Origin of the sequence: Streptomyces sp. NPDC003456, assembly GCF_042878735.1 — a bacterium.
GTDB lineage: Bacteria > Actinomycetota > Actinomycetes > Streptomycetales > Streptomycetaceae > Streptomyces.
In genome coordinates this window covers 168,157-280,879 of record NZ_JBIAOK010000004.1, presented here as the reverse complement: position 1 = coordinate 280,879, position 112,723 = coordinate 168,157, and the positions used below count along the sequence as shown (strand labels likewise).

General features: G+C 73.3%; 101 protein-coding genes, 2 pseudogenes and 1 riboswitch (2 of these 104 running past the window's edge). Of the genes and pseudogenes, 41 read left to right on the top strand and 62 right to left on the bottom strand.

The window, feature by feature from the left end; all coding sequences use genetic code 11:
* A protein-coding gene (locus ACFYWG_RS17460; protein WP_389202050.1) for a phospho-sugar mutase crosses the window boundary here: on the top strand, positions 1-696 show its final stretch. The gene continues 936 nt to the left of window position 1, outside the view; the window shows 696 of its 1,632 coding nt (coding positions 937-1,632); its start codon lies beyond the left edge, outside the window; it ends in the stop codon at positions 694-696.
* 91 nt (positions 697-787) lie between these two features.
* Here the strand turns inward: ACFYWG_RS17460 and ACFYWG_RS17455 are convergent, their stop codons facing one another.
* Together ACFYWG_RS17455 and ACFYWG_RS17450 are read right to left on the bottom strand one after the other, a co-directional pair.
* On the bottom strand, positions 788-1,147 hold the full coding sequence (locus ACFYWG_RS17455; RefSeq protein ID WP_389202047.1) for a DUF6204 family protein: 360 nt from the start codon (positions 1,145-1,147) through the stop codon (positions 788-790).
* A 342-nt stretch (positions 1,148-1,489) separates the two neighbouring features.
* Positions 1,490-2,176 (bottom strand): PH domain-containing protein, encoded by a 687-nt coding sequence (locus ACFYWG_RS17450; RefSeq protein ID WP_383506819.1) that lies wholly within the window; start codon positions 2,174-2,176, stop codon positions 1,490-1,492.
* Positions 2,177-2,354: 178 nt separating this feature from the next.
* Here ACFYWG_RS17450 and deoC point away from each other — a divergent pair, with 178 nt between their 5' ends.
* Genes deoC through ACFYWG_RS17435 form a run of 3 tightly spaced genes read left to right on the top strand, consistent with a single transcriptional unit; the run spans position 2,355 to position 5,686 of the window.
* Complete coding sequence (gene deoC, locus ACFYWG_RS17445) at positions 2,355-3,317, top strand: deoxyribose-phosphate aldolase (RefSeq protein WP_376328823.1); 963 nt, start codon at positions 2,355-2,357, stop codon at positions 3,315-3,317.
* Positions 3,318-3,337: 20 nt separating this feature from the next.
* A complete protein-coding gene (locus ACFYWG_RS17440) occupies positions 3,338-4,795 on the top strand; it encodes an aldehyde dehydrogenase family protein (RefSeq protein ID WP_389202044.1) in 1,458 nt (485 codons plus the stop codon).
* Complete coding sequence (locus ACFYWG_RS17435; RefSeq protein WP_383506825.1) at positions 4,796-5,686, top strand: aldehyde dehydrogenase family protein; 891 nt, start codon at positions 4,796-4,798, stop codon at positions 5,684-5,686.
* 94 nt (positions 5,687-5,780) lie between these two features.
* Here ACFYWG_RS17435 and ACFYWG_RS17430 read toward each other — a convergent pair whose 3' ends face one another.
* Complete coding sequence (locus ACFYWG_RS17430; RefSeq protein WP_383506828.1) at positions 5,781-6,191, bottom strand: hypothetical protein; 411 nt, start codon at positions 6,189-6,191, stop codon at positions 5,781-5,783.
* 124 nt (positions 6,192-6,315) lie between these two features.
* Between ACFYWG_RS17430 and ACFYWG_RS17425 the strand changes: the two genes are divergently transcribed.
* Positions 6,316-6,951, top strand: a complete 636-nt coding sequence (locus tag ACFYWG_RS17425; RefSeq protein WP_383506831.1) for a uridine kinase — start codon at positions 6,316-6,318, stop codon at positions 6,949-6,951.
* 213 nt (positions 6,952-7,164) lie between these two features.
* Here ACFYWG_RS17425 and ACFYWG_RS17420 read toward each other — a convergent pair whose 3' ends face one another.
* Entirely contained in the window at positions 7,165-7,938 is a 774-nt protein-coding gene (locus ACFYWG_RS17420; protein ID WP_376328813.1) for a SigE family RNA polymerase sigma factor, read from the bottom strand.
* Positions 7,939-8,170: 232 nt separating this feature from the next.
* Between ACFYWG_RS17420 and afsQ1 the strand changes: the two genes are divergently transcribed.
* From afsQ1 to ACFYWG_RS17395, 5 genes are all read left to right on the top strand, one after another.
* Positions 8,171-8,848, top strand: coding sequence for a two-component system response regulator AfsQ1 (afsQ1, locus tag ACFYWG_RS17415; RefSeq protein ID WP_376328810.1), 678 nt, complete (start codon positions 8,171-8,173; stop codon positions 8,846-8,848).
* Positions 8,845-10,446: an ATP-binding protein gene (locus ACFYWG_RS17410; protein WP_376328808.1), complete on the top strand. Its 1,602-nt coding sequence runs from the start codon at positions 8,845-8,847 to the stop codon at positions 10,444-10,446. Before afsQ1 ends, ACFYWG_RS17410 begins: the two co-directional genes overlap by 4 nt.
* Positions 10,446-11,156 (top strand): hypothetical protein, encoded by a 711-nt coding sequence (locus ACFYWG_RS17405; RefSeq protein WP_385419104.1) that lies wholly within the window; start codon positions 10,446-10,448, stop codon positions 11,154-11,156. The genes ACFYWG_RS17410 and ACFYWG_RS17405 overlap by 1 nt, the downstream gene beginning before the upstream one ends.
* A 95-nt stretch (positions 11,157-11,251) precedes the next feature.
* Positions 11,252-11,839: a VanZ family protein gene (locus tag ACFYWG_RS17400; protein WP_376331859.1), complete on the top strand. Its 588-nt coding sequence runs from the start codon at positions 11,252-11,254 to the stop codon at positions 11,837-11,839.
* Positions 11,840-11,902: 63 nt separating this feature from the next.
* The gene (locus ACFYWG_RS17395; RefSeq protein ID WP_383506839.1) at positions 11,903-12,115 is read left to right on the top strand and encodes a PspC domain-containing protein; all 213 of its coding nucleotides are present in this window, start codon (positions 11,903-11,905) and stop codon (positions 12,113-12,115) included.
* A gap of 85 nt (positions 12,116-12,200) precedes the next feature.
* Here the strand turns inward: ACFYWG_RS17395 and ACFYWG_RS17390 are convergent, their stop codons facing one another.
* Together ACFYWG_RS17390 and ACFYWG_RS17385 are read right to left on the bottom strand one after the other, a co-directional pair.
* The gene (locus ACFYWG_RS17390) at positions 12,201-12,554 is read right to left on the bottom strand and encodes an ATP-binding protein (RefSeq protein ID WP_376331856.1); all 354 of its coding nucleotides are present in this window, start codon (positions 12,552-12,554) and stop codon (positions 12,201-12,203) included.
* Positions 12,555-12,695: 141 nt separating this feature from the next.
* Positions 12,696-13,853: an adenosine deaminase gene (locus tag ACFYWG_RS17385; protein ID WP_376331855.1), complete on the bottom strand. Its 1,158-nt coding sequence runs from the start codon at positions 13,851-13,853 to the stop codon at positions 12,696-12,698.
* 122 nt (positions 13,854-13,975) lie between these two features.
* Between ACFYWG_RS17385 and ACFYWG_RS17380 the strand changes: the two genes are divergently transcribed.
* Complete coding sequence (locus ACFYWG_RS17380) at positions 13,976-14,734, top strand: alpha/beta hydrolase (protein WP_383506842.1); 759 nt, start codon at positions 13,976-13,978, stop codon at positions 14,732-14,734.
* A 59-nt stretch (positions 14,735-14,793) separates the two neighbouring features.
* On the opposite strand, the gene ACFYWG_RS17375 is transcribed toward ACFYWG_RS17380, so the two are convergent.
* Positions 14,794-15,756, bottom strand: a complete 963-nt coding sequence (locus ACFYWG_RS17375; RefSeq protein WP_383506845.1) for a LysR family transcriptional regulator — start codon at positions 15,754-15,756, stop codon at positions 14,794-14,796.
* A gap of 63 nt (positions 15,757-15,819) precedes the next feature.
* Here ACFYWG_RS17375 and ACFYWG_RS17370 point away from each other — a divergent pair, with 63 nt between their 5' ends.
* Positions 15,820-17,091 carry an MFS transporter gene (locus ACFYWG_RS17370; protein WP_389202037.1) on the top strand — a complete coding sequence of 424 codons (1,272 nt, stop codon included), beginning with the start codon at positions 15,820-15,822 and terminating at the stop codon, positions 17,089-17,091.
* A gap of 196 nt (positions 17,092-17,287) precedes the next feature.
* Complete coding sequence (locus ACFYWG_RS17365; RefSeq protein ID WP_385419114.1) at positions 17,288-18,307, top strand: sigma-70 family RNA polymerase sigma factor; 1,020 nt, start codon at positions 17,288-17,290, stop codon at positions 18,305-18,307.
* Here the strand turns inward: ACFYWG_RS17365 and ACFYWG_RS17360 are convergent.
* The gene (locus ACFYWG_RS17360) at positions 18,191-18,577 is read right to left on the bottom strand and encodes an STAS domain-containing protein (protein WP_383506854.1); all 387 of its coding nucleotides are present in this window, start codon (positions 18,575-18,577) and stop codon (positions 18,191-18,193) included. The genes ACFYWG_RS17365 and ACFYWG_RS17360 overlap by 117 nt on opposite strands.
* A 162-nt stretch (positions 18,578-18,739) precedes the next feature.
* Here ACFYWG_RS17360 and ACFYWG_RS17355 point away from each other — a divergent pair.
* Positions 18,740-19,659: pseudogene (locus tag ACFYWG_RS17355) on the top strand (AEC family transporter).
* Between the two features lie 133 nt (positions 19,660-19,792).
* Here ACFYWG_RS17355 and ACFYWG_RS17350 read toward each other — a convergent pair.
* The 8 genes from ACFYWG_RS17350 to ACFYWG_RS17315 all read right to left on the bottom strand — a co-directional run bounded on the left by ACFYWG_RS17350 (position 19,793) and on the right by ACFYWG_RS17315 (position 29,691).
* Positions 19,793-21,070, bottom strand: coding sequence for a thymidine phosphorylase (locus ACFYWG_RS17350; protein ID WP_376331871.1), 1,278 nt, complete (start codon positions 21,068-21,070; stop codon positions 19,793-19,795).
* 91 nt (positions 21,071-21,161) lie between these two features.
* Complete coding sequence (locus tag ACFYWG_RS17345) at positions 21,162-21,566, bottom strand: cytidine deaminase (protein WP_376331842.1); 405 nt, start codon at positions 21,564-21,566, stop codon at positions 21,162-21,164.
* Positions 21,563-22,837, bottom strand: coding sequence for an ABC transporter permease (locus ACFYWG_RS17340; RefSeq protein ID WP_383506859.1), 1,275 nt, complete (start codon positions 22,835-22,837; stop codon positions 21,563-21,565). Before ACFYWG_RS17340 ends, ACFYWG_RS17345 begins: the two co-directional genes overlap by 4 nt.
* Positions 22,834-23,952 (bottom strand): ABC transporter permease, encoded by a 1,119-nt coding sequence (locus ACFYWG_RS17335; protein WP_376331839.1) that lies wholly within the window; start codon positions 23,950-23,952, stop codon positions 22,834-22,836. The genes ACFYWG_RS17340 and ACFYWG_RS17335 overlap by 4 nt, the downstream gene beginning before the upstream one ends.
* Complete coding sequence (locus ACFYWG_RS17330) at positions 23,952-25,523, bottom strand: ABC transporter ATP-binding protein (RefSeq protein WP_383506862.1); 1,572 nt, start codon at positions 25,521-25,523, stop codon at positions 23,952-23,954. Before ACFYWG_RS17330 ends, ACFYWG_RS17335 begins: the two co-directional genes overlap by 1 nt.
* Positions 25,524-25,735: 212 nt before the next feature.
* Complete coding sequence (locus ACFYWG_RS17325; protein WP_376331836.1) at positions 25,736-26,785, bottom strand: BMP family protein; 1,050 nt, start codon at positions 26,783-26,785, stop codon at positions 25,736-25,738.
* 302 nt (positions 26,786-27,087) lie between these two features.
* Complete coding sequence (locus ACFYWG_RS17320; RefSeq protein WP_376331834.1) at positions 27,088-28,131, bottom strand: BMP family protein; 1,044 nt, start codon at positions 28,129-28,131, stop codon at positions 27,088-27,090.
* A 327-nt stretch (positions 28,132-28,458) separates the two neighbouring features.
* Complete coding sequence (locus tag ACFYWG_RS17315) at positions 28,459-29,691, bottom strand: M20 family metallopeptidase (protein WP_385419233.1); 1,233 nt, start codon at positions 29,689-29,691, stop codon at positions 28,459-28,461.
* Positions 29,692-29,979: 288 nt separating this feature from the next.
* Here ACFYWG_RS17315 and ACFYWG_RS17310 point away from each other — a divergent pair, with 288 nt between their 5' ends.
* Positions 29,980-30,699, top strand: a complete 720-nt coding sequence (locus tag ACFYWG_RS17310) for a class I SAM-dependent DNA methyltransferase (RefSeq protein ID WP_389202032.1) — start codon at positions 29,980-29,982, stop codon at positions 30,697-30,699.
* Positions 30,700-30,961: 262 nt separating this feature from the next.
* On the opposite strand, the pseudogene ACFYWG_RS17305 reads toward ACFYWG_RS17310, so the two are convergent.
* The 4 genes and pseudogenes from ACFYWG_RS17305 to ACFYWG_RS17290 all read right to left on the bottom strand — a co-directional run.
* A pseudogene (locus ACFYWG_RS17305) lies at positions 30,962-32,023 on the bottom strand (hypothetical protein); the annotation flags it as partial.
* Between the two features lie 44 nt (positions 32,024-32,067).
* Positions 32,068-33,006 (bottom strand): N-acetylneuraminate synthase family protein, encoded by a 939-nt coding sequence (locus ACFYWG_RS17300; RefSeq protein ID WP_376331831.1) that lies wholly within the window; start codon positions 33,004-33,006, stop codon positions 32,068-32,070.
* 14 nt (positions 33,007-33,020) lie between these two features.
* Positions 33,021-34,289 (bottom strand): cytidylyltransferase domain-containing protein, encoded by a 1,269-nt coding sequence (locus ACFYWG_RS17295; RefSeq protein ID WP_389202030.1) that lies wholly within the window; start codon positions 34,287-34,289, stop codon positions 33,021-33,023.
* A gap of 35 nt (positions 34,290-34,324) precedes the next feature.
* Positions 34,325-35,671 (bottom strand): DUF6716 putative glycosyltransferase, encoded by a 1,347-nt coding sequence (locus ACFYWG_RS17290; RefSeq protein WP_389202028.1) that lies wholly within the window; start codon positions 35,669-35,671, stop codon positions 34,325-34,327.
* 198 nt (positions 35,672-35,869) lie between these two features.
* Here ACFYWG_RS17290 and ACFYWG_RS17285 point away from each other — a divergent pair, with 198 nt between their 5' ends.
* The 4 genes from ACFYWG_RS17285 (at position 35,870) to ACFYWG_RS17270 (ending at position 40,532) form a co-directional block, all read left to right on the top strand.
* Positions 35,870-36,856, top strand: a complete 987-nt coding sequence (locus ACFYWG_RS17285) for a glycosyltransferase family 2 protein (RefSeq protein WP_376331825.1) — start codon at positions 35,870-35,872, stop codon at positions 36,854-36,856.
* Positions 36,856-38,187, top strand: a complete 1,332-nt coding sequence (locus ACFYWG_RS17280; protein WP_385419135.1) for an alpha-2,8-polysialyltransferase family protein — start codon at positions 36,856-36,858, stop codon at positions 38,185-38,187. The genes ACFYWG_RS17285 and ACFYWG_RS17280 overlap by 1 nt, the downstream gene beginning before the upstream one ends.
* Before the next feature lie 179 nt (positions 38,188-38,366).
* Positions 38,367-39,521, top strand: coding sequence for an acyltransferase family protein (locus tag ACFYWG_RS17275; RefSeq protein ID WP_376331821.1), 1,155 nt, complete (start codon positions 38,367-38,369; stop codon positions 39,519-39,521).
* Positions 39,522-39,584: 63 nt separating this feature from the next.
* Positions 39,585-40,532 carry a class I SAM-dependent methyltransferase gene (locus ACFYWG_RS17270; protein WP_376331819.1) on the top strand — a complete coding sequence of 316 codons (948 nt, stop codon included), beginning with the start codon at positions 39,585-39,587 and terminating at the stop codon, positions 40,530-40,532.
* Here the strand turns inward: ACFYWG_RS17270 and ACFYWG_RS17265 are convergent.
* Positions 40,527-41,177 (bottom strand): TetR/AcrR family transcriptional regulator C-terminal domain-containing protein, encoded by a 651-nt coding sequence (locus ACFYWG_RS17265; RefSeq protein ID WP_376331817.1) that lies wholly within the window; start codon positions 41,175-41,177, stop codon positions 40,527-40,529. The two genes, ACFYWG_RS17270 and ACFYWG_RS17265, sit on opposite strands and share 6 nt — an antisense overlap.
* Positions 41,178-41,252: 75 nt before the next feature.
* On the opposite strand from ACFYWG_RS17265, the gene ACFYWG_RS17260 reads away from it, so the two are divergent.
* Positions 41,253-42,656, top strand: coding sequence for an FAD-dependent oxidoreductase (locus ACFYWG_RS17260; protein WP_389202024.1), 1,404 nt, complete (start codon positions 41,253-41,255; stop codon positions 42,654-42,656).
* A gap of 22 nt (positions 42,657-42,678) precedes the next feature.
* Here the strand turns inward: ACFYWG_RS17260 and leuE are convergent, their stop codons facing one another.
* Together leuE and ACFYWG_RS17250 are read right to left on the bottom strand one after the other, a co-directional pair.
* Entirely contained in the window at positions 42,679-43,329 is a 651-nt protein-coding gene (gene leuE / locus ACFYWG_RS17255; protein WP_383502711.1) for a leucine efflux protein LeuE, read from the bottom strand.
* 62 nt (positions 43,330-43,391) lie between these two features.
* A complete protein-coding gene (locus ACFYWG_RS17250) occupies positions 43,392-44,972 on the bottom strand; it encodes a methylmalonyl-CoA mutase (protein WP_389202022.1) in 1,581 nt (526 codons plus the stop codon).
* 124 nt (positions 44,973-45,096) lie between these two features.
* On the opposite strand from ACFYWG_RS17250, the gene ACFYWG_RS17245 reads away from it, so the two are divergent.
* Complete coding sequence (locus ACFYWG_RS17245; RefSeq protein ID WP_383502717.1) at positions 45,097-45,939, top strand: L,D-transpeptidase family protein; 843 nt, start codon at positions 45,097-45,099, stop codon at positions 45,937-45,939.
* A 161-nt stretch (positions 45,940-46,100) separates the two neighbouring features.
* Here ACFYWG_RS17245 and ACFYWG_RS17240 read toward each other — a convergent pair whose 3' ends face one another.
* From ACFYWG_RS17240 to ACFYWG_RS17225, 4 genes are all read right to left on the bottom strand, one after another.
* Positions 46,101-47,294 carry a hypothetical protein gene (locus tag ACFYWG_RS17240; RefSeq protein ID WP_389202019.1) on the bottom strand — a complete coding sequence of 398 codons (1,194 nt, stop codon included), beginning with the start codon at positions 47,292-47,294 and terminating at the stop codon, positions 46,101-46,103.
* Complete coding sequence (locus ACFYWG_RS17235) at positions 47,294-47,968, bottom strand: RNA polymerase sigma factor (protein WP_383502723.1); 675 nt, start codon at positions 47,966-47,968, stop codon at positions 47,294-47,296. Before ACFYWG_RS17235 ends, ACFYWG_RS17240 begins: the two co-directional genes overlap by 1 nt.
* Positions 47,969-48,319: 351 nt before the next feature.
* Complete coding sequence (locus ACFYWG_RS17230; protein ID WP_389202016.1) at positions 48,320-49,144, bottom strand: hypothetical protein; 825 nt, start codon at positions 49,142-49,144, stop codon at positions 48,320-48,322.
* 144 nt (positions 49,145-49,288) lie between these two features.
* A complete protein-coding gene (locus ACFYWG_RS17225; protein WP_376331804.1) occupies positions 49,289-49,906 on the bottom strand; it encodes an RNA polymerase sigma factor in 618 nt (205 codons plus the stop codon).
* A gap of 216 nt (positions 49,907-50,122) precedes the next feature.
* On the opposite strand from ACFYWG_RS17225, the gene ACFYWG_RS17220 reads away from it, so the two are divergent.
* Positions 50,123-51,313: an N-acetylmuramoyl-L-alanine amidase gene (locus ACFYWG_RS17220; RefSeq protein ID WP_389202014.1), complete on the top strand. Its 1,191-nt coding sequence runs from the start codon at positions 50,123-50,125 to the stop codon at positions 51,311-51,313.
* Positions 51,314-51,349: 36 nt separating this feature from the next.
* On the opposite strand, the gene ACFYWG_RS17215 is transcribed toward ACFYWG_RS17220, so the two are convergent.
* The 4 genes from ACFYWG_RS17215 to ACFYWG_RS17200 form a co-directional block, all read right to left on the bottom strand.
* Positions 51,350-51,745 carry a hypothetical protein gene (locus ACFYWG_RS17215; protein WP_385419159.1) on the bottom strand — a complete coding sequence of 132 codons (396 nt, stop codon included), beginning with the start codon at positions 51,743-51,745 and terminating at the stop codon, positions 51,350-51,352.
* A gap of 162 nt (positions 51,746-51,907) precedes the next feature.
* Entirely contained in the window at positions 51,908-52,462 is a 555-nt protein-coding gene (locus ACFYWG_RS17210) for a hypothetical protein (RefSeq protein ID WP_376331798.1), read from the bottom strand.
* A 107-nt stretch (positions 52,463-52,569) separates the two neighbouring features.
* Positions 52,570-53,076, bottom strand: a complete 507-nt coding sequence (locus ACFYWG_RS17205; protein WP_383502738.1) for a hypothetical protein — start codon at positions 53,074-53,076, stop codon at positions 52,570-52,572.
* A 96-nt stretch (positions 53,077-53,172) separates the two neighbouring features.
* Entirely contained in the window at positions 53,173-54,780 is a 1,608-nt protein-coding gene (locus tag ACFYWG_RS17200) for a glycoside hydrolase family 20 protein (RefSeq protein ID WP_385419236.1), read from the bottom strand.
* Between the two features lie 275 nt (positions 54,781-55,055).
* Between ACFYWG_RS17200 and ACFYWG_RS17195 the strand changes: the two genes are divergently transcribed.
* The 6 genes from ACFYWG_RS17195 to ACFYWG_RS17170 all read left to right on the top strand — a co-directional run bounded on the left by ACFYWG_RS17195 (position 55,056) and on the right by ACFYWG_RS17170 (position 59,944).
* Positions 55,056-55,529 carry a 2-oxo-4-hydroxy-4-carboxy-5-ureidoimidazoline decarboxylase gene (locus ACFYWG_RS17195; protein WP_383502741.1) on the top strand — a complete coding sequence of 158 codons (474 nt, stop codon included), beginning with the start codon at positions 55,056-55,058 and terminating at the stop codon, positions 55,527-55,529.
* Positions 55,530-55,748: 219 nt separating this feature from the next.
* Positions 55,749-56,129, top strand: a complete 381-nt coding sequence (gene sdhC / locus ACFYWG_RS17190; RefSeq protein WP_037670267.1) for a succinate dehydrogenase, cytochrome b556 subunit — start codon at positions 55,749-55,751, stop codon at positions 56,127-56,129.
* Between the two features lie 5 nt (positions 56,130-56,134).
* Positions 56,135-56,617, top strand: a complete 483-nt coding sequence (locus ACFYWG_RS17185; RefSeq protein ID WP_376331793.1) for a succinate dehydrogenase hydrophobic membrane anchor subunit — start codon at positions 56,135-56,137, stop codon at positions 56,615-56,617.
* 19 nt (positions 56,618-56,636) lie between these two features.
* A complete protein-coding gene (gene sdhA / locus ACFYWG_RS17180; protein WP_383502744.1) occupies positions 56,637-58,391 on the top strand; it encodes a succinate dehydrogenase flavoprotein subunit in 1,755 nt (584 codons plus the stop codon).
* Positions 58,391-59,170, top strand: a complete 780-nt coding sequence (locus tag ACFYWG_RS17175; protein ID WP_376331790.1) for a succinate dehydrogenase iron-sulfur subunit — start codon at positions 58,391-58,393, stop codon at positions 59,168-59,170. The genes sdhA and ACFYWG_RS17175 overlap by 1 nt, the downstream gene beginning before the upstream one ends.
* 153 nt (positions 59,171-59,323) lie before the next feature.
* Positions 59,324-59,944 (top strand): Uma2 family endonuclease, encoded by a 621-nt coding sequence (locus tag ACFYWG_RS17170; protein ID WP_389202009.1) that lies wholly within the window; start codon positions 59,324-59,326, stop codon positions 59,942-59,944.
* A gap of 3 nt (positions 59,945-59,947) precedes the next feature.
* Here ACFYWG_RS17170 and ACFYWG_RS17165 read toward each other — a convergent pair whose 3' ends face one another.
* Both ACFYWG_RS17165 and ACFYWG_RS17160 read right to left on the bottom strand, forming a co-directional pair.
* Positions 59,948-62,419: a DUF4132 domain-containing protein gene (locus ACFYWG_RS17165; protein ID WP_389202007.1), complete on the bottom strand. Its 2,472-nt coding sequence runs from the start codon at positions 62,417-62,419 to the stop codon at positions 59,948-59,950.
* Positions 62,419-62,808 carry a hypothetical protein gene (locus ACFYWG_RS17160; RefSeq protein ID WP_389202005.1) on the bottom strand — a complete coding sequence of 130 codons (390 nt, stop codon included), beginning with the start codon at positions 62,806-62,808 and terminating at the stop codon, positions 62,419-62,421. Before ACFYWG_RS17160 ends, ACFYWG_RS17165 begins: the two co-directional genes overlap by 1 nt.
* Positions 62,809-62,929: 121 nt before the next feature.
* Between ACFYWG_RS17160 and ACFYWG_RS17155 the strand changes: the two genes are divergently transcribed.
* From ACFYWG_RS17155 to ACFYWG_RS17145, 3 genes are all read left to right on the top strand, one after another.
* Entirely contained in the window at positions 62,930-63,337 is a 408-nt protein-coding gene (locus ACFYWG_RS17155) for a hypothetical protein (protein ID WP_383502756.1), read from the top strand.
* 158 nt (positions 63,338-63,495) lie between these two features.
* Complete coding sequence (locus ACFYWG_RS17150) at positions 63,496-63,969, top strand: thiol-disulfide oxidoreductase DCC family protein (RefSeq protein WP_389202749.1); 474 nt, start codon at positions 63,496-63,498, stop codon at positions 63,967-63,969.
* Between the two features lie 17 nt (positions 63,970-63,986).
* The gene (locus tag ACFYWG_RS17145; RefSeq protein ID WP_389202003.1) at positions 63,987-64,772 is read left to right on the top strand and encodes a TetR/AcrR family transcriptional regulator; all 786 of its coding nucleotides are present in this window, start codon (positions 63,987-63,989) and stop codon (positions 64,770-64,772) included.
* On the opposite strand, the gene ACFYWG_RS17140 is transcribed toward ACFYWG_RS17145, so the two are convergent.
* Positions 64,769-66,082 (bottom strand): metallophosphoesterase, encoded by a 1,314-nt coding sequence (locus ACFYWG_RS17140; protein WP_389202001.1) that lies wholly within the window; start codon positions 66,080-66,082, stop codon positions 64,769-64,771. The genes ACFYWG_RS17145 and ACFYWG_RS17140 overlap by 4 nt on opposite strands.
* 23 nt (positions 66,083-66,105) lie before the next feature.
* The gene (locus ACFYWG_RS17135) at positions 66,106-66,345 is read right to left on the bottom strand and encodes an SCO4848 family membrane protein (protein WP_376331777.1); all 240 of its coding nucleotides are present in this window, start codon (positions 66,343-66,345) and stop codon (positions 66,106-66,108) included.
* A gap of 91 nt (positions 66,346-66,436) precedes the next feature.
* Between ACFYWG_RS17135 and ACFYWG_RS17130 the strand changes: the two genes are divergently transcribed.
* A complete protein-coding gene (locus tag ACFYWG_RS17130) occupies positions 66,437-67,738 on the top strand; it encodes a D-alanyl-D-alanine carboxypeptidase family protein (RefSeq protein ID WP_383502766.1) in 1,302 nt (433 codons plus the stop codon).
* On the opposite strand, the gene ACFYWG_RS17125 is transcribed toward ACFYWG_RS17130, so the two are convergent.
* Genes ACFYWG_RS17125 through ACFYWG_RS17110 form a run of 4 tightly spaced genes read right to left on the bottom strand, consistent with a single transcriptional unit; the run spans position 67,686 to position 70,498 of the window.
* Positions 67,686-68,603 (bottom strand): YihY/virulence factor BrkB family protein, encoded by a 918-nt coding sequence (locus tag ACFYWG_RS17125; protein ID WP_376331774.1) that lies wholly within the window; start codon positions 68,601-68,603, stop codon positions 67,686-67,688. The genes ACFYWG_RS17130 and ACFYWG_RS17125 overlap by 53 nt on opposite strands.
* Positions 68,591-69,043, bottom strand: a complete 453-nt coding sequence (locus ACFYWG_RS17120) for a GtrA family protein (RefSeq protein ID WP_383502769.1) — start codon at positions 69,041-69,043, stop codon at positions 68,591-68,593. Before ACFYWG_RS17120 ends, ACFYWG_RS17125 begins: the two co-directional genes overlap by 13 nt.
* Positions 69,040-69,984, bottom strand: coding sequence for a decaprenyl-phosphate phosphoribosyltransferase (locus tag ACFYWG_RS17115; protein ID WP_376331770.1), 945 nt, complete (start codon positions 69,982-69,984; stop codon positions 69,040-69,042). Before ACFYWG_RS17115 ends, ACFYWG_RS17120 begins: the two co-directional genes overlap by 4 nt.
* Positions 69,977-70,498 (bottom strand): phosphatase PAP2 family protein, encoded by a 522-nt coding sequence (locus ACFYWG_RS17110; RefSeq protein WP_385419188.1) that lies wholly within the window; start codon positions 70,496-70,498, stop codon positions 69,977-69,979. Before ACFYWG_RS17110 ends, ACFYWG_RS17115 begins: the two co-directional genes overlap by 8 nt.
* Positions 70,499-70,631: 133 nt before the next feature.
* Here ACFYWG_RS17110 and ACFYWG_RS17105 point away from each other — a divergent pair, with 133 nt between their 5' ends.
* The gene (locus tag ACFYWG_RS17105; protein WP_376331767.1) at positions 70,632-72,014 is read left to right on the top strand and encodes an FAD-binding protein; all 1,383 of its coding nucleotides are present in this window, start codon (positions 70,632-70,634) and stop codon (positions 72,012-72,014) included.
* A gap of 19 nt (positions 72,015-72,033) precedes the next feature.
* Positions 72,034-72,789, top strand: coding sequence for a decaprenylphospho-beta-D-erythro-pentofuranosid-2-ulose 2-reductase (locus ACFYWG_RS17100; protein ID WP_376331765.1), 756 nt, complete (start codon positions 72,034-72,036; stop codon positions 72,787-72,789).
* A 22-nt stretch (positions 72,790-72,811) separates the two neighbouring features.
* Here the strand turns inward: ACFYWG_RS17100 and ACFYWG_RS17095 are convergent, their stop codons facing one another.
* The 5 genes from ACFYWG_RS17095 to ACFYWG_RS17075 form a co-directional block, all read right to left on the bottom strand.
* Entirely contained in the window at positions 72,812-73,390 is a 579-nt protein-coding gene (locus ACFYWG_RS17095; protein ID WP_376331764.1) for a 2'-5' RNA ligase family protein, read from the bottom strand.
* Between the two features lie 139 nt (positions 73,391-73,529).
* Positions 73,530-74,543 (bottom strand): tryptophan--tRNA ligase, encoded by a 1,014-nt coding sequence (gene trpS / locus ACFYWG_RS17090; protein ID WP_376331762.1) that lies wholly within the window; start codon positions 74,541-74,543, stop codon positions 73,530-73,532.
* Positions 74,544-74,735: 192 nt separating this feature from the next.
* Positions 74,736-76,181, bottom strand: coding sequence for a glycine hydroxymethyltransferase (locus tag ACFYWG_RS17085; protein ID WP_376331760.1), 1,446 nt, complete (start codon positions 76,179-76,181; stop codon positions 74,736-74,738).
* A gap of 31 nt (positions 76,182-76,212) precedes the next feature.
* Positions 76,213-76,300: riboswitch (ZMP/ZTP riboswitch) on the bottom strand.
* A gap of 39 nt (positions 76,301-76,339) precedes the next feature.
* Positions 76,340-77,521, bottom strand: a complete 1,182-nt coding sequence (locus ACFYWG_RS17080; protein WP_383502776.1) for a glutathionylspermidine synthase family protein — start codon at positions 77,519-77,521, stop codon at positions 76,340-76,342.
* A 14-nt stretch (positions 77,522-77,535) separates the two neighbouring features.
* Positions 77,536-77,883, bottom strand: a complete 348-nt coding sequence (locus tag ACFYWG_RS17075; RefSeq protein WP_383502779.1) for a hypothetical protein — start codon at positions 77,881-77,883, stop codon at positions 77,536-77,538.
* A gap of 126 nt (positions 77,884-78,009) precedes the next feature.
* Between ACFYWG_RS17075 and ACFYWG_RS17070 the strand changes: the two genes are divergently transcribed.
* Entirely contained in the window at positions 78,010-78,903 is an 894-nt protein-coding gene (locus ACFYWG_RS17070) for a hypothetical protein (protein WP_383502830.1), read from the top strand.
* 177 nt (positions 78,904-79,080) lie between these two features.
* Here ACFYWG_RS17070 and ACFYWG_RS17065 read toward each other — a convergent pair whose 3' ends face one another.
* Positions 79,081-80,493, bottom strand: a complete 1,413-nt coding sequence (locus tag ACFYWG_RS17065) for a PLP-dependent aminotransferase family protein (protein WP_385419202.1) — start codon at positions 80,491-80,493, stop codon at positions 79,081-79,083.
* 47 nt (positions 80,494-80,540) lie between these two features.
* On the opposite strand from ACFYWG_RS17065, the gene ACFYWG_RS17060 reads away from it, so the two are divergent.
* Positions 80,541-81,047 (top strand): carboxymuconolactone decarboxylase family protein, encoded by a 507-nt coding sequence (locus ACFYWG_RS17060; protein WP_389201994.1) that lies wholly within the window; start codon positions 80,541-80,543, stop codon positions 81,045-81,047.
* Between the two features lie 108 nt (positions 81,048-81,155).
* Here the strand turns inward: ACFYWG_RS17060 and ACFYWG_RS17055 are convergent, their stop codons facing one another.
* The 9 genes from ACFYWG_RS17055 to ACFYWG_RS17015 all read right to left on the bottom strand — a co-directional run bounded on the left by ACFYWG_RS17055 (position 81,156) and on the right by ACFYWG_RS17015 (position 93,126).
* Positions 81,156-82,112, bottom strand: coding sequence for an ABC transporter substrate-binding protein (locus ACFYWG_RS17055; protein WP_383502788.1), 957 nt, complete (start codon positions 82,110-82,112; stop codon positions 81,156-81,158).
* 1 nt (position 82,113) lies between these two features.
* Positions 82,114-84,063 (bottom strand): ABC transporter permease, encoded by a 1,950-nt coding sequence (locus ACFYWG_RS17050; protein WP_376331749.1) that lies wholly within the window; start codon positions 84,061-84,063, stop codon positions 82,114-82,116.
* Entirely contained in the window at positions 84,063-85,169 is a 1,107-nt protein-coding gene (locus ACFYWG_RS17045; protein ID WP_383502792.1) for a glycine betaine/L-proline ABC transporter ATP-binding protein, read from the bottom strand. Before ACFYWG_RS17045 ends, ACFYWG_RS17050 begins: the two co-directional genes overlap by 1 nt.
* Positions 85,166-86,698 carry a GMC family oxidoreductase gene (locus ACFYWG_RS17040; protein ID WP_376331746.1) on the bottom strand — a complete coding sequence of 511 codons (1,533 nt, stop codon included), beginning with the start codon at positions 86,696-86,698 and terminating at the stop codon, positions 85,166-85,168. Before ACFYWG_RS17040 ends, ACFYWG_RS17045 begins: the two co-directional genes overlap by 4 nt.
* Positions 86,699-86,922: 224 nt before the next feature.
* Entirely contained in the window at positions 86,923-88,443 is a 1,521-nt protein-coding gene (locus ACFYWG_RS17035; RefSeq protein WP_389201990.1) for an aldehyde dehydrogenase family protein, read from the bottom strand.
* 327 nt (positions 88,444-88,770) lie between these two features.
* On the bottom strand, positions 88,771-89,760 hold the full coding sequence (locus ACFYWG_RS17030) for a malate dehydrogenase (protein WP_376331742.1): 990 nt from the start codon (positions 89,758-89,760) through the stop codon (positions 88,771-88,773).
* A gap of 340 nt (positions 89,761-90,100) precedes the next feature.
* Complete coding sequence (locus ACFYWG_RS17025) at positions 90,101-91,402, bottom strand: DUF2690 domain-containing protein (RefSeq protein WP_389201988.1); 1,302 nt, start codon at positions 91,400-91,402, stop codon at positions 90,101-90,103.
* 388 nt (positions 91,403-91,790) lie between these two features.
* On the bottom strand, positions 91,791-92,282 hold the full coding sequence (locus ACFYWG_RS17020) for a DUF3017 domain-containing protein (RefSeq protein WP_383502803.1): 492 nt from the start codon (positions 92,280-92,282) through the stop codon (positions 91,791-91,793).
* Positions 92,272-93,126: a bifunctional methylenetetrahydrofolate dehydrogenase/methenyltetrahydrofolate cyclohydrolase gene (locus ACFYWG_RS17015; RefSeq protein ID WP_369196058.1), complete on the bottom strand. Its 855-nt coding sequence runs from the start codon at positions 93,124-93,126 to the stop codon at positions 92,272-92,274. Before ACFYWG_RS17015 ends, ACFYWG_RS17020 begins: the two co-directional genes overlap by 11 nt.
* Positions 93,127-93,401: 275 nt before the next feature.
* On the opposite strand from ACFYWG_RS17015, the gene ACFYWG_RS17010 reads away from it, so the two are divergent.
* Positions 93,402-93,980, top strand: coding sequence for a hypothetical protein (locus ACFYWG_RS17010; protein WP_383502806.1), 579 nt, complete (start codon positions 93,402-93,404; stop codon positions 93,978-93,980).
* A 92-nt stretch (positions 93,981-94,072) separates the two neighbouring features.
* Here ACFYWG_RS17010 and purH read toward each other — a convergent pair whose 3' ends face one another.
* Positions 94,073-95,635 carry a bifunctional phosphoribosylaminoimidazolecarboxamide formyltransferase/IMP cyclohydrolase gene (gene purH, locus ACFYWG_RS17005; protein WP_389201985.1) on the bottom strand — a complete coding sequence of 521 codons (1,563 nt, stop codon included), beginning with the start codon at positions 95,633-95,635 and terminating at the stop codon, positions 94,073-94,075.
* Positions 95,632-96,270, bottom strand: coding sequence for a phosphoribosylglycinamide formyltransferase (gene purN / locus ACFYWG_RS17000; RefSeq protein WP_383502812.1), 639 nt, complete (start codon positions 96,268-96,270; stop codon positions 95,632-95,634). The genes purH and purN overlap by 4 nt, the downstream gene beginning before the upstream one ends.
* A 321-nt stretch (positions 96,271-96,591) precedes the next feature.
* On the opposite strand from purN, the gene ACFYWG_RS16995 reads away from it, so the two are divergent.
* Positions 96,592-97,386 carry a hypothetical protein gene (locus ACFYWG_RS16995; RefSeq protein WP_389201983.1) on the top strand — a complete coding sequence of 265 codons (795 nt, stop codon included), beginning with the start codon at positions 96,592-96,594 and terminating at the stop codon, positions 97,384-97,386.
* A 106-nt stretch (positions 97,387-97,492) separates the two neighbouring features.
* On the opposite strand, the gene ACFYWG_RS16990 is transcribed toward ACFYWG_RS16995, so the two are convergent.
* Positions 97,493-99,520, bottom strand: a complete 2,028-nt coding sequence (locus tag ACFYWG_RS16990; protein WP_389201981.1) for a DUF6350 family protein — start codon at positions 99,518-99,520, stop codon at positions 97,493-97,495.
* Positions 99,521-99,616: 96 nt separating this feature from the next.
* Here ACFYWG_RS16990 and ACFYWG_RS16985 point away from each other — a divergent pair, with 96 nt between their 5' ends.
* Positions 99,617-101,461, top strand: a complete 1,845-nt coding sequence (locus tag ACFYWG_RS16985) for a helix-turn-helix domain-containing protein (RefSeq protein WP_389201979.1) — start codon at positions 99,617-99,619, stop codon at positions 101,459-101,461.
* A 155-nt stretch (positions 101,462-101,616) separates the two neighbouring features.
* Here ACFYWG_RS16985 and sucD read toward each other — a convergent pair whose 3' ends face one another.
* The 5 genes from sucD to ACFYWG_RS16960 form a co-directional block, all read right to left on the bottom strand.
* Entirely contained in the window at positions 101,617-102,501 is an 885-nt protein-coding gene (sucD, locus tag ACFYWG_RS16980; RefSeq protein WP_094054536.1) for a succinate--CoA ligase subunit alpha, read from the bottom strand.
* 21 nt (positions 102,502-102,522) lie between these two features.
* Entirely contained in the window at positions 102,523-103,704 is a 1,182-nt protein-coding gene (gene sucC, locus ACFYWG_RS16975) for an ADP-forming succinate--CoA ligase subunit beta (RefSeq protein ID WP_383511857.1), read from the bottom strand.
* Between the two features lie 2,118 nt (positions 103,705-105,822).
* On the bottom strand, positions 105,823-106,938 hold the full coding sequence (locus ACFYWG_RS16970; RefSeq protein ID WP_376334618.1) for a VWA domain-containing protein: 1,116 nt from the start codon (positions 106,936-106,938) through the stop codon (positions 105,823-105,825).
* Between the two features lie 166 nt (positions 106,939-107,104).
* On the bottom strand, positions 107,105-109,519 hold the full coding sequence (locus ACFYWG_RS16965) for a DUF5682 family protein (protein WP_389201976.1): 2,415 nt from the start codon (positions 109,517-109,519) through the stop codon (positions 107,105-107,107).
* A gap of 49 nt (positions 109,520-109,568) precedes the next feature.
* Complete coding sequence (locus ACFYWG_RS16960) at positions 109,569-110,699, bottom strand: AAA family ATPase (protein ID WP_376334594.1); 1,131 nt, start codon at positions 110,697-110,699, stop codon at positions 109,569-109,571.
* A 157-nt stretch (positions 110,700-110,856) separates the two neighbouring features.
* On the opposite strand from ACFYWG_RS16960, the gene ACFYWG_RS16955 reads away from it, so the two are divergent.
* Together ACFYWG_RS16955 and ACFYWG_RS16950 are read left to right on the top strand one after the other, a co-directional pair.
* Entirely contained in the window at positions 110,857-112,212 is a 1,356-nt protein-coding gene (locus tag ACFYWG_RS16955) for an SWIM zinc finger family protein (RefSeq protein WP_389201974.1), read from the top strand.
* Positions 112,213-112,306: 94 nt separating this feature from the next.
* Positions 112,307-112,723: the beginning of a DUF5691 domain-containing protein gene (locus ACFYWG_RS16950; protein ID WP_389201972.1), read on the top strand. It continues 1,278 nt past the right edge of the window; 417 of the gene's 1,695 nt are visible here — the first part of the coding sequence; the start codon lies at positions 112,307-112,309; its stop codon lies beyond the right edge, outside the window.

The following is a 112,723-nucleotide window of genomic DNA, read 5'->3' as shown; positions in this document are numbered from 1 at the left end:
CTCCGGGGCGACGAGGTCGGCGCGCTCCTCGCCGCCCACCTGGTCAGCCGCGGCGCCACCGGCACCTTCGCCGAGTCGATCGTCTCGTCCTCGCTGCTCGGCCGCATCGCCGAGAAGGCGGGCCTGCGGCACGTGGAGACCCTCACCGGGTTCAAGTGGATCGCCAGGGCGGAGGGCCTGCGCTTCGGCTACGAGGAGGCGCTCGGCTACTGCGTCGACCCCGAGGGCGTGCGCGACAAGGACGGCATCACGGCCGCGCTGCTGATCACGGAGCTGGCGTCCCGGCTGAAGGAGGAGGGCCGCACCCTCCTGGACCTGCTGGACGACCTCGCGGTGGAGCACGGGCTGCACGCGACGGACCAGCTGTCGGTCCGGGTCGAGGACCTGTCGGTCATCGCGGCGGCCATGACGCGCCTGCGCGAGCACCCCCCGACGCGGCTCGCCGGCCTGCCCATCACCCGCACGGAGGACCTCACCCGGGGCACGGAGTCCCTCCCGCCCACGGACGGCCTGCGCTACACCCTCGACGGGGCCCGGGTGATCGTGCGCCCGAGCGGCACGGAACCGAAGCTGAAGTGCTACCTGGAGGTCGTGGTCCCGGTCGCCTCCCGTACGGACCTCCCCGAGGCCCGGGCGAAGGCGGCGGAGGTCCTGGAGTCCGTCAAGCGCGACCTCTCGGCGGCGGCGGGCATCTGACCCGGCGGGGCGCCCGGCCGAAGCCGGGCGCCCGACGGCCGTCGGAGCGCTCCGCGGCGGCCTCCGCCCGAGCCGGCCGACGGAGTCCCCCCTACGCCCCCTTCTTCGCGGCCTCCCGCCGCTGCCGCTTGCCCAGGGGCGCCTGGGAGAGGTCCTCGGCCGCGGACCGGAGGTTCTTGTAGCCGTACCCGCGCTCCTCCAGCCACGCCCGCGCGGCGTTCTCGGCCCGCTCCGCGGCCTCCAGGATGTCCTCCTCGGCCTCCCCGGAGTCCAGGAAGCGGAACGTGAAGGCGGGACGTGCGGCCACGTCGTAGGACAGGTGCCCCTCGGGCGTGAAGGCCGCGCGCAGCATGTCGTGCTCGGCGGCGCGCTCCAGCAGCGCGGCCCGCTGTTCGTCGCTCAGCCCGTCGAAGACACCGCGCACGGTGACGCGGAAGGTACGAGTGCTCATCCCCCGAACGTAGGCTCACCGCCCCGCCCGCTCCACTCCTTTTAGGAGCCGGACGGCCCGGGCAGACCGCCGTCCGAGCGGCCACTGATCCGAGCGGCCACAGAGTTGAACGGCGGCTGCTCCGAGCGGCCACGCGGGGCAGCGGCGGGGCGAGGCGCGGGTGCGCTCCCTGCGCAAGGCCGCGGGACCGCGGGTCCGCGAGAGGGAGTAGGTCCGCGAGTCCGCGAGGCCGGCAGCACCACCTGGGCGTCGGTCCGCAGGTGTGTCGGTCCGCACGGGCGCCGGTCCGGAAGGCGCAGGCGGCAGGCCCGAACGGCCCCGGCGGCCCCGGCGGCCGGAGTGTCAGCCCGCTGCCAGGAGGATCAGGACCAGGACCGCCCCGGCGACCGCCGGGCCCAGGATCTCGTAGGCCCACCGCACGGTGACCTCGCCCTGCGCCGACGCCGCCTCGTGCCGGTCCTGGTGCAGCGCCCGCAGGTCGTCCATGATCCGGTCGGTCTCGGCCCGCACGGGCCCGTCGGACATGGTCCCGCCACCGCGCCCGGCCGCGAACCCGAGCGCACCGCCGCCGTCCTGGCCCGGCTGCCGCCGGGCCTGCGCCGTCGCGCGCATCTCGCGCCGCCTGGCCCGCTTGCGGGCACGCAGCGAGACCGGCACGGCCCACAGCTGGTACTTCGTGCCGGTCAGGGTGAGGACCTCGTTGGAGTAGGCGGACTTCAGCGAGGCGACCTGGCCCCAGGGCAGCACGATGACGCGGAAGGGGTTGCGGATCCGCAGCCGGTCCTCCCCCACGTACACCGCGGGCCGCAGCGTGAAGGCGACCACCAGCGGCGCGACCAGGAGCAGCACGGCGAGCGCCAGCCAGGGCGTGCGGCCCTGCCCGTTGGCCACCGCGTCGATGCCGATCCACGCGGCGATGCCGAGCAGCATCACGCCACCGGCGATGGCCGGGACCGACCGGTGGACCCGGTCCCCGGGCCGGGGCTCCGGGGGCTGCGACGCGGGTGACTGGGAATCGGGGCTCGTCATGCCTCGATTCTGCCGGACCCTCCCCGCACCGGGCCCCCGGGCCCACCCCACCCCGTCCGGCACCGGCTCCGGGCCTGCCCGCCGCCCGGACCGACCCGTCCCCGCCGCGCGTCCCGGCCTCCGGAACATCCGGGGGCTGTACAGCCGCTACGCGCGTAGATATGCTCGTCTGGTGACCATGCCCAGTTCTGCACTCACCGCAGCTCACCCCCTCAAGGACGTCGCCTCGTCCGACAGCGCGCTGCGCCGCTTCCTCCACGGGCTCCCCGGCGTCGACGCGGTCGGACTCGAGGGGCGTGCGGCCTCCCTCGGCACCCGCTCGATCAAGACGACCGCCAAGGCGTACGCGATCGACCTGGCCATCTCGATGGTCGACCTGACGACGCTGGAAGGCGCGGACACCCCGGGCAAGGTCCGGGCGCTCGGCGCGAAGGCGGTCAGGCCCGACCCGACCGACCGCACGACGCCCGCGACGGCCGCGGTCTGCGTCTACCCCGACATGGTGGGCGTGGCCAAGGAGGCCGTCGCCGGTTCCGGCGTGAAGGTCGCCTCGGTGGCCACGGCGTTCCCGGCCGGCCGCGCCTCGCTCGACGTCAAGCTGACCGACGTCCGCGAGGCGGTCGCCGCGGGTGCCGACGAGATCGACATGGTCATCGACCGCGGGGCGTTCCTCGCGGGGCGATACTTGAAGGTGTACGACGAGATCACCGCCGTGAAGGAGGCCTGCGGCAGCTCGGCGCGCCTGAAGGTCATCTTCGAGACGGGCGAGCTCTCGACGTACGACAACATCCGCCGCGCGAGCTGGCTCGGCATGCTGGCCGGCGCGGACTTCATCAAGACCTCCACCGGAAAGGTCGCGGTCAACGCGACCCCGGCGAACACGCTGCTGATGCTGGAGGCGGTGCGCGACTTCCGCGCCCAGACCGGCATCCAGGTCGGCGTGAAGCCGGCCGGCGGCATCCGCACGTCCAAGGACGCCATCAAGTTCCTCGTGCTGGTCAACGAGACGGCGGGCGAGGACTGGCTGGACAACCACTGGTTCCGCTTCGGCGCCTCCTCGCTGCTCAACGACCTGCTGATGCAGCGCCAGAAGCTGGCCACCGGCCGCTACTCCGGTCCCGACTACGTGACGGTGGACTGAGCCCCATGAACAGTGACAACGTGTCATCGGTATTCGCCTACGCCCCGGCCCCCGAGTCGCGCGCGATCGTCGACATCGCGCCCTCCTACGGCCTGTTCATCGACGGCGAGTTCGTCGAGGCGGCGGACGGCAAGGTCTTCAAGACCGTCTCGCCGTCCTCCGAGGAGGTCCTGTCCGAGATCGCGCAGGCCGGGTCCGAGGACGTCGACCGCGCGGTGAAGGCCGCGCGCCGGGCGTTCGAGAAGTGGTCGGCGCTGCCCGGCTCGGAGCGCGCCAAGTACCTGTTCCGCATCGCGCGGATCATCCAGGAGCGTTCGCGCGAGCTCGCCGTCCTGGAGACCCTGGACAACGGCAAGCCGATCAAGGAGACCCGCGACGCGGACCTGCCCCTGGTCGCCGCGCACTTCTTCTACTACGCGGGCTGGGCCGACAAGCTCGACCACGCCGGCCTCGGCGCGAACCCCCGCCCGCTCGGTGTCGCGGGCCAGGTCATCCCCTGGAACTTCCCGCTGCTGATGCTGGCGTGGAAGATCGCCCCGGCCCTGGCGGCGGGCAACACGGTGGTGCTGAAGCCCGCCGAGACGACCCCCCTGTCCGCCCTGTTCTTCGCGGACATCTGCCGTCAGGCGGGCCTGCCCAAGGGCGTCGTCAACATCCTCCCGGGCTACGGCGACGCGGGCGCGGCGCTGGTCGCCCACCCGGACGTGGACAAGGTGGCCTTCACCGGCTCCACCGCCGTCGGCAAGGAGATCGCGCGGACGGTCGCGGGCAGCCGCAAGAAGCTCACCCTCGAACTGGGCGGCAAGGGCGCGAACATCGTCTTCGACGACGCCCCCATCGACCAGGCCGTCGAGGGCATCGTCAACGGCATCTTCTTCAACCAGGGCCAGGTCTGCTGCGCGGGCAGCCGCCTGCTGGTCCAGGAGTCCATCCACGAGGAACTGCTCGACTCCCTCAAGCGCCGCCTGTCCACGCTGCGCCTCGGCGACCCGCTGGACAAGAACACCGACATCGGCGCGATCAACTCCGAGGAGCAGCTCACGCGCATCACCTCGCTCGTCGAGCAGGGCGAGGCGGAGGGCGCCGAGCGCTGGTCCCCGGCCTGCGAACTGCCGGAGAGCGGCTACTGGTTCGCCCCGACGCTGTTCACGAACGTCACCCAGGCGCACACGGTCGCCCGGGACGAGATCTTCGGCCCGGTGCTGTCGGTGCTGACGTTCCGCACGCCGGACGAGGCGGTCGCCAAGGCCAACAACACGCCGTACGGCCTGTCCGCCGGCATCTGGACGGAGAAGGGCTCGCGCATCCTGGCGGTCGCGAACAAGCTCCGCGCGGGCGTCGTGTGGTCCAACACGTTCAACAAGTTCGACCCGACCTCGCCGTTCGGCGGTTACAAGGAGTCGGGCTTCGGCCGCGAGGGCGGCCGCCACGGCCTGGAGGCGTACCTCGCCCCGTCGAGCCCGGAGGGCGAGCGCTAAATGACTGCAGTTGACCGTCTCAGTGTGTTCAAGACCTACAAGCTGTACGTCGGCGGGAAGTTCCCGCGTTCCGAGAGCGGCCGGGTGTACGAGGTGACCGACGCAAAGGGCAACTGGCTGGCCAACGCGCCCCTCTCCTCCCGCAAGGACGCCCGGGACGCGGTCGTCGCGGCCCGCAAGGCGTTCGGCGGCTGGTCCGGGGCGACGGCGTACAACCGGGGCCAGGTGCTCTACCGCGTCGCCGAGATGCTGGAGGGCCGCCGGGACCAGTTCGTGCGCGAGGTGGCCGACGCGGAGGGCCTGGGCAAGTCCAAGGCCGCGGTGATCGTGGACGCGACGATCGACCGCTGGGTCTGGTACGCGGGCTGGACCGACAAGATCGCCCAGGTGGTCGGCGGCGGCAACCCGGTCGCGGGCCCGTTCTTCAACCTCTCCTCCCCGGAGCCGACGGGCGTGGTCGCCGTGCTGGCGCCGCAGGAGTCGTCCTTCCTGGGCCTGGTGTCGGTGCTCGCCCCGGTGATCGCCACGGGCAACACGGCGGTCGTGGTGGCCAGCGAGAAGGCCCCGCTGCCCGCCCTGTCCCTGGCCGAGGTGCTGGCCACCTCGGACGTCCCGGGCGGCGTGGTCAACGTCCTGTCGGGCCGGACGGCGGAGATCGCCGCCCCGCTCGCCGCCCACCAGGACGTCAACGCGATCGACCTCGCGGGCGCCGACGAGGCGCTGGCGAAGGAGCTGGAGGTCGCCGCGGCGGACAACCTCAAGCGCGTGCTGCGTCCACAGCCTGTGGATTACGCGCGGACCCCCGGCACCGACCGCATGACGGCGTTCCTGGAGACCAAGACGGTCTGGCACCCCACGGGGTCGCTCGGCGCCTCGGGCTCCTCCTACTAGGCGCCTGCCGCCGGGCGCCCTCCCCGGGCACCTCACAGCCGAAGCCCCGGCCCTCCTCCGTCCGGGAGGGCCGGGGCTTCTTCCGTGCCCGCGCCTACTGCTGCGGCGACAGCAGCCCGGCCGCCTGTCCCACCACCGGGATGCCCGCGATCGACTGCGCCTGCGCGACCGGCCCCGTCAGCGCCTGGGACGTCAGCGGCTTGAAGTCGCCGAGCTGGGTGCCGACGCCGTTGTCGAGCGGGTCGACTCCCGTGCCGGCGAGCGGGTTGGGCTTGAGGCCGGCGACCGGCCCGGTGACATAGCCGAGGGTGCCCGTGACGGCCTGGAGGCCCGACTGGGGGTCGATCTTGCCGAGCGAGGTGGGACGGGTGTTCACCACGCCCAGGACCGAGGTGGCGTCCGCCGCGGCCGACGCCGTGCCCGCAGCCAGCGCCACGCCCGCGGTCGCGAGGACGGCCAGGGCCCGCTGGACGGTCGGCTGCTGGGGAGTGTCGTGTCGGGCCATGACTGCCACCTTCTGATGCACTGGGTAATCGTGTCGGGACCGAGGGTAGTTGAGGTGTGACGCGCGCATCAAAGACGACCCGCAGGTTCTACGGCCCCCGGTGGATGCCTCACACTGGTGTCCCGTGAGTTCCCCTCTGCCCATACAGACCCGAGTCGTGCTGCTGTGCGGCCCCTCCGGCTCCGGCAAGTCCCTGCTCGCGGCCCGCTCCGGCCTCCCGGTGCTGCGGCTCGACGACTTCTACAAGGAGGGCGGCGACCCGACACTGCCGCTGGTGGCGGGGAGCTCCGACATCGACTGGGACCACCCGGACTCCTGGGACGCGGACGCGGCCGTGGCCGCCATCGTCGAGCTGTGCGGCACGGGCCGCACCGACGTCCCCGTCTACGACCTCTCGCTGAGCGCCCGGACCGGCGCCGAGACGGTCGAGATCGGCCGGACCCCGCTGTTCATCGCCGAGGGCATCTTCGCCGCGGAGATCGTCACCCGCTGCCGCGAACTGGGCGTCCTCGCCGACGCGCTGTGCCTGAGCCGCGGGGCGGTGAAGACGTTCCGCCGCCGCTTCCTGCGCGATCTGCGCGAGGGCCGCAAGTCGGTGCCGTTCCTGCTGCGCCGCGGCTGGCGGCTGATGCGGCAGGAGCGCTCCATCGTGGCCCGCCAGACCGCGCTCGGCGCGCACCCTTGCGACCGCGACGAGGCGATGGGCCGCCTGGCGGCCGCAGCGGCGGGCCGCTGCGCGGGCCTGCGCACCGCGGCCTGAAGCCGAGCGGCGCGCGCCCGTCCCCGGCAGCGTGGCCCCGGGGACGCACGCGAGGGAGAAGCGCACACGAAAGCGGGGCTGGACGGACCCCCCGGCCCTCCAGCCCCGCTTCGGTACTCCCCCGTGTCCCCCACTCTCCCGAAGCGGACGCCCCCCAGCGTCCGTTCGGTTCCCCCGTGGGCCCCACCCCCTGTGGTGCTCCCCCCCGTACCTTCAGGCGACGAGCTCGCCGAAGGCGTCCTCCTCGTCACGGCCGAAGCTGAGGACCTCGTCCTCGCGCAGCCGGCGGAGCGACCGCCAGATGCTGGACTTCACCGTGCCGACACTGATGTCGAGGATCTCCGCGATCTCCGGGTCCGTGCGGCCCTCGTAGTAGCGCAGGACCAGCATCGTGCGCTGGAGTTCGGGCAGCCGGGCCAGCGCCTGCCACAGGACCGCGCGCAGCTCGGTGCCGCGCATCGCGTCCGTGTCGCCGGGCGTCTCCGGCAGTTCCTCGGTCGGGTACTCGTTGAGCTTGCGGCGCCGCCAGGCGCTGATGTGCAGGTTGGTCATGGTGCGGCGGAGGTACCCGCCGACCGCGGCCTTGTCGCTGATCCGGTCCCACGCCCGGTAGGTCGAGAACAGCGCACTCTGCAGCAGGTCCTCGGCCTCGAAGCGGTCGCCGGTCAGGTGGTAGGCGGTTGCGTACAGGGAGGCGCGGCGCTCCTGGACGTAGGCGGTGAACGCCGCTTCGGCATCCCCGGTCTCCGTCAGCGAGCGGCGCTCCCCCGAGCCCTCCCCGTACGCGGCTCCCCCGTGAGCCGCCCCCGCCCCGTTGTTCTCCCCCGTGCGTGCGTCGACCACCGTCATGAACCCGGTGTGCTGACGCCCGGCACCGCGAGCGCACCCCCGCGCTCCCCCGAGCTCGCGGCTGCGCTCCGGCCCCCGGTTCACGTCGTGCAGACGCGTGATCACTGCGCTGGTGCTGGTGCCGTGCAGCGTGTTCATCTCGCGCCCCCCGTCGTGGACTTCCGGTGTGCGTCCCGCCGGAGCGGGCTGCCTTGCCTGTGCCGAAAAGCTTGCCGCGGCACTTTCATCGCCGTGTCCGTCGACTGTCACAGACCTGTCACAGGGGCCGGCCACACGAAGCGCACACTCTTCACACGAGCCGCCGGTGCCGGAGCAAGCGTGTGGGCCCCACCGGTCGAACCCCGGGGCCTCCATGGGCCAGAATGAGCCCGTGCCTTCCCTGTTGCTGATCGAGGACGACGACGCCATCCGGACGGCCCTGGAGCTCTCTCTGACGCGCCAGGGCCACCGCGTGGCGACCGCTGCCAGCGGTGAGGACGGTCTGAAGCTCCTGCGCGAGCAGCGACCGGACCTGATCGTGCTGGACGTGATGCTGCCCGGCATCGACGGGTTCGAGGTGTGCCGGCGCATCCGGCGCACGGACCAGTTGCCGATCATCCTGCTGACCGCGCGCAGCGACGACATCGACGTGGTGGTCGGCCTGGAGTCCGGCGCCGACGACTACGTGGTGAAGCCGGTGCAGGGACGCGTGCTCGACGCCCGTATCCGGGCCGTGCTGCGGCGCGGTGAGCGGGAGTCCAACGACGCGGCGACGTTCGGCAGCCTGGTCATCGACCGTTCGGCGATGACCGTCACGAAGAACGGCGAGGACCTCCAGCTCACGCCGACCGAGCTGCGGCTGCTGCTGGAGCTGAGCCGGCGGCCCGGGCAGGCGCTGTCGCGGCAGCAGCTGCTCAGGCTGGTGTGGGAGCACGACTACCTGGGCGACTCGCGGCTGGTGGACGCCTGCGTCCAGCGGCTGCGCGCCAAGGTCGAGGACGTGCCGTCGTCCCCGTCGCTGATCCGTACCGTGCGGGGTGTCGGCTACCGGCTGGATCCGCCTCAGTGACCCAGCAGCACCCAGGGGGGAACCGCGGCTGGACCGCGGAGCGCAAGGGAGTTCTGTCGCGGCTGCGTTTCACGAGCCTGCGGCTGAGGCTGGTCCTGGTCTTCGCGCTGGTGGCGCTGACGGCGGCCGTGTCCGCGTCCGGCATCGCGTACTGGCTCAACCGCGAGGCCGTGCTCACCCGTACCCAGGACGCGGTCCTGCGGGACTTCGAGCAGGAGATGCAGAACCGGGCGGGCGCGCTGCCCGAGCGGCCCACGCAGGACGAACTGCAGCACACCGCCGGGCAGATGGCCGGCAGCGACCAGCGGTTCAGTGTGCTGCTGGTCGCCGAGAACCCCGACGGGCGGACCGTCTACGGCAGCTCCGGGGGGCTGAGCGGCTTCTCGCTGCGGGACGTGCCGGCGTCCCTGCGCACGGCGGTGAACAAGACGCAGAAGGTCGACGGGGCGAACAAGTACCCGCACCACCTGTACTGGCAGCGGATAGTCGACCACGACACCCCGTACCTGGTGGCGGGGACCCGGGTGATCGGCGGCGGCCCGACCGGCTACATGCTCAAGTCGCTGGAGCCGGAGGCCAAGGACCTCAACTCGCTGGCGTGGTCGCTCGGCATCGCCACGGGACTGGCGCTGATCGGCTCGGCGCTGCTCGCGCAGGCCGCGGCGACGACCGTGCTGAAGCCGGTGCAGCGGCTCGGGGCGGCGGCCCGGCGCCTCGGCGAGGGCAGGCTCGACACCCGGCTGAGGGTGTCCGGCACGGACGAACTGGCCGACCTGTCACGGACGTTCAACAACGCGGCCGAGGCCCTGGAGAAGCGGGTCGCGGACATGGCCGCGCGCGACGAGGCGTCCCGGCGGTTCGTGGCGGACATGAGCCACGAGCTGCGCACGCCGCTCACCGCCATCACCGCCGTGACGGAGGTGCTGGAGGAGGAGCTGGAGGCCGAGACCGGGAGCATGGACCCGATGATCGAGCCGGCCGTCCGGCTGGTGGTCAGCGAGACGCGGCGGCTGAACGACCTCGTCGAGAACCTGATGGAGGTCACCCGCTTCGACGCGGGCACCGCCCGGCTCGTCCTGGACGACGTCGACGTGGCCGACCAGATCACCGCGTGCATCGACGCCCGTGCCTGGCTGGACGCGGTGGAGCTGGACGCCGAGCGCGGCATCCACGCCCGCCTGGACCCGCGCCGCCTGGACGTCATCCTGGCCAACCTCATCGGCAACGCGCTCAAGCACGGCGGTTCCCCGGTGCGGGTGTCGGTGCGGGTGGCGGACGACTGGATCGTCATCGAGGTGCGGGACCACGGGCCCGGCATCCCCGAGGACGTGCTGCCGCACGTCTTCGACCGCTTCTACAAGGCCAGCGCCTCGCGCCCGCGCTCGGAGGGCAGCGGGCTGGGGCTGTCCATCGCCCTCGAGAACGCCCACATCCACGGCGGTGAGATCACCGCGGCCAACTCGGCGGACTCGGGCGCGGTGTTCACGCTGCGGCTGCCGCGCGACACGTCCGACACCCCGGAGCAGACCGCCGGGGACGGGCCGGAGTCCGGGGACGACGGGCCGGAGCGGGGCCCGGACGCGAAGGGGGACGCCTGATGCACGTACGACGCCCGTGGGCCCCGGCGACCGCGCGGCCCGGCGGCGACGGACCCGCGCCCGCCGGACGAGCCACGGAGCGCGCCGGCGGCCGGCCGGGCCGCCGCCGGGGGCTCGCCCGCCCGGCGGCGCTTCCCGCGCTCGCCCTGCTGCTCGCCGGCTGCGGGATCCGGGCCACCGAGGTGCCGACGAACTTCGGGCCCGCCCCCTCACGGGTGCAGTGCTCGCTGTCCGAGGCGGACGTGGCGACGCAGGCCGCCCGCGGGCTGCCGGTGCGGGTGCTCCTGCTGTGCGGGTCCTCGCTGGTGACCGTCGACCGGACCGTGCGGGTCCCGGAGGGCGCGGCCGACTCCGAGCGGCGCCTGCTGGTGGCGCAGGGGCTGCTGGACCAGCTCGCCGAGCCGCCGTCACCGGCCGAGAAGGAGGCGGGCTACAGCACCGACGTCCGTGAGGGCATCACCGCCGGCCCGCCCCGGCCCGGCGACCCGGAGGACGCCCTGCGGCTGAGCACGGCCCCCGACAGCCTCACCTCGTACGCCCTCGCGCAGATCGTGTGCACCTTCTCCGACTCGGCGGCGGCCCAGGGCGACGGCTCGGTGGTCCTCGGCGGGCCGGGCGCCGGCCCGCCACGGAGTTACGCGTGCACGGAGGAGGTGCGGGCCCGCCCGGGCAGCAAGGAACCGCCGTCGAAGGAGGCGGCCGGGGAGTGAACCGGCCGGGTCCCGCCGGGCTGTGGCGCATGACTCACCGGCGTGCGCGGGCCCGGCGCGGAACCGATCCGGCCGGAGGCGGCGTCTTGGGGGGCGTGCAGCGTCAAGGCTCCATCGGCGGCAGCGCCGCGTTCCGCATCCGGGTGGCAGGAGGTGTCCTCCTCGTCGCACACCTGGCGTTCGTCGCCTGGTTCACGCTGCGGCCGCTGGACGTGCCCTGGGTGATGCCGGCCAATCTCCGGCCGTTCGACGGGGTCCGGGCCGATCTCGCCCTGGGCTGGCCCGAGGCGGCCCGCAGCATCGGCGAGAAGCTGGCCCTGCTGGCGCCGCTGGGGGTGCTGCTGCCGCTGGTGGGCGGCAGGCTGACCGTCTCCCCGCTGGCGTCCCTGCTGCGCACGGTCACCGCCGGAGCCCTGCTGTCGACGGTCATCGAGCTGCTCCAGACCGGCGTTCCCGGCCAGGTCGTCGACATCGACTCGCTGTTCCTGAACACCGCGGGCATCGCCCTGACGCATCTCGCGCTGGTCCCGGCCGGCCGCTCCTGGCTGCGCCGCCGCACCGTCCGCTCCGGTCGCGCGGTCCCCGTCCCGGTCCCTCAGGAGCCGGCTCAGGGTCGGACCCCGACGATTCCCAGGGTCGGGATCGCCCCGTGGAGCGACGCTTTGCCCCCTTCGTCTCCGTAGCGTCGACGGCAGATGGGGTACTCGGACGAGAGGCCTCACATCCCGACGCTGAAGGAGACGCCCATGTCCCGCCTCGCCCGCCCCACCCACGGCCGCATGATCGCCGGAGTGTGCGCCGCGCTGGCACGGCGCTTCGGCACGTCCGCGACGACGATGCGGGTGATCTTCCTCGTCTCGTGCCTGCTGCCCGGCCCGCAGTTCCTGCTCTACATAGCCCTGTGGATCCTGCTGCCCTCGGAGAGCAAGACGCAGAGCGGGGCACAGACGGCCTGGTGACGCCCGTCCGTGAACGCCGTCGGGGCGCACTCCCGTTGCGGGAGTGCGCCCCGACGGCACGGGGTGTCCGCCGCGGCCCGCGGGGTCAGCCGACCGGAACGCCGTTCACCGGCAGGCCGTGGGTGGGCAGGCCCTGCACGGGCAGTCCGCCGAGCAGCTTGGCGGCCGGGCCCGTCGGTCCCTCGGCGAGCAGCTGCTCGGCGACCGGCTGGGCGGCGGCGAGGCCGGCACCGGCCGCCGTCTGCCCCTGGCCCAGCGCCTCGGCCGAGCCCGGCAGCGTCTGGGAGAGCTGCTCCGCGGGGAGCGCCGCGGTGACGGTCTCCAGCGCCTTGGCGGTGTCGGGCAGGGAGGAGGCCGCCTCGGCGGCTCCCGCACCGGTGGCGGCGAAGGCGGCACCCAGAGCGGCGACACCGAGGGACTTGGCAGCAGACTGCTTCATGAAAGGCGTCCTCGAAAAGAAACGACGGGGGATGTGAGCGGTCCAGCGACGTTAAACACCGGGTACCGCCCGCCGCAAACATCGAAATGCGGACGGATGGTGAAGCCCGTCGGCGTCACCGGAACCCCCACGACCCGCGACTTACTCCCCGGGGGCCGGAGAACCGCTGGTGGAGGCCGTCTGCCGGAACAGCCATTCGGATTTCAGCTCGGCATATCCGGGCTTGACGACGTCATTGATCATCGCCAGTCGTTCATCGAAAGGAATGAACGCTGATTTCATCGCATTGACGGAGAACCACTGCATGTCGTCGAGCGTGTAACCGAAAGCCTCGACAAGGTGCTCGAATTCCCGGCTCATGCTCGTGTGGGACATGAGGCGGTTGTCCGTGTTGACCGTGGCGCGGAAGTGCAGCCGGCGCAGCAGCCCGATGGGGTGCTCGGCGTAGGAGGAGGCCGCTCCCGTCTGCAGGTTGGAGCTCGGGCACAGCTCCAGCGGGATGCGCTTGTCCCGGACGTAGGAGGCCAGTCGCCCGAGTTCGACGCGGCCGTCCTCGTGGACCTGGATGTCGTCGATGATCCGCACGCCGTGCCCGAGCCGGTCGGCGCCGCACCACTGCAGCGCCTGCCAGATGCTGGGCAGCCCGAAGGCCTCGCCGGCGTGGATGGTGAAGTGGTTGTTCTCGCGCTTGAGGTACTCGAAGGCGTCCAGGTGCCGGGTGGGCGGGTAGCCGGCCTCGGCGCCCGCGATGTCGAAGCCGACGACGCCCAGGTCCCGGTAGCGGTTGGCCAGTTCGGCGATCTCCAGGGCGCGGGCCGCGTGCCGCATGGCGGTGAGCAGCGCGCCGACGCGGATGCGCGCGCCCTTCTCCCGGGCGCGCCGCTCGCCTTCCCTGAAGCCCTCGTTGACGGCCTCGACGACCTCTTCGAGGCTCAGTCCGCCCTCCAGGTGCTGCTCGGGTGCGTAGCGCACCTCGGCGTAGACGACGCCGTCCGCGGCGAGGTCCTCGGCGCACTCGGCGGCGACCCGCACCAGGGCGTCGCGGGTCTGCATGACGCCGACCGTGTGGGAGAAGGTCTCCAGGTACCGCTCCAGGGAACCGGAGTCGGCGGCCTCGCGGAACCAGAGGCCGAGCTTGTCCGGGTCGGTGTCGGGGAGCTGGGTGTATCCGGTGTCCCGGGCGAGTTCCACGACCGTGGCGGGGCGCAGTCCGCCGTCGAGGTGGTCGTGCAGCAGAACCTTGGGCGCCCGCCGGATCTGGTCCGGTGTCGGGGTGTTCGCGATGGTCTGGCTCGTCATTTCCGCACTCTAACTCCTACGCGCGTAGAGGGCGCCTGCTCGTCGCTTTACGTTCTCGCCGATATGTAACGGTGACCCCGAGGACGGGTGGCGTACACCCGCCCTTCTGACACTGTTCTGTCATGGCACACCAAGCGACGCCGGCTCGCAGGGCCCGGCTGGGAAGGGCACTGGGTCCGGAGCCGAAGGCGGTGAGCGGCGCGGTGCTGCTGCTGCCCGGGGGTGACGAGGTCTCCGGCCGCAGACCGTCCCCGTTGCTGGCGACCGCCTCCGTACGCGCCGTCGGGCGCCGGCTGGCCCGCGCGGGCCGGGAGGACGGCCTCGCCGCGCACGTGGTGCACTACCGCCTGCGCGGCTGGAACGGCGGCGAGGCCAACCTCGCGCAGGACGCCGCCTGGGCGGTGGACGAGGTGGTGCGGCGCTACGGGGACGTCCCCGTGTGCCTGGTGGGGCTCGCCATGGGCGGGCGGGCCGGGCTGCGGGCGGGCGGGCACGAGGCCGTCAACTCCGTGGTGGCGCTTGCCCCCTGGCTCCCGGTGGAGGGCGGATCGGCGCCACCCGAACCGGTGAAGCAGTTGGTGGGGCGCCAGGTGCTGATCGTGCACGGCACGAACGACGGGCGGAGCGATCCCGAGCTGTCGTTCCGGCTGGCGGCGCGGGCGAAGAAGGCCAACCGGGACGTGTGCCGCTTCGAAGTGCACGCCGAGGGCCACGGGTTGACCCAGTACCGCGACGAAGTACTCGCGCTGACCGAGGACTTCGTGATGGGCGCGCTGTTCGGCAGGCCCGTGTCGCGGCCCGTGCGGGACGCGCTGGCCGCGCCGCCGCCGCTGGGGTTGCGGATGCCGTTGGCCGCGGGGTTCAGCCCTTCGCGGCGGTAGCGCCGTCCGGGCGCCCGTGCCTCGCGGCGGCGCGGCCACGGCGTGGCTGATCGCGCCCTTCAGGTCGGCAGCAGACTGCCCCTCCTCGAGAGCAGGAACCTCTTGAAGGCCGCCACCGGCGGTGTGTCCGGGTGGCCCTCCAGCCAGGCCACGCCGATCTCCCGGACGGCTCTCGGGGCCGTCACCGTCAGTTCGACGACGCCCGGCCGCGGGACGGCGGGCGGGGGCAGCAGGGCCACGCCCAGGCCCGCGGCCACCAGGCCCCGCAGGGTCTCCGCCTCCTCCCCCTCGAAGGCGATCCGGGGTGTGAAGCCGGCCTCCTTGCACAGGTCGTCGGTGATGCGGCGCAGCCCGTATCCGGGCTCCAGGGTGACGAACATTTCCTCCGCCGCCTCGGCCAGGCGGATGCGGCGGCGCCCGGCGAGGGCGTGGTCGGCGGGGACCACCAGGCGGAGCTTCTGCTCGTCCAGGCGGCGGGCCACCAGGTCGGGCGCGTCCGGCACCGGCGAGGTCAGGCACAGGTCGAGTTCGCCCGCCCGCAGGCGTTCCAGCATGGCCTCGCCGTAGTTCTGGACCAGGCTGAAGCGGACCCGGGGGTGGTCGGCGCGGAAGGCGTGCAGGAGGCCGGGGACGGTCTCGGCGCCCATGGTGTGCAGGAAGCCGAAGGCGACCTTGCCTCCGGTGGGGTCGGCGTCGGCGCGGACCTCCTCGGCGGCCCGCTCGATCTCCGCCAGGGCGCGCTCCACGGAGGCGAGGAAGGTGCGGCCCGCCGGGGTGAGGGAGACCGTGCGGCCGTGCCGGGCGAACAGGTCGACCCCGAGGTCCTGCTCCAGGCGGGCCATGGACCGCGACAGCGTCGACTGGGGGACGTCCATCTCCCGGGCGGCGCGCGTGACGTGCTCGGTACGGGCCACCCCGGCGAAGTACGCCAGGCGCGGAGCCAGCACCCGGGACATCTCGGCCATGTCTTCTGTGTCACTGGACGGTGACAGGCGCCGCCCTGAACTCGCTTGATGCACCATGGGAACGATTATGGCCGTTCCATGCATTGGACGGATCAGTCCCGCGGTCCGTACGTTCGAGGCATGTCTCCCGCCAGTACCGGGGCGTCCACCGTCGTGGGCGCCGATGCCTCCGTCCCTGCCGCCGACTCCCGCATGGTCCCGGGCGGGCCCGGCTACCGCCGGATGAGCCTCGCCCTCTTCCTCGCGGGTGTCGCGACCTTCGCGCTGCTGTACTCGACCCAGGCCCTGCTCCCTTTGATCTCCGGGGAGTTCGGGGTGACGGCGAGCGACGCGAGCTGGACGGTGGCGGCCGCGACGGGCGGACTGGCGCTGTTCGTCCTGCCGATGAGCGCCCTGTCCGAGCGCTTCGGACGGCGGACGGTCATGACGGCCTCGCTGGCCGTGGCGGTGACCGTCGGCGTGCTGGTGCCGCTCGCCCCCTCCCTAGGTGCCCTGATCGCGCTGCGGGCCTTGCAGGGCGCCGCCCTGGCGGGGCTGCCGGCGTCGGCGACCGCCTACCTCGCGGAGGAGGTCAGCCCCAGGGCGCTGGTCACCGCCATCGGGCTGTTCGTCGCGGGCAACAGCGTCGGCGGGATGAGCGGCCGGGTCGTCACCGGCTGGGTCGCGCAGGAGTGGGGCTGGCGGATCGCCGTCGCCGTCATCGGCGTGATCGCGGTGGCGTGCGCGGTGGCCTTCCGGCTGCTGCTGCCCGCCCCGCGCCACTTCCGGGCCGGCTCACTGCGCCCGCGCGTCCTGGCCCGGACCGTCCGCGACCACCTGTCCGACCCGCTGCTGCGCCAGCTGTACGCGATCGGCGCGCTGTTCATGACGGTGTTCGGCGGGGTCTACACGGTCATCGGCTACCGGCTGACCGAGGCGCCCTTCTCCCTGCCGCAGGGCATCGTCGGCTCGATCTTCCTCGTGTACCTCGTCGGCACGGTCTCGGCGTCGACGGCCGGGCGCCTGGTGGGCCGGCTGGGCCGCCGCGGCGCGCTGTACGCGGGCGGCGCCACGACGGCGGCGGGCCTGCTGCTCTCCCTGGCCGGGTCGCTCCCGCTGGTCCTGCTGGGCCTGGTCCTCATCACGGCGGGCTTCTTCGCCGGCCACGCGGTGGCGTCCTCCGCGGTGAGCAGGACGGCGACGCACGGCCGCGCCCAGGCCTCCGCGCTGTACCAGTCCGCGTACTACGTCGGCTCCAGCGCGGGCAGCACGGCCGGCGCGGTCGCCTTCCACGCCGGCGGCTGGGCCGGGACGGTCGGGGTCGGCCTGCTGGCCGTGCTCGGCGTCGTGTCGATCACCCTCCTCGGCACCCGCGCGGCCCGGACCGAGCGCCGCCTCGCCACGGCGGCGTGACGCCCCGGCGGACGGCTCCCCCTGTCCGCCGCGGACGGCGTGAAAGGGCCCGCGAGCGGGCCGGAACGCTTGTGGATCAGCTGCCCCGACCTGCGCCTTCGTCCGCTCGGGGGGCCGTTGTCAGTGGGCTGCGGTAGCTTCCGAAGTGCTGGGGCGCGACGGCGCGTGAACAGAACGTCCACAGGGGTGGGTGGAGATGGCGAACAGCACGGCGGCACCGACGGACCTGGACACCAGGCTGGAGGCACACCGCACCGAGCTGACGGGGTACTGCTACCGGATGCTCGGCTCCTCCTTCGAGGCCGAGGACGCGGTGCAGGACACGATGGTCCGGGCCTGGCGCAGCTACGACAAGTTCGAGGGCCGCTCCAGCCTGCGCTCCTGGCTCTACCGCATCGCCACCAACGTGTGCCTGGACATGCTGACCGCGGGGAACAAGCGCGCCCGCCCCATGGACCTGACCGAGTCCACCCCGCTCGCCCGGGCGGCCCTCTCGCCCCGCCCGGACCACACCTGGCTGGAGCCCGTGCCCGACGCCCGTGTGCTGCCGACGACCGACGACCCGGCGGAGGCGGCCGTGGCCAAGGAGTCCGTGCGGCTGGCGTTCATGGCCGCCCTGCAGCAGCTCCCCGCCAAGCAGCGGGCCGTGCTGATCCTGCGCGAGGTGCTGGCCTGGCGGGCGAGCGAGGTCGCCGAGCTGCTGGACACCTCCGTGGCGTCGGTCAACAGCGCCCTGCAGCGGGCCCGCGCCACCCTCGCCGAGCGGCAGCAGCAGCCGGGCGCCGACGCGGCCGTCTCCGACCCGCTGGACGAGGACCAGCAGAAGCTGCTGGAGCGCTACATGGCGGCCTTCGAGGGGTACGACATGGCGGCGCTGACCGCGCTGCTGCACGAGGACGCCATCATGACGATGCCGCCGTTCGACCTGTGGCTGACCGGCGCCGAGGACATCACGGGCTTCATGACCACCCTCGGGGCGCCCTGCGCGGGCTCCCGTCTGGTGCCGGTGCAGGTCAACGGCCTGCCGGGGTTCGCGCAGTACAAGCCGGACCCGGAGAAGGGCGGCTTCACCCCGTGGGCGGTGCAGGTCCTGGAGATCTCAGACGGCCGGATCACCGGGTTCCACTGCTTCCTCGACACCCAGCGCTGGTTCCCCCTCTTCGACCTGCCCCTCCACCTCGAAGCGGAGCCCGACCAGGTCCAGCAGGGCGCATAGCGCCGGGTCCGGGTCGCGCAGCCGTATCCGTCCCCCGGCGCGCCGGGCGGCCAGGTGCAGGCGCGCCAGCAGGTCGACGGCGGCCAGACCCGGTGGCCCGAGCCCCCCGACGTCGCACACCACGACCCGGGCACCCCCGTCCCGCAGCAGTGCCCGTACGTCCTCGCTCAGCCCCCTCACCTCGTCCCGGGTGACGGGGCCGGGCAGTACGAGCACGGGCGGTCTCATGGCGTCCACGAGCGGTAGACCGGGCAGGGGGCGGTAACTCATCGCGGACGGCCGTCCCTCTGGCACCGCGCCCGCGCGCCGCCCGGGCCTGCCGCGCACCTCACATTGACCCTGGCACGGCCCGCCCCGGAGGGTTGGCTGTATGCCGCACGCGTCTGCTCCGCCCGCGCCGACCGAGTCCTGCCGCGCCGCTGAGGCGGTGCCGTGCAGGGGGTGCTGAGCGGGTTCGCGGTGATCGCCGTCGTCATCGGCGTCGGCTATCTGATCGGCCGCCGGGGGTATCTCGGGAGCGGCGGGCGCGAGGTCCTGACGAAGCTGGCCTTCCACGTGGCGTCCCCGGCGCTGCTCTTCACGACCCTGGCCGGGGCCGACCTGTCGGTGGTCTTCTCCGACCGGCTGCTGGTCACCGCGCTGAGCACGGCGGCGGTGGCGGGCGTCTTCGTGGCGGTCGGCGCCGTACGGGGCTGGGGCGTGGGCCGGACCACGATCGGCGCGCTGTGCGCCGGCTACGTGAACTCCGGCAACCTCGGCATCCCGATCGCCGTGTACGTGCTGGGCGACGCGTCACTGGTGGCGCCGGTGCTGCTGTTCCAGCTGGTCGGGGTCACCCCCGTCGCGCTCACGGTGCTGGACCTGGCGAGCGGCGGGCGCAAGCGGCCTGTGTGGCAGCGGCTGCTCACGCCCCTGCGCAACCCCGTGGCGCTGGGGTCGCTCGCCGGTGTGCGGTGTCGGCGTCGGGGCTGCCGCTGCCGGGCCCGCTGATGGATCCCCTGACGCTCATCGGCAACATGTCGGTGCCGGCGGTGCTGCTGGCCTTCGGCATCTCCCTGCGCGGCAGCACGCTCCCGCTGCGCGGCGCCGAACGGGCCCCGGTGCTCCTCGCGGTGGCGCTCAAGGCGGTCGTCCAGCCCCTGGTCGCCTGGGGCGTGGCAGCGGGCGTGTTCGGCCTGCACGGGGCCGCGCTGCTGGACGTGGTGGTGACGTCGGCCCTGCCCGCGGCGCAGAACCTGTTCACGTACGCGAGCAGCTACCGGGTGGGCGAGGTCCTGGCGAGGGAGGCGATCCTGCTGTCGACGGTGGCGGCGGTCCCGGTCCTGGTGGTGGTGGCGGCGGTGCTGGGGTGACCCGGCTCCCGGCTCCCGGCGCACTCGCCGGTGCCGAGGCCGAGGCCGAGGGGTTCGGGCAGCGCGGCGGGTTCTGCGAACGGGACCGGTGGCGGTCCACCGGTCCCGTTCATCCGGACGAGGAACCGCCTGGTCAGGCGATGCGCTCCAGGACCACCGGGGAGGCGGTGAAGTCCGTGCCGGGGGCCGCCACGTCGAAGGAGCCCTCGACCGCCTGGAGGGCGTACGCGAAGCGCTCGGGCGTGTCCGTGTGGAGGGTCAGCAGGGGCTGGCCCTCGGTCACCGTGTCGCCCGGCTTGGCGTGCATCTCGACGCCCGCGCCCGCCTGCACCGGGTCCTCCTTGCGGGCGCGGCCCGCGCCGAGGCGCCAGGCTGCGACGCCGACACCGTAGGCGTCGAGGCGGGTGAGGACACCCGAGGCCGGGGCCTTGATCACGTGCTGCTCGCGGGCCACCGGCAGGGCCGCGTCCGGGTCGCCGCCCTGGGCGGCGATCATCCGCCGCCAGACGTCCATCGCGGAACCGTCGGCCAGCGCCTTCGCCGGGTCGGCGTCCTTGATGCCGGCCGCGTCGAGCATCTCGCGGGCCAGGGCGACCGTCAGCTCGACCACGTCCGCGGGGCCGCCGCCCGCCAGGACCTCCACGGACTCGCGGACCTCCAGCGCGTTGCCCGCGGTGAGGCCGAGGGGGGTGGACATGTCGGTGAGGAGCGCGACGGTCCGCACGCCGTGGTCGGTGCCGAGGCCGACCATGGTGGAGGCCAGCTCGCGGGCGTCCTCGATCGTCTTCATGAAGGCGCCGGTGCCGACCTTCACGTCCAGCACCAGCGAGCCCGTGCCCTCGGCGATCTTCTTCGACATGATCGAGGACGCGATCAGCGGGATCGCCTCGACGGTGCCGGTGACGTCGCGCAGCGCGTAGAGCTTCTTGTCGGCCGGGGCGAGGCCGTCACCGGCGGCGCAGATCACCGCGCCGGTGGTGTCGAGGACGTCCAGCATCTCCTCGTTGGACAGCAGCGCGCGCCAGCCGGGGATCGACTCCAGCTTGTCCAGGGTGCCGCCGGTGTGGCCGAGGCCGCGGCCCGAGAGCTGCGGGACGGCCGCGCCGCAGGCGGCGACCAGCGGGGCCAGCGGGAGGGTGATCTTGTCGCCGACACCGCCCGTGGAGTGCTTGTCGGCGGTCGGGCGGGACAGGGACGAGAAGTCCATGCGCTCGCCGGAGGCGATCATCGCGGCCGTCCAGCGGGCGATCTCGCGCCGGTTCATGCCGTTGAGGAGGATCGCCATGGCGAGCGCGGACATCTGCTCGTCGGCGACCTCCCCGCGGGTGTACGCGTCGATGACCCAGTCGATCTGCTCGTCGCTGAGCTCGCCGCGGTCCCGCTTGGTGCGGATGACGGAGATGGCGTCCATGGCCATGGCTTGGCTTCCTTCCGAGGGTTCCAGAAACCGCACGGCCCCCCTGAGCCGGTCGTACGGGCAACTCAGGGGGGCCGCGCGGGCGTTACTTGCCGAGGTGGTCCGGGCCGAAGGCCTGGGGCAGCATGCGGGACAGCGGCAGGATCCCCTCCGGGGTCTCCAGCAGCAGGTCCGGGCCGCCGAACTCGTGGAGCAGCTGGCGGCAGCGTCCGCACGGCACCAGCGTGGCGCCGTCGCGGTCGACGCAGGTGAAGTGCGTCAGCCGGCCGCCGCCGGTGTTGTGCAGCTCCGAGACCAGGCCGCACTCGGCGCACAGGCCCAGCCCGTAGGAGGCGTTCTCCACGTTGCAGCCGGACACGATCCGCCCGTCGTCGGCCAGGGCCGCGGCACCGACCGGGTAGCCGGAGTACGGGGCGTACGCCCGGGACATGGCGTCCCGGGCCACCGCGCGCAGCTTGTCCCAGTCGACGGCGGGGCCGGCCCCGGTCACTTGCCCTGCCCCTTGCGGTACGGCAGTCCGTCCGCCTTCGGCATCCGCAGCCGCTGCGCGGAGAGCGCGAGGACGACCAGGGTGATGACGTACGGCGTGGCGGAGACGACCTGGTTCGGGACCTCGTCGGTGGAGGCGTACCAGGCGAACACCAGGGCGGCGACCACCGCGGTGATGATCGACGGGGCGTACTTCTTGCGGATGACCAGCCAGATCGCGCCGATGATCAGCAGCAGCGCGCCGAGCAGCAGCAGGGCGTGCACGTTGGCGGAGCCGCCGCGCAGGTTGAGGCTGTCGGTGTAGCCGAACAGGCCGGCGCCGAGGGCGAGGCCGCCCGGCATCCAGTTGCCGAAGATCATCGCCGCGAGGCCGATGAAGCCGCGGCCGCTGACCTGGCCCTCCAGGTAGAAGGGGTTGGCCACGATGGACAGGAAGACACCGCCGAGGCCGGCCAGACCGCCGGAGATGACGACGGCGATGTACTTGTACTTGTAGACGTTGACGCCGAGGGACTCGGCGGCCACCGGGTTCTCGCCGCAGGAGCGCAGCCGCAGGCCGAAGGCCGTGCGCCACAGGACCCACCAGGTGCCGGGGATCAGCGCGACGGCGATCAGGGTCAGCCAGGAGACGTTGGTGACCAGGCCGCCGAGGAGGCCGGCGATGTCCGAGACGAAGAACCAGCCCTGGTTGTTGAGGTCGCGCAGGGCGTCGGACAGTCCCGGCACCGTGAAGTGGCCGAGGGACTCCACCGCCGGGGACTGCTTGGCCGAGCCGCCGGTGTGGCCCTCGAAGGCGAGGGGCGCGAGGTAGCGGGTGGCGCCGAGGGCGAGGATGTTGATCGCCACACCGGAGACGATGTGGTTGACGTTGAAGGTGACGGTGACGAAGGCGTGCAGCAGGCCGCCGATCGCGCCGCCGAGGATGCCGACCAGGACACCGGTCCACGGGCCCCACTGGAATCCGGCCCAGGCGCCGAACCAGGTGCCGAGGATCATCATGCCCTCGAGGCCGATGTTGACCACGCCCGCGCGCTCGGCCCACAGGCCGCCGAGACCCGCCAGGCCGATCGGCACGGCGAGCTGGAGCGCGGTGGACATCTGGCTGACGTTGGTGATGCCGTCGGCGCCGGTGATGAGGCGGACGATCGAGGTGAGCGCCAGTCCGCCGGCGATGATCAGCAGCAGGACGGGCCACGACAGGCGGCGGCCGGTCGGCGCCGCGGGCTGCAGCGTGGGCTGGTTGACGTCGGTCGCCGAGGTAGGAGCGGTCATCGGCCAGCCACCTCCTTCGTGTTCTGGGCGCCGAGGACGTGGCCCGCGGCGAGTTCGGCGCCGACGCGGCGCTGCTGGCGGCGCAGGCCCCATTCGCGGACGGCCTCGTAGGAGACGACGACCGAGAGGACGATCAGGCCCTGCATGATGACCGCGATCTCCTTGTCGTAGCCGTGGAAGTCCAGCTCCGGCGAGGCCTTGTCGAGCCAGGCCCACAGCAGGGCGGCGAAGGCGATGCCGACGGGGCTGTTGCGGCCGAGCAGGGCGATGCCGATGCCGAGGAAGCCGATGCCGGTGGGGAAGTTCAGGCTGTAGGTGTGGGTGTCGCCCAGCAGGATCGGCAGGCCGGCCAGGCCCGCGATGCCGCCGGAGATCAGCATGGCGCTGAGCACCATGCGCTTGGGGTCGACGCCGCTGGCCGCGGCGGCGGTCTGCGAGGCGCCGGAGGCGCGCAGGTCGAAGCCGAAGCGGGTGCGGTTGAGGACGACCCAGTAGCCGATGCCGAGCAGCACGGCGAGCAGGACCAGGCCGTAGATCTCACCGGCGTCGCCCAGCGGGATGCCGGGGATCCAGCCGGACTCGTACATCTCGCCGGTGGTGTTGTTGTTGCCGACCTTGACGCCGAAGACGTCCGGCAGCCACAGGTAGGCGATCACGGAGGTGGCGATCGCGTTGAGCATGATCGTCGCGACGACCTCGCTGACGCCGCGGGTGACCTTGAGGACACCGGCGATGCCGGCCCAGAAGGCGCCGGTGAGGACGGCCGTCAGGAGCAGCAGCGGGATCTGCAGGGCGGCGGGCAGGTTCATGTGGGCGCCGACGACGGCGGCCATCATGGCGCCGAGCTGGTACTGGCCGTCGACACCGATGTTGAACAGGTTCATCCGGAAGCCGATGGCCACCGCCAGGGCCGCGATGTAGTACATCGACGCCTGGTTGATGATGAGCACCTGGATGTCCGAGAAGCCGAGCTGCTCGAACATCAGGGCGAAGGGCTCGACCGGGTTCTTGCCCGACGCGATCAGCACGATCGCGCTCAGGACGAAGGCCACGGCGAGCGCGATGACCGGCCCGGCCACCGCGAGGAGCACGCGCTCCTTGTCGAACTTCTTCATCAGCGGGCCTCGTCTTCCGGAGACTCGGGGGCGTCTGCCTTCGAGATCTCGGGGGTCTCGTCGTGCTCGAGGTGCCCGGTGGCGGCACCGGTCATGGCCGAGCCGAGCTCCTCGGGGGTGATGGTGGCCGGGTCGGCGTCGGCGACCAGCTTGCCGTTGTAGATCACGCGGAGCGTGTCGGACAGGCCGATCAGCTCGTCGAGGTCGGCGGAGATCAGCAGCACGGCCAGGCCCTCGCGGCGGGCCTCGCGGATGTGGTCCCAGATGGCGGCCTGCGCACCGACGTCCACGCCCCGGGTGGGGTGGGCGGCGATGAGGAAGCGCGGCTGGTGGCTCATCTCGCGGCCGACGATCAGCTTCTGCTGGTTGCCGCCGGACAGCGAGGCGGCCGTGACGTCGATGCCGGGGGTGCGGACGTCGTACGCCTCGACGATGCGGCGCGTGTCCTCCTGGGCGGCCTTCGGGTCCAGCCAGACGCCCTTGGCGAGCGGCTTCTCGGTGACGTGGCCGAGGATGCGGTTCTCCCAGAGGGGGGCCTCCAGGAGCAGGCCGTGGCGGTGGCGGTCCTCGGGGATGTAGCCGATGCCCTGCTCGCGGCGCTTGCGGGTGGGCCAGGCGGTGATCTCCTCGTCGGCCAGCCGGATGGTGCCGGCCTCCGGGGAGCGCAGGCCGATGAGGGCGTCGACCAGTTCCGTCTGGCCGTTGCCCTCGACACCGGCGATGCCGAGGACCTCGCCCGCGTGGATGGTGAAGCTGATGTCGTCGAGGAGGGCCTTGCCGCCGGGAGCGGTCAGGCGCACGGAGTCGACGCTGATGACGGGGCGGTCGGTGACCGTGGACTCGGCCGTCTCGGGCGTGGGCAGCTCGCTGCCGACCATCATCTCCGCGAGCTGGCGGGGGGTGGTCTCGCTGGGGACGGCCGTGCCGACGGTGGTGCCGCGGCGGATGACGGTGATCTCGTCGGCGACGGAGAGGACCTCGCCGAGCTTGTGCGAGATGAAGATGACCGACAGGCCCTCGGACTTCAGTTCGCGCAGGTTGGCGAAGAGCGCGTCGACCTCCTGCGGGACGAGGACCGCGGTCGGCTCGTCGAGGATGAGCGTGGTGGCGCCGCGGTAGAGGACCTTGAGGATCTCCACGCGCTGGCGGGCGGCGACACCGAGCTCCTCGACCATGAGGTCGGGCTCGACGCCGAGGCCGTAGCGCTCGGAGAGCTCCTTGATCCTGCGGCGGGCCTTGGCGCCGATGCCGTAGAGCTTCTCGCTGCCGAGCGCCACGTTCTCCAGGACCGTGAGGTTGTCGGCGAGCATGAAGTGCTGGTGGACCATGCCGATGCCGCGGGCGATGGCGTCGGCCGGGGACGAGAAGGCGACCTGCTGCCCGTCGACGGCGATGGTGCCCTCGTCCGGCTTCTGCATACCGTAGAGGATCTTCATCAGTGTCGACTTGCCGGCGCCGTTCTCACCGACGAGGGCGTGCACGGTGCCCTTGCGGACGCTGAGGTGGATGTCGTGGTTGGCCACGACACCGGGGAAACGCTTGGTGATCCCGGCGAGCTCGACGGCGGTCACCGATTCGTTGACCGCCGCTCCGGCCGGAGGGCTGCTGGACGCGTTGATGGCGCACTCTCCTGGGGACGGGGGCCGTCTACGCGCGTAGCGCCCCTACGGCATACAAAGGGGTCGGCGCCCCGCGGCGACGGGGCACGAGGAGCGGACTCCCCGTACCCCGTCGAGCGGAGGCAACCCCAGGGGGTTACCGCCTGCTTCGAGGCAGTCGCTCGTCAGCTGCTCTTGACCTTGATCTCGCCGCTGATGATCTTCTCCTTGGCCGTCTTGATGGCTGCCTGGAGCTCGGCGTCGTCCGCGAACTTCGGGTTGGAGTTCGACAGGCCGACCTCGCCGGTCTTCAGATCGCCACGAACGATACCGGTCTCGGGCTTGCCGTCCTCGACCGACTTCGCCAGGTTGTACACCGCCTTGGCGACGTCCTTCATCGCCGAGGTCAGGATCGAGTCCTTGTACTTGGCGAGCGCTTCCTGCTGGTACTGGTCGGAGTCGACACCGATGGCCCACACCTTGTTGGCGGCGGCGGCCTCGATGACGCCCTGACCGGACAGGCCGGCGGCCGCGTAGACCACGTCGGCCTTCTTCTCGATCTGGCCCTCGGCGGCGGTCTTGCCCTTGTCGGGGCTGGAGAAGCCGCCCTCCTCCGCCGTCTGGGTGAGGTACTGGGAGAGGACCTTGACCTTCGGGTTCGTGTCCTTGACGCCCTGCGCGAAGCCCGCCTGGAACTTGTGGATCAGCGGGATGTCCACACCGCCCACGAAGCCGACGACGTTCGACTTGGTGCTCTTGGCGGCGGCGACACCGGCCAGGTAGGAGGCCTGCTCCTCGCTGAAGACGAGGTCGGCGACGTTCTTGGCGTCGTTGGTGGCGTCGTCGACGATGCCGAAGGTGGTGTCGGGGAACTTCTCCGCGGCGCCCTTGATGGCAGCGGCGTACGCGTAGCCCACGCCGATGACCGGGTTGTAGCCCTGCTTGGCCAGCGACGCCAGGCGCTGCTCCTTGTCGGCGTCCGTCTCGCCCTCGGTGGGCTCCAGGTCGGCCGTCTTGTACCCGAACTCCTTCTTCGCCTGCTCCAGGCCCGCGAAGGCGGCGTCGTTGAAGGACTGGTCGCCCTTGCCACCGACGTCGTAGGCGATGGCGAGGCCCTTGTCGCCACCCTTCGAGTCCGAGGACCCGGAGGTCGAAGTGCCGCCGCAGGCGGAGAGCGCGAGGGCCAGGGAGGCGGTCGCTGCGCCTGCGACCGTGATCCGGGAAATCCGGCGCATGTGTGGGTGCTCCTGTCGTACAACCGAGGTCGCACAGCGCCGGGACGGTTCAGCTTCAGCGCTGGCTTCGCCGCAGATTAACGCGCGTAGACCTGCCTGAAAACCCCTTCTGTCCACCTTGTTATCCGCCCGTGCCCAAGCCACCTCCGGGCCCCGGCCCGGGCGTTGCCGACCGCGAACGGGGGGTGGCGCTGGGTGATCCGCCGCCCGGTTCCGCGGCTGGCGGGCGGCCCGCCGGGCGCACGCGAAGCGGGCGGGCACCAGGGGTGCCCGCCCGCTCGCCTGCTGCTTCTACGACGCCGTCACTCCGTGTTGACCTTGATGGAGCCGTCGTCGATGCCCTCCTTGGCCTTGGCCACGGCGTCCTTCAGGCCCGGGATCTTCGCGTACTCCGGGTTGGACTCCGACAGGCCCACGCCGTTGACCTTCAGGTCGAACGTCTGGGTGCCGGTCAGCGGCTTGCCGTCCTGCACCGACTTGGACAGCGCGTAGACCGCACCGCCGACGTCCTTGAGCGCGGAGGTGAGGATGTAGTTCTTGTACGGCGCGAGAGCGGCCTGCTTGTACTGGTCGGAGTCGACGCCGATCGCCCAGACCTTCGCCTTGGCGGCGGCCTCGATCACGCCCTGGCCGGACAGGCCGGCCGCGGCGTACAGCACGTCCGCGTTCTTCTCGATCTGGCCCTCGGCCGCGGCCTTGCCCTTGTCGGGGCTGGAGAAGCCGCCCTCCTCCGCCGTCTGCGTCAGGTACTGCGACAGGACCTTCACCTTGGGGTCGGTGTCCTGCACGCCCTGCTTGTAGCCGGCCTCGAACTTGCGGATCAGCGGGACGTCGACGCCGCCGATGAAGCCGACCACGTCGGACTTCGTCGCCTTGGCCGCCGCGACACCGGCGAGGTAGGAGGCCTGCTCCTCGGCGAAGACGAGGGAGGCCACGTTCTTGCCCTCGACGACCGAGTCCACGATGCCGAAGGTGGTCTTCGGGTACTTGCCGGCCACCGCCTTCATCGCCGGGCCGTAGGCGAAGCCCACGCCGATGACGGGGTTGTAGCCCTGCTTGGCCAGCGACGCCAGGCGCTGCTCCTTGTCGGCGTCCGTCTCGCCCTCGGTGGGCTCGATGTCGGCCGTCTTGTAGCCGAACTCGTCCTTGGCCTTGGTCAGGCCCGCGAACGCGGCGTCGTTGAAGGACTGGTCGCCCTTGCCGCCGACGTCGTAGGCGATGGCCACACCGCGGTCGTTGCTGTCGCTGTCGTTGCTGTCACTGCTGGTGCCGCCACACGCCGTGGCGACCAGCCCGAGCGACGCGACCCCCACCGCGACCCGGGCCATCCTGGAAATCCGACGCATCTGAAGTTCCCCATTCTCCAAAGCCCCGCAGTGGGTGCTCGGTTCGGCGCACATTAACGCGCGTAGACACTCCTGGGAACGGTTCGCCGCGGGGCCGTTATCCATTCGTGCCGATGGCCGGTTACGCCCTTGTGAACCACGGGTTCGAACGGGGTCGAAAGGTGTACTCGGGCACACGGCGCATGCCTGCTGGTCACGGGCACCAGGCTGCCCCCGGGCTGCGCCGGGCGCAACCGGGGGCGTCCCTTCGTGGAGCTCGGGGGCGTGGGCCCGGTGCCGCGCCGTCGCGGCCGGCCGCGCGGTTCCCGCCCCCGAGCAGGCCGGAGGTCAGCGCAGGCCGTTGACCAGGGCCGCCGCCGTGAAGAGCTCCACGCCGACCGTGATCGCCGACTCGTCGACGTCGAAGTCGCCCTGGTGCAGGTCGCGGACGTGGCGCTCGCCCGGGGTGCGCACGCCCAGACGGGCCATCGCGCCGGGCACGTGCTCCAGGTACCAGGAGAAGTCCTCGCCGCCGAGGCTCTGCTCGGTGCTCTCGACGGACTCGACGCCGCGCCGGGCGATCATGGCCTCGCGCAGCAGCTCGGTCACGCCCGGCTCGTTCACCACGGGCGGGACGCCGCGCACGTAGTTGATCTCCGACTTGGCGCGGTGCAGGTTGGCGATCTCGTCGATCGCGGCCACCACCACGTCGGGGGCCTGCCGCCACGCGGCGAGGTCGAGGCACCGGACCGTGCCGGAGAGTTCGGCGTGCTGCGGGATCACGTTCGGGGCGTGGCCCGACTCGATGCGGCCCCAGGTGATGGCGAGCCCGCTGCGGGTGTCGAAGCGCCGCCCGACCAGGGCCGGCACGTCGGTGACCACGCGGGCCGCCGCGGTGACCAGGTCGGTCGTCAGGTGGGGGCGGGCGGTGTGGCCGCCCGGGCCGTCCAGGCCGATCTCCAGCCGGTCGCAGGCGGAGGTGATGGGCCCCTCGCGCAGCCCGATCCTCCCCGCGTCGACCCGGGGGTCGCAGTGGACGGCGATGATCGCGCCGACCCCTTCCAGCGCACCGCACTTGATGGCGTCGGCGGCGCCGCCGGGCAGCACCTCCTCGGCCGGCTGGAAGATCAGCCGGACGGGACGCGGCAGCTGCCCCCGCCGGTGCAGGTCGGCGAGGACCAGCCCGGCGCCGAGGACGACGGTGGTGTGCACGTCGTGGCCGCAGGCGTGCGCGCGGTCGGGGACGGTGGAGCGGTACGGGCAGTCCGCCTTCATGTCCGGGATGGGCAGGCCGTCGATGTCGGCGCGCAGGGCGAGCATGCTGGGCCCGCCCTCCCACTGCTCGCCCTCCAGGCCGATGTCACACACGAGTCCCGTCCCCACGGGGAGGACGCGTGGCTTGAGGCCGGCCCGCTCCAGCCGCTCCTTGATCGCGGCGGTGGTGCGGAACTCCTGGTTGCCCAGCTCCGGGTGCATGTGCAGGTCGCGCCGGAACGCGATGAGCTCGGCGCGCAGAGCGTCGGGCAACGCGCCGGGGAGCTCGGCTCCCCCGGGAAGATCGACCTCGGACTCCAGTGACATCAATTGCTTCACCCTTTGAAGGGTAGGGCGCCAAGGCGGTCGGCTGACCCTCGATCACAAAAACTTCAACCCGTTAGGGGAGGAAAATATGACCGCCGGACGCATAGGTATCAACTGAGATGGGTAACCTGCCTGCCTTTTGGGCCCCGCGGGTGCACCGCATCCCTCGGAGTGTGACATCCCGCACTCGTGCTTCACTCCGGTATCCCTCCATCCTCTTCCACGCATACCACGCCTCGCGCGTCGAACACCGGCGCGCCGGGTGCGCGGGGGCGCTCCCCCGCCAGGGTGCGGCCCGTGCGCGCCCCCGACTTCCCGCGGACCACCCGGGTCTCCTGCGACGCCATCGCCGAGGCCTACGCCGCCGACCAGCCCGACAGCCTGGCCGGCAGACCGCTGGAGAGCGCGCTGCCGGCGGTCTTCGGGGAACTGGCCCGGGCGCGTGCGGACGGCTCCGCGCGGCCGCCGGTCGCGGACATCGGCCATGGGCCGGGCCATGTGACGGCCCGGCTGCACGGCATGGGCCTGCCGGTGTTCGGGGTGGACGTATCGCCGCGCATGGTGGCCCTGGCCCGCCGGGCGCATCCGGGGCTGCGCTTCCACGTGGGGTCGATGACGGCCCTGGACCTGCCGGACGCGTCCCTGGGCGGGATCGTCGCCCTCTACTCGGTCATCCATGTGCCGGACGATCACCTGCCGTCGGTGTTCGCCGGCTTCCACCGCGTCCTGCTGCCGGGCGCGCCCGTCCTGCTGGGCTTCCAGTCCGGCACGGAGAACGGCCGTGTGCGCCTGACCGAGCGCTACGAGCGGGAGATCGCCCTCGACTTCCGCTGGCGCACCCCGGACGCGGTGGCGGAGCTGCTCGGCGACGCGGGGCTGGAGATGTACGCGTCGGTGCTGCGGGAGCCCCCGGACGGGGAGAGGATGCCCCGCGCGTTCCTGCTGGCGCGCCGGCCCGGGGAGCGGGTCAGGGTGCCGCGAGGCCGACCGGGCCGTGGCCCGCGGTGACCGTTCCGGCGGTGCCCGCGGCTCCGGCCGGGCCGGGACGGTCCGGGGAGCGCGGCGCCGCGGCGGACCGCGGCGCGGCCGCGGGATCCGGGTCCGGCGGACCCGCGGGGCCGGGGGCCGGTTGGCGCACGGGGTCCGAGGACGCAGGCCGCACGGGATCCGGGGCCGGAGGGCGCGCCGGATCCGAGGCCGGAGGATGCGCCGGATCCGGGGCCGGGGAGGCCGCCGGGGGCGGCGGAGCCGGGTCGGAGGGGACCGCCGGGGTCCGGCCCGCCGGGGACAGGCGGTGGACGTCGCGGGCCGTGCCCGTGACCCCGGAGAGGAAGTCCTGGGCCCGCGGGGACGCCGTCTCGGTGAGCCAGGCCGGGTCGATGTCGCAGACCGCGACGCGCACGCCCGTGCCGGACAGGGCGAGCGGCAGGGTGTGCACGACCGTGGAGGGGAAGCTGACGACGGTGCGGCCGATGGGGCCGCGCCGGGCGATGAGTTCGAGCGGGAGTTCCGGGCGGACGATCTCCAGACCCGTCTCGACGGCGAGGCGGTGGAGCTTGTCGGTGCTCTCGCGGCGGTGGGCGAAGTAGCGCGTGGCGCCGTGGGCGGCGGCCAGGGCCCGGACGGCCTCCAGGTAGCGGCCGTCGTCGACCACCCCGGTCTCCACCAGGGAGGTGCCCACCATGTCCGCGCCCTTGGTGATGCGGGGCGGGCCGAAGCGCGCGCGGGTCCAGGCGAAGGTGTGGGCGCTGACGGTGACGCCGTCCGGGACCTGGGTTATCGGCATGGAGGAGAAGATCTCCACCCGGCGCCCGCCGCCCGGGGTCAGGCGGCGCCGGGCCGAGGACGACACCGGGGCGAAGACCACGTCCCGGGGGCCGGGGCGGCCGCCCTTGCGGTGCCAGCGCACCAGCCGCTCGCCCCGGGCCAGCTGGCCGACGAACTCCATGGTGGCCGTGCCGTCGTCGACGACGACCAGGTCGCGGGCGCGGGTGATCGTCAGCAGCAGCTGGACGTAGCGGGAGAACGGGTCCCCCAGCACGATGCGGCGGGCCCTGCGCAGCAGGCCGGCCAGGCCTCCGATGGTGCGGAAGGGCGCCAGGGCGCCGCCGCGCGCCTCCTCCCAGCGGACCTGGTGCCCCTCGTCGCGGGCCAGGTCGGACATCCGCCGCAGCTGGCCGCGCGTCATCGGGTCGACGGGTGACAGCACCACGAGGGTGAGCCCCACGCCGGGCGCGTGCGCGTGCGCCCACTCCAGCACGTTCAGCAGCTGTACCGGACTCTCGACGAAGGCGAGGGTGTGGGGGCCGGCGTTCCCGGCGCGGGGGCTCATCGACGTACGACCGTCCCGTCGTAAGGGGGTGGTGGGGTGGGTGCTCAGACGCCGACCGGCTCGCCCGCCGCCGTGGCGATCTCCGCCTCGGCGACCACGCCGGCGACGCGGCGCAGCTTCTTCATCGGGGCCAGCTCGGAGTCGTAGACCTTCTTCACGCCGTCGCCCAGGGAGGCCTCGATGGTGCGGATGTCGCGGACCAGGCGGGTCAGGCCCTGCGGCTCGACGGAGGCGGCCTGGTCCGAGCCCCACATGGCGCGGTCGAGGGTGATGTGGCGCTCCACGAAGGTGGCGCCCAGGGCGACCGCGGCGAGGGTGGTCTGCAGGCCGGTCTCGTGGCCGGAGTAGCCGATCGGGACGTTCGGGTACTCCTGCTGGAGGGTGTTGATCACGCGCAGGTTGAGCTCCTCGGCCTTGGCCGGGTAGGTCGACGTGGCGTGGCACATCAGGATGTTGTCGGAGCCGAGGACCTCGACGGCGTGGCGGATCTGCTTGGGCGTCGACATGCCGGTGGACAGGATCACGGCGCGGCCGGTGGCCCGCAGGGCGCGCAGCAGCTCGTCGTCGGTGAGGGAGGCGGAGGCGACCTTGTGGGCGGGCACGTCGAACTTCTCCAGGAAGGCGACGGCCTCGGTGTCCCACGGGGAGGCGAACCAGTCGATGTTCTTCGACTTGCAGTAGTCGTCGATGGCGCGGTACTCGTCCTCGCCGAACTCCACGCGGTGGCGGTAGTCGATGTAGGTCATCCGGCCCCAGGGGGTGTCGCGCTCGATGTCCCACTGGTCGCGCGGGGTGCAGATCTCCGGGGTGCGCTTCTGGAACTTGACGGCGTCGCAGCCGGCCTCGGCGGCGGCGTCGATCAGCTTGAGGGCGTTCTCGAGCTCGCCGTTGTGGTTGATGCCGATCTCGCCGCAGACGTAGACCGGGCGGCCCGGGCCGACCTCGCGCGAACCGAAGGTGCGGATGCGGGAGTTGGTGCTCATGGCGTGGGGTGTCCTTACTTGGTGAGGGAATCGAGAGAGGGGCCGAGGATCCAGCTGGCGATCTCTCGGATCGCGCCGTCGCCACCGGGGACGGTGGTGACCGCGCGTGCGGCGCCGCGCACGACGTCGTGGGCGCTCGCGACCGCCACGGGCCAGCCGACGAGGGCGAAGCACGGGAGGTCATTGACGTCGTTGCCGACGTAGAGCACGCGCTCCGGCGCGATGCCCTGCTCCTCGCACCACTGCTTCAGCGCGAGGTCCTTGCGGTCGATGCCGTGCAGCACCGGGAGCCTGAGCTTCCGGGCCCGGGCGGCGACCACGGGGTTCTGTTCCGTGGACAGGATCAGCATCGTCAGGCCGCTCCTGCGGAGGGCCGCGATGCCGAGTCCGTCCCCGCGGTGCACGGAGACGAACTCCCGTCCGTCGGAGTCGATCAGCACCCGGTCGTCGGTCTGGGTGCCGTCGAAGTCGAGGACGACCGCGTCGATGTCGTCGGCGGTCGGGAGCGCGCCGGGCCGGTCCGCGTCGAACAGCGGGGCCAGGGCCCGGGCGCGGGCGAGGTCGTGCGGGTCGTCGATCTCCAGCACGCGGGCGGGGTCGGTGCGGACCAGCTCGGTGCGGCCGAAGAAGCGGTGGCCGTGCTCGCGGAAGCCGGCGGCGTCCATGGCGTAGGCGGCCCCGGTCTCCAGGAGGTCCTGGGGGCGGTCCTGGCGGCGGGGCCGGAAGGACTTGTCGTGGTTGACGCCGAAACCGCCGCCGGCGGCGGCGTCGTTCTCCGCGACGGAGCCGGCCGCGAGTGCGTCGTCGGCGTCGCGCCAGACGAACCCGTGGAAGGGCGCGACGGTGACGGCGGTGTCGGCACCGTTCGCGGCGACCGCCCCGGCGACCCCGTCGATGTCCTCGCGCACCAGGAACGGGCTGGTGCACTGCACGAGCAGGACCACGTCCACCGGGGCGCCGTGCAGGGCCTCGTGGGCGTCCATGGCGTGCAGGACGGCGGCCTCGGAGGTGGCGGTGTCCCCGGCGATGGCGGCGGGGCGCAGCACGACCTCGGCGCCGGCCTCGCGGGCGGCGGCGGCGATGGCCTGGTCGTCGGTGGAGACCACGACGTCCGTCACGAGCCGCGCGGAGCGGCACTCGCGCACCGCCCGGGCCACCAGCGGGACGCCGCCGACCGGGAGGAGGTTCTTCGCGGGCACGCCCTTGGAACCGCCGCGTGCGGGGATCACCGCGAGCACCCGGCGTACCGCCGGGGCGCCCGGGCCCGCTTCCGAGTGGGACATGGGTTCAGCTCCTTGACGTGGGATCGGGCGGCGGCTCACAGCTCGCCCATCCGCCGGATGACGGGCGCCACGCGCTGCACGCCGTGCCGGTAGGCGCCGCGCGCCGCCCGGCGCACGATCTGCCGGACCGGACCGGGCTCACGGTCGGCGGCGGGCGCGCCGGGCAGGGGCGCGCCGTCGGGGCCGAGGTGGTGGCGGGCGAGGATGCCGGGCAGGTAGCCGGGCGCGGTGACGGGGGTGTAGTACGGGGTCAGCGGGGGCAGCCCGCCGGGCCGGCCGAGCAGCTTCGCGATGTGTTCCCGGGCGGTGTCGAAGGCGGAGCCGTACGAACCGTCCGCCCCCACGCCCTGGCGGGCCACCCACTCCTCGTCGGGGACGGGCCGGTGCCCGGCGTCGAGCTGGTCCCAGGAGGCGAGGCAGCCGGAGCCGACGAAGTGGTGGTTGCCGAGGGACTCGCGCACGCCGAGGTCGGTGAGGACGGCGGTCGGGATCCGGCGGTGCAGCGACTCCAGGGCGGCCGTGGAGCTGACCGTCACCAGCAGGTCGGTGCGGTCCAGGACCTCGCCCATGTTGCCGTACACCAGGCGGAAGTTGGCCGGCGCGTCGAGCCGCTGCACCAGCTTCTGGTACGGCAGTTCCTCGATGTGGGTGGTGTGTTCGCCCGGCTTGGAGCGCAGCTTCAGCAGCACCTCGCGCTCGGGGTGCCGGCGGGCGTGCTGCACCAGCCGGTCCAGCAGGTACGTGCGGTCCCGGCGGCTGTCGGGGACGGAGGGCTGGGCGGCGAACACGACCCGGTAGGGCTCGTGTTCGCCCTCGTAGCGTGCCCCCCCGAGGAAGGGCAGGGCCACTTCGGTCACCGACGAGGCGTCGGCGCCCACTCCCTCGTAGACCGCGCGGAAACGCTCCGCGTCCTGCCGGGAGTTGGCCAGGACCAGGTCCGCTCCGTGGCGCAGCAGCAGACCGTCGGCGAGCTTCTCGTAGACGACGCCGACGTAGCCGGTGACGACGACGGGGCGTGACCTGCGGCCCGACCAGGTGTGCGCGAGGCCGTGCAGCATCGCCTGCACGCCGCCGCCGACGAGCGCGAGGACCAGGACGTCGTAGGCGTCCTCGTCCATGGCGCGCAGGAACTCGGCCGCGGTGACCTCCCGCAGCGAGTCGGCGCTCACGCCCACTTCCCGCAGCTGGCGCGGGGTGGGCGTGGCCCGGCCGCGCAGCAGGAACCCGTCGAGGAGGGGGCCGGGTTGCGCGGCCTCGCTCCCTGCGGTTTCCATGGACGGTCCCGGGACGATGCGGTGCGCGGTGAGGGCACCCCATTTCCATCGGGTGTCGGAGTCCGCGAGAACCGCGATACGCGGGCGCTTCGGTGTACTTGCTGGCACGTCGATGACGCTAGGAAGCGAATCCGAGGTACGGCGGAACCGGGACTCAACGAAAAGTTAACAACACCCCACCGCGAGCCGAACTGGCCTGCCGGAAGGCGGGAAGTACACGCGGTGCACCGTTCTGACACATTGAGTTCACCCGGTGTACGCGCTTCGGAAAGTTGCCCTGCCGGGCGGGCTCCTAACGTTCTGCGGGTGCCTAAGCTTTCCGTGATCGTGCCGTTCTACAACGTGCAGCAATATGCCCCGGACACCCTCAGAAGCCTTCGGCTGAACGCCGATCGGGATTTCGAGTTCATCCTGGTCGACGACCATTCGAAGGACGAAACCCCGGCCATTCTCGAACGGGCGGCCGAGGAGCTCTCGGATGTCGCGCAGGTGCGGTACATCCGACACGAGCGCAACGGGGGTCTGGCCACCGCCCGCAACACCGGACTGGACGCGGCTCAGGGCGAGTACCTGACGTTCCTGGACGGCGACGACTGGCTGGCTCCCGGCTATCTCACCGAACTGGTGTCCGCCATGGACCGGTTGGGCTGCGACTTCGTGCGCACCGACCACGTCCAGGCCACCGCGCGCGCCCGGTCCGTGCACCGGGTCCCGGTCGGGCGCCGCTGGGAGGCGTTCGATCCGCGCGAGGCGATCCTGCCCGCGCACCGCTCCACCTCCGTGGACTACGCCTACGCCTGGGCCGGCGCCTACCACCGGCGCCTGGTGGACCGGGGGCTGCTCCACTTCACCGACGGGCTGCGCACGGCCGAGGACCGGCCGTGGATCTGGAAGCTGCACCGGGAGGCGGAGTCGTTCGCCGTGGTGAGCCTGCTCGGGGTGTTCTACCGGCGCGGGGTCGCCTCGTCCCTCACCCAGATCGGCGACGTGCGCCAGCTCGACTTCATCCGCGCCTTCGACCAGGTGGTCGAGGAGACGGCCCGGGACCGCGAGGCGGACCGGCTGCTGCCCAAGGCGGTGCGGACCTACTGCGCGATCATCGCCCACCACCTGTCCAACGAGGACCGGTTCGAGCCGTCCGTGGCCCGGCAGCTGCGCTCGATGAGCGCCGCGGCCATCAAGCGGCTGCCGCAGGACGCGCTCGCCGACGCACTGGAGGCCATGGACATGGACCGCTCGGCCAGACTGCGGCGGCTGCGCCGCCGGGTCACGACGACGGGAGCGGCGGCCTGATGCCCGGGACCACCCAGATCTTCTGCGCGTCGACGCTGTACGGCGTCGCCACCCTGGCCGCGGCCATCGACTCCGACCTCTTCGAGGAGCCGGACCGCCGGGTGCTGCTGGTGTTCAACAACTCCGCGACCCCGGAGACCACCCCGGCCCTCGACGAGATGCCGGGCTTCGAGCCGCTGCGCTCGCACTTCGACGAGGTCCTGTCCTGGAACGAGGCCATCCGCCCCTTCCACCCCGGGGCGTGGGCGCCGCGCGCCGACGACATCCCCCTGTTCGAGCGCCATCTGCGGCTGCTGTGGGGCCTCGGCGACGACCGCGTCAGCCTGGTCCTGGAATCCCTCCAGGTCGCCCCGGCGCTGACGGTGGCCCAGCTGTTCACCGACGCCCCCCTCGACGTGTACGCCGACGGCCTGATGAGCTACGGCCCCACGCGCAACAAGCTCGATCCGCTGGTCGGCACCCGCGTGCGGCGGCTGCTGCACCTGGACCTGGTGCCGGGCCTGACACCGATGCTGCTCACCGAGTTCGGCGTGCCCGCCCGCCTGGTGCCGACGCCCGCGTTCCTCAAGGTGCTCGGCGAGGTGACCGAGACGGTCCCCGGGCTGCCGGAGCTGCCCGGGGACGCGGCGCTGCTGCTGGGCCAGTACCTGTCGGCGCTGAGCATCCTCTCCCCCGAGGAGGAGGAGGACCTGCACGTGCGGATGCTGCGCGGGGCCGTCGCCCGCGGCCACCGCGCGGTCGTCTTCAAACCGCACCCGACCGCCCCGGCCCGCTACAGCCGCGCCCTGGAGACCGAGGCCGAGAAGCTGGGCGTCGCCCTGACGGTGCTGGACACCCCCGTCCTCGCCGAGGTGCTCTTCGACCGCGCCCGTCCGGCCCTGGTCGTCGGCTGCTTCTCCACGGCCCTGTTCACCGCCTCCGCCTTCTACGACCTGCCGGTCGCCCGGGTCGGCACCGAGCTGCTGCTGGAGCGGCTGACGCCCTACCAGAACAGCAACCGCGTGCCCACCACGCTGGCGGACGCGGCTCTGCCGGCGCTGGACGACGAGCAGGGCGGTGACCTGCTGCCGGCCGAGCGGCTGCCCGATCTGGTCACGGCCGTGGGTTTCACCATGCAGCCGCAGATCTATCCCGAACTGCGTCCGCGGGCGGAACAGTTCCTGGCCCGCCATCTGGGGCCGCGCACCCGGCGCTATTTCAAGAAGCGCCGGCTCACCGCGCTCGGCCTGCCCGGCGGAATTCCGCAGCGGCTGGCTTTCCTTCCGCGCAATTCCACGGCACGCCGGGTGGTCCGGCGCGCACGGGCCCTGCGCAAGGCGGTACGCGGCTGAACTGCGCGGGCCCGGCGATTCGCCTCGGCGACGCGGAGATGAACCCGAGGAAAAGGACAGGGGAAGCCTGTTGCCCTCGAACGTGATTGCGCCCCTTCACGTTTTAGGGTGACAGGCGCCCTGCCCGCCCTCAGGCGGACACCGGGTCAAGGACGGACGAGCCCCCAGAGGTTTTCAGCGTGACCGAGACGGTCGTCAGCACCCGCCAGCCCCGGCCCGCCGCCGCGGCGCCCGCCGAACCACCCGGCGCCCCGATCGTCCCGCGGCGCCGCGAGAGGCCCGGGGGGCGGCTGCGCGCCCTGGACGGACTGCGGCTGCTGGCCGCCCTGATGGTGGCGGCGTACCACTACGGCGGGCGCGACGGGGAGATCGCGCAGGCCTGGGGCACCTCGCCCAAGGAGCAGTTCCCCACCCTGCACGAGTACTTCGCCTACGGCTGCCTCGGCGTCCAGGTGTTCTTCGTGATCAGCGGGTTCGTGATCTGCATGAGCGGCTGGGGCCGGCCGCTGAAGTCGTTCGTCGCCTCGCGCGCCTCCCGCCTGCTGCCCGCCTACTGGGTGGCGGTGCTGATCGTCACGGCGGTGTTCGCCCTGCCGGTGGTCGCCTACCGGGCGGTGTCACCGAGCGACGCGCTGGTGAACCTGACGATGCTGCAGATGCCGCTGGGCGTGGACCGGGTGCTCGGGGTGTGCTGGACGCTGTGGGCGGAGGTCCGCTTCTACGCCCTGTTCGCCCTGTGCGTGGTGCTGCCCGGAGCCACCCGCCGCCGCGTGATCATGTTCTGCGCGGGGTGGACGCTGGCGGCGGTGATCGCCGAGAACGCGCAGCTGCCGCTGCTCGACATCGTCGCGATGCCGCAGTACGCCCCGTTCTTCATCGGCGGTGTCGGCCTGTACCTGGTCCACCTCGACCGGCGGGACGTGTACGGCTGGGGCATCGTCGCCGTCAGCTGGGCCGTCGGCCAGCACTACGCGGTGCAGGAACTGTGGCACGCGCCCGGCGCGGGCGGCTTCTCCCACCGCACCTCGCTCGGGATCGTCCTGGTGGTCACCTTCGGCTTCCTCGCGGTCGCGGCGATCGCCCTGGGACTGCTCAACCGGGTGAACTGGCGCTGGCTGACCGTGGCGGGAGCGCTGACGTACCCGTTCTACCTGGTGCACGAGCACCTCGGATGGGTGGTCGTCCACGCCCTGCACCAGGGCCTGGATCTGCCATCGGGGGTGACCTTCGGGCTGACGGTGGCCGCAATGCTGCTGCTGGCGTGGCTGCTGAACAAGTATGTGGAGGAACCGCTGACACCACGGCTGCGGGCCGCTCTGGCCAGGGGCCGCTGAGCTGTTCAGGGGACGTTCGACCATCCGTCGGTACGGGCACCGCCCGGGGAGAAGGCTCGCCTCATGACCAACGCACACGCGACCACCGACCGGTACCCCGGCGAACTGGCCGACGTACCGGGCTGGTTCCCGCCACTGGACCAGATGCTGTTCACCTGGTTCCTGGAGCGGCAGCGCGAGCAGGGCGTCCGCGGGGATCTGCTGGAACTCGGCGTCTACCTGGGCAAGAGCGCGATCCTGCTGGGCCGGCACCTCGGGGACGGCGAGACCTTCACCGTCTGCGACCTGTTCGAGGGCGAGGCCCCGGACGGCGCCAACCAGGCGGAGACGGCCCGGTCCTACTCCTCGCTCACCCGGCAGGCGTTCGAGCGGAACTACCTCTCCTTCCACGACGACCTGCCGGCCGTCATCGCCGGTCCCAGCTCGCTCGTGTCCGAGCGGGTCGCCCCGGGCTCCTGCCGCTTCGTCCACATCGACGCCTCGCACCTGTACGAGCACGTGCACGGCGACATCGGGGCGGCGCGCGAGATCCTCCAGCCGGGCGGCGTCGTCGTGCTGGACGACTTCCGCTCCGAGCACACCCCGGGCGTCTCCGCCGCCGCGTGGGAGGCCGTCCTCAACCGGGGCCTGAACCCCCTCTGCCTGAGCACGCAGAAGATGTACGGCACCTGGGGCGACCCCGGGCCGCTCCAGGAGGAGCTGCTCGCCATGCTGCGGGAGCGCACGGACTGCTCCGTGAGCGTGCAGCAGGCGGCCGGGCACCGGCTGGTGCGGGCCCGGTCGCGGGGCATGAAACCGCCGGCCTTCCCGCCCTCGCGGCACTACGTGGCGCCGGTCCCGGCCCAGACCCCCGCCCCGGCGGCGTCCGGGTCCCCGGCCGCCCCGCGGGCGGCCCGGCCCGCGCCCTCCCGGGCCCGCCGGCTCGCCAAGGACCTGCTGCCGCCGCTGGTCACCCGGGCCGTGCGGCGGGCCCGCAAGCGCGGGAGCCGGGGAGCCGCCGCGGTGTCATGAGACGCCGTAGCGGGCCGCGATCCCGTCGACGAGGAGGGCCAGTCCCTCCTCGAAGTGCCGCTCGTGGTCCTCGAAGATCTCCGCGCCCGCCCGGGCCGACAGCGGGAAGTCGGCCAGGAGGCGGGCGCGTTCGTCCATGTCGTAGCCCTCGCGGCGTTCGCCCGGCAGGGGATGCACGCCCTGCTCCTCGGTGACGAAGCCCAGTGTGTACAGGTACACCGTGGTGAAGGCGCGCGCCGCCTGCGGGAGGGTGAAGCCCGCGGCCGTCAGCAGGCGCAGGTTGTCCTCCATCTGCGGGGCGTGCTCGATGCCGGTGAACCGTGAGCCGCTGAACACCTTCGCGCCGTCCCGGTAGCCGAGCAGGGCCGTGCGCAGTCCGCGGTTGGCCTTCAGCAGCCGCTCCCGCCAGGTGTCGGCCGGGTCGAGGGCGGTGCCCGCGACCATTCGGCGGTACATCTCCGTCGCCATCTCGTCGAGCAGCGCCTGCTTGTCCTTGAAGTGCCAGTAGAGGGCGGGCGCCTTCACGTCCAGCTCCCGGGCGATCGCACGCAGGCTCAGCCCGTCCAGGCCCACCTCGTTCAGCAGCCGCAGCGCGGTGTCCGCGACCCGGCGGCGGTCCAGGGGCGGGCGTCGTTCCGTACTCACGCTTGACAACTTAACACCGTTAAGGCCACGCTCGGGGACGACGAGGCACTTAACAGCGTTAAGGAGCGGGTGGCGATGGAGACGGACGTACTCGTGGTGGGGGCGGGCCCGACCGGGCTGGCGCTCGGTGTGGACCTGGCCCGGCGGGGGGTCCCCGCGCTGATCCTGGAGCGGGCACGGACGCTGTTCCCCGGCTCACGGGGCAAGGGCCTGCAACCGCGCACGATGGAGGTGTTCGACGATCTGGGGGTGCTCGGCGCGATCCGCGCGGCGGGCGGCCCCTACCCGGTCGGGATGATCTGGCAGGACGGCCGGCGCGCGGGCGAGCACCGGATGTTCGAGCCCGTGGCGCCGAGCGAGGAGGCGCCCTACGACGAGCCGTGGATGGTGCCCCAGTGGCGGACGCAGGAGATCCTGCGGGCGCGGCTGGAGGAACTGGGCGGGCGGGTGGCCTTCGGCCGGGAGCTGGCCGGCCTGACGCAGGACGCGGACGGGATCCGCGCGGTCCTCGCCTGCGGCGAGACCGTCACCGCCCGGTACGCGGTCGCGGCCGACGGCGGCCGGTCGACCGTCCGGCGGCTGCTCGGCATCGGCATGACCGGCGAGACGCTCGACCCGCACCCGACGCTGGTGGCCGACGTCCGCATCAGCGGCCTGGACCGGGAGAACTGGCACCTCTTCCCGCCGCGCGGCCCGGGCGACGGCTTCCTGGCGATCTGCCCGCTGGCCGGCACGGAGGACTTCCAGCTGGTGGCCGAGTTCCCGGACGGCTCCGCCCCGGACCTGTCCCCGGAGGGGCTGCGGAAGGTGGTCGCCGCCCGCTCGCACCTCGCGCCCGAGGCGCTGACGCAGGTGAGCTGGGCCTCGGACTTCCGCCCCCGGGCGGCCCTCGCGGACCGTTTCCGCTCCGGGCGGGTGTTCCTCGCCGGCGACGCGGCCCACGTGCACTCGCCGGCCGGCGGCCAGGGTCTGAACACCAGCGTGCAGGACGCCTACAACCTGGGCTGGAAGCTGGGCGCGGTGCTGCGCGACGGCGCCGGAGCGGACCTGCTCGACTCCTACGAGGCGGAGCGGCGGCCCGTCGCCGCGGACATGCTCGGGCTGTCCACGAGCGTGCACCGGGGCGAGACCCGGCGCGGCGGGGCCACCCGGCAGCTCTCCCTCGGCTACCCCGCTTCGCCGCTCACCCGCGAGACCCGGACCCACCCGGGCCCCCTGCGGGCCGGGGAGCGGGCGCCCGACGGGAGGGTGGACGGCGTCCGGCTGTTCGACGCCTTCCGCGGCCCGCACTGGACGCTGCTGGCCCTGGGCGGTGCCGAGGCCCCGCGGCTCGGCACCCGGATCCGGGTCGTACGGGGACCGGCGCCGGCGGCGTACGGGCCCGGCCTGTTCCTCGTCCGGCCGGACGGCTACGTCGGCTGGGCGGGCGGCACGGCGGCCGGGCTCGCGGACTACCTGGCCCCGCTGGGCCTGCGCTGAGCCGGGTCCCGGCGGCCGTCTCTCAGCTGCTCGCGAGCGACAGCTTCACCGCGAAGCCCAGGAACAGCGCGCCCGCCGCCGAGGTCGCCCCCGCCGACAGGCGCCTGCGGCGGCGGAAGGCGGCGGCCAGCCGGGTGCCGCCGAAGATCAGTGCGCTCAGGTACAGCACGCTGGCGAGCTGGGCCAGGACCCCGAGGACGACGAACGACAGGGCGGGATGGGCGTATCCCGGGTCCACGAACTGCACGAAGAAGGCGACGAAGAACAGGATCGCCTTGGGGTTGATCAGGCTCACGACCAGGGCGCGGCGGAACGGCCGCTCCTCGGCGGGCACGGCCGCGCCGTCCTCGGCGGCCGACCGCTCGGCGCGCGTGCGCCACATGCCCCAGGCGGCCCGCAGCATGCCGACGGCGAGCCAGGTCAGGTATCCGGCGCCCGCGTACTTGACGACGGCGAACAGCACGGCGTTCGCCTGCAGCAGCGAGGCGACGCCGGCCGCGGACAGCGTCATCAGCACCGCGTCGCCGCACCAGACGCCCGAGGCGGCGGTGTACCCGGCCCGCACACCGCGGCGGGCGGCCACGGACAGCACGTACAGCGAGTTGGGGCCGGGAAGCAGGATGATCAGGGCGAGGCCCGCCAGGTAGGTGGGCAGATCGATGACACCGAACATGCGAAGGAGTGTCGCACGCGCGGCGGCCACCACGACATGCCGTTTCCCGGTCGCCCCGGCGGTCAGAAGGCGTCCGACGGGACGTGCGTGCCCCACACCTCCCGCAGGGCGTCGCAGACCTCGCCGACGGTGGCCCGGGCGCGCAGGGCGTCCTTCATCGGGTACAGGAGGTTGTCCTCCCCCTCGGCGGTCTTCTTCAGGGCGGACAGGGCGGTGCGGACGGCCCGCCCGTCGCGTCCGGCGCGCAGCGCGGCGAGGCGCTCGGCCTGCCGGGCCTCGATGGCGGGGTCGACCCGCAGCGGTTCGTAGGGCTCCTCCTCGTCGAGCCGGAAGCGGTTGACGCCGACCACGACCCGCTCGCCCGAGTCGGTCTCCTGGGCGATGCGGTAGGCGTTGCGCTCGATCTCGTCCTTCTGGAAGCCGCGTTCGATGGCCTCGACGGCGCCGCCGAGGTCCTCGACCCGGCGCATCAGGGCGAGGGCGGCCTCCTCGACGTCGTCGGTCATCCGCTCCACGGCGTAGGACCCGGCGAAGGGGTCGACGGTGGCGGTGACGTCGGTCTCGTGGGCGAGGACCTGCTGGGTGCGCAGGGCCAGGCGGGCGCTTCTGTCGGTGGGCAGGGCGATGGCCTCGTCGAAGGAGTTGGTGTGCAGCGACTGGGTGCCGCCCAGCACCGCGGCCAGGCCCTGGACGGCGACGCGGACGAGGTTCACCTCCGGCTGCTGGGCCGTCAGCTGCACCCCGGCCGTCTGGGTGTGGAAGCGCAGCATCAGCGACCTGGGGTTCCCCGCGCCGAACTCCTCGCGCATGACCCGGGCCCAGATCCGGCGCGCGGCACGGAACTTGGCGACCTCCTCCAGGAGGGTGGTGCGGGCGACGAAGAAGAACGACAGGCGGGGGGCGAAGTCGTCGACGTCCATACCGGCGGCGACAGCGGTACGCACGTACTCGATGCCGTCGGCGAGGGTGAAGGCGATCTCCTGCACCGGGGAGGCCCCGGCCTCGGCCATGTGGTAGCCGGAGATGGAGATGGTGTTCCAGCGCGGGAGCTCGGCGCGGCAGTACCGGAAGATGTCGGCGGTCAGCCGCAGCGAGGGCCTGGGCGGGAAGATGTAGGTGCCGCGGGCGATGTACTCCTTGAGCACGTCGTTCTGGACCGTGCCGGTCAGCTGCCCGCCGCTCACCCCCTGCTCCTCCGCGACCAGCTGGTACAGCAGCAGGAGCAGCGCCGCGGGGGCGTTGATCGTCATGGAGGTGGAGACCTGGTCCAGGGGGATGCCGCCGAACAGCACCCGCATGTCGTCGATCGAGTCGATCGCCACGCCCACCTTGCCGACCTCGCCGTGCGCGAGGGGGGCGTCGGAGTCGTGGCCCATCTGGGTGGGCAGGTCGAAGGCGACCGACAGCCCGGTCGTGCCGTGCGCGATCAGCTGCCGGTAGCGGGCGTTGGACTCCGCCGCCGTCCCGAAGCCCGCGTACTGGCGCATCGTCCAGGGCCGGCCCGTGTACATCGTCGGGTAGACGCCCCGCGTGTACGGGTACGCCCCGGGCTCCCCGAGCCGCTGCGCCGGATCCCAGCCCTCCAGGGCCCCGGGCCCGTAGACCGGCTCGATCGGCAGACCCGACTCCGACTCGCGTGCCATGGTGCGTCGCCTCCCGCTCGGCTGTGACCTCGCTCACCACCATGCCCCCTGGTTCACGGCGGGTCACGCCCGGGGAACATCTCAGGTGACATCCGGGCCACAGCGGCGGGAGACAGGGGGGCGCGTGCGTACCACGGGCAGGGGAGGAGCCGTCGCGACGGCACTGGCCGCACTGGCCGCACTGGCCGGCTGCACCGTGCAGACACCCGGCGGCGAGGGCGGGCGCCGCCCGCCGGTGCACGTCGAACTGCCCGGCGGCACCGCGTCCCCCAGCCGTGCGCCCGGTGGTGGGGAGGCGACCCCGTCCGGCGGGGACGGCAGGCCGCGCACCGCGTCGCGCGTGCTGTGGTCCTACGGCGACACCGGCCGGGACGTCCGGGAACTGCAGGCGCGGCTGCGGCAGGTGGCGTGGCTGTTCGAGGGGCCGACCGGGACGTACGACGAGCGGACGCGTGAGGCGGTGAGCGGCTTCCAGGGCAGGCGCGGGCTGCCGCGCACGGGCCGGACCGACACCGTCACCTGGCAGCGGCTGCTGCGGATGACCCGCGAGCCGGGGCGGTGGGACCTCTATCTGATGGGCGGCCAGCCCGCGGGCCGGCCGGACCCGCGCTGCACGACGGGCCGCGTGCTGTGCATCGACAAGACCAGCCGGACCCTGCGCTGGATGATCGACGGCCGGACGGTGTCGACGATGGCCGTCCGTTTCGGCTCGGAGTACACACCGACCCGGGAGGGCGTCTTCTCCGTCTACTGGAAGTCCCGCCACCACGTGTCGACGCTCTACGACTCGCCCATGCCGTACGCGATGTTCTTCAGCGGCGGCCAGGCGGTGCACTACTCGGCGGACTTCGCCGCCCGGGGCTACGCGGGCGCCTCGCACGGCTGCGTCAACGTCCGGGACGAGGCGGCGATCGCCGCGCTGTACGCGCAGGTCCGCGACGGCGACAAGGTCGTCGTGTCCGGGTGAGCGGCGCTGGGGGGCGAGAGATGGGGCGCGGGCGGGACCGGGGGAACGTGTCCCGCCCGCGCTCAGGTGCACGAGCCGTAGGTACGGGGGGAACCCCGGCTCTGTGCGACAGCCGATGACCAGTCGGCTCACTCATTACTGCGTCGGCGGCCCCGAAAACGTCACACCCTCGGCGAAGAAACGTTCCTCGCGTACAAAGCCGCAGGTCGCAGGGGTGGGAGCGTCTGCTGGGTCCAGCCCCGGCTCGTGCCGTCGGCGCGCAGGGGGCGGGCCGCCGGTCCGTCGGCCTTCCGGCCGGGCCCGTCCTGCTCGCGGCCCCGGTCACGGTCCTGCTTCCGGTCGGACTTGCCTCGGTCCCGGCCCTGGTGGCCGGCCTCGCCCTGCCCCGCGCCCTTGTCCTGGCCCGCACCCTTGCCGGTGCCTGTGGCGTTGCCGGTGCCTGTGCCGTTGCCGTGGGCCGTGCCCTTGCTCTTTCCCTTGTCCGCGCCCTTGACATGGCCGTTGCCGTGGGCCGTGCCCCCGCCGTTCCGCCCGGCGGGGCCGCGGTCGGCTCCGGCCAGGAGGCCCTTGCAGTACGTCCACACCCGGGTGCCGTCCGCCGCGTCCCGCAGGGCGCGGTGGCGGTGGTCGTCCAGGCGCTTGCCCTGGCGCAGGTCGCGGCAGGCCGCGGCGAGGACCTCGCGGTCCCCGCCGGACGGGCCGGACCGGTCGCCGGGTTCCGGCTTCGCGGACGTGCCGCCGCCCGCCTCGTGGCGCTTCGCGCCGCCGGTCGCGCCCCCCGGGGCGCCGCCGGGGGCGAGGCCGCCGGAGCCGGCGCCGCCCTGGACGGCGTCGCTCGGCGACGGCGACGCCGGCGTGCGCCCGGGCGAGGGGGCACCGGCCGAGACCGAGGAACCGGGGGCGGGTGTGTCACCGCCGAACGGCGTCAGCACTCCGGTTCCGGCCGCCACCGCGACCCCGCCGACCATGCCGACGGCGAGGGCGGCGGCCAGCGCCAGGCGGGCCGGGCGGAAGCGACGGGAGCCGCGGACGGCCGCCGGGGTGCCTGCGCGCGCGTGCCCGAGGTGCACGAGCCCCGCGTCGGCGGTGCCGGGCCGGTCCCGGCCGGCTGCCGCGGCACGGTCCGCGAGCGCGTCGACGCGCTCGGCACGGGCCTTGCGGAAAGCGGCCACCGCCGCGGCCTCACCGGGCATCTCCTCGCCGGTCGGCGGGGGTGGGGCGGACAGTGCCGCGAGGATCGCGGCGAGTCGTTCGGCCTGCTCCCGGCCGGGGGCGTCGACAGCCTCCGGTGGCTCTCCGCTCAGCAGACGCTCCGCCGTTTCGCGGTCCAGCCACCCGTACTGCTCGTCGGCCATCACACATCCTTCTGCGTCCGCGCGACGCTGTGCGTCACAGCTGCGGACGTCACCGCACTGCCGCGCGGTTCTCTCTGGGGCGGCAGGGCGTCGAGGACCCCCGCCGATTCCGGATCGGCCCGCGGGGCGTCGCCGAGCAGTTCGGCGAGCCGCTTCAGGCCGCGGTGCGCCGCCGTCCGGACGGCGCCGGGGCGCTTGCCGAGGGTCTCCGCGGCGCTCTTGGCATCGAGTCCCACCACCACGCGCAGCACCACCGCCTCGGCCTGGTCCTGCGGCAGCCGCGATATCAGGGAGAACGTTCCGTCGGTGGCGAGCGCCTCGATGGCCTCGCCGGCCGTGTCGGACTCGGCGGCCCGGCCGGTCAGTTCGGTCTCGTCGCCGCCGATGGCGGGACGGCGTCCGCGCATGCGTATGTGGTCCAGCGCCCTGTTGCGGGCGATCCGGGCGGCCCAGCCGCGGAAGCGGTCCGCGTCGCCGGTGAACCGCTCCAGGTCGCGGGCGATCTGCAGCCACGCCTCCGAGGTGACGTCCTCGGCGTCGGGGTCGCCGACCAGTGTCCGTACGTATCCGAGCAGCCGCGGGTGCACGGTGCGGTACACGGTCCGGAACGCGGTCTCGTCCCCGTCCTGTGCCGCACGCACCGCGGCGGTCAGCTCCGCGTCGTCCCCCAGCACCGCGCGCCCTTCTGCGCCTGATCCGGCGCCGCTCTCGCGGCCCGGGTTCTCGCCGTCGTGGTCGTCCGATTGATGGTTGCGGTCACAAGCCCGCAGGTGATTGCGGTGGTCCTGCCGCCTCCGCCCTGGCGCGAATGGCACGTTACGACTTGAAACCGGTCCCCGTCCACGTCCACCGGAGATGCAACTAAGCCGTGACCCGGTGGGGTGTGACAGAAACCGCACTCGGTGCGCTGTAGGGAGTACGGGCCGCCGCGCGGCCCGTGCCGCGCGACGGCCGGGGCCTCTCCTGTGGGGGGTGGCGGCCCCGGCCGTTGCCATGGCGGCGCCGGGGCCTGGTCCCGAACTCCCTCAGGGGCGGCGGCTGTTGGACGGTGAGCGCTTGCCGTCGGACCGACCCTGGTCCGCTCCCTGCGTCTCCTGCTCGCCCGCCCTGCCCTCCGGGTCCCCACCGGTGTCCGGTGAGCCCTGCGGGTCCGGACGGTCCGTGGCGGGGGCGCCGTTCCCGCCGGGTTCTGTTTCCGCCGGATGTGCGGCGCAGTACGCCGTGACGTTCCTCTCACCGCCCGCGGCGTCGACCAGGCGCTCCCAGGCGGTGGCGTCCATCGCCCGGCCGCGGCCGCCCGCCCGCTCCCAGGCGCGGCACTGCGCCTCGGCGTCCCGGGCGTTCTCGGCGTCCCGGGCGCTCCGCTCCTTCCCGGCCCCCGCGGCGTCCTCCCCGGGGGTCCGGCCGACGGAGGCCGGGCCGCCGCCCGGGTGCGGGGTGCGGCCGGCACCCGGCGCGTCCGGCGAGGGGTCGCGCGGGACGCCGCCGGAGGCGGACGGCCGCCGCGGAGTGTCCTCCGGGCCGTCCGGCGACACGCCCGCCACGCCGATCGCCGCCACGGCCACACCGCCCAGGGTGAGGCTGGCCAGCACCACGGACAGCGTCGTCCTCAGGGACCGCCCGAGCCGGCGCCGCTCCCGCAGGCTCCAGTCGTCGCGCCGGCGGGCGTCCCGGTGCGGGGCCGCGGCGTCCCGGGCGGCACGGAACGCGGCCACGGCCCGCTGCTCGCCCTCGGTGTCGAGCCCGTCCCGGACGAGGCAGGCGATGATCAGCGCCTCGACGTCGGCCTCGAGGAGGGTGTGACGGGAACCACGGCCGGCAAGCCCGCCGTCGCTGCGCCGTTGACCCATGTCCGCCCCGCCTCTGCTTCGATCCACCCGACCCGGCCCGCCGGGTCTCACTCGTACGTCACGCCGATCGGCCCTGGTCAGAGCCCATAGGGTGCGTGCGCCCGGGGACCCGGGCCTGCCGAGCGGCGGAGCCCGCGGCTCCGCTCATGTCGACTCACCCAGCGTCCGCGGCGCCTCATCCGTCACACTCTCCGCCTCCAGCTGCCCCGCGAGCCGCTTGAGGCCCCGGTGGGCGGCCGTGCGGACGGCACCCGGGCGCTTGCCCAGGACGCGGGCGGCGGCCGGCCCGTCGAGACCGACCACCACGCGCAGCAACACCGCCTCGGCCTGGTCGCGCGGCAGCCCGCGCACCAGTTGCAGGGCCCGCTCGGTGGACAGGGCCTCCAGCGCCTGGTCGTGGGTGCTCTGCGGCCCGGGCAGGTCCAGCACGTCCTGCTCCAGCGCCGACGGCCGGGGCCGCACCCGCAGCCGGCGCAGGTGGTCCAGCGCGCGGTGCCGGGCGATGGTCGCCGTCCAGCCGCGGAAGCCCGCCCCGTCGCCCCGGAACCGCCCGAGGTCCCGGGCGATCTCCAGCCAGGCGTCGGACGCCACGTCCTCGGCGTCGTCCCCGACGAGCCCGCGCAGGTAGCCGAGCAGCCCGGGCTGCACCAGCCGGTACGCCGCCGCGAAGGCCGCCTCGTCACCCTGCTGGGCCCGCGCGACGGCCGCGCCCAGTTCCCCGTCGTGCGCCTGCACGCGCCGGGGTTCCGCTCCCTGACCCAAGTGACGTCCCGTCCGTGCCGCGTGCGCGATCCTCACGGTGATCAGCGCCGGTGCGCGCCGAAGTGTCACAGCGCGTCAGACACCGGGCCGCCGCCGACCGTTCGGGTCAACCCGACCCGCCGTCCTCGGGAGCGCGGGGCCGGACAGGTTTGGCCCAAGTGACGTACCGGGGAGGGCTGCTCGCGATGCCCCCGCCCGACGAAAGGCGAGCGCCGTATGACCTCCCGCCTGCTGCGCACCGCGGTCGCCACCGCCCTGGCCCTCGGCGCCCTCGGTCTGACCCAGCCCGCCCGGGCCGACTCCTCCGACGGGGTGCACACCGTCCGGGTGCCCGACGGGGACCCGCACGACCGGTCCCTCGCCCCGCGCACCACCGAACCGTTCAGCCTCCTCGGGGTGACCTGGGACGACCCGAAGGCGCAGCTGGAGGGCACCGCACAGGTGCGCACCCGCTCCCGGGAGACCGGCGCGTGGAGCGCCTGGCGCGCCCTGGACGCCGGTGTCCGGACGCCCGAGACCGGACCCGACCACGACCGCGCCGGGGTGCGCGGCGGCACGCAGCCGTTGTGGACCGGTCCCTCGGACGGGGTGCAGGTGCGGGTGGCGGGCGCGGCGCTGCCCGAGGGGCTGCGCGTCGACCTGGTCGACCCGGCCGGCGGCAAGGACGCGGTCCACACCGGGCCCGTCGACCCGGACGCCGTCCCTCCGGCCGCCGTTCCCCCGGCCGCCGCCCCTCCGGCAGCCGGGGCGCCCTTCGCGGAGCGCCCGGCGATGACCTCCCGCTCGGCGTGGGGGGCCGACGAGTCACTGGTGAAGGACCCGCCGACCTACACCTCGGACACGCAGGCGATCTTCGTCCACCACACGGCGGGCACCAACGACTACGCGTGCGCGGAATCGGCGTCGATCGTGCGGGGCGTGTTCCTGTACCACGTGAAGAGCAACGGCTGGAACGACATCGGCTACCACTTCCTCGTCGACAAGTGCGGCACCGTCTTCGAGGGCCGCGCGGGCGGCGTCGACAAGCCCGTCCTCGGCGCGCACACCTACGGGTTCAACACCGCGACCAGCAGTGTCTCCGTGCTCGGCGACTACTCGACGGCGACCGCCCCCGCCGTGGTGCGCGAGTCGGTCGCCAAGGTCGCCGCCTGGAAGCTCGGCCTGTACGGCATCGACCCCACCGGGACGGTGGTGCTCACGGCCGGGGCGGACAACGGCAAGTACAAGCTGGGCCAGAAGGTCACCATGAACCGCATCTCCGGGCACCGCGACGGCTACCCGACCGAGTGCCCCGGGCAGCACCTCTACGACGACCTGCCCGAGATCCGCACCCTGGCCGCGAACGCCGCCGGTCCGACCGGAGCGGCCCCGGCCGGACCGAGCGCCGAGGCCCCGTCCGGCCGCTGAACCCGCCCCGCCGGGACGCGGCGTGCGCGCGCCGGCCTACTGCCGGGGCGCGGCCTGCGCCGCGTCCCGGCACAGCAGCCGCAGCGAGCCGTGCCCCGACCAGCAGCGGCGGGCCTCGTCGATCGGGTCCCACAGACGCCCGTCGGGCGTGCGGACCCAGTGCTCGCCGCCGCTCGCCCACCACTCGGCGCCGCTCTGACGCGCCATCACCTCACCGGCGTAGGCGCCGAAGCCGCGCAGCACCTCCCGCACCGCCGCGTACGGCGTCCCCTCGCGCCGTATCTCCTCGATCATCCGGTCGATCCGCCACAGGCTCTGCGCCGAGTAGTCGAGCCGCAGCCGTGCTCCCTCGCGCATGGTCGCCACTGTGTCCGCCGCCCAGCGCACCGGCTTGGCCGCGGCGGAAGGCCTGGTCTCCGCTTGAGTCGTCACACTCGGGAAAGCGCTCGGGAGAACCGTTTCGTCACCCCGATCCGGCGCCTTCCCGGAAGCGGCGCAACACCACCCCACCGTGTCCGGGGGACACTCACAGGACCCTTGCAGGCACGGGGTTTGGGCCGGCCGGCGACACGGGAGGGCATCCCGCGGCCCGCCTCAGCCCTGCTGCCGGCTGCGGCGGGACACCACCGCGCGCAGCACCCGGCGGCCCTCGACGGAGATCTCCAGGGCCCGGCGCAGTCCGGCCGGTCCGTGCCCGGCGAGGACCTCCAGCACGGTGACCTGCCGGCGCAGTTCGGCGGCGACGAGCGGCGACATGCCGTCCGTACGGCCCTCGCGGCGGGCGTCGACCGAGCCGGCCTCGTCCTCGGCGGTGTCGAGGAGGCGGTGGATCTGCAGGGAGGCCACCGAGCAGGCGTCGGCCCACGCCCGGACCGCGCCGCCGGACAGGTCGGCCGGGGCGTCCCGCAGCATCCGGTGCGCGAGCACGGCGGCCTCGTCGCCGGCGCCCGGGGCGTCCAGCTTCGCCCGGGTCTGCTCCAGCCGCTCGCCCCACTCGCCGGCCCCGGCCGCGTCGGTCAGACTCGCCCACAGCGGACGCAGCACCTCGTCGTCACCGCCCAGCAGGGGCACGCACCGATCCAAACAAGCCAGCCCGCTCGCGGCCAGCCCGCGCTCGTCGGCCTGTGCGATCAACTCCACCAGACTCATCCACGCCTCCCTCCGCGGGCCTTCACCAGGGCCCGGCCAGGCCGTTCCCGGCCACACCCCTCACGGATCCCGCACTTTCCCTTACTGCGTGCGACGGACCGGGAGTGTCACAGGGGCACCACGCCCAGTCGGTCGAGGAAGCGGAAAAAGAGGTTTTCGGCCAGAGGATCGGGGTCCGAGGTCAGTACGTCGGCCAAGGCGTCGGCGTTCACCTCGTGCCCGGCCTCGGCGGCCCAGCGGACGGCCCGTTCGGCCGCGTCGCGCGGTTCGAGGAAGTAGTCCTCCAGCGTGAGTCCCCGGCCGCCGCCACCCACGTACCCGGCCATCGCGGATCTGGCGAGGCAGGTCGTCCACGCCCCGCTCTCCGGCGCCGCGGCCTCCACCACCACGCAGGCGCTGTTCATCACGTACCCGAACAGCGCGGGCGCCCCGGTCTCGCTCGCGAGGGCGTTCATGCTGCCCAGGTCGCCGTCGCTGCTCGCGTACTCCCAGACCTGCCATCCGCCCGGCGCCGACGCGCGCCGGGTCAGGGCGTCCCGGGCGCCCGCCAGCGCCTGCGTCCCGGCCAGCGGCCGGTCCCCGCGGCCCACGACGAAGTAACCCCAGTAGCCCATGTCCGGTCCCCCCGGCCTGTCCGACTCGGCTCGCGTCGGACAGACCACCACAGCCGCACGGGCGTACGCAGCCCGTTGGGGCAATTCGTCCGCCGGTCAGCCGAGCCTGTCCGCCAGTGCCCGGAACTGTGCCCAGCTCAGTTCGGGCTTGTCCGGGTCCCAGAGCTTCTGCACGGTCGCCCGCAGCGGCATCCGGATCCCGGCGGCCACCTGCGTCTCGGTCTGCGCGTTCGCCAGGTCGCACCAGACGGCGAACGACCCGCCGAGGATCTGCCCGTCGTAGCGGGCGGGCACGGCGGCGGTGCCGCGCAGCACCCGCGGCGTCCACTGCTCGTAGATGCGCTGCCCGGTCGGATAGACGAAGGTCTGCGGCTCGCCGAGCACGTAGTAGAGGAACTCGTCGTTGTAGTTGATCACCTTGCGGCCGGCCTCCAGGTACTCCAGAGGCGCCCGGGCGCCGATCTCCTTGCCCGTCCAGTAGGCGACCTGGATGTCCTCGTCCGCCTGCACGGACCCGCCGCGGAAGAAGCCGTCGTTCCAGGCCCGCGGGACGCGCTGGTGCTCGCGTACGGTCGCGGCCCGGTCGTTCAGCCAGCCGGTGGTGAGGTCGGCGACGGTGGCGCCGGAGCCGTACTCCTCGCGCGCGGCCGCGGCCAGCTGCGGGAAGGAGGCCTCGGGGTCGGAGCGCACCAGCGCCTGGTACTCGTCGGCTCCCAGGTGCCAGGGCCTGCCGGGGAACAGCTCCGCGTACTCGTTCAGCAGGTCGTCGACGATCTCGGCGCTCTCCGCCTTCGAGATGTCGATGGCGCCCTGCACGGGCGACCCCTGCACGGTGCGCAGCTGCAGGTCGGGGTGGGCCGCGATGACCGCGCCGAGGTGCCCGGGCGAGTCGATCTCGGGCACGATCGTGATGTGCCGGCTCTCCGCCAGGTCGATAATCTTCCGGACCTGGGCCTTGGTCAGGTGCTGCTCGGAGACGATCTCCGGGTGCGTGTCGGACTCGATGCGGAAGCCCTGGTCGTCGGAGAAGTGCAGCCCCAGCTGGTTGTACTTCAGGTCGCCCAGCTCGCGGACCCGGTCCTCGATCCAGCCGGCCGTGAAGTTCTTGCGCGCGATGTCGAGCATGAAGCCGCGCACCGGCTTGGCCGGCTCGTCCTTCACCACGCCCTCGGGAGCGGTGCCGCCGTCGTGCGTCTCCTGCTTCAGGGTGCGGGTGCCGTGGAACACACCGGCCTCGGCGGGCCCGCTGATCTCCACGCGCCCGTCGCCCACGGTCATCACGTACGACTCGGGGTTCGCGCCCTTGCCGTCGTTCAGCGTGAGCCGCAGGTCCCCCTCGCGCCGGTCGTCCTTCTCGCCCGCGTACGACAGCCCCAGCTCACCGGCGACCAGGCGGCCCTCGTCGGCGAGGGCGGGGTCGTTCACCACGACCCGGTCGCCCTTCTCGGGCTGCCAGCCCGGCCCGCGGGCCGGGGTGTGCTCGCGCACGGCGGGAATCGTCCGGGGCGCCTCGGACAGGGGGTAGGAGCGGCTCGGACTGGGCTCGGCGTCCGGACCGGTGCTGGTGGGGGCCGCTGCCGCGCCCCCCTGGGTCGATCTCGCCTCCGGCCCCGTGGACCCGCCGTCACCGGAGGCCGCCCAGAGCCCGAGGCCCACCCCGGCCGCGACCACGACCAGGGCCACCGCCAGGGTCACGACCAGCACCTGCCGCTGCCTTGCCTGCTTCGCCGGAGCCCGGCGCCTGTGCTGACTCACACCGCCAACCTAAAACCCGATCCGGTACCGCGCGCGTCCACCACGCGTTCCGAAACTCTCTCTCCCGAGTGAAATTCGGGCATCCGTCGGACACGTCTCGGTCGCACTCGATAGCGTGACGTCACAACTCTCACAGAGTGCCCTGCTGACACACGTCACGCCCACGAGGACCCACGCTGCCCGCGCACCGTCTCCCCGATCTCCCCGGCCGGCTCGACATACCGGTGGAGCCCTTCAACGCGGCCTGTGCCGAGGACCTGCGACGCATCCTCCTCTCCTGCCTGCACAGCGCCCGCTGGTCCCGGCGCGTCGCCGACCACCGCCCCTACCCTGACGTGGACTCCCTGCTGGCCGCGGCGGACGAGGCGGCCTACGACCTCACCTGGGCCGATCTGAGCGAGGCCCTGGCCGCCGAGTCCCTGCCCGCGCTCCCGCCGGACGCCTACTCCGCGGCCCACACGGCCCTGGGCGCGGCGCACGCCGCCTACGAGGCCCGCTTCGGGCACGTGTTCGTGATCTGCCTCGACGGGGTGTCCCCGGCCGAGGTGCTGGACCGCCTCCTGGAGGCCATCCGGTCACGATTGGCGAACGATCCGGAGGAGGAGCGGGCGGTGACCGCCGACGAACTGCGGCGCCTGGCGAGGGGGCGCCTGCTGGACGCCCTCCAGGGCGCGGGGAACTGCGCGATCAGCCGCTGACGGCCCGCACCCGGCACCGCACGGACGCCGCGGGACCCCGGGCCGCACTAGCCCACCCGTACCTCTTTGCGTGCCAGTTTGATCACACCCGGGGACCCCCGCTCAGCCGAGCGGCAGCGCCTCGCTACGATGCTGGGGGCCGGTGGACCGTACCCGGCCGGGCCCGACCGACAAGGAAAGCCGGCGCGGCCCCAATCACCGCTCCCGGAGGAAACTTCCGTGCCGGCTGGAACGCTGTACCGCGGCCGGGAAGGAATGTGGTCCTGGGTGGCTCACCGAGTCACCGGCGTCCTCATCTTCTTCTTCCTGTTCGTTCACGTGCTGGACACCGCGCTCGTCCGTGTGTCCCCGGAGGCCTACGACAAGGTCGTGGCCACGTACAAGACGCCGATCGTCGCGCTGCTGGAGTACGGCCTCGTCGCCGCCATCCTCTTCCACGCGCTCAACGGCCTGCGTGTCATCGCCGTCGACTTCTGGATCAAGGGCGCCCGCTACCAGAAGCAGATGCTCTGGACCGTCGTCGCCCTGTGGGTCGTGCTGATGCTCGGGGCGATCTACCCCGTGCTCGGCCACGCCGCTCGTGAACTGTTCGGGAGCTGACGCCAATGTCCACGACTGACAAGACCGCAGCCGGCGTGGGCCCCGTCGAGGGCGGCGCCGTCTACACCGTCGACAACCCGGCGCCCCTCATCGAGGCCCCGCGCAAGCGCACCAAGAAGTCCCCCAAGTCCACCCGGGGCAACTTCGAGCTCGCCGCCTGGCTCTTCATGCGCCTGTCGGGCGTCGTGCTGGTCGTGCTGGTCCTCGGCCACCTGCTGATCCAGCTCGTGCTGGACGGCGGCGTCTCCAAGATCGGCTTCGCCTTCGTGGCCGGCCGCTGGGCGTCCCCGTTCTGGCAGGTCTGGGACCTGCTGATGCTGTGGCTGGCGATGCTGCACGGCGCCAACGGCCTGCGCGTGGTCATCAACGACTACGCCGAGCGCGCGCAGACCCGGCTGTGGCTGAAGGCTCTGCTCTACACCGCCACGGTGTTCACCATCCTGCTGGGCACGCTGGTGATCTTCACCTTCGACCCGAACATCCGCTAGGCACGGGGCTGCGAGAATCATGAAGATCCACAAGTACGACACCGTCATCGTCGGCGCCGGTGGCGCCGGTATGCGCGCCGCCATCGAGTCGACGAAGCGCAGCCGCACCGCCGTGCTCACCAAGCTCTACCCCACCCGCTCCCACACGGGCGCCGCGCAGGGCGGCATGGCCGCCGCGCTGGCCAACGTGGAGGAGGACAACTGGGAGTGGCACACCTTCGACACGGTCAAGGGCGGTGACTACCTGGTCGACCAGGACGCCGCCGAGATCCTGGCGAAGGAGGCCATCGACTCCGTCCTCGACCTGGAGAAGATGGGCCTGCCGTTCAACCGCACGCCGAACGGCACCATCGACCAGCGCCGCTTCGGCGGTCACAGCCGCAACCACGGCGAGGCCCCGGTCCGCCGCTCCTGCTACGCGGCCGACCGCACCGGCCACATGATCCTCCAGACGCTGTACCAGAACTGCGTCAAGGAGGGCGTGGAGTTCTACAACGAGTTCTACGTCCTGGACCAGCTGATCACCGAGGTCGACGGCGTCAAGAAGTCGGCCGGTGTGGTGGCCTACGAGCTGGCCACCGGTGAGATCCACGTCTTCCACGCGAAGTCCGTGATCTACGCCTCGGGCGGCTGCGGCAAGTTCTTCAAGGTGACGTCCAACGCCCACACCCTGACCGGTGACGGCCAGGCCGCGGTCTACCGCCGGGGCCTGCCGCTGGAGGACATGGAGTTCTTCCAGTTCCACCCGACCGGCATCTGGCGCATGGGCATCCTGCTGACGGAGGGCGCCCGCGGTGAGGGCGGCATCCTCCGCAACAAGGACGGCGAGCGCTTCATGGAGAAGTACGCGCCGGTCATGAAGGACCTCGCGTCCCGTGACGTCGTGTCCCGCTCCATCTACACGGAGATCCGTGAGGGCCGCGGCTGCGGTCCCGAGGGCGACCACGTCTACCTCGACCTCACGCACCTGCCGCCGGAGCAGCTGGACGCCAAGCTCCCGGACATCACCGAGTTCGCCCGCACCTACCTCGGCATCGAGCCCTACACGGACCCGATCCCGATCCAGCCCACCGCGCACTACGCGATGGGCGGCATCCCGACCAACGTCGAGGGTGAGGTCCTGGCGGACAACACCACGGTCGTGCCCGGCCTGTACGCGGCCGGCGAGGTCGCCTGCGTGTCCGTGCACGGCGCCAACCGCCTGGGCACCAACTCGCTGCTGGACATCAACGTCTTCGGCAAGCGGGCCGGCATCGCGGCGGCGGAGTACTCGCAGAAGGCGGACTTCGTCGAGCTGCCGGAGAACCCGGCGGAGCTGGTGCTGGAGCAGGTGGAGCGGCTGCGCAACTCCACCGGCGCCGAGCGCGTGGCCGAGCTGCGGCGCGAGCTGCAGGAGACCATGGACGCGAACGTCATGGTGTTCCGCACCGAGCAGACCATCAAGACGGCGGTCGAGAAGATCGCGGAGCTGCGCGAGCGCTACCGGAACGTGGCGATCCAGGACAAGGGCAAGCGGTTCAACACGGACCTGCTGGAGGCCATCGAGCTGGGCAACCTGCTCGACCTCGCCGAGGTCATGGCCGTCTCCGCGCTCGCCCGCAAGGAGTCCCGCGGCGGTCACTACCGCGAGGACTACCCGAACCGCGACGACGTCAACTTCATGCGGCACACCATGGCGTACCGCGAGGTCGGCGCCGACGGCTCCGAAACCGTCCGTCTCGACTACAAGCCGGTCGTCCAGACCCGCTACCAGCCGATGGAGCGTAAGTACTGATGGCTACCCCCGTTCTGGACAAGGAAGACGCGGCCGGCAAGCCCGAGCCCGGTTTCGCCGACTCCCCCTACATCACGGTCACGTTCCGCATCCGCCGCTTCAACCCCGAGGTCTCGGCGGACGCGACCTGGGAAGACTTCCAGGTGGAGATCGACCCCAAGGAGCGCGTCCTCGACGCCCTCCACAAGATCAAGTGGGAGCTCGACGGCACGCTCACGTTCCGCCGTTCCTGCGCGCACGGCATCTGCGGCTCCGACGCCATGCGGATCAACGGCAAGAACCGCCTCGCCTGCAAGACCCTGATCAAGGACATCAGCCCCGAGAAGCCGATCACGGTCGAGGCCATCAAGGGCCTCACGGTCCTGAAGGACCTCGTGGTCGACATGGAGCCGTTCTTCCAGGCGTACCGGGACGTCATGCCCTTCCTCATCACGAAGGACACGAACGAGCCCACGCGTGAGCGGCTGCAGTCCGCCGAGGACCGCGAGCGCTTCGACGACACCACGAAGTGCATCCTGTGCGCGGCGTGCACCACGTCGTGCCCGGTCTTCTGGAACGACGGGCAGTACTTCGGCCCGGCGGCCATCGTCAACGCGCACCGCTTCATCTTCGACTCGCGTGACGAGGCCGGCGAGCAGCGCCTGGAGATCCTCAACGACCGCGAGGGCGTGTGGCGCTGCCGCACGACCTTCAACTGCACGGACGCCTGCCCGCGCGGTATCGAGGTCACGAAGGCGATCGCCGAGGTGAAGAGGGCGCTGATCACGCGCCGCTACTGAGCCCCGCCGCTTGACCGAGAGGGCCCCGTCGCCGCTGGTGACGGGGCCTTCTGGCATATGCCACACCATCGGGTGAACGAGTCCGGGACCGGACGCCCGGGGGGTGTCCGGCCTACGATGATGCTCTCGACACCAGCCCCCAGGAGGCACCTGATGTCCGCAGCTTCCGTCGAGCAGCCCTTCCACGACGAAGAGCCGGTCACCCTGACGACCATCGCCGACGAGATCATGGAGCGCCATCCGGGCTACCGCGTCGAGATCATCGGAGGCCATCTCCTCGTGACCCCCTCACCGGATGCCCCCCACGCCCGCGCCCTGACAGGCATCATGATTCCGTTCATCGCCGCCGGCCTGCACGACGGCGAGACCGAGGTCCTTCAGAACGTCGGTCTCTGGCTCCCCACCGGTGGCGAGGACTACGCCATTCCCGATCTCGTGGTGGTGGACGCCGACATCGACGACCACCTCGTCGAGAACAACGCGTACGACCCCGCCTGCTTCCGTCTCGTCCTCGAGGTCACCTCCGGCAACTGGAAGGACGACCTGAGGACCAAGGTCGCCGCCTATGCCGAGGCGAAGGTGCCCGTCTACGTCGTCGTCGACCGCAAGCACCAGCGCCTCCACGTCCTGACCGACCCGGTGGGAAGCGACTACGAGAAGCACCGCCCGCACGCCCCCGGCGAGCTCGTCACCCTCCCCGACTCCATCGGCGCGAAGGTGACCCTCGACGTGGCCGAGATCCTCAAGACCGGGCAGGCCAGGACGAGCGACTGAGGCTCACAGCTGGCTCAGGATCGTCGGGTCCGTGATCTTCGTGTCGTCCGCCAGCAGCATCGCCTTGCTCAGGATCACCGACAGCATGCGGTCGCCCTCGAAGGGCAGGTAGCCCGTCCCCTGGGCCTTCGGGTCGGACTTCGGGACGATGCAGAGGTACTGGTCGTTCGGGGTTCTGAGGATGTTGCCCGAGCCGAGGTGGATCTTGTACGTGTGGCGGTCGCCCTCGACGTGCAGGAAGCGGCCCTCCAGGGTGCAGCGGTCGGCTATCGCCAGGCGCGGGACCAGGCGTTCCAGCAGGAGCCTGCGGGTCTCGGCGCTCTGGTTCAGCTCACCGAAGCCGTACGACCTCCAGTACTCGCGGAACCGGCCGCCGGGGCCGCCGTCCTGCCAGGTCGGGTCGTTGCCGATGCTGGCGACGCCCACGAACAGGTCGACGTCGCGCAGGACTTCGGAGAGGACCAGGGGCGGGATGTCCTCCAGCGGGACGGGCTCGACGGGGTCCCGGCCGGGGGTGAGCCACATGGTGTACTCACCGCCGGAGCAGTGGGCCCGGTTCTCCGGGGCGCCGATCGGGTAGAAACGGACCTGGTCGGTGCGCAGGCGCAGGTAGCTGCCGGACTCGGTGGTGTCGACGCCGTACTCCTCGCCGTCGCCCTCGATCCAGTACTCGGCGCGCAGGCCCCACCGGGGCAGCTCCCGCACGGCGGGCGGGGCCGAGTCGTCGACGCACAGGCGGAGTTTGTTGCGCCAGCCGCGGATCGCCGCCAGGGAGTGGAACTGGTGCTGGCGCAGCACGTGCGCCGCGAAGCGGTTGGAGTAGGTGCGGGTGGCGCGTTCGGCGTCCGTGAGCAGGTAGACCTCGCGGTGGGCCTGCTTGAACGGCTGGGTGACGCCGTGCCGCTCCAGCCAGTCGCGCCAGGCGACGATCTCGGCCGGCTCGTGCCCCACCGGGTGCCACAGCTCCACCCGCGTGCCCTCCCGCACGGGTCCGCCGGACAGGGTCCGCAGCTCGCCGTCCGCGTAGCCGGCGGTCGTGCCGTCGACCGTCCACAGCAGGCGGCGGGCCAGCGTGCCGACCAGGGGGTGGTCGAGGTAGCGCTCGCGCCAGACGGCCCAGGGCCAGCCGCGGCGGGCCAGGAACTGGCGGTCCAGGCGCTCGCTCTGCGCCGAGAGCATCTTGTCGATGTCCTTGACCGCCGCCTTCAGGTCCTTCAGCTCGTCGGCGTGGTCGCGCTTCACGGCCGCCGGCACGCTCTTGACGGGCTTGCCCGCGGCGTTGCGCCAGGTGAGGACCGTACGGGTGCCCTCGATCTCCAGCAGGGCCGTCGCCTCGCCGAGTCGGCGGGTGGCCCGGCCGACCTCCGTCAGCCCGTAGGCCGGGACCGCCAGTTCCTCGATCTCCTCGCGGCTGAGGCCGAGTGCGGTGGCGCGGGCCTCCAGGGCCGTGTCGAGGAGCTTGGCGGTGTTCTTGTACGTCACCCGCGTGGCCAGCCGGGCCAGTTCGGCGAGGGCGGCCTCGGAGTCGACGCGGGCGAGCGCGACCACGCCCGCGTTGGCGACCTTCGGGTTGCGGGGGCCGAGGCCCGCGACCTTCTTGAGCGAGGTCTCGACCAGGGCGCCCAGGGCCCGGGCCGTGCCGGGGTCGGGCGGCAGCAGGGAGAGGAGCCAGGCCAGGCCGCGCAGGGCGGTCGCGTTGTACGGGTCGTAGGCGCTGTTGACGTCCGGCTCCCACTCGCGGCGGTCCAGGGGGAGCGTGCGGGGGCGGCCGACGAGGGCGATCCAGGAGAGGATCCGCTCGCGGACGGGGTCCGCGCCGAGGGTGTCCAGCAGGGCCCGCGCGCCCTTGTCCCACTTCGCCGTCGGCTTGGAGGCGGTGGCGGTCAGCGCGTGCCGCAGAAGGGCCTGCCAGTCGGGGGTGGTGGCGTCGCGCAGGGCCTGGTCGGCCCAGGCCTCGCCGACGTTGAGGACAGGGTCGGTGAGCTGCCGGGCCAACGTCACGAGGTCGTCCGCCCGGTAGGCGTCCAGGGCGGCGCGGCGGACCACGGCCACGACAGGTGCGGACAGCGGGCGGCCCGCGGCCAGTTCGGCCCGGGCCAGGACGTCGAAGCGGGCCGCGTACCAGAAGGTCTGCCGCCGGGCCAGGTCGTCCAGGGCACGGCGGCGCTCGGCGGCGAGCGGGTCGTCGGCGAGGCCGTCGGAGACCAGGGCGCACAGGGCGAGGTGGCGGCAGCGGTCCTCGGTGTCGTCGCCCGCCCGGGCGAAGCGGTCGGCCAGGGCGTGCAGCAGCGCGCGGCGGCGGTCGTCCGGCAGCTCGCGGAGCCGGTCCAGCAGCTCGTCCCGGCCGCGGCCCCAGCCGCCGTGGCTGGACCCCAGCACGCTCAGCGCCTCGTCCGCGAGCCGGCCCGTATCGCCGTCGGTGATCCTGTCGCGCAGCCGGTCCGTGTGCGAGCGGGGGGTACGGAAGGCGCTCATCAGCCACCGACCAGGGGGACGAGCTTCAGGAACGTGACCTCCGTGCCGAGCGGGAGGTCGATCTCCTCGTCCGCGTCGGTGAGCTGACGGTCCCCAACCAGGACCAGGAAGCCGTTCCCCGCGAACGCCCGCAGGGCCAGGGCCGTCTGGGCCTCCGGGTCGATGCGGCGGGGTGTGCGCAACGCGTACCCGTTGAGCACGCGTTCGGTGTCCTCGGGCTGCACGAGCCCCTGGAAGACCTGCGGCGTCCGGGCGTTGAACTCGGCCACCTCCTGGAAGACCCGGCGGCGGATCAACTCCCGCACGCTCAGCCGCTCCTCGGCGATCTCCAGCCCCCAGGCCGCACGCCGCTCCCCCGTCGTCTCGTCGACGAACGTCACGATTCCCATGGCCGGGACAGTACGAGCCACCACTGACAATCACGCCCCCGGCTTGCATTGAACATGTTCAAAAAGAGGTCTACAGTCATCCCCGACAGCGTTTTGAACGTGTTCAAGAAGGGTGGGGGCAATGGACCGCACGGTCATCGCCTACGTCATCTACCTGCTGGTCAGCATCGGTCTGACCGTCTGGGTGGCCCGCACGCTCAGCCGGAACGGCAAGATCTTCCTCGCCGACGTGCTGCACGGCAACGAGAAGCTCGCCGACGCCGTCAACCACCTGCTGGTGGTCGGCTTCTACCTGGTCAACCTGGGGTTCGTCGCGCTGTACCTGAGCGGCGACGCGACCATCACCGACACGCGGGGCGTCTTCGAGGCCCTGTCGACCAAGCTCGGCGTGGTGCTCCTGGTGCTGGGCGTCATGCACCTGGCCAACGTGTACGTCCTCAACCGCATCCGGCGCCGGGGCGTGATGGAGCGGGAGCAGGTGCCGCCGGTGCCGCCGCAGGGCTGGGTCGCCCCGCAGGCACAGGGCTGAGCGGAGACCGCCCCGTGAACGCCCCCGCACCGGGACCCCGGCCGGTCCCTGACCCGCAGCAGGCCCCTCCACCGGACCCGGGGCCGGTCCCCGGCCCGGCCCCCGTCGCCGTAGCCGGGCCGCCGCCCGCCGTCCTACCGGTCCGCCGGCTCACCGTCCTGTACGACGCCGAGTGCTCCTTGTGCGCGTTCCTGCGCGACTGGCTCCTGCGGCAGCCGCACCTGGTGCCGCTGGAGCCGGTCCCGGCCGGTTCCGAGGAGGCCCGGCGGCGCTTCCCCGGGCTGGACCACGCGGCGACCCTCGACGAGATCACCGTCGTCGGGGACGCCGGGCAGGTGTACCGGGGCCCGGCCGCCTGGGTCGTCACCCTCTGGGCGCTGCGCGGTCACCGGCGGCTCGCCCACCGGCTGAGCACCCCGTCCGGGGCCCTGCTGGCCCGGGGCGCGGTCCTCGCCGCCGCCCAGTGGCGCGGGGCGCGTTGGCACCGGGGGCAGGGCGGCGCCGGGCAGCGGGGCGGCCGCGTCCACCGCCGGGCGGACGGCTGGTCCTATGCCCCGGACACCGGCTGGACCTACCGCGCCCCGGACTGCCCCGACGGCACCTGCGCCCCCCGGCGTGCACCGGACCGCTGACGTTAGGCTCTCTTCCCGTGCCCGCGAAGAACGACGGCCCCGACGACGGCGCCACCCCGACCAAGTCCGAGCAGACCCGCGCCCTGATCCTGGAGACGGCCATGCGGCTGTTCCAGGAGCGCGGCTACGACAAGACGACCATGCGGGCGATCGCCACGGAGGCCGGGGTCTCCGTCGGGAACGCGTACTACTACTTCGCGGGCAAGGAGCACCTGATCCAGGGCTTCTACGACCGGATCGCCGCCGAGCACCAGGTGGCCGTCCGGGAGATCCTGGAGCGGGAGACCGATCTGGAGGCCCGGCTCGCCGGGGTGCTGCGGGCCTGGCTGGACATCGCCGCGCCGTACCACGAGTTCGCGGTGCAGTTCTTCAAGAACGCCGCCGATCCGGACAGCCCGCTCAGCCCCTTCTCCCCCGAGTCGGAGCACGCCCGCGAAGAGGCCATCAGCGTCCACCGGGACGTGCTGGCCGGGGCGACGAAGACCAAGGTGCCCGAGGAACTGCGGGGCATCCTGCCCGAGTTGATGTGGCTGTCCCAGATGGGGCTGTGCCTTTACTGGATCTTCGACCGGACCGAGGGCCGCGAGCGCAGCTACCGGCTCGCCGAGCGCGGCGCCCGCCTCACCGCACGCGGCGTCTCCCTGGCCCGCTTCCGGGTGCTGCGCCCGCTCGTGCGCGAGGTGCACGAGCTGTTCACGGACTTCCTGCCCGGGATGACCCGGGCCGTCCCGGACCCGGCGGCCCGCCGCGATGGCACGGCACCCCGGGACGGGGCCCGGGGCGTGCCGCCCGGGGACGCCTAGGCCTGCTTCGAGGCCAGCTGGATCACCGTGATGTCCGAGGGCGCGCCCACGCGCGTGGGCGGGCCCCAGGCGCCGGCGCCGCGCGAGACGTACAGCTGGGTGTCGCCGTAGCGCTCCAGGCCCGCGAGGGTGGGGTTGGCGCCGGAGGCGAGGAGGTTGCCGGGCCAGAGCTGGCCGCCGTGGGTGTGGCCGGAGAGCTGAAGGTCGACTCCGTACTCGACGGCGTCGTGGATCTGCACCGGCTGGTGGGCGAGCAGCACGCAGGCGCGCGCGGTGTCCCGGTCGCCGAGCGCCTTCGCGAAGTCGGGGCCCTGGCCCTCGTCCTCGCCGGCCACGTCGTTGACCCCGGCCAGGTCGAAGTGCGGCATCTCCCTGCGGGCGTTCTCCAGGGGGATCAGCCCGAGCCGCCGCACCTCCTCGACCCACTGCTCCGCGCCGGAGAAGTACTCGTGGTTGCCGGTGACGAAGTACGACCCGTGGCGGGCCCTCAGCTGCGCGAGCGGGGCGGCGGCCGGGCCGAGGTCCTTCACGCTGCCGTCGACCAGGTCGCCGACGACCGCGATGAGGTCGGGCTGGGTCGCGTTGACGGTGTCGACGACCTTCTGGGCGAAGCCGCGGCCCAGCACCGGCCCGAGGTGCACGTCGCTGACGACGGCGATCCGGTAGCCGTGCGCGGCGCGCGGCAGCTTGGCCAGCGGCACGGTGACCCGCTTCACCCGCGGCCCGCGCAGGACGCCGTAGGTCCCGTACCCGACGGTCCCCACGGCGGCGGCGGCGGCCGTCCCGGCGACGACGCGGGAGACGAAGAGGCGGCGGGAGGGGCCGGCGGGCGCGGCGGGGGCCGGATCCGGGGCCGCGGGGGGCTCGGACGGGCCGCCGGGCGCCGGCTGCCGCCGGTCGGCCGCCGCGGCGACGGCCGCTCCCCCGGGCACGGCGACCGGCTCGCTCTGCGCGGCCGCCGCCTCCGGTGCCGCCGCCCGGGCCCGGTCCCGCCGCTGCAGGAAGCGGGCGAGCAGCGGCCGGACGAGCTCCCCGGCCAGCACCGCCAGCAGGAGGTACATCGACAGGGCCAGCCAGAGGAAGCCCGGCCAGGCGAGGGTCTGCTGGAGCCAGAAGGGGGCGCCCGAACGCTCGGCGACCAGGGCGGTGATCGCCAGGACCCAGCCGCCGGCGATCAGGACCGCGCCGGCGCGGCGGGTGAGGCCCGGACCGCGGGTGGTGTCGCGGAACAGGCGTCGCCACACGTACCAGTTGGCCGTCACGACGACGGCCAGGACCAGCAGGGCGACGAGCACGAAGACGATGGCCACGGTGTCGTGTCTCCCGATTGCCGTTATGACGTCCGGCGCAGTGCGCGCAGACCACGCAACCCGATGGCCCCGACAGCCGTCCCAAGGAGGAAGGAGACGACGGCGAGCAGCAGGTGCACCCAGAAGTAGGCCGTGGGACGGCCGTCGTCGAAGGCGAGCCCGCTGCCGTCCTCGGCCAGGTTCTTGACGAAAGTGATCCAGATGACCCAGCTCCACACCCCGAAGGCGAGCAGGAACCAGGAGACGGGGCGGCTGAGCTTCATGCACCCAGTATCGCCAGGGCCTGTCCGGTTCCGTTCGCGGGGTGGGGCCGGGGACGGGACTTCCCCCCGTACGGCATGTACGTTTCCGCTCGTGCCCGCTCCGAAGAAGACCGCCGGGCGATCCCTGCTGGTCGCCTCCGCCGTTCTGTCGTCCCTCGCCCTGGCCGCGCCGGCCGCCGTCGCCGCCCCGAAGCCCTCGGGCAGCCCCTCGGCGAGCCCGTCGGCCACTCCCCCGGCATCGATGTCGACCGTGGGCGGGGCCCGGCTGGGCAGGCCGGGGACGCAGGTGAACCTGGCGAGCGGCGTGCCGGTGCTGCCGAAGGACGTGAGCGCCCGCTCCTGGATCGTGGCCGACGCCGAGACCGGGGACGTGCTGGCCGCGCACAACGCCCACTGGCGCCTCGCCCCGGCGAGCACGCTGAAGATGCTGTTCGCGGACACGCTGCTGCCGAAGTTCCCGAGGACCGGGAAGCACAAGGTCGCGCCCTCCGACCTGGCCGGGATCGGCGCCGGCTCCAGCATGGTGGGGATAAAGGAGGAGGAGACCTACACCGTCCACGACCTGTGGCTCGGTGTCTTCCTGCGCTCGGGCAACGACGCCGTGCACGTGCTGTCCGCCATGAACAAGGGCGTCGAGAACACCGTCCGGGAGATGAACGAGCACGCCGAGGAGCTGCAGGCCCTCGACACGCACGTGGTCAGCCCGGACGGCTACGACGCCGAGGGCCAGGTCTCCTCGGCCTACGACCTGACGCTGATCGCCCGCTCCGGGATGCAGAAGAAGGATTTCCGGGAGTACGCCGCCACGGTCTCCGCGAAGTTCCCCGGCGAGACGAAGAAGGGCAAGAAGGGCAAGTCGGTACGCGAGTCCTTCGAGATCCAGAACACCAACCGGCTGCTGGCGGGCGACTCGGACGTGCCCGTCTACCAGGGCATCGCGGGTGTGAAGAACGGCAACACCACCAACGCGGGCGCCACCTTCACCGGTGTCGCCGAGCGGAACGGCAAGGTGCTGCTGGTGACCGTGATGAACCCGGAGAAGTCCGGGCACAACGAGGTCTACAAGGAGACCGCCCGGTTGTTCGACTGGGGCTTCAAGGCGGCCGGGAAGGTGCAGCCGGTGGGTGAGCTGGTGCCGCCGAGGAGCGCCGCCGGTGCCCAGCCCGGCGCCAACCCCTCGGGGGAGGCCGGGGGTGCGGGCAGCGGCTCCGGCACCTCGACCGGGACCGGCGGCAAGCCGGTGGCCGGTGCCCCGGCCGCGGGCGGCTCCAGCGGGGTGGGCGCCGCGCTCGGCATCACCGGCGGGGTGCTCGTGCTGCTCGCGGCCGGCGCGTTCCTGGTCAACCGCCGCTGGCCGCTGCCGGATCTGGTGCGCCGCCGGACCCGCCCGTGAACGCGGGGACCTCGTCCCGCTTGCTCTGCGTCGCCGTCCAGGAGGCGCAGAACAGCACCAGCTTCGAGGTGAAGTTGATCCACAGCAGCAGGGCCACGGGCACGCCGAACGCGCCGTACATGCTCTTCCCCGCCACGCCCTGCAGATAGCCGCTGAGCAGCAGCTTGAGCAGTTCGAAGCCGACCGCTCCGGTCAGCGCCGCCACGAACAGCCGGTGGCGGGTGGGCTCCACGCCGGGCAGCAGGGTCAGGACGTAGAGCAGCAGCAGGAAGTCGGCGAGGACGGCGATCAGGAACGCGGCGACGTGCAGCAGCACGCCGCTGAAGCCGCCCTCGTCGATGCCGAGCTGCCGGGTGATCCAGCCGACCATCGCGGAGGCGACGGCGGAGGCGGCGATGGTCAGCAGCAGCGCGCCGCCGAGCCCGATCAGCACCCCGGCGTCCTTGCCGTAGCGCACGACGGGGTTCTCCTCCTCGTCGGGCAGCTCCCACACCGCCCGCAGCGACTCGCGCATCGAGCCGGCCCAGCTGACGCCGGTGAAGAACAGCACGGCGCCCGCGATCAGCCCGATCGTGCCCGCGTTGTCGACCAGGCCGGCGATGTCCAGCCGGTCGGAGATGCCGGGCACCTGCTCGGCGATCTTGTCCTGGAGCTGGTCCTGCTGCTCGGTGCTGAGCGTGGCGGCGGCGATGGTGGCCGAGACCGTCAGCAGCGGGAAGAGCGCGACGAAGCTCGTGAAGGTCATCGCGGCGGCCAGCCGCGTCCACTTCACGCGGTCCAGCCGCTCGTACGACCGCCACGCGTGGGTGATCATCAGCCGCTCCGCCCACGGCCCGATCACCGGGAGTCTTTTCAGCCAGTCCATGATCCGACTCTGCCCTCCGCCCGGAACACCCATGTACGGGTACCCCAGAACCGCAGGACCGTGGCCAGGGCCATGCCGACGACCGCCCCGGAGACGGTGTCGGCGCGCTGCGAGGTGAGGCCGAGGCCGTAGTGGCTCACGGCCAGGCACAGCAGCTGCACCGCGGCCCCCGCCAGGTTCACCGCGGCGAACACCGCGCACGGCAGCAGGCCCTTGGGCCGGCGGTCCCGGTACGGGCCGAGGGCGTTGCCCGCGTAGGCGAGGGAGCAGGCGGCCAGGAAGGACAGCGCCTTGGCGGTGAGCGGGCCGAGACCGGCCGGGCCGCGCAGGAAGGTGAACAGGGCGAGGTCGGCGGTGTAGGCGATCAGACCGACGCCGGCGAAGCCCAGGAGCTCTCGCCGCAGCGGGGATCCCGGGCCGCACCACGCGCGCGCGGTCACCAGTTGGCCACCGCCAGGCCGTACATGGCCACCCAGGCCACCCCGATGAGGGCCAGGGCCCGGTCGCGCAGGACGACGTCCTCGGGTTCGCCGGCCGTGCCCCGGTCGGCGAACACGGCGTAGCGCAGGACGGCCAGGACGAAGGCGACCATGGACAGCTGGCGCCAGGGCAGCACGCTGGTGTGCGGGACGCCGCCCTCCTCCATCGCCCACAGGCAGTAGCCGAGGACGGCGGCACCGGCGGCGAGCTGCCAGACGAAGCGCAGGTAGCCGGTGGTGTACTCGGTGAGGAGCGCGCGGGTGGCGCCCGCCTTGCCGGCCATCTGCACGGCCTCCGAGTAGCGCTTGGCCGCCACCATGAACAGCGCGCCGAACCCGGTGGTGATGAGGAACCAGCGCGAGAGCGGGATGCCGAGGGCGAGTCCGCCGATCATGGCCCGCATCAGGAACCCGGTGGTGACGACGGCGAGATCGACGACGAGGACGTGCTTCAGGCTGATGCAGTACGCCAGTTGCATGGCCAGGTAGGCGGTCAGCAAGGCGGCGACGGCCGGTCCGCACAGCCGGGCGGCGGCGACCGGCGCGAGGACGCCGAGGGCCCCGCCGACGGCGTAGGCGACGGGCACCGGGACCTGCCCGGCGGCGACGGGGCGGTGCCGCTTGACGGGGTGGGCGCGGTCGGACGCGGCGTCGCGGGCGTCGTTGACGAGGTAGACGGCGGCGGCGCAGGCGGTGAACAGCACGAAGACCAGGCTCAGTTGCGTCAGGGCGTGCCGGGAGAACAGCTCGCCCGCCGCGGCCGGGGCGGCGACCACGAGGACGTTCTTGACCCACTGCCTGGGCCGGGCGGTCCTGACCAGGCCGGCCAGGAGGCCGCCCTTGCGGGGCGGTGCGGGCCGCTCCTCGGGGGTGCGCTGCCGCAGGACGGCCGTCTCAGTCACGGGGGGCGCCTCCCGTCATCCAGCGGGCGCCGAGCCGGGCCGTGAGCGCGCCGAGGGCCGCCCCGGCGGCGACGTCCGAGGGGTAGTGGACACCGGCCACCAGGCGCGAGACGCACACGGCCGCGGCGAGCGGCGGGACGGCACGGGCCCCGAGGGCGCCGAAGGCGACGGCGGCGGCCGCCGCGGACGTGGCGTGGGAGCTGGGGAAGGAGTGCCGGCCGGCGGTGCGCACCAGGGGCTCGACGTGCGCGGGGCGCGGACGGCGCACGATCCTCTTCACCCCCATGCTGGCCAGGTGCGCCCCGGCGGTCAGGGCCGTGCCGCGCAGCCAGGCGCCGCGTCTCCTGCGGTCCACGGCGGCTCCGGCGAGCCCCGCCGCGAGCCACAGCGCCGCGTGCTCCCCCGCCCAGGACAGGGCGCGGGCGGTGCCCGCCACCCGCGGGTCGCTGCCGCAGGCCCTGAGCGCCGAAACGATCCGGTGGTCCATGTCGTGCAGGTCGTCGAGGTCGTCCATGTGGACTCACTGTTCACGCCAACCCGCCATGAACTACGGCAATATTGAGCGACATCCCATTAATCACCCATTTCGGGGAGAGGTGCCATGTTCCCGAACTGATCGCTCACAGTAGGGCGATACGGTCACGGACATGTCTGCCGACACCGATTACGTCTCTGACGTCATGGGCTTGGACCACACCACCGTCACCGGCTGGGGCCGCACCGCCCCGACCGCCGCCCGGCTGATCCGCCCCCGGACGTACGAGGAGGCCGCGGCAGCCGTCCGGGCGTGCGGGGCCCGCGGCGGGATCCCCCGGGGACTGGGCAGGGCCTACGGGGACGCGGCGCAGAACGCGGGCGGGTCCGTGCTGGACATGACGGCCCTGGACCGCGTCCACGCCATCGACGCCGACGGCGGCACCGTCCTGTGCGACGCGGGGGTCTCCCTGCATCGGCTGATGGAGGTGCTGCTGCCGCTCGGCTGGTTCGTGCCCGTCACCCCCGGCACCCGCTACGTCACCGTCGGCGGGGCGATCGGCGCCGACATCCACGGCAAGAACCACCACGTGTCGGGCTCCTTCGCCCGGCACGTCCTCGCGCTCGAACTGCTCACCGCCGACGGCGAGATCCGCACGGTGATCCCCGGCACGCCCCTCTTCGACGCGACCGCCGGGGGCATGGGCCTGACCGGGGTGATCCTCACCGCGACGATCCGCCTCCAGCCCGTCGAGACGTCGCTGGTGTCGGTCGACACCGAGCGCGCGGCGGACCTCGACGACCTGATGGCCCGGCTGGCCGCCACCGACCACCGCTACCGCTACTCCGTGGCCTGGATCGACCTGCTGGCCCGGGGCGCCTCGACCGGCCGCGCGGTCCTCACCCGCGGCGACCACGCGCCGCTGGACGCGCTGCCGGCCCGGCTGCGCCGCGACCCGCTGGCCTTCCGCACCTCGCGGCTGCCCGCGGCGCCCGCCGTCCTGCCCGAGGGCCTGCTCAGCCGCACGACCGTGGGCCTGTTCAACGAGCTCTGGTACCGCAAGGCCCCCCGGTCCCGCACCGGGCAGCTCCAGCGGATCTCCGCGTTCTTCCACCCGCTGGACGGCGTGCCGCACTGGAACCGGGTCTACGGCCGCGGCGGCTTCGTCCAGTACCAGTTCGCCGTCGGCTACGGCCAGGAGGAGGCCCTGCGCCGCATCGTGCACCGGATCTCCGCGCACCGCTGCCCGTCCTTCCTGGCCGTCCTCAAGCGCTTCGGCGAGTCCGACCCGGGCTGGCTGTCGTTCCCCGTGCCCGGCTGGACGCTGGCGCTGGACATCCCGGCCGGCCTGCCCGGGCTCGGCGCGTTCCTCGACGAGCTGGACGAGGAGGTCGCCGCCGCGGGCGGCCGCGTCTACCTCGCCAAGGACGCCCGGTTGCGCCCGGAGCTGCTCGCGGCGATGTACCCGCGCCTCGAGGAGTTCCGCACCCTGCGCGCCGAGCTGGACCCGCACGGCGTGTTCGTGTCCGACCTGGCCCGCCGCCTCCATCTCTAGGCAACCACTAGGAGCTGTCATGAAGGACGCCTTCGGCCTCCCCCAGTCCCTGCTCGTCCTCGGGGGTACCTCCGAGATCGCCCTGGCCACCGCCCGCCGGCTGATCGCCCGCCGCACCCGCCAGGTCTGGCTGGCGGGCCGCCCCTCGCCCGCCCTGGAGGAGGCCGCCGGGCAGCTGCGCGGGCTCGGCGCGGACGTGCGCACGGTCGCCTTCGACGCCCTCGACCCGTCCTCGCACGAGGCCGTGCTGGAGAAGGTCTTCGCCGAGGGCGACATCGACATGGTGCTGCTCGCCTTCGGTCTGCTGGGCGACCAGGCGCGCGACGAGCGCGAACCGGAGGCGGCGGTGCGGGTCGCCCAGACCAACTACACCGGCGCGGTCTCGGCCGGCCTGGTGTGCGCCCGGTCCCTGCAGTCCCAGGGGCACGGCTCGCTCGTGGTGATGTCGTCCGTCGCGGGCGAGCGGGCGCGCCGCGCCAACTTCATCTACGGCTCCAGCAAGGCCGGCCTGGACGCCTTCGCGCAGGGGCTCGGGGACGCGCTGCACGGCACGGGTGTGCACGTCATGGTCGTGCGCCCGGGTTTCGTGCGGACGCGGATGACCGCCGGGCTGCCCGAGGCGCCGCTGGCCACCACGCCCGAGGCGGTCGCGACCGCGGTGGAGCTGGGGCTGCGGCGCCGCTCGGAGACGGTGTGGGTGCCCGGCACCCTGCGCGTGGTGATGGCGGCCGTACGGCACCTGCCGCGCGCGGTGTTCCGGCGGCTGCCGCTCTGAGCCGCGGGGTGCGGGGGCCGGGTCAGCGCATGGGGACCGAGCCGCGCTCCACGCGGCCGGTCTGCGGCGGGACGACGGAGCCGCCGAAGGGGAACTCGCGCAGCTTGCGCCACACGCCGTCGGCGCCCTGCTCGTACAGGGCGAAGCCGGTGCAGGGCCACTCGGCCGCGTAGTCGGCGAGCTCCTCGAAGGCCCGGTCCATCGCCGCCTCGTCGATGCCGTGCGCCACGGTGACGTGCGGGTGGTACGGGAACGCCAGCTCGCGGTCGATCGGCCCGGCGGGATCGCGGACCTGCTCCTGGAGGGTCGTGCAGGCCTCGGCCCCGGCGACGACCCGGACGAACACGACCGGCGACAGGGGCCGGAAGGTGCCCGTGCCGGACAGCCGCATGGGGAACGGCCGGCCGGCCGCCGCGACCTCGGTGAGGTGCGCCTCGACGGCCGGCAGGGCCGTCTCGTCGATCTCCGTCGGCGGCAGCAGGGTGACGTGCGTGGGGATGCCGTGAGCAGCGGCGTCGCCGAAGCCCGTGCGCAGCTGCTGAAGCCGGCTGCCGTGAGGCTCCGGGACCGCGATCGACACGCCGATCGTTACGGTCCCCACGTCGTCTCCTGTCATGTCAGTGCGGCCGCTGATACGACCACCCGGTTATCGACTGTACGGCCACGAGGGGGTTACGGGCAGGCGCAACGGAAGTGATGTACAGCGCTGTTCGGTGGTACGGCCGTGCGCCGGGGCGGGTTCAGTGCTTGGCGGGCAGGAAGCCGACCCGGTCGTAGGCCTGGGCGAGGGTCTCCGCGGCGACCGCGCGGGCCTTCTCGGCGCCCTTGGCCAGGACCGAGTCCAGCGTCTCGGGGTCGTCCAGGTACTGCTGCGTGCGCTCCCGGAACGGCGTGACGAAGTCGACCATGATCTCGGCGAGGTCGGTCTTGAGCGCGCCGTACATCTTGCCCGTGTACTTCGCCTCCAGCTCGCCGATGCTCTCGCCGGTGAGGGTCGAGTAGATCGTGAGCAGGTTGCTGACGCCCGGCTTGTTCTCCGCGTCGTAGCGGATCACGGTGTCCGTGTCGGTGACGGCGCTCTTGACCTTCTTGGCGGTGGCCTTCGGCTCGTCGAGGAGGTTGATGAGGCCCTTCGGCGTGGAGGCCGACTTGCTCATCTTGATCGACGGGTCCTGGAGGTCGTAGATCTTCGCCGTCTCCTTGAGGATGTACGGCTTGGGGAGCGTGAAGGTGTCGCCGAAGCGGCCGTTGAACCGCGTGGCCAGGTCGCGGGTGAGCTCGATGTGCTGGCGCTGGTCCTCGCCGACCGGGACCTCGTGGGCCTGGTAGAGCAGGATGTCGGCGACCTGGAGGATCGGGTACGTGAACAGGCCGACCGACGCGCGGTCGGTGCCCTGCTTGGCGGCCTTGTCCTTGAACTGGGTCATGCGGCCCGCCTCGCCGAAGCCGGTGAGGCAGTTCATGACCCAGGCGAGCTGGGCGTGCTCGGGGACGTGGCTCTGCACGAAGAGCGTGCAGCGGTCCGGGTCCAGGCCGGCGGCCAGGAGCTGGGCCGCGGCCAGGCGGGTGTTCGCCCGCAGGTCCTTCGGGTCCTGCGGGATGGTGATGGCGTGCAGGTCCACGACCATGTAGAACGCGTCGTGGGTCTCCTGGAGGGCCACCCACTGGCGGACGGCGCCGAGGTAGTTGCCGAGGTGGAACGAGCCGGCGGTGGGCTGGATGCCGGAGAGCACGCGGGGTCGGTCAGTGGCCATGCCCACCATTCTCTCAGGTCCCGCGGCCCGATCCGGAACCGGCCGGGAACAGCCGGGGCCCCGTTTCGTCCCGGCGGTGCGGCAGCGGCGGGAGCACCGGCGGCGGCCCGGTGTGAGGCCGGGCCGCCGCGGGAAAGGTGCGCCGGGTGCCGATCGACCCGGCCGGGTGAGCCCCGCGACCGGGGCGGGGCGTCAGCCCAGGTCGATCTCCGGGTACAGCGGGAAACCGGCCACGAGGTCGGTGGCGCGGCGGGAGATCTCGTCGGCGATCTTCGCGTCGAGGACGTGGGCCGCCTTGGAGGGGGCGCCCGACTTGGTGGTGCCCGCCTCGGTGGCGGTGAGCACGCGGTCGATCAGGCCCGCGACCTCGTCCATCTCCGCCGCCCCCAGACCGCGGGTGGTGAGCGCGGGCGTGCCGATGCGGATGCCCGAGGTGTACCAGGCGCCGTTCGGGTCGGCGGGGATCGCGTTGCGGTTGGTGACGATGCCCGACTCCAGCAGCGCGGCCTCGGCCTGGCGGCCGGTGAGGCCGTAGGAGGAGGCGACGTCGATCAGGTTCAGGTGGTTGTCCGTGCCGCCCGTGACCAGCGTGGCGCCGCGGCGCATCAGGCCCTCGGCGAGGGCGCGGGAGTTGTCGACGATGCGCCGGGCGTAGTCGCGGAAGGACTCCTGGCGGGCCTCCGCGAGGGCCACGGCCTTGGCGGCCATGACGTGCGGGAGCGGGCCGCCGAGGACCATCGGGCAGCCGCGGTCGACCTGGTCCTTGAGCGAGTCGTCGCACAGGACCATGCCGCCGCGGGGGCCGCGCAGCGACTTGTGGGTGGTGGTCGTGACGATCTGGGCGTGCGGCACCGGGTCGAAGTCGCCGGTGAGGACCTTGCCCGCGACCAGGCCCGCGAAGTGCGCCATGTCGACCATGAGGGTCGCGCCGACCTCGTCGGCGATCTCGCGCATGATCCGGAAGTTCACCAGGCGCGGGTAGGCCGAGTAGCCGGCGACGAGGATCAGCGGCTTGAAGGCGCGGGCCTGCGCGCGCAGCGCCTCGTAGTCGATCAGGCCGGTGGCCGGGTCGGTGCCGTAGGAGCGCTGGTCGAACATCTTGCCGGAGATGTTCGGGCGGAAGCCGTGGGTGAGGTGGCCGCCGGCGTCCAGGGACATGCCGAGCATCCGCTGGTTGCCGAAGGCCTGGCGCAGCTCGGCCCAGTCGGCGTCGGTCAGGTCGTTGATCTGCCGGGCGCCGGTCTTCTCCAGGAAGGGCACCTCGACGCGGGCGCCGAGCACGGCCCAGAAGGCGACGAGGTTGGCGTCGATGCCGGAGTGCGGCTGGACGTAGGCGTGGCGGGCGCCGAACAGCTCCTTGGCGTGCTCGGCGGCGAGGGACTCGACGGTGTCGACGTTGCGGCAGCCGGCGTAGAAGCGGCGGCCGACGGTGCCCTCGGCGTACTTGTCGCTGAACCAGTTGCCCATCGCCAGGAGCGTGGCCGGGGAGGCGTAGTTCTCGGAGGCGATCAGCTTGAGCATCTCGCGCTGGTCGGCGACCTCCTGGCCGATGGCGTCGGCGACGCGCGGCTCCACGGCGCGGATCACGTCGAGCGCGGCGCGGTAGGCGGTGGAAGCGGGGCTGAGCTCTGCTGACATGGGGACCTCCGGACGTTGCGTTCAGCGTTCACGGTACGGCCCAGGCGCACGGCTCTGTTCTGCTCGGGCCGCTCCCCGATGGTTCGTCCCATCCCAGCGCGCCAGTCACGGCCCGGCGATCAGCCTACCGGACCCCGTCGCACCGCACCGGGCCCGCTTCACAGGATCACGTGCGGGAGGAACCTCGCGTACTCGTCCGTGACCAGGCCCGAGGACTCGCGGATGCCGAGGCCGGCCGACTCGTCCTCCACCACCCAGGCGCCCAGGACGACGCGGTTGCCGTCGAAGTCGGGCAGCGGGCACAGCTGCTGGTAGCAGCACGGCTCGTCGCGCAGGACGGGCCGCGTGCCGGGCTCGTGGATCGTGACGCCCGCGCCCTCGCGGCCCAGCAGCGGCTTGGCGACCCAGCCGGTGGCGGTCAGGTCCCGGGGGCCGTCCAGGTGGGCGGGCAGGAGGTTCGGGTGGTCCGGGTACAGCTCCCAGAGGATCGCCAGGAGGGCCTTGTTGCTGAGCAGCATCTTCCAGGCGGGCTCGATCCAGAGGGTGGAGCCGGTGCCGCCGCCGTTGTCCAGGGTGTCCAGGACGTGGCCGGCGAAGCGGTCCGTGGTGAGCCACTCCCAGGGGTAGAGCTTGAAGATGCTGCGGATGAAGCGCAGGCGCAGGTCGACGAACCGGCGGGAGAGGCGGTCCCAGCCGATCTCCTCCATGGAGATCCAGTCGGTCTCCAGGCCCGCCTGCTCTGCGGTCTCCTTCAGGTAGGCGACCGTCATGAGGTCCTCGCCGAGTTCGTCGGCGGAGGAGTGGGCGAAGTACAGGGGGCTGCCCGGGGGGAGGAGTGCGGCCTGCTTCTTCCACGCCTCGACGAGGCGTTCGTGCAGGGAGTTCCACTGGTCGGCGCCGGGGAAGCGCTCCTCCATCCAGAACCACTGCGGGGACGCGGCCTCGACCAGCGAGGTGGGGGTGTCGGCGTTGTACTCCAGCAGCTTGGCCGGGCCGGTGCCGTCGTAGCGCAGGTCGAACCGGCCGTAGACGGAGGGCAGTTCGGCCCGGCGGTGCCAGGACTCGGCGACCAGGCGGGCCACCCGGGGGTCGGTGATGCCCAGGTCCGCGAAGCGGTTCTCGGCCACGATGTGCCCGGCCGCGGCCAGGCACATGCGGTGCAGCTCCTCGACGACCTCTTCCAGGGCCTCGACCTCCGGCAGGCCGAAGACGTAGTAGGCGCTCTCGTCCCAGTAGGGGCGCAGCGAGCCGTCGGGGTAGCGCGTCAGGGGGTAGATCAGTCCCTGGTCCTCGACGGTCCGCTGCCAGTCGGGGCGGGGGGTGATCGTGCGGCGTTCCATCCTCCCGCCGCCCGTCAGCCGCCGCCGCTGCCGCCCGAGCAGCCGAAGCCGCCCCGGTCGACGGCCTCGCTGCGGCTGAAGGTGCCGTCGTCGGCCCGGCCGTTGGCGACGTCGGCGTCGTAGTACCAGTCGGCGCGTTGCACCGTGCCGATCGTCTTGCGGCCCTTGCCGGACGAGGAGCCGGCGCCCGCATGGCAGTTCTTGTCGGCGACGACCCGGTAGCCGTTGAGGTAGTCGTAGCTGTCGCGGTCCACGCAGCGGCGGTCGGGGTCGGAGCCGCACGCGGACAGGGCCGCCGCGAGGACCCCCATGCCCCCCAGGACCACCGTGCTGGAGCGCAGGCGTCGTCGTGTTTCGGCCATGTGCGTTCCCCCTGTGCCTCTCCCCGTCGTGCACTGATGAGCGATCAGACTAGAGAACTCCGCGGGCGGGCGCGCATGCCCCCCTCCTTCCGGCTGCTGTCCTACTGTCGATTCGTGATCTTTGGAATGCTTTGCGCCCTCGGTGCGGCGGTGTGCTTCGGTACGGCGACGGTGCTGCAGGCCGTCGCCGCGCGGGCCGCGGCGGCGAGCGGACCCGGCGGGGACGTGGCGCTGCTGTGGCGGGCGCTGCGGCAGTGGAGGTATCTGGCCGGGCTGGCGCTGGACGGGCTCGGGTTCGTGCTGCAGATCCTGGCGCTGCGGTCGGTGCCGATCTACGCCGTCGGGGCGGCGCTGGCGGCGAGCCTGGCGGTGACGGCGGTGGTCGCCGCGCGGCTGCTGAAGGTGCGCCTGAGCCGGGTGGAGTGGGCTGCGGTGGGCGTGGTGTGCGCCGGGCTGGCGCTGCTGGGACTGGCGTCCGGGGCGGAGGGCGACGAGTCCGGGCCGGGCTGGCTGAAGTGGGCGCTGCTCGCGGCGGCGGCCGGGGTCCTGCTGCTGGGTGCGGTGGGCGGGCGGCTCCCGGAGCGGGGACGCGCCCTGGCGCTCGGCCTGGGGGCGGGGGTGGGCTTCGGGGTGGTGGAGGTGGCGGTACGGCTCATCGACGGCCTGACGCCCGCGGCGCTGTTCACCAACCCGGCGTTCTACGCGCTGCTGCTGGGCGGCGGTGCCGCGTTCCTGCTGCTGACCTCGGCCCTGCAGCGCGGCTCGGTGACCACGGCGACCGCGGGGCTGGTGCTCGGCGAGACGGTGGCGCCCGCGCTGATCGGCGTGGTCTGGCTCGGCGACCGCACCCGCCCGGGCCTGGGCTGGCTGGCGATCGTCGGCTTCGCGGTGGCGGTGGCGGGCGCCCTGGCGCTGTCCCGCTTCGGGGAGGCGCCGGCGGAGACGGAGGAGGGAACGCCGGAGGCCGCGGCCGCGCAGGAGGCGGACGGCGGCGGGGGCGCGGGGGGACGACGACCGTGAACGGCCGCGGGTGATGACGGCCGCCGGGCGGTGACGACCGCAGGGCGATGAACGCCGCAGGGCGACGACGACCGCAGGGGCCGACGACCAGGGTGATGACGACCGCAGGGCCTGCCCTGAGGTGAGGGTGTGATTGCCGCTGCCGTGTGCTGTCCCCGGAGGGGCGTGGGTGGGGTGTCAGCCCGGGAGGGTCGCGCAGAGGGCGTCCAGGGCGCCCGACCAGGCGTGGTCGGGTGGGGTGCCGTAGCCGACGACCAGGGCGTCGGGCGGCTCCAGGCGCGCCGCGGGGTTGCGGTAGCGGGCGAGGCCGTGCAGGGCCAGACCCCGCCAGTTGGCCGCCTGGACCACCGACTGCTCGCTGCCGGGCGGCAGCCGCAGCAGGACGTGCAGGCCGGCGGCGATGCCGGTGACCCGGGCCTGCGGGGCCCGGGCCGCGACGGCGGCGACCAGGGCGTCCCGGCGGCGCCGGTAGCGCAGGCGGGCGGCGCGCACGTGCCGGTCGTATGCGCCGGAGGTGAGGAACTCGGCCAGGGTCAGCTGGTCCAGCGCCCCGCAGGTGTCGACGCCGCCCTTGGCCGCGGCGACCTCCCCGGCCAGGTCCGGCGGCAGGACGGCCCAGGCCAGCCGCAGCCCGGGCGCGAGGGACTTGCTCGCCGTGCCGAGGTAGGCCACCCGGTCCGGGTCGAGGCCCTGGAGCGCGCCGACCGGCTGCCGGTCGTAGCGGAACTCGCCGTCGTAGTCGTCCTCCAGGACCAGCGCGCCGGTACGCCGCGCCCGGTCCAGGACGGCCGCCCGGCGGTCGCGGTGCAGCGGCACGCCCATGGGGAACTGATGGGCCGGGGTGAGGAGGACCGCGTCGGCCCCGAGGAGCCCGGCCGGGTCGGTGCCCAGGGCGTCGAACGGCAGCGGGGTGGTCGCCAGCCCGGCGTCGGCCAGCAGGTCGCGGTGCACGTCCAGGCCGTACGACTCCACCGCCACCGTCCGGGCCCCGCGGGCGCGCAGGACCGTGCCGAGCAGCCGCAGCGCGTGCGCGAACCCGGCGCACACCACGATCCGTTCGGGGTCGGCGCGCACGCCCCGGGCCCGGGAGAGGTAGCCGGCGAGCGCGGCCCGCAGCTCGGGGCGTCCGCGCGGGTCTCCGTAGTCGAGGGCCTGGTACGGGGCCGCCGCGAGGGCGCGGCGCGCGGCCCTGAGCCACTCCGCCCGCGGGAAGGACGCGAGGTCGGGGCTGCCCGGGCGCAGGTCGTAGGCGGGGCGGCCCCGCGCACGGGCGGGGGCGTGGACGGCCGTTCCGGCCGGCGGGACGGTCCCGGGCTGCCGGGCGGGCGCCACCGTGGCGACCCGGGTGCCCGAGCCCTGCCGGGCGGTGAGCCAGCCTTCGGCGACCAGGTCGGCGTAGGCGTCGGCGACCGTGTTGCGCGCGATGCCCAGGTCGGCGGCGAGCGCGCGGGAGGAGGGCAGCCGGGTGCCGGGGGTGAGCCGGCCGGAGCGCACGGCCTCGCGCAGGGCGCCGGTCAGCCCGCGCCGCAGGCCCGGTCCGGTCGGCTCCAGGTGCAGGTCGATGCCCCAAGTGGCCCAGGGTTCCGCCATGGAAATGGACCATACTCCTGGGCTGCTTGCTGCCTAGGGTCGACGTCATGACGACGCACACCGACGACGCCCCCGCGGAGTACGCCCCCGAGCGGCCCGCCCGCCTGGAGTGGGCCAAGCACGCGCCCGAGGTCTACAAGGCGATGGTCCGGCTGGAGACCGCCGCCCGTAAGGGGCTCGACCCCAAGCTGTACGAGCTGGTGAAGATCCGCGCCTCCCAGATCAACCACTGCGCGTTCTGCATCGACATGCACACCAAGGACGCCCTCGCCTCGGGTGAGACTGTCGAGCGGATCGTGCAGCTCGGCGCGTGGGAGGAGTCGCGGCACTTCTACACCGCGAAGGAGATCGCGGCGCTGGAGCTGACGGAGGCCGTGACGGTGCTGACCGACGGCTTCGTGCCGGACGAGGTCTACGAGCGGGCCGCGCTCCACTTCGACGAGGCCGAGCTGGCGCAGGTCGTCGCCGCGATCACGGTGATCAACGCCTGGAACCGGTTCGGGGTGACCTGCCGCATGGTCCCCGGCCACTACCAGCCGGGCCGGTACACGTAGCGCCCCGGCGCACGAGGGGCCACCCGGTCCGCCTCCGGGCCGGGGCCCCGGCGGCGGACCGCCCGCGCACCGCGGGGGTCAGCCGCCGGGCTCCCGGCACGGACAGGCTCAGGACAGCCACTTCCTCCAGGTGGACTCGTGGCGGTCCACCCACTTCTTCGCCGCGTCCTCGGGGGACAGCTTCTGCTCGGCGATCATCAGGGAGACCTCGTTCTGGTCCTCCGTGGTCCACCTGAACTTCTTCAGGAAGGCCGCCGCCTCGCCGCCCTTCTTCGCGAAGTCCGCGTTGAGGTACTTCTGCAGCGGGGTGTGCGGGTAGGCGCAGGCGACCTTCTCCGGGTCGGCGTCGCAGCCCTCCTCGTACGGCGGCAGCTTCACCTCGGTCATGGGGACCTTCTCGAAGAGCCACTGCGGGGAGTACCAGTACGTCAGGAAGGGCTTCTTCTCCTTGGCGAACTGCTTGATCTGGGTGATTTGCGCGGCCTCGGACCCGGCGAACACCACCTGGTAGTCCAGCTTCAGGTTCTTCACCAGCGCCTTGTCGTTGGTGACGTAGGACGGCGAACCGTCCATCAGCTGGCCCTTGTCGCCGCTCTCGGGGGTGCGGAAGAGGTCGGCGTACTTGTTCAGGTTCTTCCAGTTCGTGATGTCGGGGTGCTTCTCGGCGAGGTACGTCGGGACGTACCAGCCGATGTGACCGGTGACGCCGAGTTCGCCGCCGGGCGCGATCGTCTTCTTGTCCTCGACGTAGCGCTGCTCCTGCTCGGGGTGGCCCCAGTCCTCCAGGAGCGCGTCGACGCGGCCCTGGCTGAGGGCGTCCCAGGCGGGCACCTCGTCGACCTGGACGGTGTCGACGCGGTAGCCCAGCTCGTGCTCCAGGAGGTACTGGGCGACGGCCACGTTGGACTGGGCGCCCACCCAGGACTGCACGGACAGGGTCACCGTCTTCGCGCCCTGCGCGTTGGCGAAGGGCGAGGCCTGCTTGGTCATGTCGGCGGCGCCGCAGCCGGTGAGCAGGGCCAGGGAGCTCACCGCGGCGATCGCGGCAGTGGTACGGACGCGCATGTCAGGCTCCCTTCCTCGCGCGGCGTTCGGTGGGCTGGGTCACCCGGTCGAGCATCAGGCCGAGGCAGACGATCGCGCCGCCCGCCACCAGACCGGTGGCCAGGTCGCCCTGGGCGAGGCCGAAGACGACGTCGTAGCCGAGGGCACCGCCGCCCACCAGGCCGCCGATGACGACGACGGCGAGGACCAGGACGAGGCCCTGGTTGACGGCGAGCAGCAACGCCGGCCGGGCCAGCGGAAGCTGCACCTGCCGCAGCTGCTGCCAGCCGGTCGCGCCGAGCGAGCCGGACGCCTCCAGCGCGGCCGGGTCGACCTGGCGCAGGCCCTGGGTGGTGATGCGGACGACGGCCGGCAGCGCGTAGACGATCGCGGCGGCGACGGCCGGGGCGCGGCCGACGCCGAACAGGGCGACGACCGGGATGAGGTACACGAACTGCGGCATCGTCTGGAACACGTCCAGCACGGGGCGCAGGGCCCGCTCCAGGCGGTCGCTGCGGGCCGCGGCGATGCCCACGGCGAAGCCGACGACGAGGGTGACGGCGACGGCCGCGAGGACCTGCGAGAGGGTGTCGAGGGAGGGCTTCCACACGCCGAGGACACCGATGGCGGCCATGGCGAGGACGGCGGTCAGGGCGGTGCGCCAGGTGCCGATCACCCAGGCCAGGGCGGCCACCGCCAGCAGGACCGCCCACCAGGGCAGCCATTGCAGGCCGTCACGCATCGGGTCCAGGACCCAGGTGGTGAAGTGGCCCGCCCAGTCGGCGGTGCCGCCGATGACGGGGACGCCGGAGTACAGGTGCGCGGTCATCCAGTCGACGGCCCGGTTGACGGGCTCGGCGATGCCGACGACCCACGCGTCGGGCCAGTCGAGGCGGCCCGCGAGCCGCCCGGCGACCGCCACGGCGACGACACCGGCGAGGGCGTGGAGCCGGCGGCGCCCGCCGTGCGGGCCGGGTTCGGCGCCGAGCCTCTCCCCCGCCGCGCCGGTGACGCGGTCCAGGACGACGGCCAGCAGCACGATCGGGATGCCGGCGGCGAGCGCGGCACCGACGTCGACCGAGGCCAGGGCCTGGTAGACGCGGTCACCGAGACCGCCGGCGCCGATGACGGCCGCGATGACGGCCATGGACAGCGCCATCATGATCGTCTGGTTGACGCCGAGGAGGAGTTCCTTGCGGGCCAGCGGGAGGCGCGCGGTCAGCAGGCGCTGGCGGGCGGTGGCGCCGAGCGACTCGACGGCCTCCAGCACCTCCTTGTCGGCGCCGCGCAGGCCCAGCGAGGTCAGCCGGGCCATGGGCGGGGCGGCGTAGACGACGGTGGCCAGGACGGCCGCCGGGACGCCGATGCCGAAGACGAGGACGACGGGCAGCAGGTAGGCGAAGGCGGGCAGCACCTGCATGGTGTCCAGGACCGGGCGCAGGACGCGCTCCATCCGGTCGGACAGCCCGGCGGCGAGCCCGAGCAGCGCGCCCACCGCGATCGAGGCGAGGACCGCGACGACCATCAGCGCGAGCGTCTGCATGGTCGGCACCCACATGCCGAGCAGTCCGCAGGCGAGGAAGGCGACGGCCGTGCCGAGCGCCAGCCGCACACCGGCGACCCGCCAGGCGACCAGGGCCCCCAGGGCCGTGACCCCCGCCCAGCCGACGGCGAGGAGGGCGAGGTAGACCGCGCGGACGGCGATGACGACGACGTTGCTGACGTGGCCGAAGAAGTACAGGAACAGCGGGTGGCTGTCGCGGTTGTCGATGATCCAGTCGCTGGCCTTGGCGAGCGGCTCGGACAGGTCGACGGTCAGTGCGCCCGGCCAGCTGCCGCTCGCCCAGCGGGCGTCGGCGAGCGGCACGAGGACGGCGGCGGCGACCGCGAGCAGGACGAGCTTGTGCACGGTCCGGTTCTTCAGCAGCCCGGGCAGCCCCGGGCGCGGCGGGTTGGCGGTGAGCGTGGCCATCACACCGCCTCCCCGGGCTGCTCCGTCCCCGGTGGAGCGGGCCGCTCCGTGCCGGCGACGACACCGAGGAGCGTGTCGGAGTCGACCACGCCGACGCAGCGGCCCTGGTCCACGACACGGGCCGGTGCACCGGCGCGGGCGACCGCCTCGATCGCCTCGGAGACCGTCGCCTCGGGCCGCAGCGCGGGGCCGCTGCCGTCCTGGCCGGCCGTGGGGCGGCGCATCGCGGTGCGCACGGTCATGACCTGCTCGCGCGGCACGTCGCGGACGAACTCGCGGACGTAGTCGTCGGCGGGCGCGCCCACGATCTCCTCGGGGGTGCCGAGCTGCACGACCCGGCCGTCGCGCATCAGCGCGATGCGGTCGCCGAGCTTGAGGGCCTCCTGGAGGTCGTGGGTGATGAAGACCATCGTGCGGCCCTCCTCGTGGTGCAGCCGGACCACCTCCTCCTGCATCTCGCGCCGGATCAGCGGGTCGAGGGCGCTGAACGGCTCGTCGAACAGCAGGACCTCGGGGTCGACGGCGAGGGCGCGGGCCAGGCCCACGCGCTGCCGCTGGCCGCCGGACAGCTGGCCGGGGCGGCGGTGCTCCATGCCCTCCAGGCCGACCTTGGCGACGACCTCGGCGGCCCGCTCGCGCCGCTCGGCCTTGCCGACGCCCTGGATCTCCAGGCCGTAGGCGACGTTGTCGAGGACCGTGCGGTGGGGCAGCAGGCCGAAGTGCTGGAAGACCATCGCGGCCCGGTGGCGGCGCAGCTCGCGCAGCCGGGAGCGGTCCATGGCGCGCACGTCCTCGCCGTCGATGGCGATGGTGCCGGCCGTGGGCTCGATCAGCCGGGTCAGGCAGCGCACCAGGGTGGACTTGCCGGAGCCGGACAGGCCCATGACGACGAAGACCTCGCCCTTGCGCACGTCGAACCCGACGTCCCGGACGGCGGCGGTGCAGCCGGTGCGCGCGCGCAGCTCGGCCGGGTCGAGGGCGGCCAGTTCGGGGTCGGCGGGGACGCGCTCGGCCTTGGGGCCGAACACCTTCCACAGGCCCTCCACCGAGAAGACGGGCGTGGTGTCCATGGTCTGCTCCGTGGGGGGTTCGAGGGTCGCGGTCATCGGGAACCACCACCGATCAGCTCGGCGGCCTTCTCCCCGACCATGAGCACGCCGATCATCGGGTTGACGGTGGTCATGGTCGGGAAGACGGAGGCGTCCGCGATGCGCAGGCCCTCCACGCCGCGCACGCGCAGCTCGGGGTCGACCACGGCGAGCGGGTCGTCGGCGGCGCCCATCCGGCAGGTGCCGGCGGGGTGGTAGACGGTGTGGGCGACCTTGCGGGCGTACTCGCTCAGCTCCTCGTCGCCGGTGACGTCCGGGCCGGGGGCCACCTCGCGCTTGAGCCAGCCGGCCAGCGGCTCGGTCCTGGCTATCTCCCGGGCGATCCGGATGCCGTCGACGAGGGTGCGGCCGTCGTAGTCGTCCTCGTCGGTGAAGTAGCGGAAGTCCAGGGCGGGCTTGACCTCGGGGTCGGCGCTGGTGAGGTACAGCCGGCCCCGGCTCCTGGGCTTGGGGATGTTCGGGGTCATCGACACGCCGAACTCCGGCCGCCGGTAGCCCAGTCGCTCCGGGTTGTCCGTGAACGGGATCTGGTAGAAGTGGAACATCAGGTCCGGGTGCGGCAGTTCGGGGTCGCGCCGGACGAACAGGCCCGCGTCGGAGTCCATCGCGGAGTTCTCCGGGATGGGGCCGTTCGTCTCCCAGACGATGACCGACTCGGGGTGGTCGAGCAGGTTCTCGCCGACGCCCGGCAGGTCGTGCGTGACGGGGATGCCGAGCTTGTCCAGGTCGGCCTTGGGGCCGATGCCGGAGTGCATCAGCAGCCGCGGCGAGTCGACGGCGCCGGCGCAGAGCAGGACCTCGTTGCGCGCCTTGACGAAGATCTCCTCACCGTCCTTGGTGCGCACGTGCACGCCCTCGGCGCGGTCGCCGTCGAGCTGCAGCTTGTACGCCCAGGTCTCCAGCAGGATCGTCAGGTTGGGCCGCTCGTCCATCACCGGGTGCAGGTACGCCACGGACGCCGAGGACCGCTTGTTGTCCTCGGGGTGGTAGGCGAGGTCGAAGAAGCCGACGCCCTCGGTGAAGGGCTTCTTGTTGAAGCCCTCGACGCGGGGCACGCCGAGCGCCTCCTGGGCCGCGTCGACGAAGTCGCGGGCGATGGCGTTCCGGTCCTTCTCGTCGACGGGGACGATGTTGTTGAGCAGCCGGGCGAAGTACGCCTCCATCTGCACCGCGCCCCAGCCCTCGGCTCCGGCGGCCTCCCACTCGTCCCAGTCGGCGGGCAGCGGCTTGAAGGCGATCAGGGTGTTGTGGGAGGAGCAGCCGCCGAGGACCCGGGCCCGGCTGTGCCGGATGTGCGAGTTGCCGCGGGGCTGTTCGGTGGTCGGGTAGTCGTAGTCCAGTTCGCCGCCCAGCAGGCCCATCCAGCGGCGCAGGGTCAGGACGTCCTCGCGGCCGACGTCGCTGGGGCCGCCCTCGATGACGGCGACGGTGACGTCGGGGTTCTCGGTGAGACGGGAGGCGATCACGGAACCTGCTGTTCCGCCGCCTATGACGACGTAGTCGAATGCGTGGGTGTGGTCGGACATGAAGGTGGTACTCCAGGAGAGCCGGGACGAGTGGGTTCGTCGGGGGACGGGGGGACGAGCCGTGGAGCCGTCTTTCAGGGGCTGTCCGTCGGGGACGGCCGCTCGGGGGCGGCCGTCCGCCGTGCTGCCGGTCGTGGGGGCACCGGCGGTGCGGGCGGGGGCCGTCGGGGCGTCGGGCCGTTCGGGCCGGCCGGCGGGGGCGCCGCGGTGGGGCGCCGGTCCGCTCAGCCCGCGAACCAGCGCACCGGCTTGGGTGCGAGGTTCTGGTAGACGTGCTTGGTCTCTCGGTACTCGGCGAGCCCGGCCGGGCCCAGTTCGCGGCCGACGCCGCTCTTGCCGAAGCCGCCCCACTCCGCCTGCGGCAGATAGGGGTGGAAGTCGTTGATCCAGACGGTGCCGTGGCGCAGCCGGCCGGCGACGCGACGGGCGCGGCCGGGGTCGGCGGTCCAGACGCCGCCCGCGAGGCCGTACTCGGTGTCGTTGGCCAGGGCGACGGCCTCGTCCTCGGTGCGGAAGGTCTCGACGGTGAGGACCGGTCCGAAGACCTCCTCGCGCACGACGCGCATCTCGCGGTGGCAGTGGTCGAGGACGGTCGGCTCGTAGAAGTAGCCGTTCGCGGGACGCTCGGGGGACGGTTCGGGGCGCTTGCCGCCGCAGCGCACCACCGCGCCCTCCTCGACGGCGGAGGCGACGTACGCCTCGACCTTGGCGCGCTGCTGCTCGGAGACGAGCGGGCCGCACTCGACGCCGTCCTCGGTGCCGCGGCCGAGGCGGATCCTCCCGGCGCGGCGGGCGAGTTCGGCCACGAACCGCTCCCGCACGGACTCCTCGACGATGAGGCGGGCGCCGGCCGAGCAGACCTGGCCGCTGTGGATGAAGGCGGCGTTGAGGGCTTGGTCGACGGCGGTGTCGAAGCCCTCCTCGGTGGCGCAGGCGTCGGCGAAGACGACGTTGGGGTTCTTGCCGCCGAGTTCGAGGGCGACCTTCTTCACGGTGGGCGCGGCCGCCTGGGCGACCTTGGTGCCGCTGAGCAGCCCGCCGGTGAAGGAGACCAGATCGACGTCGGGGTGCTCGGACAGGCGCGCGCCGACCGAATGGCCGGGCCCGGTCACGAGGTTGGCGACCCCGGCGGGCAGTCCGGCCTCGACGAGCAGGTCGATCAGCGCGACGGTGGTCATCGGCGTGATCTCGCTGGGCTTCACGACGAACGTGTTGCCCGCGGCGAGCGCGGGGGCGATCTTCCAGCTGGCCTGCAGGAGCGGGTAGTTCCAGGGCGTGATCATCGCGCAGACGCCGACCGGCTCGTGCACGACGACGCTGTGGATGTCCGGCGACCCGGCGTCCACGACCCGGCCCGGGGACTCGCCCGCCACCAGGTCGGCGAAGTACCGGAAGGCGTCGGCGACGCAGTCGATGTCGACGCGGCCCTCCTCGACGGTCTTGCCCGCGTCCTGGGCCTCCAGCCGGCCGAGCTTCTCGCGGTCCCGCACGAGGAGGTCGGCGACGCGGCGCAGCAGCGCGGCGCGCTCGGAGACGGGGGTGTGCGGCCATGTGCCCTCGTCGAACGCCTGCCGGGCCGCGGCGACGGCCAGGTCGGTGTCCTTCTCGTCCCCCTCCGCGACGAGGGCGAAGGGCACGGCGTCCGCGGGGTCGATGATCTCGCGCGTGGCTCCGGAGAGGGCCGCTCGCCACTCTCCTCCCGCATGGATGGTTTCGCGCGCCTGAAGTTCGGTACTTTCCGCCATGATCGCTCTTCGCCTTCCGTTCCTGATCAGCGCCCCGGTGGCACACACGTGCCACTGAGGGACCGAGGTCGCCTGCCCGACTCCCCCGATTGCATGCGCCTGGGTGACCGAAAGTGCGCTGCCTCACGGGAAATGCGGACAAGGAAGGACAAAAGCCGCGTAGTTCAGAGACGGCTCCGTGGGTTCACGCCCGGGTGCCGAACGTCTCGCGGATCGGCCGGAAAGCGGATCGGCCGGAAAGATGCGGAAACACGCGGGCCCCGCACCGGAGGAACCGGTGCGGGGCCCGTGCACGGAAGCGGCCGGCTCCGCGCGGGAGCCGAGGCGTCAGATGAGGCCGAGACCGCGGACCGCGTCGCGCTCCTCCTCGAGCTCCTTGACGGAGGCGTCGATGCGGGCGCGGGAGAACTCGTTGATGTCCAGGCCCTGGACGATCTCGTACGCGCCGTCCTTGCAGGTGACGGGGAAGGAGGAGATCAGGCCCTCCGGGACGCCGTAGGAGCCGTCCGACGGGATGCCCATGGAGACCCAGTCGCCCTCGGCGGTGCCGTTGACCCACGAGTACACGTGGTCGATGGCGGCGTTGGCGGCGGAGGCGGCCGAGGAGGCGCCGCGGGCCTCGATGATGGCGGCACCGCGCTTGGCGACGGTCGGGATGAAGTCCTCGGCCAGCCACTTCTCGTCGTTGACGACCTCGGCGGCGTTCTTGCCGGCGACCGTGGCGTGGAAGATGTCCGGGTACTGCGTGGCGGAGTGGTTGCCCCAGATCGTCAGCTTCCTGATCTCGGAGACCGGGGTGCCCGTCTTCTTCGACAGCTGCGTCAGGGCGCGGTTGTGGTCCAGGCGGGTCATGGCCGTGAACCGCTCGGCCGGGACGTCCGGCGCGGCGGCCTGGGCGATGAGGGCGTTGGTGTTGGCCGGGTTGCCGACCACGAGGACCTTGATGTCGTCCGCGGCGTGGGCGTTGATGGCCTGGCCCTGCGGCTTGAAGATGCCGCCGTTGGCCTCCAGCAGGTCACCGCGCTCCATGCCCTTGGTGCGGGGGCGGGCGCCGACGAGCAGACCGACGTTGGCACCGTCGAAGGCGACGTTCGGGTCGTCGGTGATCTCGATGCCCTGCAGGAGCGGGAACGCGCAGTCGTCCAGCTCCATGGCCGTGCCCTCGGCCGCCTTCAGCGCCGGCGTGATCTCGAGGAGGCGCAGCTTCACCGGCACGTCCGCGCCGAGCAGCTGACCGGAGGCGATGCGGAAGAGCAGGGCGTAACCGATCTGGCCGGCCGCGCCGGTGACGGTGACGTTCACGGGAGTGCGGGTCATGGCGTTCTCCGTAGGACAGCTGGCGGTTGGGGCGGGGTCCCTGCCCCGGACATGTGATCGATCTCTTGGCGTCAAGAGATCGACCAGCGGTCAGGCTATCGCGCCTCCGGGATCCCGGGCCGCCGGGTCGGTGTGGCCCGGCCCACAACCCCTCCTCCGGCCCGCACGGAAGGCGGCCGCCCGTCCGGGAGAGAGGGACGAGGGCGGCCGCCGGAGGGGGTACCGACCGTGCCGGACTCCCGTGGGGGTACGGTCCGCCTGCCCCGTTCCGCCCGGACCATGCCTCCCCCCAGGTGCATTTCCGGTCACATTCCGGACCGGGTCCGGGGAGTCCGCGCGTCTACTTCGTGCAGCCCTCGCCACCGGCCGCCAGGGTCGTGCACGCCGTGGCCTCGGCGGCGCTCTTCACGGCCACCATCGGGGTGTAGGCGACGGTGTCGCCGGCCTCGGTGATGCTGCCGGACTGCTTCGCCTTGCCCGCGCTGATCCGCACCTCGTCGCCCGGCGCGGCTCCCGTGATCCGGCCCCAGGCCGCCTTGCAGGTCTCGCTGTAGCGGACCTCCACGACGGTCGTGCCGACGGTCGCGGTCGTGGCCGTGGTGACCCGCTCGCCGCTACAGCCCATGTTCTCGGCGTCCTTGCCGGTGCAGTCGGCCCCGCCGCACTTCACGCCGGGCGGCAGTTCGGCCTTGTCCGTCACGGTCGGCGACGGCGAGGCACCGCCCTTCCGGGCATCGTCGCCGCCTCCGCCCCCGCTGAGGTGGAAGGCGCCGGCGATCACCACGAGCACGCCGACGGCGGCCGCGACGAAGGTGGCGGTCCGGCGCTTGGCGGCGGCCGGGGCGGCGCCGGCGGTCCCGGCCCCGGAGGGCACGGCGTCCCGCGGAGGCTCACCGGCGTGCGCACCGGCGCTCGAGGGGCGTGAGGCGTCACCGGTCGACCCGGAGGGGCCAGTGGGGCCGGTGGGGCCGGTGGGGCCGGAGGGACCGGACGACGGCCCCGAAGGGCTCGCGGAGCCCGAGCCGGGTCTGCTGCCGGAACCGGACGGGCGGCCCGTCGGGGACGGCCCCTTGTACCCGGCGAGCCCCCACGAGTTGACGTCGCCCGCCCCGCTGCGGCCGCCGCTCTCGCGCAGCCCGCTGCCGGTGGAGTCCTGCACCTCGGGCGCGGTGGGCTGCGCCGGCACGCTCGGGGCGACCCCGGCGGGGCCCGCGATGCCCGGCGTGACCGTGGTGCTGCCCCCGCGGGCGGGCCGGCTGCCCGGGGAGGCGGCCCGGCCGCCGCCGGCCGCGCGCGCGGCGTCGCCGAAGTCCTGCCCGCCGAACTCCCCCAGCGCGGCGCGCGCCTGGGAGATCCGTATGGCCTCCATCGTCATGTCGTGCCGCATCTCCGAGCGGCTCCAGGCGCGCTCGGCCAGCTCCCACATGGTGGTCAGGTGCAGCGGATTGGTGCCGGTGACCTCGGCCAGGGCGACGATCGCGCCCTTCGGCGCGAGCAGCCGGCCGTTCAGGTAACGCTCCCAGGACGTCTTGCTGTAGCCCGTGCGGTCCGCGACCGACGCGATGCTCAGACCGCTGCGGTCCACGAGCCTGCGCAGCTGGCTGGTGAACTCCCTGATCTGCGGATCGAGCTCATCGGGCAAGGCCTTCCAACGAGGCATTGCGTCCCCCCTCTTCCCCCCGGTCGTGCTGATATGTCCCGCGCTCCGCGCGCCCCCGCGCGCGGCGGCCCTGGCCGAGTCCCGGTGTGGCTACCCACTGGGATGCGCCCACGCAGGATCTCAGTTCCCGGGCCGAGGGCGCACAGAAGCGTGGAGACCGCGTAGGGAAAAGACGCCGAGCCGTCCTGATTGTCCACGCCGGAGCCGGTGTCGCACCACTTCGTGCAGTTTCGGAAGCCGGACGTACCGGAACGGTCACTTCCGTGCCACAGCGCTCTGACAGGCGTTGAACAGGCCGTTCGCCGTGCAGGAGATTGTTCGTGGCGGCGGCCCGTCCTTCCTCGGGGGAGAGGACGGGCCGCCGCTCCCGTCACTCGCTGGTGACGGTGAAGTGCAGGGTGTCCTTCAGGAACGGGATCTGCAGCAGCGGATTCGGCTGGGCCATCAGCGCCAGCAGGACGATCACCGCACCCAGCACGCCGTAGGTGGCGATGTCCGTGAAGCGGGAGCGGACCGCGAGCATGCCGACGTCGGGCAGCAGCCAGCGCAGCAGACCGCCGCCCAGCAGCGCGACACCGATCAGCAGGGTCCCGATCCGGAACTGGTCGAACGCGGTCACGAGCAGTCCGGCCCCGGCCAGGCCGAGGACGGCGAGCAGCGGCCACTGCCGGGCCGGCGCGGGCGCGTCCCCGGGCGCCGCCCGGCCACCGCCCTCGGGCCGTGCGGTGTCCTTGGTGAACAGCGGGAACCGCCGGGTGACCCGTCGCGGCCGGCCCTCGGCGTCGGGCGCGCTGACGGGGTCGCGGACGGTGATCTCCTCCGCCGCGTCCTGCTCGCCGGCGGCCCGGTGCTCAGCCGACACTGCGCTCCGCCGCCTCGACCACGTTCACGAGCAGCTGGGCGCGGGTCATCGGGCCGACCCCGCCGGGGTTCGGGGAGATGAAGCCGGCCACCTCGGCCACGTCGGGGTGGACGTCGCCCACGATCTTGCCCTCGGCGCTGCGCGAGACACCGACGTCGAGGACGGCCGCGCCCGGCTTGACGTCCTCGGCGCGGATCAGGTGGGCGGAACCGGCGGCGGCGACGATGATGTCCGCGCGCCTGAGGTGGGCCGACAGGTCGCGCGTGCCGGTGTGGCACTGGGTCACCGTGGCGTTCTCGCTGCGGCGGGTCAGCAGCAGCGGCATCGGACGGCCGATGGTGACGCCGCGTCCGACGACCACGACCTCGGCGCCCTTGATCTCCACCCCGTACCGGCGCAGCAGGGTCAGCACGCCGTTCGGCGTGCAGGGCAGCGGCGCCGGCTCGTTGAGGACGAGCCGCCCGAGGTTCATCGGGTGCAGGCCGTCGGCGTCCTTGTCCGGGTCCATGAGTTCGAGGATGCGGTTCTCGTCGATGCCGCGGGGCAGCGGCAGTTGCACGATGTACCCGGTGCAGGCCGGGTCCTCGTTCAGCTCGCGCACGACCGCCTCGATCTCCTCCTGCGTGGCGGTGGCGGGCAACTCGCGCTGGATGGAGGCGATGCCGACCTGGGCGCAGTCGCGGTGCTTGCCGGCGACGTACTTCTGGCTGCCGGGGTCGTCCCCGACGAGGATCGTGCCGAGGCCGGGCGTGACGCCCTTCTCCTTCAGCGCCGCCACGCGGGCGGTCAGATCGGACTTGATCGCGGCTGCGGTGGCCTTGCCATCGAGAATCTGGGCGGTCATGCCCCCATCCTCGCGGATGACCCGCCCGCGGTTCCAATCCGCCCGCGATCCGGGCACGGGGGGCCCTTCCCGCCGTTTCCGCCCATGATCGGCGATGTTGCACTTGCACAACACATCGGGAACGCGGCTGGACAAGCCCGTCCGCGGTGCAGAACGATGAGCCGACAAGTGCTGCGGGCAGCTCAACGGGGGGACGGTCGCATCTGCAGAACTTTCCTCCGTGCGGGATGTCGCGCGCGTCCCCGCACTCGAAGACCAACGGAGGAAAGTCCGCCATGAGCTACGGCGACCCGAACAACCCCTACGGCGCCCCCCAGGGGCAGCAGCCGCAGCAGCCCGGCTACGGCTACCCGCAGCAGCAGGGACAGGCGCCCGGCTACGGCTACCCGCAGGCCCCTCCGGTCTCCCCCTACGGCGCCCCCGTCGCCCCCACCACGATGCCGGGTTCGGTCGGCGCGGCCCGCGTGATGCTGTGGGTGATCGTCGGTCTGCAGGTCCTCGGTGTGGCGCTCTTCGCCTTCTCCGCCGTCGCGCTCAACGCCGCGAAGAACGACGAGTCCCTCAAGGACAACACCGCCTTCCAGGACCTCGTCGGTGACTCCACCGGCCTGATCTGGGGCTACGTGGTGTTCGGCCTGGCGTGGCTGGTGTTCGCGGCCGTGCTGGCGACGAAGTTCAAGAACGGCGGCAACGGCGCCCGCGTCACGATCCTGGTCTTCGCCATCATCACCGCGGTCCTGGGCATCTACCCGTTCGTCATCGTCGGCCTGGTGCACACGATCCTGGCCGTCCTCGTCGCGGTGTTCGTCGGCAACGCGGCGGGCAAGGCCTGGTTCAACCGCCCCCGCTACTAGGCGGACCCGGTCGACCGGACCGCCGCACGCCGATCACACCAAGGGCCGTGCCCCACCCGTCCGAGGGGGGCACGGCCCTGGTGCGTCGTGACTCAGTGGAAGAAGTGCCGCGTGCCGGTGAAGTACATCGTCACGCCCGCCTTCCGCGCGGCCTCGACGACCAGTTCGTCGCGGACCGAACCGCCGGGCTGCACCACGGCCTTCACGCCCGCCCCGGTGAGGATCTCCAGACCGTCGGGGAAGGGGAAGAAGGCGTCGGAGGCGGCGTAGGCACCCGCCGCGCGCTCGGCGCCCGCCCGCTCGACGGCCAGCTTCGCGGAGTCGACGCGGTTGACCTGCCCCATGCCGACGCCGACCGAGGCGCCGTCCTTGGCGAGCAGGATCGCGTTGGACTTCACCGCGCGGCAGGCCTTCCAGGCGAAGGCCAGCTCGGCGAGCTCCGCCTCGCCCAGCGCCTCGCCGGTCGCCAGCGTCCAGTGCGCCGGGTCGTCGCCGTCGGCCTGGAGCCGGTCGGTGACCTGGAGCAGCGCGCCGCCGTCGATCGGCTTGACCTCGACGGGGGCCGAGGGACCGTCGGGGCAGCGCAGCACGCGGATGTTCTTCTTCTTGGTGAGGGCCTCCAGGGCGCCGTCCTCGTAGTCCGGCGCGACGATGACCTCGGTGAAGATCTCCGCGACCTGCTCGGCCATCTCCTTGCTGACCGGGCGGTTGACCGCGATCACTCCGCCGAACGCCGACAGCGGGTCGCAGGCGTGGGCCTTGCGGTGCGCCTCGGCGACGTCCGCGCCGATCGCGATCCCGCAGGGGTTGGCGTGCTTGATGATCGCCACGCACGGCTCGGCGTGGTCGTACGCGGCACGGCGGGCGGCGTCCGTGTCCGTGTAGTTGTTGTACGACATCTCCTTGCCGTGCAGCTGCTCGGCCTGGGCGAGGCCGCCCGTGCCCGAGACGTACAGCGCGGCCGGCTGGTGCGGGTTCTCGCCGTAGCGCAGGGTGTGCTCGCGCTCCCAGGTGGCGCCGAGGAAGTCGGGGAACTGCGACTCGTCGACCGGCGCGTAGGAGGAGGCGAACCAGGAGGCGACGGCCACGTCGTAGGCGGCCGTGTGCTGGAACGCCTCGGCGGCGAGCCGCTTGCGGGTGGCGAGGTCGAAGCCGCCGTTCTGCACGGCGGACAGGACGTCGGCGTAGCGGGCCGGGCTGGTGACGACCGCGACCGAGGGGTGGTTCTTGGCGGCGGCGCGGACCATCGAGGGGCCGCCGATGTCGATCTGCTCCACGCACTCGTCGGGGGAGGCGCCGGAGGCAACCGTCTCGCGGAACGGGTAGAGGTTCACCACGACGAGGTCGAACGGCTCGACGCCCAGCTCGGCGAGCTGCTCGCGGTGGCTGTCCAGACGCAGGTCGGCGAGGATGCCGGCGTGCACGCGCGGGTGCAGCGTCTTCACACGGCCGTCCAGGCACTCGGGGAAGCCGGTGAGCTCCTCGACCTTGGTGACGGGGACGCCGGCAGCGGCGATCTTCGCGGCGGTGGAGCCGGTGGAGACGAGCTCGACCCCGGTCTCGTGGAGCCCGCGCGCGAGGTCCTCCAGACCGGTCTTGTCGTAGACGCTGACGAGCGCCCGGCGAAGGGGCCGCTTGTTGCTCTCGGCGGTCACTGGATAACTACCTTTCGTCCCTCAATGCGATAGCCGTTGCGGGCGAGCCGCCCCACGACCTCGACGAGCAGCCTTCGCTCGACTTCCTTGATGCGCTCGTGCAGAGCGCTCTCGTCGTCCTCGTCCCGGACCTCGACCACGCCCTGGGCGATGATCGGGCCGGTGTCGACGCCGTCGTCGACGAAGTGGACGGTGCAGCCGGTGACCCTGGCGCCGTACGCGAGCGCGTCCCGTACGCCGTGGGCCCCCGGGAAACTGGGCAGCAGGGCGGGGTGGGTGTTGACGAACCGCCCGCCGAACCGGGCGAGGAACTCCTTGCCGACGATCTTCATGAACCCGGCGGAGACGACGAGGTCGGGCTCGAAGGCGGCGACGGCCTCGGCGAGCGCGGCGTCCCACTCCTCGCGGCTGCCGTGGTCCTTGACGCGGCACACGAAGGTCGGCAGCCCGGCGCGCTCGGCGCGGGCCAGTCCCTCGATGCCCGGGCGGTCGGCGCCGACGGCGACGATCTCGGCCCCGTACTCCTGCGCGCCGGTGGCGGCGATCTCGTCGAGCAGCGCCTGGAGGTTGGTGCCTGATCCGGAGACCAGCACGACGAGGCGCTTGGCGCGCGGGGCCACGGGCTTGGCGGCCACGGTGGGGGCCTTTCTCGGGGGAGCGTCTGTCCGGGCGGCCGTCCCGGCGTCCGTGCGCTGCGTGGCGTTGGTGCATTCCTACGAATGCTTCGCGCCCCCGGATACGGGGAAGCCTACGAACCGGCCGACCGCCAGCAACGATACCGGCACTCCGGACGGCCCCCACGGGACGGGGGCCCGGCCGGGAGGTAGCGTCTGGGCGGAGCCGGTCCGGGAACGCCTTCCGGACGCGGCGCGTTCAGGAGGTGACGGGCCCGGTTCCGTCACCGCCCCAGTCCTGTCCACCGATGCCCCCTCACCAACGGGAAGACGCTCACCTTGATGCCGGACCGCAGCCTGCGACTCCACACGTTCCCCCAGCTGTCACCACAGGGAGGGGAGCGCGGCGCCGTGCTGCTGCGGGAGCGCCCCAGCTCTCCTCCCGACGCCCCGTCCGGCGGAGAGGGCCGTGACGGCCGGGACGGCCGGCGCCGCGGCAACGACGAGGACAACCCCTTCGCCCCGCCACCCGAGGGCACCCCCGACCGCCCCTGGCAGCCCCGGCACCCCTCCGGTGACGACTCCCGGGACGGCGGGGAGCGCGACCGCTCGCCGTGGGGCGGCCGGTGGAGCGACCGGCAGCCCGGCCGCTCCCCCGGCGGCTTCGGTGAGCGCCCGCGCGGCCCCGAGGGTCAGGGCGGCGGCCCCCAGGGCGGCGGTCCGGCCATGCGCTGGGACCCGACGGACCCCGCCCAGCGCCGGGCACGGTACTCCCTGCTGTCGGGCATGTGGGCCTTCTTCTTCGCGCTGTTCAGCTGGGAGTACGTGGCGCTGCTGCTGGGCGCGCTCGCCCTGTACTGGGCGATCAGCTCGCTGCGCGCCAAGCCCCGCCCGGCCGACCCGGACGCCCCGGCGGCCCCGGAGAAGCAGCAGAGCCGTCCGCCGACGACGGCGGCGGTGAGCGGCCTGGTCACCGCGTCCCTGGCGATCGCCCTGGTCGCCGCGTCCTTCGCGGCCCAGCTGGTCTACCGCGACTACTACACGTGCACGAACGACGCCCTGACCAACGAGGCGAAGCAGAGCTGCTCGAAGCTTCTGCCGGAGGAGCTGCGGGGCCTGTTCGGCACGGAGGGCTGACGCTCCGGTCTGGCCGTCTCCGGTCGTTCACCGTCCCGGTGGTCCCGGTCGCCGAGCGTCCGGGCCGCCCCGACGGCCCCGGTCTCTCGCCGTCCCGGTCGACGCGTCAGCCCTGGTCCGGCCAGGAGCGACGGCCGGGTGGGGGTGCCGCCTCGGTGGCGTCCGCGGCATTCCGGGTGTTCGAGGCGCCCGAGGTCCCCGAGGTGTCCGAGGTGTCCGAGGTGTCCGAGGTGTCCGAGGCTTCGGTGGCAGCGGTACCGGCGGGACGGCCAGTCCTCGTGCTGCCGTGACCGGCTTCGCCGAAGGGCTTCGGTGTCCGGTCCGCCGGCAGCGGGTCGAAGCCGAAGTCCGGGTCCCGCGGCAGGAAGTCGTACCGCTCGTGGTCCGGGTCGTGCGGGTCGTCCGGCTCGAAGCCGAGGTCGTCGTCCTGGTCGCCGAGGCCGAAGAGGGCGTCGTGGCCGTCAGGGGCGCGGGACGTGTCGGCTCCGGACTCCGCCGACCGCGGCGGTGGCGCCGGGGCGGCCCCCGCTTCCGCCGGGTCGGCACTTCCGGCGACACCGGCGACACCGGCGACACCGGCCGGACCGGCGACACCCGTGCGCGTGAAGCGGCGGCCCGGTCGGTACTTCCCCGGGCGGTGCGATCCGGGCACCTCCCGCTGCCTGCCGATGCCCGGCCGTCCCTGCGCCGAGGGCGTGCGGTTGCGCACCGAACGCGCCACCAGTGCCGCCAGCACGGCCGGCAGCACCAGCCACGCCAGGGCCGCCGCTCCCACCTGCCACCACACCGGCCCGAACCGCGCCAGGACGGCCGCGCCGAGCGGCCCGCCGGCGAGCGCGGCGAGCCCGGCCAGCAGCGCCGCGCACAGCACCGCCCCCAGGGCCGCGGCACGGGCGGTCCGCGCGGCGGGCCACGCGCGGGGAGCGCCGTCACCGCCCGGCCGCCTGCCGTCCTGTTCGGAGACGGCCGGGCCCTTCGTGCTCCTCGGCTGCGAAGAGACCGCGGGCGTGGGCGGCGGCGACGAAGAGGTCGCGCCTCCGGCGGCTGTCCAGCCGATCACCACACCGGCGGCGGCCGGCACCGCTCCGGCCGCCCAGTGCAGCAGCGTGCCCTGCCCCGCCTCCGGTACCGCCGCCAGCAGCGGGAAGGGAGGCAGGAGCGGGGCCGGCGCGGAGACGAGAGGGCTCACGGCCTGGCCCGCGCCGAGCGCGAAACCGGGGCCGAGCGCGTAGGCCGCTCCCCACACCGCCGCGTTGGGCAGCAGGGCCACGCACAGCAGCAGGACCGCGAACCGGCCCGACCAGCCCTCGGTCAGCCGGAGCAGCGACCCCTGGGCGCTCGCCCCGTGCCAGGCCAGTGACGCCAGGAGCAGCAGGGCACCGCCGCCGAGCAGGACCGCCAGTCCGGCACCGGCGGCCCGGGTGGCGACGCCCGGGCGGCCGTCCGGGCCGAGCAGCAGCGGCCGTACGGCCCGCGGCAGCACACGCAGCAGCCGTCGCAGGGGCCCGCCGGGACGGCCGTACGCCGACCAGACGCCCGCTCCGGACCCGGCGACGGCGACCAGCGGGACGCACACCGCGGCCCACACCCAGGACGGACGCAGGGAGCCGCCCGCCGCGTACAGGGCCGCAGGCACGGCGACGGCGAGGTAGCCGAGGACGGCTCCCGCCCACGCCGTGCGGGCGGGCACCAGCGGCGGTCCCTCGTCCTCGTCGGCGTAGGGGGCGTAGGCGGCGCGGCCGGTGCTGCCGTCGTTCCCGGTGCCCGCTCCGCCGAACGCGGCGTCCCGTCCGGCGCGGTGCAGCAGCCACACGGGCAGCGCGAGCAGCAGCAGCGGGGTGACGCCCATGGGGGCCGCGGCGCCGGTAAGGGTGTCCGTGCGGACCAGCTCGGCGCCGTGGGCCAGCAGCCACAGGGCCGCCGCGACGTGCAGCGCCCCGCCCGGACCGCTGTCGGGGTACGGCGAGGTGATCCACAGCAGCATCACCAGGACGGCGAACGCGGCGAGACCCAGCCCCGCCGCGACGGCGCCGTCGACGAGACCACCGCCCAGTCCGGGTGAACGGTCCCGCAGCCGGGTGAGCAGGGGCGACGAGGGACGTCGGCGGGCTGTCATCTCGATCACGACGGCCATGCTCCCAACGACACGCGCTTTCCCGTCGTAACAGGCGAACCATCGCTGTGTCGCTCAATATACGTTTATGTACTTTTTCGGCCGGAGGGGCGTCCTGTGACCCGGAGCCCTGACATCCCGCTTCCACCGCCCAAGGAGCGCCGACGCCTGCGGGAGAGCGCCTCGCTGACGCGCGCTCAGCTGGCTGCACAGGTGGGCGTCACCAGCGACACGGTGCGCGGATGGGAGACCGGCCGCTCGGCGCCGCGCGGCCGCAAAGGGGAGAAGTACGCGAGCCTGCTCAAGTCACTCGGCGACGAGCCGGTGGTGACACCTGCTCAGGACGAGCCCGGTGTGCGGGAAGCCGGTGTGCGGGAAGGTGCGGCGGGTGGCGAGGCGTCGGCCGACGTGGTGGCCGACGTGGCGGCCGACGCGGTGAAGAGCGAAGAGGCCGGCGCTGTGAGGGAGGGGTCGGGCCGGGCCGCGATCGACGCGTTGCCGCGCGCGTCCGCGACGGACGCCCCCGGTGCCGGTGCGTCTCCGGACCAGTGCCCGGCCGACGCGCCCCCCGCGAGCACGGCCACGGGGGCGGCGGCGGCCTCACCGTCCGGTGCGGCCACGCACGCGTCCACCAGTGCCGCCACAGGTCCGGTCGCGTCCGACGCGTCCGACGCGTCCCGCACGGTCACCACGGAGCGGAAGCGGGCGGCCGGGGGCGACCGGGGCCGGTTCCCCTTCACGCGACGGCGACGGGGCGCGGCCGCTCCCGACCGGTCCCGCGGCCCCGTCCCCGAACGCCCGCACACCCCCGCACCCGACCGGGGCCACACACCCGGCACGGACCACGACCACGCGTCCGCCCGCGACCACGGCCACGCCCATGCCCGTGCCCATGCCCCTCACCATGCCCCCGCCCGCGATCACGCTCCGGTGCGGGACTACGGGCCCCGCACCGGGCGGGACGGGGAGCGCCCGGCCGTCCGGGGCCATGGGCACGGGCCCGGTCAGCACCGGCGGCCTGCCGCCGTCACCGACGGAGACCGGCCAGCGGCTCCGGACGGTCACCGTGCCGCCGTTCCCGACCGGGACCGGCCGCCCCTGCTGGAGCGAGGGCCCGCCCACACCCGTACCGCCGTGCCCCGCCGACCGGACGGCGCGGCCGGCGCGCTGACCCCCGCCGAGTCCTTCGACGCGCTGTACGCCTTCTGCGCGCCCGCACTCGTCCGGCAGACCTATCTGCTCACCGGCCGCCGGGACCTCGCCCGGGAGTCGGTCGAGCGGGCGTTCCAGCAGGCCTGGCAGCGCTGGCCCGAGGTGGCCCGGGACCCCGACCCGGCGGGCTGGGTGCGCTCGGCGGCGTACGAGTGGGCGCTCTCGCCCTGGCACCGGCTGCGGCCCCGCCACCGCCACCCCGAACCGCCGCCCTCCGACGCCCTCGACCGGACGCTGATGGACACCCTGCTGCACCTGCCGCCGGCCTACCGCCGCGCCCTGGTGCTGTACGACGGGGTCGGCCTGGGGCTGCCCGAGACTGCGGCGGAGACGGAGGCGAGCACCCGCGCGACGGTGAACCGGCTGGCACACGCGCGCGAGGCCGTCGCGGAGCGGCTGCCGGAACTGGCCGACCCGGAGGTGCTGCACTGGCGGCTGGTGGAACTGGCCTCCACCGAACGGCTGCGGGCCGCCAAACCGCCCGTCGTGCGGCACGCCGGGGAACGCCAGGCCCGTTTCTGGACCCGGGCCGCCATCGCCTTCACGGTCGCCCTCATCGGCAGTACGGCCCTCACCCTCCACACGGCCCCGAGGCGGTACGAGCCGCCCGTACCGCCCGGGGAGACGGTCCAGGGCGTGCCGCCCCCGGTCGCGCCCGGGCCGCTGTCGGAGTCGGAGCGCGAGCTGCGCGCGAAGCTGCGCAAGCAACCGCAGAAGGGCCCGGAACGGCTGCTGCCGCAACCACGGTGACGCGTGACACGTGACAGTCACCGAGCACACAGACGACGGTGGGCCCGCCCCTGTGCGGGGGCGGGCCCACCGTCGTCTGCGACGGACGGCCTGCGCGGCCGGTCCTCACGGACCGGCCCGGCCGTCCGCGCTCACGCGGACGCTGTGCGTTCCGTTCAGCCGGCGAGGATCTCGCGCGCCAGCTTGGCGGTCTCGGTCGGCGTCTTGCCGACCTTGACGCCGGCGGCCTCGAGGGCCTCCTTCTTCGCGGCGGCCGTGCCGGAGGAACCGGAGACGATGGCGCCGGCGTGGCCCATGGTCTTGCCCTCGGGCGCGGTGAAGCCCGCGACGTAGCCGACGACCGGCTTCTTCACGTTCTCCTTGATGAAGGCCGCGGCCCGCTCCTCGGCGTCGCCGCCGATCTCACCGATCATGACGATCAGGTCGGTGTCGGGGTCGGCCTCGAACGCGGCGAGCGCGTCGATGTGGGTGGTGCCGATGACCGGGTCGCCACCGATGCCGACGGCGGAGGAGAAGCCGATGTCCCGCAGCTCGTACATCATCTGGTACGTCAGCGTGCCGGACTTCGAGACCAGGCCGATGCGGCCCGGCTTGGTGATGTCGCCCGGGATGATGCCGGCGTTGGACTGGCCCGGGGTGATGAGACCGGGGCAGTTCGGGCCGATGATCCGGGTCTTGTTGCCCTTGGACACGGCGTAGGCGTAGAACGCGGCCGAGTCGTGGACGGCGATGCCCTCGGTGATGACGACCGCGAGCGGGATCTCGGCGTCGATGGCCTCGACGACGGCGGCCTTGGCGAAGGCCGGCGGGACGAAGAGGACGGACACGTTGGCGCCCGTCTTCTCGATCGCCTCGGCGACGGTGCCGAAGACCGGGATCTCGGTGCCGTCGACGTCGACGGTCGTGCCGGCCTTGCGCGGGTTCACGCCACCGACGATGTTCGTGCCGTCGGCCAGCATGAGCTTGGTGTGCTTCATGCCCGTGGCACCGGTCATGCCCTGGACGATGACCTTGCTGTCCTTGTTGAGGAAGATAGCCATGGCTGTGTAGTCCCTCGTCCCTTACTTCGCAGCAGCCGCGAGCTCGGCGGCCTTGTCGGCCGCGCCGTCCATGGTGTCCACGCGCTGGACCAGCGGGTGGTTGGCGTCGGAGAGGATCTTGCGACCCAGCTCGGCGTTGTTGCCGTCCAGACGGACGACGAGCGGCTTGGTGACGTCCTCGCCCTTGTCCTTGAGCAGCTGCAGCGCCTGGACGATGCCGTTGGCGACCTCGTCGCAGGCGGTGATGCCGCCGAAGACGTTGACGAACACGGACTTGACGTCCGGGTCGCCGAGGATGATCTCCAGGCCGTTCGCCATGACGGCGGCGGAGGCGCCACCACCGATGTCGAGGAAGTTGGCGGGCTTGACGCCACCGTGCGCCTCACCGGCGTACGCGACGACGTCCAGGGTGCTCATGACGAGACCCGCGCCGTTGCCGATGATGCCGACCTCGCCGTCGAGCTTGACGTAGTTGAGGTTCTTGGCCTTGGCGGCGGCCTCGAGCGGGTTGGCCGCGTCCTTGTCCTGGAGGGCCTCGTGCTCCGGCTGGCGGAACTCGGCGTTCTCGTCCAGGGAGACCTTGCCGTCCAGGGCGATGACGTCGCCGGAGGCGACCTTGGCCAGCGGGTTGACCTCGACCAGGAGGGCGTCCTCCTTGATGAAGGTGTCCCACAGCTTGACCAGGACGTTGACGACCTTGTCGGCGACCTCGGCCGGGAACTTGGCGGCCGCGACGATCTCGCGGGCCTTCTCCTCGGTCACGCCCTCGTTGGCGTCGATCGGCGTCTTGGCGACGGCCTCGGGGCGGGTGGCCGCCACCTCCTCGATCTCCATGCCGCCCTCGACGGAGGCGATGGAGAGGAAGGTGCGGTTGGCACGGTCCAGGAGGAAGGAGACGTAGTACTCCTCCACGATCTCCGGGGCCGTCTCGGCGATCATCACCTTGTGGACCGTGTGGCCCTTGATGTCCATGCCGAGGATGTTGGTCGCGTGCTCGACCGCCTCGTCGGGCGTGGCGGCGAGCTTCACGCCACCGGCCTTGCCACGGCCGCCGACCTTCACCTGGGCCTTGACGACGGACTTGCCACCGAGGCGCTCGGTGGCTGCGCGGGCCGCCTCAGGCGTGTCGATGACTTCACCGGCCAGCACCGGTACATCGTGCTTGGCGAAGAGGTCCCTCGCCTGGTACTCGAACAGGTCCACGCGCTTCCGTCCCTATCAGTGATCTCGCGGTTCGTTGTCTGCGTGGGCGTGCCGCGAGGGCAACGTGACGTCCGCTGTCTGTCACAAGGGAGGCGCACACGGTGTCCGAGCGCGCGGCATGTCCGTCTCGCAGGTTATCGCTGCTTCCGGGGGGCCTCTAAATCGAGGGTCACACCTGAGCGGTGATACCTGTCACATGATGCCGCGCTCTCTGGCACGGCGTGCCGGGGTGGGGGGCCTCACCGGGCTGGGGCCGGCCCGGTGAGGCCCGCGGAACGCCCGCGCCGCCTCCTTCGACGACGACAGGGCGCCGGGTGGCCGGCCCCCACCCCGAGGGGGACGGCCGCCCCGCCCACGAGGGTCCGGCCCCCGACCGGCCGACGGATTTCGGCCGTGGCGGGGGGCGGGCGTAGCCCTCGCGGGAGTACGGGGGTGAGCTGCGCTCGCTGTGCGACTGCGGGTTCTTTCTGACCGGCGGGCGGAGCGCCCGTGACGTCGGAGCCCCGAGGAGGTGTCAGCGCGCGCCCGTTGGGCCGGGGACTAGCCAGGGAAGAGGGGGATGTCCCGCTGGGCGTCCCGGACACCGGCCGCGCCGGTACGGCGGGCTGCGGCGCCGGGGAGCAGCTGCGGTGGGACGCGAAGACCCGGGGTGAGGGCGTGCGGGGCGACGTGCCGCGGGGTGCCCTGGTCGGCAGCCGACCGGTTGCCGAGCGCACCGTCGGACCGCCCGCCCGGAGCCTGGTCCGGCGGGACGGTCCCGAGGCGAGTTCCGTCAGCGCCCCCGCGGGCGAGGGCGGCCCGGTCCGGTCGTCCGGCTCGGTGCGCGGACGCGGCGACCGTGTGGACGACGAGGTGACGACCGGTGCGGTGCGAAATGTTCTCCGCCTGGTTGGTCCACCGGTGGTTGTCGGGTGCGCCGACGGAGGCCGGCTTCGTCGTGTCCGGCTGGGGGACGGCTGCCGCGGGGAGGGGCCACAGGGCCCGGAGGGGCGGCAAAGTCGGGAGGGGTGCGCCAGCCGGGAGCGGTGGCAAAGCCGGAGGCGCCGGCACAGCCGGGAAGGGCAGCAGAGCCGGGAAGGGCAGCAGGTCCCCGATCCCGGGCTGGGCGGGCAGCGGCAGGGGCGAGGCCGACGAAAGAGCCGGGAGCAGGGGCAGATCTGCGACCCCGGGCACGGCGGGAGGAGGCAGGGCCGAGGCCGAAGGCAAAGCCGGGAGGGGTGGCAGGTCCGCAGCCTGGGGCACGGCGGGAAGAGGCAGGGCCGAGGTCGCCCGAAGCGGCGGCACGTCGTGCCGTGCGGGAGAGGCTGCCCGGAGGGGTGGCAGGTCGGCGGCCGCTTCCCGGAGGGGCGGCACGTCGCGCCCGGCGGGGGCGGCTGCCCGGAAAGGCGGCACGTCGTGGCGGGCGGGGGCGGCGGGCTGAGCGGGGAGCCGCACGGGCCGGGTGGGCAGGCCAGGCGCCGGCGCCTGGGGCTTCGGCGAGGACCGTGACGCCGAGACGCCGGACCGGCCGGGCAACCGCTGCCCTGCCGGAGCGTCCGGCGAACCCGGCTCCACGCACCCCGGCCCCTCAGCCCGGCCCGAGTGCCTTGGCAGCGGCGGCAGCGTCGGCGGCTGCGCGAGCCGCCCGGGCTCCGCCGCCCGCGCCTCACCCACCGCCCGAACGGCCGTCTCCGCCACGGCCTCCAGGGTGTGCACGCGGTGCGCCCGGCCAGCTCCGGGCCCGGCGGCCGGCGCCTCCCCGGGTCCGCCAGCCGCATACGCCCGCTCCCCGCACAGCAGCGCGAGGAGCACCACGCCACCCGTCAGCAGCACCACCTGGAGGGCACGCCGTCCGGCCGCCGTGCGCAGGACGCGCGACGCGGTACCGGGCAGAACCGCTGACCAGGACAAGAGGGGAGCTTCCTCCCGTGCGACGGAACCAGGGCGGGCCGCGTCACGGGCGGAGGACCGGCACGTCGCGGTGCGGCCCGGCTCCGGCGCGACTCGCCACCGAGCAGGCGCCGATCCTCGCACGGAAGTGCGGACGCCGCGCAAGCCTTTGCCGGGCGACGATCCGTCAGATGCCCGTGGACGGGCCGGACGGCACCCCCGGCTGGGGGCCGTCCGGCCGCCCTCAGCTCACGCCGCGTCCGGTATCGGCAGCGGCCGCTTCTCGATCGCCGCCGCCATGACCTCCGGGAACAGGTCGGGCGTACAGGCGAACGCCGGTGCGCCCAGGGCCGCGAGGGCCGCTGCGTGCTCCCGGTCGTAGGCAGGGGCGCCCTCGTCCGACAGGGCCAGCAGCGTCACGAACTGCACCCCCGACGCCTTCATCGCCGCGACCCGCTTGAGCATCTCGTTGCGGATACCGCCCTCGTAGAGGTCACTGATCAGCACGACCACCGTCTCCGCGGGGCGGGTGATCTGCGACTGGCAGTAGGCGAGCGCCCGGTTGATGTCCGTGCCGCCGCCCAGCTGGGTGCCGAACAGGACGTCCACCGGGTCGTCGAGCTGGTCGGTCAGGTCGACGACCGCCGTGTCGAAGACGACGAGTCGCGTGGAGATCGTCCGCATCGAGGCGAGCACCGCCCCGAACACCGATGCGTAGACCACCGATGCCGCCATGGATCCCGACTGGTCGATACAGAGGATGACCTCCTTCTTGGTGGACCGGGTCGCCCGCCCGTATCCGATGAGGCGCTCCGGCACGATCGTCCGGTGCTCGGGCAGGTAGTGCTTGAGGTTGGCCGCGATGGTGCGGTTCCAGTCGATGTCGTGGTGGCGGGGCCGGCTGACGCGGGCGCTGCGGTCGAGCGCGCCGGTGAGGGTGGCCCGGGTGCGGGTGGCCAGCCGCTTCTCCAGGTCCTCGACGACCTTGCGCACGACGGCCCGGGCCGTCTCCTTCGTCGTCTCCGGCATGGCCTTGTTGAGCGACAGCAGCGTGCCGACCAGGTGCACGTCGGCCTCGACCGCCTCCAGCATCTCCGGCTCCAGCAGCAGCGTGGCGAGGCCGAGCCGGTCGATGGCGTCGCGCTGCATGACCTGCACGACGGAGGACGGGAAGTACGTGCGGATGTCGCCGAGCCAGCGGGCCACCGAGGGCGCCGACGCGCCGAGTCCCGCGGAGCGGTCCCGGCCGGTCTGCTTCCCGCCGTCCTTCTTGCCGTACAGGGCGGTGAGCGCGCCGTCCATCGCCGCGTCCCGCCCGGACAGCACGCATCCCGTGCCGTCGGCGGCCTCGCCCCCGAGCACCATCCGCCACCGCCGCAGCCGTTCCTGCGCGGGGTCCGTCACCTCGGCCGTCACCGTTGCGCTCCTGCCCGCGGTCGTTCCCACAGCGGCATCACCGGCACGGTCGTCGCCGGCCGGCCCTCCGCCTGAGCGCCACCAGCCGTCGCGGACGCGGCCGTCACGTCGGTCGTCATCCCGTCACCCCCGTCAGTTCGTCGGTCGGCTCGTTCGCCGTTTCGTGGTCCGTGTGCGTTTGGTCCAGTCCGAGCAGCAGCCGTACGACCGGAAGCACGGCATCCGCACGTGCCGGGTCGAGGTCGGCCGCGAAGCCCGGCAGGCCCGAGGGCGCGGCGGCCACGCCGCCCGTCGCCCCCGGGCCGCGCCGGACCAGCTCGCCCAGGGTGCGGCGCACCCCGGGTTCGTACGCGGAGAACGTGCGCCGCAGCAGGGGCAGCACGTCCGTGAACGCCTCGGCCGGCACACCGGTCAGCCAGGCGTCGACCAGCCCCAGCAGCCGTTCGTCGTGCACCAGGAGCATCCCGCCGCCGGACCCCCCTCCGACGAAGCCCTCGATCCAGGCGGCCGCGTCCGCGGGCGGTGTGCCCGGTGACAGGACGAGCCCCATGAGGCGCGCCGCCTCGCCCTGCTCCAGCTCCCCGTCGTCGAGGAGCAGCCGCACGGCCCGGCCGCGGATCACCCCGGGCACGGTGTCCCGCACGGACAGCACCCGCAGGACCGACCGCCAGCGGTCCCTCAGCCGGCCGTGCCCTGCCGCGGGCGCGTCCCCGAGGAGGCCGACGGCCGAGTGCACCGCGTCCACGTGGGACCGCATCTCCTCGGCGGCGTCCGCGTCGAGGGCGGCACAGGCCGGGGGCAGGCCGACGAAGACCCGCTCGGCCAGACCGGCGGCGACCTCCCCCAGGGCCCCGGTGTCCGTGCCCCGGACGTCGCCGTAGCGCAGCGAGCGGACCAGGGCCGGGAGTGCCTGGGCGAGATGGCCGACGTCGGCGTCGAGGGCGGCGCGGTCGGCCAGGATCCGCATCACGGTGGGCAGGGCGTCGGGGAGTTCGGCCAGCAGGCAGCGCTCGGCGAACGCCGTGACGTCGGCGAGGCCCGGGGCGGCGACCGCGTCGGCCTCCGCCTTCGCGGTCGCGGCGGACAGGACGGTCGTGCCCCAGACGCCGGCCTCGGCGATCCGCACGGACAGCTCGGGCTCCCAGCGCAGCCGCCACGTCTCCCGGAAGGTGCCCGTGCTGCTCCGGGACGCGGCCGGTTCGCCCCAGGCGATGCCGAGCAGCCGCAGCCGGTGCAGGAGTCTGCTGCGGGCGGCGTCGGTGTCCTTGCGCAGGTCGAGCTCCAGCTCGCGCTCCAGCGCCTCCGGCTTCAGCCGCAGCCGGCGCTGGAGCCGGTCCAGGTCGCGCTGGAGCGGGACGGCCGGTGCGGTGACAGGCACCTCCCCCAGCACGTCCCCCACGACCAGCCGGTCCCGCACCAGTGCCAGCGGTACGTCCGAGCCCTCGCACATGACCGCCCGCACGGCGTCGGTCGTCTCGCTCAGGCCGGGCAGCGGACGGCCGCGCATCGCGGCGAGCGTCTCGGCCAGCCGCACCGCCTCGATGACGTGGGCGGAGGAGACCATCCGGTCCTCCTCGCGCAGCAGGCCGGCCACCTTGGTCATCCACCGCTCCACCGGCCGGTCCGGGGCGGCGAAGAGGTGCCCGTACCAGCCGGGCGAGTCGATGCCCGCGCCGTAGCCGCTGAACCGGGACAGTCTGCGGTGGGTCCACGGCACCCACGTCATGTCCGTCTTGACCTTGGGCAGGCCCTTCAGCAGGGCCCGGTCGGCGGTGACGGTGGTCCTCTGCCGGAGCGCGGGCACGTGCCAGGCCCCGCAGACGACGGCCACGCCGTCCTCGAACTCCTTCTGCGCGGCCCGCACCTGCAGGCGCATGTACGCCTCGCGCACCAGGTCCCGGTCGTGCCCTCCGCTGCCGTACGTCTCCCGCAGGGCCGCCATGGCCTCCTCGAGCGCGGTGAACGGGGCGAGTGCGTCGCCCTTCCCCGCGCCCCGGTGCTCGACGACGTCCTCCCACCAGCGCTCCGGGTCGTCGTACCCGGCGGTCTCGGCGAGCACGCCGAGCGGGTCGATCCGCACCTCGGCGGGATCCGGGGCAGGCCGGTCGCCGTCCCCGCCGGCGGTGGGCCCGGCGTGCGGAGGACGCTCCCCTCCGGCGTCCTCCTGCCTGTCCCACGCCAGCGTGTGTGCGGCCGGCAGGTCGATGAAGCGGGCCGGGACGCCGTGCTCCAGCGCCCAGCGCAGGGCGACCCACTCGGGGGAGAACTCGGCCAGCGGCCAGAACGCCGAGCGGCCGGGCTCGTCCACCGCGTGGGCGAGCAGCGCGACCGGCGGCCGCATCTCCCCGTCGGCGGCGAGCGGGATCAGTACGTCGGCCTCGGGCGGCCCCTCGACCAGCACGACGCCGGGCCGGGTCTCGTCCAGCGCGGCCCGCACCGCCCGCGCCGACCCCGGCCCGTGGTGGCGCACGCCGAGCAGCAGCGGCCCCGCCCCGGGCCGCCGAGCCGCGGCCCCTTCCACACCGGTCACCTTCTCCCCTCCCGTCCCTCGCCCGAAGCCGGCCCCCGCCCCCGGTGGTTCACCGGCTCACCTCGCGGCAGGCCCGGTAGAAGTCCTTCCAGCCGTCGCGCTCGCGCACGACCGTCTCCAGGTACTCCTGCCAGATGACGCGGTCCGCCGCCGGGTCGCGGACCACCGCGCCGAGGATGCCCGCGGCCACGTCGCCCGGCCGCAGCACGCCGTCGCCGAAGTGGGCCGCCAGCGCGAGGCCGTTGGTGACGACGGAGATCGCCTCGGCCGTGGACAGCGTGCCGCTGGGCGACTTGAGCTTCGTGCGGCCGTCGGTCGTGACGCCGTCGCGCAGCTCGCGGAAGACGGTGACGACCCGGCGGATCTCGTCGAGGCCGTCGGGTGCGGCCGGCAGGTCGAGCGAGCGGCCGATCTGGTCGACACGGCGCGAGACGATGTCGACCTCGGCCTCGGGGCTCTCCGGCAGCGGCAGCACCACCGTGTTGAACCGGCGGCGCAGGGCGCTGGACAGGTCGTTGACCCCGCGGTCGCGGTCGTTGGCCGTGGCGATCAGGTTGAAGCCGCGGACCGCCTGCACCTCCTGGCCCAGCTCCGGTATCGGCAGGGTCTTCTCCGACAGGATCGTGATGAGCGTGTCCTGCACGTCCGCCGGGATGCGCGTCAGCTCCTCGACCCGGGCCGTCATGCCCTCCGCCATCGCCCGCATGACCGGGCTCGGGACGAGGGCGTCGCGGCTCGGACCGTGGGCGAGCAGCTGCGCGTAGTTCCACCCGTAGCGGATGGCCTCCTCGGGCGTGCCCGCGGTCCCCTGCACCAGCAGCGTGGAGTCGCCGCTCACGGCCGCGGCCAGGTGCTCGGACACCCAGGTCTTCGCCGTGCCCGGGACACCGAGAAGGAGCAGGGCGCGGTCGGTGGCGAGCGTGGTGACGGCGACCTCGACGATGCGGCGCGGCCCCACGTACTTCGGTGTGATCACCGTGCCGTCGGGCAGGGTGCCGCCCAGCAGGTAGGTGGCGACGGCCCACGGCGACAGCTTCCAGCGGGCCGGACGCGGACGGTCGTCCTGAGCGGCCAGCGCGGCCAGTTCCTGCGCGAAGGCGTCCTCGGCATGCGGTCGCAACGGCTCGGCCGGGCGCGTCCCGCCCGCTTCGACGGTCGTCGGCTCCACGGACACAGTCATGGCAAAGTCCCCCTCCAGCTCCGCCGGTTCGGATCTGGGGTCCACGTAACACCACGCCACTGACAATGCGCTCCGACCTGCGCGAACACCGCCGCGGGCACCCGGCCGCGCTCGCTCGCCGAGGCCATTGTCAGTGGCGGGACCTACCGTCGGACGCATGACTCAGCAGGGGGTGCGCTGGACCGCGGAGCAGGTGCTGGCACTTGCGCCTGACGCGGCATCACGCAAAGCGGGAAGCAAACTGGCCACGGCGGGGCCGTGGTCCGAGGCGGGGAGTGCCGGCGAGGGGGCGGTGTGGGGACTGTGCAAGGGCAGCGGGAGCAAGCCGTACCAGACGGTCGTGGACCTCGCGGACGCGTCCGGGCCCGCGTACAAGTGCAGTTGCCCGAGCCGCAAGTTCCCGTGCAAGCACGCGCTGGGGCTGCTGCTGCTCTGGGCGGGCGGGGACGGAGCCGTGCCGGCCGGGAAGCCGCCGGAGTGGGCCGCGCAGTGGACAGCGGCCCGGCGCCGGCGCGCTGAGGAGAAGAAGGACGGGGACGGCACCGGTGCGCCGTCCGGCTCGGCCGATCCCGAGGCCGCCCGCCGCCGGGCCGAGCGCCGTGCCGAGCGCGTCACGGCGGGCGCGACCGAGCTGGAGCAGCGCCTGGCGGACCTGCTCCGCGGCGGCCTGGCCTCGGCGGAGCAGGCGGGTTACGGGCTGTGGGAGGAGACGGCGGCCCGCATGGTCGACGCCCAGGCCCAGGGCCTCGCCGCACGGGTCCGGGAGCTGGGCGCGATCCCGTCCACCGGCCCGGGCTGGCCGGTGCGGCTGCTGGAGGAGTGCGCGCTGCTGCACCTCCTCGGCCAGGGCTGGCTGCGCCGTGAGCGCCTCCCGGACGGCCTCGCCGCGACGGTCCGCTCCCGCATGGGCCTGCCGGCCTCCGCCGACGGCCCGCCGCAGAAGGACACCTGGCTGGTCCTCGCCCAGTACGACACCGCGGACCCGCGCCTGACGACCCGCCGGACATGGCTGTACGGCGCGGACACGCAGCGCACGGTGCTGCTCCTGTCCTACGGCGCCGCGGGGCGGGCTCCGGAGCTGTCCCTGCCGGTGGGTCTGGCGCTGGAGGCCGAGGTGTCGGCGTATCCCGGCGCCGGGCAGCCGCGGGTCGCCCTGGGCGAGCAGTTCGCCCCGCCCGCACCGACGGCGATACGCCCGCCCGGCCTGACGACGGCCCGCGCGGCCGCCCGCTACGGCGACGCCCTGCGCGACGACCCGTGGCTGGAGTCCGTTCCCGTCACGTTGGACCGGGTCGTTCCGGTCCCGGACGGCGACTCCTGGCAGGTGGCGGACGCCGACGAGGACGCGGCCCTGCCGCTGACTCCCGCGGCGCGGTCCCGTCCGGGCCTGTGGCGGCTCGTCGCCCTGTCGGGCGGCGCACCGGTCAAGGTCTTCGGCGAGTGCGGCCACCAGGGCTTCACCCCGCTGACGGCGTGGCCGGAGGGCCCGGGGGAGCCGGTCGGCCTGTGCTGACCGCCGCGTCCCGCAGATCACGCATCGTCCAGGCATCACCGGACAACCGGGCGCTCCGTCGACCGCCCCGGGGTGTCCCGCAGAAGGGAAGTTCATGACCAGGACCTCCACCCCCGTGGACGCGCCCGCGGGCGATTGGGAAGGGCTCGTCACGACCGCGCTGCTCGGCACCGACCGGCGCACCCCGCCGGGTGTCGTCCCGGGGCCGGACGCCCCGGCGGCGCTGCTGGACGCGGCGGCCGTGGAGACCGTGCGCCGCAGGGCCGGCCTGCGTCCGGCCCGGGCGGCGGAGCGTCCGAGACCGGCCCCGCAGGACACGCGTCCGCCCCTTCCGGCGGCGGCCGCCCGCAGGCTCGCCCTGCTCCTGGCCGACCGCCCGGGCCCGTCCGGCGGCGGGCGCCGGGGCGCCGCCCCCGACCTGATGGAACTGCTGCCGCAGTGGCTCGCCACGGCCAACGCCCGCGGCTTCGCGCCGCCTGCGCACCTCCTGCCGGCACTGCTGGACGCGGCC

Excerpts from the sequence above, each read along its gene's own strand:
- ACFYWG_RS17455 (WP_389202047.1), bottom strand. The coding sequence starts at position 1,147 with ATGAGCACTCGTACCTTCCGCGTCACCGTGCGCGGTGTCTTCGACGGG.
- ACFYWG_RS17450 (WP_383506819.1), bottom strand. The coding sequence starts at position 2,176 with ATGACGAGCCCCGATTCCCAGTCACCCGCGTCGCAGCCCCCGGAGCCC.
- deoC (WP_376328823.1), top strand. The coding sequence starts at position 2,355 with ATGCCCAGTTCTGCACTCACCGCAGCTCACCCCCTCAAGGACGTCGCC.
- ACFYWG_RS17435 (WP_383506825.1), top strand. The coding sequence starts at position 4,796 with ATGACTGCAGTTGACCGTCTCAGTGTGTTCAAGACCTACAAGCTGTAC.
- ACFYWG_RS17430 (WP_383506828.1), bottom strand. The coding sequence starts at position 6,191 with ATGGCCCGACACGACACTCCCCAGCAGCCGACCGTCCAGCGGGCCCTG.
- ACFYWG_RS17420 (WP_376328813.1), bottom strand. The coding sequence starts at position 7,938 with ATGAACACGCTGCACGGCACCAGCACCAGCGCAGTGATCACGCGTCTG.
- ACFYWG_RS17405 (WP_385419104.1), top strand. The coding sequence starts at position 10,446 with ATGCACGTACGACGCCCGTGGGCCCCGGCGACCGCGCGGCCCGGCGGC.
- ACFYWG_RS17395 (WP_383506839.1), top strand. The coding sequence starts at position 11,903 with ATGTCCCGCCTCGCCCGCCCCACCCACGGCCGCATGATCGCCGGAGTG.
- ACFYWG_RS17390 (WP_376331856.1), bottom strand. The coding sequence starts at position 12,554 with ATGAAGCAGTCTGCTGCCAAGTCCCTCGGTGTCGCCGCTCTGGGTGCC.
- ACFYWG_RS17385 (WP_376331855.1), bottom strand. The coding sequence starts at position 13,853 with ATGACGAGCCAGACCATCGCGAACACCCCGACACCGGACCAGATCCGG.
- ACFYWG_RS17380 (WP_383506842.1), top strand. The coding sequence starts at position 13,976 with ATGGCACACCAAGCGACGCCGGCTCGCAGGGCCCGGCTGGGAAGGGCA.
- ACFYWG_RS17375 (WP_383506845.1), bottom strand. The coding sequence starts at position 15,756 with ATGGTGCATCAAGCGAGTTCAGGGCGGCGCCTGTCACCGTCCAGTGAC.
- ACFYWG_RS17370 (WP_389202037.1), top strand. The coding sequence starts at position 15,820 with ATGTCTCCCGCCAGTACCGGGGCGTCCACCGTCGTGGGCGCCGATGCC.
- ACFYWG_RS17365 (WP_385419114.1), top strand. The coding sequence starts at position 17,288 with ATGGCGAACAGCACGGCGGCACCGACGGACCTGGACACCAGGCTGGAG.
- ACFYWG_RS17360 (WP_383506854.1), bottom strand. The coding sequence starts at position 18,577 with ATGAGTTACCGCCCCCTGCCCGGTCTACCGCTCGTGGACGCCATGAGA.
- ACFYWG_RS17350 (WP_376331871.1), bottom strand. The coding sequence starts at position 21,070 with ATGGACGCCATCTCCGTCATCCGCACCAAGCGGGACCGCGGCGAGCTC.
- ACFYWG_RS17340 (WP_383506859.1), bottom strand. The coding sequence starts at position 22,837 with ATGACCGCTCCTACCTCGGCGACCGACGTCAACCAGCCCACGCTGCAG.
- ACFYWG_RS17335 (WP_376331839.1), bottom strand. The coding sequence starts at position 23,952 with ATGAAGAAGTTCGACAAGGAGCGCGTGCTCCTCGCGGTGGCCGGGCCG.
- ACFYWG_RS17325 (WP_376331836.1), bottom strand. The coding sequence starts at position 26,785 with ATGCGCCGGATTTCCCGGATCACGGTCGCAGGCGCAGCGACCGCCTCC.
- ACFYWG_RS17320 (WP_376331834.1), bottom strand. The coding sequence starts at position 28,131 with ATGCGTCGGATTTCCAGGATGGCCCGGGTCGCGGTGGGGGTCGCGTCG.
- ACFYWG_RS17315 (WP_385419233.1), bottom strand. The coding sequence starts at position 29,691 with ATGTCACTGGAGTCCGAGGTCGATCTTCCCGGGGGAGCCGAGCTCCCC.
- ACFYWG_RS17300 (WP_376331831.1), bottom strand. The coding sequence starts at position 33,006 with ATGAGCACCAACTCCCGCATCCGCACCTTCGGTTCGCGCGAGGTCGGC.
- ACFYWG_RS17295 (WP_389202030.1), bottom strand. The coding sequence starts at position 34,289 with ATGTCCCACTCGGAAGCGGGCCCGGGCGCCCCGGCGGTACGCCGGGTG.
- ACFYWG_RS17280 (WP_385419135.1), top strand. The coding sequence starts at position 36,856 with ATGCCCGGGACCACCCAGATCTTCTGCGCGTCGACGCTGTACGGCGTC.
- ACFYWG_RS17270 (WP_376331819.1), top strand. The coding sequence starts at position 39,585 with ATGACCAACGCACACGCGACCACCGACCGGTACCCCGGCGAACTGGCC.
- ACFYWG_RS17260 (WP_389202024.1), top strand. The coding sequence starts at position 41,253 with ATGGAGACGGACGTACTCGTGGTGGGGGCGGGCCCGACCGGGCTGGCG.
- leuE (WP_383502711.1), bottom strand. The coding sequence starts at position 43,329 with ATGTTCGGTGTCATCGATCTGCCCACCTACCTGGCGGGCCTCGCCCTG.
- ACFYWG_RS17250 (WP_389202022.1), bottom strand. The coding sequence starts at position 44,972 with ATGGCACGCGAGTCGGAGTCGGGTCTGCCGATCGAGCCGGTCTACGGG.
- ACFYWG_RS17240 (WP_389202019.1), bottom strand. The coding sequence starts at position 47,294 with ATGGCCGACGAGCAGTACGGGTGGCTGGACCGCGAAACGGCGGAGCGT.
- ACFYWG_RS17230 (WP_389202016.1), bottom strand. The coding sequence starts at position 49,144 with ATGGGTCAACGGCGCAGCGACGGCGGGCTTGCCGGCCGTGGTTCCCGT.
- ACFYWG_RS17220 (WP_389202014.1), top strand. The coding sequence starts at position 50,123 with ATGACCTCCCGCCTGCTGCGCACCGCGGTCGCCACCGCCCTGGCCCTC.
- ACFYWG_RS17210 (WP_376331798.1), bottom strand. The coding sequence starts at position 52,462 with ATGAGTCTGGTGGAGTTGATCGCACAGGCCGACGAGCGCGGGCTGGCC.
- ACFYWG_RS17205 (WP_383502738.1), bottom strand. The coding sequence starts at position 53,076 with ATGGGCTACTGGGGTTACTTCGTCGTGGGCCGCGGGGACCGGCCGCTG.
- ACFYWG_RS17185 (WP_376331793.1), top strand. The coding sequence starts at position 56,135 with ATGTCCACGACTGACAAGACCGCAGCCGGCGTGGGCCCCGTCGAGGGC.
- sdhA (WP_383502744.1), top strand. The coding sequence starts at position 56,637 with ATGAAGATCCACAAGTACGACACCGTCATCGTCGGCGCCGGTGGCGCC.
- ACFYWG_RS17175 (WP_376331790.1), top strand. The coding sequence starts at position 58,391 with ATGGCTACCCCCGTTCTGGACAAGGAAGACGCGGCCGGCAAGCCCGAG.
- ACFYWG_RS17170 (WP_389202009.1), top strand. The coding sequence starts at position 59,324 with ATGTCCGCAGCTTCCGTCGAGCAGCCCTTCCACGACGAAGAGCCGGTC.
- ACFYWG_RS17165 (WP_389202007.1), bottom strand. The coding sequence starts at position 62,419 with ATGAGCGCCTTCCGTACCCCCCGCTCGCACACGGACCGGCTGCGCGAC.
- ACFYWG_RS17160 (WP_389202005.1), bottom strand. The coding sequence starts at position 62,808 with ATGGGAATCGTGACGTTCGTCGACGAGACGACGGGGGAGCGGCGTGCG.
- ACFYWG_RS17155 (WP_383502756.1), top strand. The coding sequence starts at position 62,930 with ATGGACCGCACGGTCATCGCCTACGTCATCTACCTGCTGGTCAGCATC.
- ACFYWG_RS17135 (WP_376331777.1), bottom strand. The coding sequence starts at position 66,345 with ATGAAGCTCAGCCGCCCCGTCTCCTGGTTCCTGCTCGCCTTCGGGGTG.
- ACFYWG_RS17125 (WP_376331774.1), bottom strand. The coding sequence starts at position 68,603 with ATGGACTGGCTGAAAAGACTCCCGGTGATCGGGCCGTGGGCGGAGCGG.
- ACFYWG_RS17110 (WP_385419188.1), bottom strand. The coding sequence starts at position 70,498 with ATGGACGACCTCGACGACCTGCACGACATGGACCACCGGATCGTTTCG.
- ACFYWG_RS17105 (WP_376331767.1), top strand. The coding sequence starts at position 70,632 with ATGTCTGCCGACACCGATTACGTCTCTGACGTCATGGGCTTGGACCAC.
- ACFYWG_RS17100 (WP_376331765.1), top strand. The coding sequence starts at position 72,034 with ATGAAGGACGCCTTCGGCCTCCCCCAGTCCCTGCTCGTCCTCGGGGGT.
- trpS (WP_376331762.1), bottom strand. The coding sequence starts at position 74,543 with ATGGCCACTGACCGACCCCGCGTGCTCTCCGGCATCCAGCCCACCGCC.
- ACFYWG_RS17085 (WP_376331760.1), bottom strand. The coding sequence starts at position 76,181 with ATGTCAGCAGAGCTCAGCCCCGCTTCCACCGCCTACCGCGCCGCGCTC.
- ACFYWG_RS17080 (WP_383502776.1), bottom strand. The coding sequence starts at position 77,521 with ATGGAACGCCGCACGATCACCCCCCGCCCCGACTGGCAGCGGACCGTC.
- ACFYWG_RS17075 (WP_383502779.1), bottom strand. The coding sequence starts at position 77,883 with ATGGCCGAAACACGACGACGCCTGCGCTCCAGCACGGTGGTCCTGGGG.
- ACFYWG_RS17070 (WP_383502830.1), top strand. The coding sequence starts at position 78,010 with ATGCTTTGCGCCCTCGGTGCGGCGGTGTGCTTCGGTACGGCGACGGTG.
- ACFYWG_RS17065 (WP_385419202.1), bottom strand. The coding sequence starts at position 80,493 with ATGGCGGAACCCTGGGCCACTTGGGGCATCGACCTGCACCTGGAGCCG.
- ACFYWG_RS17060 (WP_389201994.1), top strand. The coding sequence starts at position 80,541 with ATGACGACGCACACCGACGACGCCCCCGCGGAGTACGCCCCCGAGCGG.
- ACFYWG_RS17055 (WP_383502788.1), bottom strand. The coding sequence starts at position 82,112 with ATGCGCGTCCGTACCACTGCCGCGATCGCCGCGGTGAGCTCCCTGGCC.
- ACFYWG_RS17050 (WP_376331749.1), bottom strand. The coding sequence starts at position 84,063 with ATGGCCACGCTCACCGCCAACCCGCCGCGCCCGGGGCTGCCCGGGCTG.
- ACFYWG_RS17045 (WP_383502792.1), bottom strand. The coding sequence starts at position 85,169 with ATGACCGCGACCCTCGAACCCCCCACGGAGCAGACCATGGACACCACG.
- ACFYWG_RS17040 (WP_376331746.1), bottom strand. The coding sequence starts at position 86,698 with ATGTCCGACCACACCCACGCATTCGACTACGTCGTCATAGGCGGCGGA.
- ACFYWG_RS17035 (WP_389201990.1), bottom strand. The coding sequence starts at position 88,443 with ATGGCGGAAAGTACCGAACTTCAGGCGCGCGAAACCATCCATGCGGGA.
- ACFYWG_RS17030 (WP_376331742.1), bottom strand. The coding sequence starts at position 89,760 with ATGACCCGCACTCCCGTGAACGTCACCGTCACCGGCGCGGCCGGCCAG.
- ACFYWG_RS17015 (WP_369196058.1), bottom strand. The coding sequence starts at position 93,126 with ATGACCGCCCAGATTCTCGATGGCAAGGCCACCGCAGCCGCGATCAAG.
- ACFYWG_RS17010 (WP_383502806.1), top strand. The coding sequence starts at position 93,402 with ATGAGCTACGGCGACCCGAACAACCCCTACGGCGCCCCCCAGGGGCAG.
- ACFYWG_RS16995 (WP_389201983.1), top strand. The coding sequence starts at position 96,592 with ATGCCGGACCGCAGCCTGCGACTCCACACGTTCCCCCAGCTGTCACCA.
- ACFYWG_RS16990 (WP_389201981.1), bottom strand. The coding sequence starts at position 99,520 with ATGGCCGTCGTGATCGAGATGACAGCCCGCCGACGTCCCTCGTCGCCC.
- sucD (WP_094054536.1), bottom strand. The coding sequence starts at position 102,501 with ATGGCTATCTTCCTCAACAAGGACAGCAAGGTCATCGTCCAGGGCATG.
- ACFYWG_RS16970 (WP_376334618.1), bottom strand. The coding sequence starts at position 106,938 with ATGGTGCTCGGGGGCGAGGCCGCCGACGGCACGGGATGCGTGCTGTCC.
- ACFYWG_RS16960 (WP_376334594.1), bottom strand. The coding sequence starts at position 110,699 with ATGACTGTGTCCGTGGAGCCGACGACCGTCGAAGCGGGCGGGACGCGC.
- ACFYWG_RS16955 (WP_389201974.1), top strand. The coding sequence starts at position 110,857 with ATGACTCAGCAGGGGGTGCGCTGGACCGCGGAGCAGGTGCTGGCACTT.